Below are 115,343 nucleotides of genomic sequence, written 5' to 3' on the forward strand. Positions count from 1 at the left end.
ATTGATTCGAATACCCTCTGGTACTTAACGGACTCTGGAAAAATCCCAGATCGTGGACCGCGGCCAAGGCGATGAATTACTTCCTGGCCTTTGGACGATCGGTCGACGGAAAGCTGAAAACGACGGAGCAGCGATGCAACCGGAAAATAGCCAGCCAAACGACAACACGAATACCCATAATTTCACTCCAGACCTTGACCATGACATTGGTCCGGACATGAACACCCAAGAAGGCCGGCAAGAAGTACGCAAGGCCACCGCCGCTTCGGCCATGGGTAATATGACAGAATGGTTCGACTACGGTGTCTACGCCGTAGCCGTCACCTATATCACCGCCCACTTCTTCCCCACCGAGGGCGGCACCTTCATGGCTCTGGCCACCTTCGCCCTCTCCTTCCTGGTCCGCCCGATTGGCGGCCTGGTCTGGGGCCCACTGGGCGACAAGCTGGGACGCAAGAAGATTTTGGCGTTGACCATTATCTTGATGTCCCTGGCCACCTTCCTCATCGGCGTACTGCCGACCTTTGAAACCATTGGCATCGCCGCACCAATTCTGCTGGTGCTGCTGCGCATGGTCCAGGGCTTCTCCACCGGCGGCGAATACGGCGGTGCGGCCACGTTCATGGCAGAATATGCGCCGGACCGCAAGCGCGGATTCTTCGGCTCATTCTTGGAATTCGGCACCTTGGGCGGTTTCGCCTTGGGTACGGCCGTGATGCTTGGCCTGCAAGTGATGCTCAGCGAAGAAGCCATGATGGCTTATGGCTGGCGTATTCCATTCTTCCTCGCATTGCCAATGGGCCTGATCGGCCTGTACCTGCGTAGCAAGCTGGAGGACACCCCTGTCTTCCAGGAGATCGAAGCAGCCGGCGAAGCCCAGCAGGGCGGTTCGCTCAAGGAACTGGTAATGACCTACTGGCGCCCGATGCTGACCATGACCGGTCTGGTCATCGCACTGAACGTCGTGAACTACACGCTGCTCAGCTACATGCCTACCTATCTGGAAACCCAGCTGGGATTGGATCCCAACGCTTCGCTGGCCACCATCTTGATTGGTGAGGTAGCGATGATGGCGGTCATTCCATTTGCCGGCTCGCTCTCTGACCGGGTCGGGCGAAAACCAATGTGGTACGCCTCGGTGATCGGCTTGTTCGTGCTGGCGCTGCCAATGTTCTGGCTGATGGGCCAGTCCTTCGCCTTGGCCATTGTCGGCTTCGCAGTACTGGGCCTGCTCTATATTCCACAGCTAGCCACGATTACCGCAACCTTCCCGGCCATGTTCCCTTCCCATGTGCGTTTCGCAGGCTTTGCCATCACCTACAACATCGCTACGGCGATCTTCGGTGGCACCGCAGCCATGGTCAACGAGGCAGCGATCAATGCCACCGGCTTCCTGCTCTTCCCAGCCATCTACATGATGGCAGCATGTGTCATTGGTGCGATCGCCATCAAGTTCATGCCGGAAACCGCAGGTGCTTCGCTGCGCGGCACCGAGATCCCCGATGCATTGGACACCGGCATCCTCGCTGCAGTGAAGCAGGATGAAACCCGAACCTCCTAAGCACTCGAACACAACAGCCAAGGGGCGCATCTGCATTATGCAGATGCGCCCCTTGGCTGTTTCAGGCGAGTTGGTTCCCCGCTTAGAAATTGGTGCTCGATTTGGCATGCTTGCGGGCGAAACGCCAGCCGATCCACAGCACCACGGCAAACAGCGGAATCGTGGCGATGGTGTAGAGCCCTACCGGGAAGACCTCACCATTTTCTCCGGTCAGGGTATCGAAGGAAATCAGCACGGTGATGATCAGCAAGCTGACCAGGCCAACCCAACCAGTAACCGGAGAGCCTGGCATGGGCAGTGACGACACCGCGCCCTTCTTGCGGCGCAGCATCAGCTGGCAGCCGAAGATCGAAGCCCAGGTGAACAGCACGCCGATGGAGGCGGTGTTCAACGCAAGGTCGAAGGCGAAGGATTCGCCAAGCCAGATGTTCAAGATGACCCCGGCCAGGTAAACCACGCCCACGAAAATGATGCCGGCGGAAGGAACAAAATGCTTGTTCATTTTCGACAGCCACTGCGGAGCATGCCCGTTCCCGCTCATGGTGCGCAGAATGCGTCCAATGGAGTACAACCCGGAATTGCATGAAGACAGCGCGGCGGTGATGACCACCAAGTTCATCGCACTGCCAACCCAGCCCAGCCCCATCTTCTCGAAGACAGTCACAAACGGGCTCACCCCGGATTCGTATTCATGCCAGGGCAGCACCATGGCCAACAGCGAAACACTGCCTACGTAGAAGACCAGGATGCGGACTACTACGGCGCGGATCGCAGAGGGAACTTCCTTTTCTGGGTTCTCCATCTCACCGGCGGCAATACCCACCAGTTCAATGGCGTTGTAGGCGAAGATCACCGAGTTCAGCACCAGGATGCTGACAAAGAAGCCGCGAGGGAACAAGCCACCTTGGCCATTCTCGTCTCCGATAAAGAGATTGGAAACCGATGCTGTGTGCTCCCCTACCTGCGCATTGGTCACCACCATGTAGATGCCCACCGCCAGGAACAAGATAATCGCGGTGACCTTGATGCACGCTGCCCAGAATTCAAATTCGGCAAAGGCCTTGGCGCTGAACAGGTTAATTGCCACCAGCAGCAGCAACGCGCAGAACGCCGAAACGGTGACCGGGATATTCGGGAAGAAGTATTGGAAGTACAAGCCAATCGCTATCAGCTCCGCAACGCCGGTCATGATCCAATTCAGCACGTACATCCAGCCGGAAACGAAAGCGCCCTTGGGACCGAAGAGCTCAGCCGCGTAGGAGACAAAGGATCCGGAGGTCTGCCGATACATGATCAGCTCTCCCAACGCCCGCATCAGCAGGTAGGCCAGCGCACCGGCTACCAGATAGGACAGCACCAGGGCCGGACCGGTGGATGCCAACCGGCCACCGGAGCCCATGAACAATCCCACACCAATGGCTCCGCCAATGGCGATCATCTGGACGTGGCGACGGCTCAGGGATTTCTTATAACCCTCTGCGCTGATTTCTGCATCTTCCCGGTGATGCACTCCAGATGGCATAGATCAACTCCTGACTCACTGGTCCAGAGGCTGAACCGGTACAAAAATCGTGAAATGAATCCCGTGATCCAAAAGGCGGGCTGAAGCGTGGCGGCGGAAATATCGCGCCCATTTGCGTCTTAAGCCGTGAAAAGTCTACGCCTGCTTTCTTAGAGTTCGGCACGAAACCGACTAGCATGCATAGGGTGAGTAGCCTGAATAATTCCGTTTTGCCCAAGAAGGTCTCTGATGTCTTCGATCCACAGCGCTGGCGCTTGGTTGAAGGCTTCGACTTCACCGACATTACCTACCATCGCCAGGTGGAGCGTGACGCCCAGGGAAACATCGTGCGAGACCTGCCTACCGTGCGCATCGCTTTCGACCGCCCAGAGGTGCGCAATGCCTTCCGCCCGCACACCGTAGATGAGCTCTACCGGGCCATGGACCATGCACGGATGACCAGCGATGTCGCTACCGTGATCTTGACCGGCAACGGTCCATCGGAAAAAGACGGCGGACATGCCTTCTGCTCCGGTGGGGACCAGCGCATTCGCGGCCGCGACGGCTACCGCTATGCCGAGGGCGAGACCCGCGAGTCCATCGACCCGGCCCGTGCCGGACGCCTGCACATCTTGGAAGTCCAACGCCTGATGCGCACCATGCCCAAGGTGGTGCTGTGCGTGGTCAACGGCTGGGCCGCCGGCGGCGGGCATTCGCTGCACGTGGTCTCAGACCTGACCATCGCCTCGAAGCAGAACGGCAAGTTCAAGCAGACCGACGCAACCGTCGGCTCCTTCGACGCCGGCTACGGTTCAGCCTTGCTGGCCCGCCAGGTAGGGCAGAAGACCGCTCGCGAGATCTTCTTCCTGGCCCGCGAATACTCGGCCGACGACATGGTCCGCATGGGTGCGGTCAACGAATCGGTGGAGCACGCCCGCCTCGAGGAGGTCGCATTGGAGTATGCGGCAGATATTGCCCGCCAGTCGCCACAGGCCATCCGCATGCTGAAGTTCGCCTTCAACCTGGCCGATGACGGCTTGGCCGGGCAGCAGGTCTTCGCCGGTGAAGCCACCCGCATGGCCTACATGACCGATGAAGCAGTGGAAGGACGCGACGCGTTCTTGGGCAAGCGCGACCCTGACTGGTCCAACTACCCTTACTACTTCTAAATCGTCGGTGAAGGAACGAGAACCGGATATGGACGCACAACTAGCAGAACTGCTGGCAGCCTTGGCCGACGCGGCCAACGACGAGGGCCCGGCCGTTGAGGTATTGGCCGATGAGTCCAGCCCCCGCGGCTGGCGCATCCAGTACCTTGCGGCCTCGGACCTGCCGGGCTTCGAGCAGCCCATGGCAGTGGTGCGCACCTCCGGTTCCACCGGCCGGGCCAAGCGCACGGTGCTCAGCGTCTCGGCGCTGGCATCCAGTGCGCAGGCCACGGCCGAGTTCCTCGGCTTTGAAGGCCAGTGGCTGCTGGCCTTGCCGGTGCACTATGTCGCCGGCTTGAGCGTGCTGACCCGTTCCCTGTTCGCTGGCACCAAGCCGGTGGTGATGGACACGACCGGCAGCTTCTCTGCGCAGAAGTTCACCGACGCGGCCGAGGAAATGGTCGATGCCCGCCGCCTGACTTCCCTGGTCCCCACCCAGTTGGCCCGCCTGCTGGACAATCCGGAGCCACGGACCATTGCGGCGCTGAAGCGTTTCGACGCCATCTTGCTCGGCGGCGCACGGGCCAGCAAGGACCTGCTGCAAAGCTCGCGGCATCTGGGCCTGAAGATCTTCCAAACCTATGGCGCTGCGGAAACTTCGGGCGGTCTGGTCTACAACGGAACCGCCCTGCCGGGGGTGAAACTTGCCGAACGCCAGGGACGCATCCTGGTCTCCGGGCCGATGCTCGCCGACGGCTACGCAAATAATCCCGAAGCCACCGCCGAACACTTCGTCATCGACGAAGGCACGCGCTGGTACCTCACCGATGATCTGGGCAGCGTCGACGGCAACCGGCTGAATATCGCCGGGCGTATCGACGATGTGATTAATACCGGTGGCGTAAAACTGTCGGCCGGGAAAATTGAGGGCCTGCTCGAAGAGTTCTTCAAGCAGTGCCTGGTGCTGCCGGTACCCGACGCGCAATGGGGCCAAAGCGTAGGTTTAGCCTATTCAGGTCCGACAAATACGCAGGATGCCTTCGAAGCCGTGCGTCAAACTATTGGATCCGCGGCCGTTCCCAAACGGGTCCGCCACTACCCTTCCGGGCTTCCATTGCTGCCCAACGGGAAGTTCGATCGACGCCGAATCCTCGACGAGTTGCGCGCCGGCGGCTGATCCGATTCGCCTTGCCCGAAGTTTCGCGGGAAACTAAGGGGTCCGAGTTTTTGATCTCGCCGAAAGGAACGAGAAGTGGCAACGCTTTCCCAGTGGGTCGCCGGCGCACGCCTGCGCACCCTGCCCATCGTCATCGCCCCGGTAGTTATCGGCACCGCGGCCGCAGTGGGCGAAACCGGCCAATTTTTATGGTTCCGCTTTGTCCTTGCCCTGCTTGTGGGGCTCCTGCTCCAGGTCGGCGTGAATTACTCAAATGACTACTCCGACGGAATCCGCGGAACCGACGACGAACGGGTCGGCCCGCTGCGCTTGACCGGCTCCAAACTAGCGAAGCCGAAGCACGTGAGAAACGCGGCCTTCGGATGCTTCGGGTTGGCGGCGATTCTCGGATTGCTGCTCGTGATTCTTTCCGCTTCGTGGCCACTGCTCTTGGTGGGCGTCGCGGCGATCTTTGCCGCCTGGGGTTACACCGGCGGCAAGAACCCTTACGGATACCGTGGTTGGGGAGATCTCTACGTCTTCATTTTCTTCGGCTTGGTGGCCACGCTGGGCACCACGTACACGCAGATTGGTCAGCTCACGCTGGCTTCGCTGCTCGGTGCGATCGGCACCGGCCTGATCGGTTGCGCGCTGCTGATGGCAAATAACGTCCGCGACATTCCCACGGACCGCGAAGTTGGCAAGATTACCTTGGCGGTGCGACTGGGCGAACAGTCGGCCCGGTTGAGCTACGTGCTGATGTTGAGCGCCGCCATTGTCTTGCCGCTGCTGCTCACGGGGTCAAACGGTTGGATGTGGCTCATCTTGCTCAGCTTCATCCCGGCCGCCGCTCCAAGCTGGCTGATGCTGCGCGAAGAATCGCTGCCTAAGCTGGTGCTGGTGCTCAAGCAGACGGGCCTGGTGAACGTGGTCTACGCCGCGCTTTTCAGCTTGGCCATCATGCTGCACGCCTGGCTCTAAGGCAGAAGCCTTCCAAAGTGAACAACTTTGGAAGGCTTCGCTTATTTGTTTTCCGGTCGCTGCGATTCGTCGAAGGAATCCTCGATGGCTTCTTCGGCCAGCTGGGATTCGGTCTTCGATGCGCTGGTTTTGGCAAAGGCGTTGCGCGCGTCCTCGTTTGCTGCCAAACGTAGTTTGTTGAAGAACAAATAGGACACGGCAAAGGCGACTATCAGGGCAATCAGGCCCGAGGTGAAGATCGGCCAGGCCATTAGCTTCCACATTGCCAAGAAGACAACGCAGAACAGACCCAACCGAAGCACCGAATATTTCACAAACTGCATACGTTAAAGTCTACCGATGAACCTGTGAGCCAGAAAGTCATTAGACTAGAGGCATGGTCCGCATCATTATTTTTGCCGCACTCATTTCGGTGGCGCTCATGATCTACACATTGATCGAGTGTGCACGCACCGAGCGACATCGGGTGCGCTCCCTGCCCAAAACGGCATGGTTAGTCATCATCATCCTCCTGCCCCTGCTGGGGCCGGGATTGTGGTTTGTTTTAGGTCGTCCGGCCGCGGGGGCAAGCAAGTCCCCGGACAAGCAGAATGCTCCCGACGACGACGAGGATTTCCTCCGCCAGCTGGAAATCTGGCGGCGCCAGCAGCAGCGCGAAACCGAGCTCAAAGCACGTGAGGAAGAACTCAAACGAAAAGAGCGCGAAGCGAAGAAGAAACCTAACAAGGGTAATTCTTCGGACGATTCAGATACTCCGTCCAAGGACAGCTAATTTTCAGCGAAGCGAACTGCAGGGCCCGGCTTATGCCGGTCCCTGCAGTTCTTTCTACGCAACGTTTTCGCTGCGGTGCTAGCCCGTTGCTGATTCCAAGCCCGGAAGGCCGCTAAGCTGCCGCTGGCGGCTGTTGGGCGGCGGCCTAGCCGCGGTGGACTTCAACTTCCGGATCGGCTGGTCACGGCAAGGAGCTTTCCGGGCATGGAAAAGCCCCGAGGGCTGGACCTTTGAGTGGTCCGTCCCTCGGGGCTGCCCCGGCAACCGGGGTCCCGGGTGTGGGCTAGACTCCGGCGTAGGAGTGCAGGCCGTCGAAGAACATATTCACGATGGTGAAGTTGAAGATCACGCAGCCGTAGCCGATGATCGACAGCCAGGCCGAACGGGGCCCGGTCCAGCCACCGGTGGCACGTGCGTGCAGGTAGCCGGCGTAGACCACCCAGATCACGAAGGACCAGACTTCCTTCGGGTCCCAGCCCCAGTAGCGTCCCCAGGCCGCTTCGGCCCAGATCGCGCCGGCCATCACGGTGAAGGTCCACATGACAAACGAAATGGTATTGATCCGGTAGGCGAAGTTCTCCAGCGCGCCCGCTCCGGGAACCAAGCGCATGAATGGCAGCTTGTCCGGCTGGCCGGCGGCCAGCTTGCTCATCCGCGAGTGCTGGATCAGCTGCAGCACGTTCATGGCGAAGCTGATGGAGAACAGCGCCGCGGCGAATACCGCGATGGACACATGGATGACAATCCACGGGCTCTGCAAGGCGGGTACCAGGTGGCCCAACGGAGTGGGGAAGCCCAGGGTCGCGCCGCACAGCATCAGGGTCACCAGGCCGATGATGAAGCTGCCCATGAACCGCAGGTCCTTGAAGAACAAAACCACCAGGTACACCACGGTGACCACCAGCGCGCCGGTGGACAAGAACTCATACATGTTGCCCCACGGCACGCGGTGCGCCGCGACGCCGCGGGCGACGACCGCGAAGCCATGCATCGCCACGCCAAGCCAGGTCAGCACCACCGCGATGCGTGCGATATTGCGCGTCGAGGAGTGCTCGGTGTAGTTCATCTTGTCGTTGACGATGTCTTCGCCAACGTTGTCGGCGCGCGCCGGCTGCGCACCGCGCTTCGGGCGTTTCGGCTGCGCCACCGCGGTCGTTCCGGCACCAACGAGCATCTCGGAGTCGCGTTTTAATGCGGCCGCATCAATTTCGCTGATGCTCTTATTGCTCTTGGCCAGGTCCAGCGCGAAGAAAATGAAGGCAACCATGTAGACGAATGCCGAAAGCAACATGAACAGCTGGCTGTAGTTGCCCAGCGTTTCGTTGATTGGCGCGAGGTTTGAGCCGTTAGGCATTTACTTCTCCTTGGTCCTGCTTCTGGCTGGCCACTGGCCACTTGCTGTCAAAGATATTGTGCAACTCTGCGGATTCACGTTCAAGGCGCGGATCCTCGCCGCGGGCCAGCAGCGCGTATTCAATGCTGCGCTGCCCGTCCTCGTTCTTCAGCTTCACCCAGACGCGTCGGCGCGGAGTGAAGAGCGAGACCGCCAGTCCCGCGAGGGACAAGAAGGCGAAGATGAGGATCGGCGTTTTGCTCGGATCGTAATTCACATCCACGGCGATGAAGCGCTTCAGGTCGTCGAAGGCGATGCTCCCCTTGCCATCGGGCAGGTCATAGGTCTGCCCGGCTTCAAGCACTATGCCGCCGGAGTCGAGATTGCGTGAATTCACCTCGGTGAGGTTCTCGGTGTCCAGCACATACACGTTCTGCGGCACGCCGTCGTCGAGGCCCAGGTTTCCGGCGAAGGAGTTCAGGTGAAGCTGCGGGTTGATCGCGTTGGGATCCCCGGAGATGCCAAAGCCGGTTTCATCGACCAAGGCGGTGGGCAGCAAGAAGCCCTGGAAACCCAGCTGTTCTGGTTTCGCGTCCGGTGCCTTGATGACCATCAGGGAGGTGTACACCGAGTCCTGCGGCACCGAAACCACCGGGCCGGAGAAGGACACATCCCCGTTGCCGTCACGGACCGTCACCACCGGCGCGTAGCCGTTGCCGACCAAATACACGTCGGCGCCGTTGATGCGCAGCGGGTGGTTGACCTTCAGCTCTTCTTTCACCGGTTCGGCATCGGCAGAACGCCGGGTCTCCACATGCGCGGTGAAATCCAGGGGCTGGCCGAAGTGCGTTTTCGATTCGCGGTCGAAGACGATGTCGAATTTGTCCAGCTTCACCGAATAGGCGGTGAGATTCTCCGGGTTGAAGCTGGTGCCCGGGGTGAAGGAATCATAGGAAACCAGCGAGTTCACGAAGGTCTCCCCCTCCACGATGACGCGCTGCCCGGCGTAGCCGAAGGCTCCGCCGATGGCCACCGAAACGAGCACGCCGATCAGCGAGATGTGGAAGGTCAGGTTGCCGATCTCCCGGGTGTAGCCGCGTTCGGCCGCTACCGAGCGGCCGGTTGCATCGGAGCGACGCTCAACACGGTAACCACGCTTACGCAGCACCTTGTAGGCATCATCGATGACTTCATCATCGCTAGGAGTATCTGCTTCATCTTCAACCAGCGAAAGTGAGGTGTACTGCGGCAACCGATCGAGTCGGGCGGGAGTGCGTGGCGGCGGGGTGCGCAGTGCCTGTGCGTGCTTCTTCACCCGGGGAATGATGCAACCCACCAGCGAAACGAAGAGCAGAATATAAATCGCGGAGAACCACGCGGAGGAATACACATCGAAGAGCTGGAACCGGTCAAGCCAGGGGCCGGTTGCCGGGTTCTGCTCGAGATACTCATTGACCGTCTCGGGGTTCATCGACCGCTGCGGGAAGATCGATCCCGGAACGGCAGCGACCGCGAGCAGCAGCAGCAAGAACAGGGCGGTTGGCATCGAGGTCAGTTGAGTCCAGATCCACCGCAGCGAACCAAGGAAACCCAGGGCAGGTGCGTCGCCTCGGTCTTTGCCGGTTCGTTTATTTTTCGCCATTAGATCGGCAACCTCACTTCATTGGCAAACCAGTTTTGTAATTCAGCGACCCAGGTTCCCCAGAGCCCGGAGATCATGACCAGTCCGAGCAGGATCAGCATTCCCCCGCCTAGACGCATAATCAGCAGCTGATGCTTGCGGAAGAATGCCAGCGCCTGCATGCCGCGCTGCAATCCGAGGGCGATCAGGATGAACGGAAAACCCAATCCAAGGCAATAGAACACCGTCAACAGCGTTCCGCGGGCAACGTTCGCATCGGTGCCAGTGGACATGATCAGCACCGCGCTGAGCGTAGGCCCGATGCACGGGGCCCAGCCCAAACCGAAGGTCAGCCCCAGCACCGGCGCTCCCCAGAGTCCTGCCGGTGGTTTCCGATGAATTTTTCGGTCCCGTTGCATCCAGGAAATTCCGCCCATGAAGACGATGCCCATAAGCACCACGACCAGGCCCAAGGCCTGGGTTACCCAGGCGCCGTTGAACTTCAGCCACGCGGTGGCCTGGCTGAACAGCACGCCGGCCGCGATGAAGACTACCGAGAATCCGAGGACAAACAGCAGCACGCCCAGCAGGACCCGACCGCGACGGTGCTCGCGCAGATCGGCGCCGGTCAGCCCGGTGACATAACCGAGATATCCCGGGACCAAGGGCAGAACGCACGGTGAGAGGAAGGAAACCAGTCCCGCAAGCATGGCCACCGGGGCGGCCAGCAGCAGCGACCCGTCGAGCGCAATGTCGGCGAAGGGATTCGAAGAGATCAACGGGAGGCTCACAACTCTTCGGTGAGCGCGGTGTCGATCAGGGACTTCAACGTCCCCTTTTCGATAGCACCTATGACGCGGGCGCGAACCCGTCCCTCGCGGTCCAGAACCAGCGTGGAGGGAACCGCCTGCAGTGGTACGTATTTGGTCATCGCCAATTGGATCTGGCCATCGGTGTCCTGCACCGATTCATAAGGGATTTCGAAGCTGCGCTCGAAGGCCAGCGAGGCTTCGGCCTCATCGCGGACGTTGACTCCGATGAATGGAACGTCCTCGCCAAAGTCCTCGGAGAGTTCTTTCAGGTGCGGTGCCTCGATTCGGCACGGTGCGCACGCGGCGTACCAGAAGTTCAGCACCACCGGCTTACCGCGCAGGGCCGCCAGATCGATGGGCGTGCCCTGATAGGTCTCGGAGGTCAGTTCGATTGGCTCGCTGCGCTTCGCGGGCAGGTATTCCTGCACCGCGCCGTCGCCGGCGATGTAGTTTTTGTTGTCTCCGGAGCGCGCCTGCTTGGCTAGCGGATCCTCGGTGACCGAGCATGCGGCCAGCGGCACAGCCGCCGCGGCAACCAGCATCGAACGCAGCATGGTGCGACGATTCAGGAAGCGAGGATTCTGCGAGGATTCATTCATTTGGCTTAGGCTCCAGGGATGTTCGCCGCGCCCGCCAGCAGGTCTGGGCTCGGTTCGGTGTAATTCACGGAGCGAAGTTCGTCTCCGTCAAACTCAAAACTCGTTATTGAGCTCAGCGTGCATTCGCGCTGGCGTGGGTCATGCCAGAGCGGCTTGCCTTCACCGGCGCGCCGGGTCACCCAAATAGGCAACTGGTGGCTGACGATAATGATCTCGGCGCCGTCGCCGTGTTCGGCCACCGCCGCCTGGCGCTGGGCGTCCATGGCCTGTCGCATGCGAGCGACCTGCGCGGCGTACGGTTCGCCCCATGAGGGTTTCAGCGGATTGCGCAGCAGCGGCCAGTACCGCGGATTCTTCAGGTGGGACTTGATCTGTGCCAGACCTTCAAAGCTGTTGCCTGCCTCGATCACCCGGTCATCGGTGATGATGGGCAGGCCCAGAGCCTGGGCCGCAGGTTGCGCGGTCTGCTGCGCTCGAAGCAGCGGGGAGGCAACCAGACGGACCACCCGGGCGCCTTCGGCCTGACGCTTGGCGAAGTACTCTCCGGCTCGATCCGCCATCTGGAAACCCAGCTCGGAAAGGCCATACCCCGGGATCCGGCCATACAAAACGCGGTTCGGGTTGAAAACTTCCCCATGGCGCAACAAATGAACGGTTGAAACTGGCATGGTTACAGTCTCTCAAACAATCAACCTAAAAGATGAAAATTGTGGCCACGATCAAGTATTCACAGCCTCTGCATGGGATTCCCATATCAAAAAACCATCCTTTCGGAGGGGCACATCACAAACGCCACGGACTAGGCTAGTAGTTAGAGTTACTCACCGTTTAGCAGCAATCAAAGGACGATCATGAGCACCAACGATCCGAACCAGCCAGGCCAGCCATATGACCCGTTAGCCGGGTCCGGGAGTTCGAACCCGAACCCCTACGGCGAAAATCCCTACGGTGGGCAGCCGACCCCCTACGGTCAGCCGGCAGCGCAGCAGCTTCCGCAATTCCAGCAGCAAGGTGGCTACGCTCCGGTCCAGCCGCCTGCCGAGCGTCCCAAGACCTTGCAGATGGCGTTTATTTTCATCATGCTTGCCGGGGTGCTCAGCGCCGCAGCCAGCTGGCTGATCAACAGCACCAACCTCTTCGGCAATATGGTGCGTTCGCAGTGGACGATGTTCGAAGATCAGATGCGCATGCAGATGGAGTCTTCCAACGACGCCGCGATGAATGCAGAGATCGAACGCATGATAGAAAACCCCGACACTTTCCTGTCGCAGATCACTTCCACCATGACCACCTTCACCGTGGTGGGCATGTTCATCACGCTCATCGCCTACTTCTTGGTCGGCTTCTTCGTCGGTCGAGGGGTCCGCGCGATGCGGATCATCGCCACGATCCTGGCGGCCATCTCCGTCGTTGGCATGCTGATCAGCCTGCCGATGTTCAGCATGTACGCCAACGCGGCTGATGCCACGATGATCAATGTGGTTTATGCCCTTGGATTCATTGCTGGCGTCGTCGGCGTGGTCTTCGCCTGGTTGCCGGCTTCCTCGCAGTACATCGCCCAGCGCAGCCAGGCGCGCCGGGCTGGCTACCGCTAAACCGTTTCGGGTCCTCAGACCCAGCGCTGAAATTGGCGTAGGCCGTGGCTCATTTGAGCCACGGCCTACGCCTTTAGATTTTAACTGCCCGGTTGCCGCCTAGCGTTGTACCGCGTGGTAGGCCAGGATCTGCAGCTCGGTGGACAGGTCCACGCGGCGGACGATCATGCCCGCCGGAATGCGCAGCGGCTGTGGCGCGAAGCTGAGCACCGACTTCACCCCATGCGCCGCAAGCGCGTCGATCAGCCCCTGGGCCGCGACTCCGGGAACCGCTAGGACCGCGATATTGATCTGCTCCCGCGCAATCACCTCGCCGAGCTCACCGACCGGTTCCACGATAAATTCGCCGACCTCGCTGCCGACCAGGGATACGTCCGCATCGAGGATGGCGCGCACCTGGAAACCTCGGCTGGCAAAACCTGCGTAGCCGCTCAGCGCACGTCCGAGGTTACCGGCGCCGAGGATGGCCACACGCCAGTCCTGGTTCAGGCCCAAGGTCCGGTTGATGTGTTCGGCCAGCTCGGTCACCACATATCCGACGCCACGAGTTCCATAGGAACCAAGCAAGGAGAGGTCCTTGCGGAGGATTGCCGGGTTCACTCCGGCTTCCTTGGCCAGCACACCCGAGCTGGTGCGTTCCACGCCCTGGGCTTCGAACGCATTGAGCGCCCGCAAATACTGGGTCAGGCGCGTCAGCGTCGCTTCGGGCAGTACCCGCGGTTCAATTTCAGCCATGCGCCGCTGCTCTGCTTTTCGAACGGGCCGGTAAATGCATCAAGGGGCCTCTCATGCCATTAGCTGCCCAACAGGCGTTCAAGCCGTTTGGCATCAATGGTCCAGAAGTCCCGGACCTGACCATCAACGAGGAGTACTGGCACCTCTTCGTGGTGGCGTGCCAGCAGTTCGGGATGCTCGTCGATGTCTATTTCGGAGAACTCCATGTTCATCCGTTCGGTGACGTCGTTGACTGTCGCCCTGGCGGCCTCGCACAAATGGCATCCTTGGCGCACCAGTAACTGGATCTCATGCATTTTACTCACCTGTCCATAATCTCACGAGCCGCAACCAGCGTCTAAGTCGGCAATGAAATAAACTGGATCAAATGCAGTCTTCAGAGCACCTCACCAGCCAGAACACGTCGGCGCCACGCGACGTCGTTGCCGCCTTCTTCGACGTGGACAACACCATGGTCCGTGGTGCCTCCCTATATCTGCTGGCCAGGAAGATGCATCAGCGTCGTTTCTTCCGGCTACGCGAAATTCTCTGGTTTGCCCTCAAGCAGCTGCGCTTTGCCGCCCGCGGCGAGCATCTGGGCGACATCCATCAGATTCGCGACCGTGCGCTGCTGATGGCCAAGGGCATTTCGGTCGCCGAGATGGCGCAGATTGGCCAGGAAATCTATGACGAGTACATTGAGCCTAAGTTATGGAAAGGCACGGTCTCCATCGCCCATCAGCATCGCGCAGTGGGCCGAGAAGTTTGGCTGGTCACCGCGACCCCGCTAGAAGTAGCGAACGTCATATCCGAACGCTTGGAACTCACCGGTGCCTTGGGGACCGTGGTTGAAAATGTGGATGGTAAATACACCGGCGCGCTGGCCACCCCGATCTTGCATGCGGCCGAAAAAGCTCAGGCCGTTCGTACGCTGGCTAAGGAACGTGGAATCAAGCTTTCCAAGTCCTGGGCATACTCGGACTCCTACAACGATGTGCCGTTGCTTGAGGCGGTGGGACATCCTGTTGCGATCAACCCGGACGCGCGGCTGAGGGCCTACGCCAAGCGTCGCGGATGGCAGGTCTACGACTTCCGCACCGGACAGCGTGCGGCGCGGATCAGCCTGCGTCTGGCCGGTGTGCTGGGCGCGGTGTGGGCCGCGAAGCGTTCACTGCCAAGCCGCCGCGGGAAATAGCTGGGAAAAAGCAATCGCCACCGTCAAGGTCAAGCCTTGATACGGTGGCGATAATTGCCAAGAGGCAAATGCTGCTTGAAGCAGATTTACTTCTTATTACGACGCTGGTGACGAGTTTTACGAAGCAATTTACGGTGCTTCTTCTTCGACATACGCTTACGGCGCTTCTTGATAACAGAGCCCATAGTGGTTCCTCACAAACTAAATAAATATGTCAACCAAAATGTAGGCTTAAGAACAAGCATAAGCTACAAGGTTGACCGGACGTTAAACGTTCCTTAATAGATTACCCGCTTTTCGGCCATGCTCTGACCATCGCGCGGCTATCGACCGAGGGAACCTGTTCCACGCTGCGGGTCAATCGCCGCAGCTTGCAGGTAGGCTTCCACTGCGTTTTCCGGAACGCGATAGGAGCGACCGAATTGAACAGCAGGCAAGTCGCCTGCATGAATCAGGCGATAAACCGTCATTTTAGAAACACGCATCATCTCGGCCACTTCAGCGACCGTCATGAAACGGGCTCCTGCAAAATTCTGTTTATCCGCCATAGGGGAATTTCTCCTGACGCTGATCTCTGATTCGTCGTTTATATTGCTCGCGTGAACAAATACGACTTGGGATCAACATCGGCAATCATATTCACGTTCGCTCGATCCCAGTCTAGTCGCACTTACGTAACTTTTGCATCACGGAACACACCTGAACCACATTTAGATCTCAAAAAAGAGCTTTTAAAAGCTGCTGGCCGCCGTTCCGAGGCCGGAAACGGCGTCGAAACAGCGGCCAAGAGGTCGCTTGAGGGTCGAGGGACTAGATCAAGCCCTGAGCCAGCATTGCGTCGGCAACCTTGACGAAGCCGGCGATATTGGCGCCGGCAACGTAGTTGCCTGGCACCCCGTATTCGTCGGCGGTGGTTGCGCAACGCTCGTGAATGCCTACCATGATCTCGGTCAGGCGAAGCTCGGTGTGCTCGAAGGTCCACGAGTCGCGGCTAGCGTTCTGCTGCATTTCCAGCGCAGAAGTAGCCACGCCACCGGCGTTGGCGGCCTTGCCCGGACCGAAGAGGATGCCAGCATCCTGGAATACCGAGGTCGCCTCGGCGGTGGTTGGCATATTGGCGCCTTCGGCCACGGCGATAGTTCCCGCGGCAACCATCTTCTTCGCCGAGGCTGCTCCAAGTTCGTTCTGCGTGGCACACGGCAGGGCTACCGCGCCCTGCACGTCCCAGACGTTTCCGTCGGCCACGTAGGAAACCTTCTTGCTCCCCCGGCGCTCGGCGTATTCGCTGATACGTCCGCGCTCGACTTCCTTGATCTGGCGCAGCAGATCAAGATCGATGCCATTTTCGTCGACGATGAATCCGCTGGAATCCGAGGCGGTAATCACCTTCGCGCCCAGATCCTGAGCCTTCTCGATGGCATGCAGCGCCACGTTTCCGGACCCCGAAACGACCACGCGCTGGCCGTCGAAGCTCATCCCGCGGGTCTTGAGCATCTCTTCGGTAAAGATCACCGCGCCGTAGCCGGTGGCTTCCGGGCGTACCAATGAGCCGCCCCAGCTCAGCCCCTTGCCGGTCAGCACGCCAGACTCGTAGCGATTGGTGATTCGCTTGTACTGGCCGAAGAGGTAACCGATCTCACGGCCACCGACACCAATGTCACCGGCTGGAACGTCGGTGTATTCGCCGATATGACGGTAGAGCTCGGTCATGAACGACTGGCAGAAGCGCATCACCTCGCCGTCGGTCTTCCCGCGCGGGTCAAAGTCCGAGCCGCCCTTGCCACCACCAATTGGCATGCCGGTCAGGGAGTTCTTGAAGATCTGTTCGAAGCCAAGGAACTTGACGATGCCCAGATAAACCGAAGGATGGAAACGCAGTCCGCCCTTGTATGGGCCCAGCGCGGAGTTGAACTCGACACGGAAACCGCGGTTGATCTGTACACGACCCTGGTCATCTACCCAAGGCACGCGGAAAATGATCTGGCGCTCTGGCTCGCACAGGCGCTGAAGAATAGCAGCCTCTGCATATTCTGGGTGCTTCTGTGACACCGCTTCGAGGCTCTCGAAGACTTCGGTCACGGCCTGGTGGAATTCTGCCTCACCGGGATTACGGCGGAAGACTTCGTCGCGAATACTCGCTAGTTGCTTGTCCAAGTTTTTCTCCTCATCACTTGGGGCAGGCCTCAGGGGCGCGCAAAAGCCCACCGGCCCGGCAACTCTGCCCCACGCAAGAGAATGCCATGCCTGACATTCTCAATGAAAATTCTTTGTTACATACAGCGCTCGCCTGCGTAACTTAAATATCACCGACCGCAATGCCCGAATCCGCTTTTAGTCAGGTCAGATAGCTAACGTCGACGGCCGAAGCGTGGGAAGCGCTCCAATATTTCTTGCGCTCGTCCCGTGACTTGTTCGAGCCCCCGCCCTACACTGCGTCCGAGCTGATGAGCTGCGGCTGGAAGTGCGTTGGCGTCCTGCGGATCTTGAATCAGGTCCAGGTCCACCGGCATCAGCTCCGCCGCCGGCTCCTCGGCCGGCAAAAACTCTACGCACCAGGAGACCAGGGTGTCGATCGCTTCGCACTGCACACTGTAGATGCGGCGTTGGCCTTGGGCTGTCATGCTGACCAGGTCCGCTTCACGCAGAACCTTCAGGTGCTTGGAGACGGTCGGTTGAGAAATATCCAACTGAACCACCAAGGCACCAACCGCCATCGGCTCGAGCTTTAACGCCTCGATGATCTTGCGTCGGGTTGGTTCTGCCAATGCAGAAAATACGTCGTCAATAGCCACAGACATTACCCTATCGGCAGATGGCCTTACAGGAACGAATTTTTTGCCCCTGTTGAGGGTCGAGATTGATCACAGGAAAGCGAACGCCTTAGTCAAACCACGGGTCCAGCCCATAGAGCGGGAAAACTTCCTTACGCGTGGCGATAATCGTACGGTCCACCGGATCGGCCGGATCATAACCGACCTCCCAGTTCCGCCACCACAATTGGGCGTCATCCCCCATCAGATAGGGCACCGCCCGGCCGTAGGTTTCCAGCACATGGCGCCGGAAGCCCTCCGGAACGTAGGTACGCAAGGCAATGGGCTTGCCGGCGGCGATCGCCGTCAGGTGGGTCCACGTGCGCGGCACGACGGCGGTGACGTTGTAGCCGCCGCCTCCGGTAGCCAGCCAGCGGCCCTGGCAAACCTCGTCCGCCAGCTGGGAGATATCCAGAGCCACCTGGCGCTGGGCGTCCACCGATAGCTTCAGATTGGTCATGTCGTCATCGCGATGGGCATCGCAGCCGTGCTGGGACACGATGACCTCCGGATTGAAGGCGCGCACCAGCTGCGGAACCACCGCGTGGAAGGCGCGCATCCACGCGGCGTCCCCGGTCATCGCGGGCAAGGCGATATTCACCGCGCTGCCCTCGGCCTGCGGGCCTCCGGTCTCGTTGGCGAACCCGGTGCCGGGAAAGAGCGAAAGCCCCGACTCATGGATGGAAATCGTCAAGACCCGGTCATCGTCCCAGAAGATCGATTCGGTACCGTCACCGTGGTGGGCATCGACGTCGATATAGCAAACACGTTTCGCACCGCGCTCCAGCATGCGGTGAATGGCTGCGGCGGCGTCGTTGAAGATGCAGAAGCCGCTGGCCTTGTTGCGCTTGGCATGATGCATCCCGCCGGCGAAGTTCACCGCGCGCACGGTTGATTCATCCATGATCGCCTCCGCGGCGATCACCGAACCGCCCACGATGCGCGCGGCCGCCTCATACATCCCGGCGAAGACCGGGTCGTCTTCGGTTCCCAAACCAAAGTCGACCGCGATCAGCGTGGGGTCGGCGCTGACCTGCTTCACCTGGTCCAGGTAGCCCTGGTCGTGAACGGTCCGCAGCACGGCGTCGCTGGCGACCTCGGGGGCCGAGATGCTCACCGTCGGAGCATCATAAACTTCAAGCTGCTTGCTGAGCCGATGGGTCAGCTCAAGCCGGGCGGGGTGCATCGGATGGTAGTCGCTGAACTTGTACTTCAAGTACTTTTCATCCCAGAGCACCAGGGTGGGTTGCGGCGCATGTCGAGGTTCTAACACCTTTGTAGGCTACCCGATTGTGATCCTTGTAACCCATTTATGGCCGTCCGGGACATTTTGCACGTGTTTCGCGGGGCTAAGACGAGCGCAATTGGTTGCGAACGCGTAAATTACAAGGAGAACCCTCCGTCCCAACGAAATGGCGAATTAAGGCGATGAGCACCCAGAGCGAACCGCGCGACAAGGCGCGGGTAGCTGAATTACGCGAAAAGCGGCGCAAACAGTGGTTGGCGTTGCGCGTGCGGATCGCCGACTTCACGGTCCGCTCCCCCGCCCGCTTGGCCCTAGGCGCCTTCCTCGTGGCCATCGCGATTTTCACTTCCCTGCTGGCAGCCCCGTTCTCCTCGGCTTCCGGGGAAGCGACCGCATTGCACGACGCGCTGTTCACCGCCGTCTCGGCGGTCTGCGTCACCGGCCTGACCACGGTCTCCACCGCGGTCCACTGGTCCTTCGCCGGGCAGCTGATCATGATCATCGGCGCCTTCATGGGCGGGCTGGGAATCCTGACCCTGGCCTCGATCCTCTCCCTGGCGGTCTCGCGCAAGCTCGGCGTGCGCGGCAAGCTGATGGCGCAGAATTCCATGAACACCACCGGGGCCTCCGCCCTGGGCGAGGTCGGCTCGCTGCTGCGCATCGTGATCCTGACCGCGGTCAGCCTGCAGGCGTTGATTGCGCTGCTCCTGGTCCCGCGCTTCGCGGTGCTCGGCGAAAACCTGCCTTCGGCCATCTGGCACGGCGTGTTCTACGCGGTCTCCTCCTTCAACAACGCCGGCTTCACCCCGCACTCCGACGGGCTGGTGCCCTACGGAACGGACCTGTGGATCCTCGGCCCGCTGATGTTCGGGGTGTTCCTGGGTTCCCTGGGCTTCCCCGTGATCATGGTGCTGCTCGTCCACCGGTTCAATGCGAAGAAATGGAATCTGCACACCAAGCTCACCCTGATGGTGACCCTGATCCTGCTGGTCGCCGGCGCCCTGCTGTGGCTCGTGGTCGAATGGAACAACCCGCGCACCATTGGGACCATGGATTCCGGCGACAAGCTCGTCCACGGCCTGTTCGCCTCGGTGATGACCCGTTCTGGCGGATTCAACCTCGTGGACCAAAACGACATGAGCCAGGTCTCGGTGCTCATCACCGATGCGCTGATGTTCGCCGGCGGCGGTTCGGCCTCCACGGCCGGCGGCATCAAGGTCACCACGATCGCCGTGATGTTCCTTGCGATCATGGCCGAGGTGCGCGGCGAGCGCGATGCGAAGGCTTTCGGCCGGCGCATCCCGGAAGGCACCATGCGCGTGGCGGTGTCGGTGGTCGCCCTCGGCGCCACCTTGGTGATGGTGTCCACCGGCTTGCTGCTGGCCATCGACCAGGAGGTCGGTTTCTCCCGCGCATTGTTCGAATCGATCTCCGCATTCGGTACCGTAGGACTGAGCATGGGAGTCTCCGCAGAGATGCCTCCCGCAGGTAAATACGTACTGAGCGCCCTGATGTTCGCCGGACGTATCGGAAGCATCACCTTGGCCAGCGCCTTGACCATGCGTCATCGCGATACGCTGTATAGCCTCCCCGAAGAAAGGCCGATCATTGGCTGAGAAAAGTATGGAGCACAACGCACCGGTGCTCGTCATCGGACTGGGACGCTTCGGCGCCTCGGTGGCCGAAACCCTGGTCAAGCAGGGCCGCGAGGTGCTCGCCATCGAACGCAGCCCGGAATTGGTCCAGCAGTGGGCCAGCACGCTGACCCATGTGGTGGCGGCCGACGCCACCAATATCGATGCGCTGCGCCAGCTGGGCGCCCAGGAGTTCAGCTCCGCGGTGGTCGGGGTGGGCACCTCGATCGAGTCCTCGGTGCTGATTACCGTGAATCTGGTGGATCTGGGGATCGAGCACCTCTGGGTGAAGGCGATTACGCCTTCCCACGGCAAGATCCTCACCCGCATCGGCGCGAACCATGTGATTTATCCGGAGGCCGATGCCGGGGTTCGCGCGGCCCACCTGGTCGGTGGACGCATGCTGGACTTCATCGAGTTCGATGATGGCTTCGCGATTGTGAAGATGTACCCGCCAAAGGAAACCCAGGGCTTCACCCTGGCCGAATCGCAGGTGCGTTCCAAATACGGGATCACCATCGTCGGGGTGAAAACCCCGGGCGAGGACTTCACCTACGCGGTGCCGGACACGATGGTCACGAGGCGTGACATATTGATCGTCTCCGGGCACGTGGACCTGCTCGAACGCTTCGCCGCCCGCCCCTAAACGGGCGTCAAGACGGCTATGGCGCCGGTCCCCCAGTTCGGGGAGCCGGCGCCATAGAACTTTTAATCGCTGGATTAGCCGAGTTCTGCGCTGAGCTGCGCGGCACGCGCGGCGGCGGCCTTGGCCCCGGCTTCGATAATCGCTGGAATCCCCTGCGCATCGAAGGTCAGAATCGCTTGCTCGGTGGTGCCCTTGGGGCTCGTAACCGCACGACGCATATCTGCCGGGTTGGCCTGCGGGTCAGCGAGCATCTTGCCGGCCCCGGCCACGGTGGCACGGGCCAGATCCATGGCGAGCTTCTCGTCGAGCCCCATGGCGATACCGGCGTTGGTCATCGCTTCGGCCAGGTAGAAGCCATAGGCCGGGCCGGAGCCCGAGATCGCCCCGAGCGCGTTTTGCTGCGACTCGTCGATCACGTGGACCTCCCCGGAACCGGCAAAGAGCTCGGCGACAAGGTTGATTTGCGTCTCGCTCACCGCCTGCCCTGCGCTCAAGCCGACGACTCCGGAACCAACCATCAGCGGCGTGTTCGGCATGGAACGGATCACCGGCTGTCCGTCGCGCAGCTGCCCCTGCATGGTGGCGAGGGTAATCGCCGCGGCCACCGAGACCACCACTGTCTGCGCAGGCAAGGCTTCGGAAATCTCGGCGCAGAGCGCGGTAATCCCTACCGGCTTCACCCCGAGGAAAACGATGTCCGCTTCGGCGGCGGCCTTCGAATTCGCTTCGGGATCTTCGTCGCCGATCAGCACGTTGATGCCCAGTTCGCGCAATTGCGCGGCACGGTTGTCGCTGCGCAGGGTTGCGGTAATTTTCTTCGGGTCATGTCCGGCGCCCAAGATACCGCGCAGGATCGCGCCGTTCATGGAGCCCGTGCCCAAAAATGCGAGTCGGAGATTATTCGTAGCTTCGCTCATACAGTTATTTTGTCACCCGTTCAGAGTCTTGATTAATTGACAGATGCTGGCGTGCAAATTCGAGCGTCTGGCCCAGCCATTCTTCTTTTTGCCCCGCCTGCTTGGCCTTGCGCGTTGATACTTCCACCGCGACCACGCCATCCCACTGGGAATCGCGCAAGAAATTCAGCGATTCAACGACCGGCTGCGTACCCAATCCGGGCACCAAATGCTCATCCTTGCCGTTATCCAACCCATCACACAGGTGGACGTGGGTCAACCTGTCCCCCAGGTCCTCAAACGCTTGGCGAGAGTTCATCGTTGCAATGGCCGCATGGGAAAAGTCCCAAGTGACATGGCGATAGTCCTCGGGGACCGGGTTCCAATGCGGGAGATACATCTTGGAGGATTCACGTCCGCGGCTGCGCCACGGGTACATGTTTTCAACCGCGATTTTCATGCCCGTGGAGTCGGTCAACCGGCGTACGCCCTCGACGAATCCTTCGGCATAGTTCCCCTGCCAACGAAACGGCGGGTGCGCAACAACCACGCTGGCTCCTACCGCTTTCGCCAGGATCACCGATCGCTCGATTTTTGCCCACGCCGAACCCCAGACCTGCTGGGTAAGCAGCAGGGTTGGCGCGTGTATCGCCATAATAGGCAATTGGTATTTGTCCATCAGGGCCATCAGCGCGGTGGCTGACTGACTGGCCTGGTTGCCGGTCACCAACACCTCAAGCCCGTCGTAGCCCACGTCCTTGGCTATCGCGAAGGCGTCATGTACGGTCAGCGGATAGACCGAGGCACTGGATAGTGTCACCGGTACCCGAGGTACACGCTGCTGGTCTTCCATATCCGACCCCTCCTCGTCGCGCCGCTGCATAGCGGCGCCTTTTCCAGTGAAGCGCTAGGCCGTAGGTTCGCCGAGACTTAAGGTCTTCAACGAGCCCAAGGCAACCTCTCCTACCCCCACGCTACTACTGAGCGGTGTCGAAGAGTCAAACATCACGTGATCAAAACGTCGCAGCATGAGACCTTCGCGTAACGCCCAAGGGCAGATGCGGACACTTTTGAGTTTTAATGCGCTCATCGCCTCATGAGCAACGATCGCACCGGCGAGCAGCTGCGGGGCGCGGATTTCCGAAACGCCCGGCAGTTCGGCGCGTTCGTCCCAGCTCATCGCGGTCAGCCGGTTGGTCCAGAGTTTCAGCGAATCGCGGTGCAGCACGCGTTTGACGTATGGCCCCTCCCCGCTGGGGGCGGATCCGGTGATCCGCGACAGCGACCGGAAGGTTTTCGAGGTGGCCGTGGCCAGCGTGGGCTTGCCGTATTGGCGCAGTTCGGTGGTCGGGTCGGTGAGCACATCACGCACGTAGTTGCGCAGCTCCCGGACTTCCTTGATCGAAGGCAAATCGTTGGGCAGCCATTCGCGGGTCAGCCTGCCGGCGCCCAGCGGCACGGAGAAGGCGACCTGGGGGAATTCGTCGGTGCCCACCGCAAGTTCGAGCGAACCACCGCCCATATCCAGGTTGAGGATCGATTCGGACGACCAGCCGAACCAGCGGCGCACCGAGTAGAAGGTCATTCCGGCTTCTTCTTCGCCGGAAAGCTCCATCAGGCTCACACCGGTTTCCCGGCTCACCCGTTCGAGCACCGCTACGCCATTGGAGGATTCCCGAATGGCAGAGGTGCAAAATCCCATGAAGTCTTCGACCCGATGGCTTTTGGCGAACTCGGCTGCCTCCTTGATGAAGGCGATGAGTTCTTGCTGCCCCTCTTCGGTGATGGCGCCATACTCGTTGAGGTAGCGCACCAGCGACAACGGTCGTTTATGCGAGGCATAAGAGACCGGTCGGGCGCCTGGGTAGGCGTCCACCAATAATAGGTGGACGGTATTCGAACCAATATCCAAAACGCCAAGTCTCATGGTGCGCTCCTCAACTCAGAGACGAAGTCTACTTCTCGCTCTTCTTGGCGGTGGTTTTCTTCGCCGTGGTCGCCTTCTTGGCCGGGGCCTTCTTGGCTGCGGGCTTCTTCGCGGGAGCCTTTTTCGCTGCCGTGCGCTTCACCGGGCCACGGGCGCGCTTATCCGCCAGCAGCTCAATGGCTTGCTCACGCGTCAGCTCCTCCAAGGAGGTTGTGCGCGGCACGGTGATGTTGGTGACGCCGTCGGTAATGTATGGGCCGAAGCGGCCATCCTTGACCACGATGTTCTTCTCGCTCGTCGGGTCCACCCCGAACTCGGCCAGCGGCGGCACCGCGGCGCGGCGGCCACGCTGCTTGGGCTGTGCGTAGATCGCCAGCGCCTCGTCGAGGGTGATGGTGAAGATCTGCTCTTCGCTGTCGATGGAACGCGAATCGCTGCCCTTCTTCAGATACGGACCGAAGCGGCCGTTCTGCACGGTGATCTCTTCGCCCTCGGCGTCGGCACCGAGCACCCGGGGCAGGCTCATCAGCTGCAGAGCCTCATCCAGGGTGACGGTTTCCACGGTCATGGTCTTGAACAGCGACGCGGTGCGTGGCTTGACCTTGACCGGCTTCTTCGGCGGCTTTGGCTTGCCGTTCTTGTAGTATTCCACCGGCTGCGCGGCGATTTCCTCTTCCGTGAGCTCCGGGATGATCTCGGTGACGTAGGCGCCGTAACGGCCGTCCTTGGCCACGATCTTGCGGCCGGTAGCCTCTTCGATGCCCAGCTCGCGTTCGGAGACCTGGGCGGTGGCGAACAGTTCCTCGGCCTTCGCCGCGGTCAGCTCGTCCGGAGCCAGTTCCTCGGGCACATTCGCGCGCTGCGGGTCGGTGCCTTCTTCGGCGCCTTCCGGGATGGCGCGTTCCAGGTATGGGCCGAACTTGCCCACGCGCAAGGTGATGTCATCGGTGATCTTGATGGAGTTGATCGCCCGAGCGTCGATGTCGCCGAGGTTGTCCACCACGTGCTTCAGGCCCTCCGGGCTGGTTTCGCCCTTGCCGCCGAAGTAGAACATGTTCAACCAGTCGGAGCGCGCACGGTTGCCCTGCGCGATTTCGTCCAGGTCGTCTTCCAAGCGTGCGGTGAAGTCGTAGTCCACGTACTTGGCGAAGTGCTCTTCGAGCAGGCGGATTACCGAGAACGCGATCCAGCTTGGCACCAGGGCGCCGCCGCGCTTGGTCACGTAGCCGCGATCCATGATGGTGGAGATGGTCGGCGCGTAGGTCGAGGGACGGCCAATCTCGCGCTTTTCCAGCTCGGCGACGATGGACGCTTCGGTATAGCGCGCCGGCGGGGTGGTTTCGTGGCCCAGTGCGGTCAGCTCATCCCCGGTCAGCCCCTGTCCCACGGCGAGCTGAGGCAGGCGTGCCTCGGCGTTCTCCGGCTTATCTGCCGCGTCGCTCTCGGAGTCCTTGCCTTCTTCGTAGGCCGAGAGGAAACCGCGGAAGGTGATGACGGTACCGGAGGCAGAGAATTCGGCAACGCGCTGATCGCTAGCGGTGCCCGCGAGCTTGATGGTGGCGGTGAATCCCTTGGCATCTGCCATCTGCGAGGCGACGGTGCGCTTCCAGATCAGCTCGTACAGGGTGAATTCATCCTTGGAGAGCTGGGAGCGGACGTCCTTTGGGCGGCGGAACATGTCACCGGCCGGACGAACTGCTTCGTGGGCTTCTTGAGCGGAGTCGGACTTGCCCTTGTACACGCGGGGGCTCTTGGGAATCGAATCCGAGCCATAAAGTTCGGTGGCTTGGGTGCGGGCGGCGCGGACGGCCTCATTCGACAGGAATACCGAGTCGGTACGCATGTAGGTGATGTAACCATTTTCGTACAGACGCTGCGCGATCTGCATGGTCAGCTTCGAGCTCCAGCGTAGCTTGCGGCTGGCTTCCTGCTGCAAGGTCGAAGTGGTGAAGGGCGCTGCCGGACGTCGGGTGTAGGGCTTGTCCTCCACGGAGGTGACGGCAAAGTCGCTGTTGGCCAAATTGCTGACCAATGATTCGGCGGCTTCCTGGTTCAGCTCCGCGACCGGGTTGCGGGTGGTCTTCAGCTGGCCGCGGTCATCGTAGTCGCGGCCCGAGGCGACGCGCTTGCCGTCCACCGAGGAGAGCTTGGCGGCGAAGGTTTCCCCAACGGTGGTGGCGAAGCTTCCCTTGACATCCCAGTACCCGGCGGAGACGAAAGCCATGCGCTCACGTTCGCGCTCAACCACCAGCCGGGTGGCGACCGACTGGACACGGCCGGCGGAGAGCCCGCGGGCAATCTTGCGCCACAGAACCGGAGAGATCTCGTAACCGTAGAGGCGATCCAGGACGCGGCGGGTTTCCTGCGCATCGACCAGATCGGTATCCAGCTCACGCATCGAGCCCAGGGCGCGCTCGATACCTTCCTTGGTGATTTCGGTGAAGGCAAGACGGCGTACCGGGACCTTGGGCTTAAGCACCTGGAGCAGGTGCCACGCGATGGCTTCGCCTTCGCGGTCCGCATCTGTTGCGAGGTAGAGTTCGTCGGCATCTTTGAGCTTGGCCTTCAGCTCCGAAACGCGCTTCTTCTTATCCGGGTACACCATGTAATAGGGTTCGAAGTCGTTATCGATGTCGACCGCAAATTTGCCCACGGAAGTTTTCTTGAGCTCGGTGGGAAGCTCGGAGGGCTGGGGAAGATCGCGGATGTGGCCCACCGAGGCGTCCACGTCGAAGCCCTCGCCCAGATATTTGGCGATTGACTTTACCTTGGCAGGAGACTCCACGATAACGAGTTTCTTGCCGGTCTTTTCCTTGGCCTTTGCGGGCACAGCTCTCCTTTTATACAACGCGGTTCCGAACGCTTCCCAGCGAGGTAACGCTCGGGCGGCAATCGCAGCACCATTCCTTGCGACCAGAATCAGTCGCAATTCCCGATGATCTTACACCGAAGAACTGCACAACTTTTCTCTAGCTCGCATCTCCACCCGGGTGCTGGTACTCGGGTAGTAGTGAGATTAAGTAGAACATACGCTTTGAGTCGATGTTGCGTTCTTCGGCCGTGGCCATTGCCTCATACTCGTAAACGAGGTCCAATAATCGCCGATTAAACTCCTTTTGCTTCGCTTCGGGAAGAAACACTAAACCACTGGTCAGCAAGGGTGGGCGGTCGGCATCCGGCTCGATTCCCGACTTGGCTTCCGCCTCGCGCCGCTCCACTTCGGCATTCAGCCTTGTGCGGAACGCGTTCAACTGCACGTTGAGGTAGGCCGTTTTCGCGTTCGTCGAATCGATCTGGGTGTTTAGCTCCAGCCTTTCGCCCGCGGCGCGCCACCGGCGTTCTCGCGCGTCGCCTTCGCTGGCCGCGCGCGCCACGTACCCGTATTTCTCCAGTGCGCGCAAGTGATAGCTCATGGCGCTGGGCGTCAATGAGCACATCGATGCCAGCTCCGTTGCGGTGCGCGTGGTTTGCGATGCGAAAAGCTCGTCGAGCACGATCAGCCGAGCATCATGGGCCAGCGCGCGGATCGCCTGCGGGTCGGTGATCGAGACCACTTGTGGGGGTTGATCTTCCGCGTCGGCGCGCTGCGCGCCGTCTTCCTCGACTGTGTTCCGTGTCATAACGAAAAAGTTTAGCCTTTGTTTCAGATTTTACGAAGCATTCCATGCCGCAGAAGGCGAGCAATAGCTTCATAAAGCCTTTCAGTGAAATTCTCCTCGCCCTCACCGATCAGTGAATCAAGGGCTACAACCAACTGCGCGACCGATAATTCACCATCGCAGGCCGACAGGAATCCGGCCTGCGCCGAGTCCAAAATTTCGGTCCGGCGGATCCCCGCGCCCTGGCGCAAGAGGATCACTCCTGGATGTTCGGCACCGGGGCGCTGATGGCGTTCCTCGGTGACATCTTCTGCGACTAGCAGGTGCCACTGCTTCCATTCTTCTCCGGCTTCGCGCAATGCATCTGCCATCAGAATGTCTCGCTCCAAGGCAGGAGCCAGCGGCTGTTCCACCTGGTGCGGTATCTGTTCGAAGAGACGGAAGGTTACCTCCGGTTGCGCGGGCCGGCGGAAATACACCATGCCGAAACCGACCGCACCGACCTGGCGGGATTCGAAGTCGTCGAGGTAGGCGTCATAGGCGGCCGCGTAGGCGGCGCTGTCCTCGCTTTGCGACGCATCGCGCAACCAGGTTTCGGCATAAACGCTCGGAGTGGCCTGTTCACGTTCAATCACCCAGACGTCCAAGTCATCGGCAAACCAATCGGAGACCCGCCGCGCCCATGGTTCATTGGATTCCTCATCTAGGCGAGGTATCTCCCAATTCGACAGCATCTGCATATGTGCACCGGGGTTCAGATGCTCGGGGGCCTGGGCAATCAGCGTGTTCACCAAGGAATCGCCGGCCATGCCACCATCACGGTAGGTGAAGCGGTCTTGCTCACGCTCGGACTTATTGCGCGGTGTGATCACGAATGGCGGATTGCTGGCGATCAAGTCGAATTTCTGGCCGGCCACCGGTTCGAACAGGCTGCCCTGCAATAGCGTAACCCGCTCTTCTAGCCGCTGCGGGTCCAGCTTCAAAGCTCGGTGGTTGAGCACCAGGTTAAACCGGGTGAACGCCAGTGCGCGGTCCGAAAGGTCCGTGGCGGTCACGTGCTTGGAGTGCGAGAGCAAATGGAATAGCTGTATTCCGCATCCCGTGCCGAGATCGAGGGCCCGTTCAGCGTCCGGACGGACGGTGACCTGCGCAAGCGTGCGCGAAGCATGGCCAATGCCTAAAACGTGGTCCGTGCGCAGAACCCCGGGACGCTGGTGCGAACCCAGGTCGTGAGCCACCCACAATTCACCATCTACATCCGAGCCATGCACCGCCAACGCCACCTTAGCCCGGTACCCCGAGGCCCATGGCTCAATCAACCCGAGCTTGAGCAGCCCGTCGGCACGCACCGTGGGGAATGCCGCGGCGATCGCCGCGACTGATTCCGCCTGTCCCAACTGGAACAGCCGAACGGCGCACGCCAGGGAACCGGCTTCGGGCTGCTTGTTCAGAACTCGAAGCGCCGGGTGGATCTGATCCCGACCATAAGCAGCCACCGCATCATCACCTAATAGCTCGGTGATGGCATCAAAGCCAAACTTCATTGTTGTCAAGTCGGCATGGAGCTTGTCCAGCAACGCGAGGTCGTAACTACTAGGGGCATCTTCAATGGCAGAAAATTCAGCGGCATTCACAGTTCCAAGTCTAACGAGTCCGCGGGTGTTACAAGACTGCGCAACAACTGCCCAACCGCCTTAGGATGTTCGGTATGCCAGTCGTGACCATCACCTATTTGCAGCAGCTTTCGAGTGCCGAAATGCGCCCGAGTGCCAGAAAACTTCCGCAGCATGCGAGGATCGAACGCGCCCAACAGATCTCGGCCGAGTTTTCCCGCTTCCTCTATCAAAGCGTGGGGAGCAAATTGAACTGGGCAGATCGGCTGGCTTCCAGCCGTGAACAATGGGATGCGACGCTGCGCCGTGCGGGCTCTGAAACCTATGTGCTCTACCAGGATGGGGTGCCGAAGGGGTACGCGGAACTGGTGACCGAGGTGACCGAGGCCCAGAGCGAGGTAGAGATCTACTACTTCGGGCTATTCCCCGAAGCCATCGGGCAGGGTCTCGGTGGTCTGTTGCTCAGCGAAGCCAATCGTCGGGCTTGGGATCTGCACACGCGCTTCGAAGATCTCCCGCCGGTGGGCCGGGTGTGGCTGCACACCTGCTCGTTGGATGGGGAAGCGGCCATCCCGAACTACCAAGCACGAGGCTTCAGCGTTTATGACACCACGGCCGAGGAAACCGAAGTAATCGATGCGTCACTCGACCTGTGGCCAAGTTCCTAAGCGCCGATTAAATGCCAGCGCGCCGCATGATCTCTAGATCATGCGGCGCGCTGGCTCTTGCCTAGGCTTCGATCGATACTTCGGTGCAGTCTGGGCACCGGCGCAATTCTTCATCCTTGGCGCAGTCTTCACAGAAGAGACGCAGGTTGCGGCATGTCGGGTTCGCGCAATTCTCGAACTTGTTCGTGGGCCCCTGGCAACCGACGCATTCGCCGATGGTCACCGCATCCTCGGAGAATTCGGTGTGCATGCGCTTGTCGAAGACATACAGGGAACCTTCCCACAGGCCCTTGTCACCGTACTGTTCGCCGTAGCGGACGATTCCGCCCTGCATCTGGTAAACCTCTTGGAAACCGCGCTTGACCATCAGCGCGGAGAGCACCTCGCAGCGAATACCACCGGTGCAGTAGGTGACGATCGGCTGATCTTTCAGGTGGTCGTACTTTCCCGAATCGAGTTCATCCATGAACTCGCGGGTGGTTTCCACCGCCGGAACGATCGCGTCCTTGAACTTGCCGATCTGGGCTTCGAACGCGTTTCGGCCATCGAAGAAGTGAATCTTCTCCCCAACCTTCTCCTTCGTTTCGACCAGTTCGTGGAGCTGCTCGGGACGCAGGTGGACCCCGCCGCCGACCACACCGTTCTCGTCGATCTCGATCTCGCCCGGGGCGCCGAACGTGACAATTTCGTCACGGACCTTGACGGATATACGCGGGAAGTCTTCGGCCGAGCCCACGGACCACTTAATATCCATCTTTGTGAATGGAGGGAACTCGCGGGTAGCCTTCACGTATTTCTTGACGGCAGAAATCTCGCCGCCAACGGTCCCGTTGATGCCGTCCTTGGAGATGATAATTCGACCGCGCAAGCCCCAGCGTTCCAGCAGCGAACGCTGCCACAAGCGGACGGCTTCCGGGTCGGGAAGCGGAGTAAATGCGTAATACAAAACGATGCGATGAATGGCCACCATATAAGGGTAGTAGCTTTTCGGCACAAATCGCCGCGCAAAAGAGCAAAGTCACATTCTCGGTCTCGACCATTGTCCGGGTATCAGCATTGACTATAGTTTCAAGTAAGCAACGATTAGCTCAACGTCAGCTAATTCCTAGGTGAGACAGGGTAGGGTCAAAACATGGCATCAAACGCAAGCGATGAACTGATTGGTACCTGGGTAGACGGCTGGGCAGGCGTCCGTGGATACGAGACCCGCCATGAGGGGCGAGTCCACGCGGCCCTCCGTCACGATACGACCGGGGACTGGGAATACGTTATTTATGAGCCTTCCAAGGAAGAGCTCGCAGCGGTCGCCGAGACGCTTAAAAAGCATCCAAAGCGCCGTCTCACCGCATTCGATGACTCGATCGAGGGACTGCTGCGCACCGCCAGCGAGGTTGGCCTTCAGGTGTCCGCAGACGATGAAGTCCTCATGGTCACCGAATTAGCCGTGCACGACGTCGAAGTACCTTTGCCCGCAGATGGCTTCGTCTTCCAGATCGAACGCGACGGCACCCATGCCTATGTTTCGCTGCATCCAGAAGACAATCAGGAGATCGTAGCCGCTTCCGGCCACGTCTCGGCAGTCGCCGGATTCGCGATCTTCGACCGCATCATTACCGGTACAGATTTCCGTCGTCAGGGTCTTGGAACTTTGATCATGCGCGCGCTTGCCTCACTGGCCCAAGAGCACGATGTGGACGAGGGCCTGCTCATCGCCTCCGTTGACGGCCAGCAGCTCTACGCTTCCTTGGGCTGGACCTCGCTAGGCAAGGTTGTCCTGTTCAAAGGCTAACCGCCACCATTTCTTCGCTGATCGCCGTCGGAATTATTTTCGACGGCGATAAGCTTTTAACTACCCACCGTTGCTCAGAGAGGCTCTAGACGTGAAGTCCGTGCGCGCGTTGCTGGATCCGTTCAATCGGCAAAACGATCCCGAAGCGGTCATCCATCGCAAGTCGGTGGCCGCGAAAGATGAGATCACCGCGCCATGGCCGACCTGGATCCACGACGCGGTCCGGCAAACCTTTGAGGAACTAGGCATTCAGCGGCCCTGGCTGCACCAGGTGCAAGCCGCGGAATCCGTTCATGCGGGAAACCACACGATCATTTCTACCGGCACGGCCTCCGGCAAATCTTTGGCATATCTCATGCCAAGTATTGACCTGCTCTACCGCACCCGAGAGACCGGCCCCAATGATGCCGAGGCCCAAGGGGCCGTCTTGTACATCTGCCCCACCAAGGCCTTGGCGGCAGACCAGTTGGCTTCGGTGCAGGCTTTGAAGGTGCCAGGCGTTCGGGCCTCTAGCTATGACGGCGACACCGACCAAGGAACCCGCAGCTGGGTCAGGCAACACGCGAACTTTGTCTTCACCAACCCGGATATGCTCCATCGTGGCATCCTGTCCAACCATCAGGCCTGGTCGCGTTTCTTCAAACGGTTGCGCTACGTGGTCATCGACGAGGCGCATTCATATCGCGGAGTTTTTGGTGCCCACGTCGCAAACTTGATGCGCCGGCTGCGGCGCATCTGCGCCCACTACGGAAACGACCCGGTCTTCATCGGCGCCTCGGCAACCAGCTCGGACCCGGAAGAATCCTTCTCGAGGCTCATCGGCGCCCCGGCGCAGGCTGTTACCCACGATTTCTCCGCTTCGGGGGAACTAGTCATCGGACTGTGGGAACCGCCCTTGACCGACCGGACTGGTGAAAATGGTGCCCCGCTACGTCGCACGGCGATCGCAGAGAGCGCCTCAATCCTTACCGACCTAATGGCGGACCATGTGCGCAGCATCGTGTTCATCAAATCCCGCCGCGGCGCAGAGACCATTGCGGCACTCACGCGCAAGCATTTGGAAAAGTTCGCTCCAGAACTCAGCGTCCGCTTGGCGGCCTATCGATCAGGATACCTGCCGGCCGAACGCCGCGAAGTTGAAAAACAATTGCGCTCCGGCCAATTATTGGGAGTGACCTCGACATCCGCATTGGAGCTTGGCATCGACATCGCCGGGTTGGACGCGGTGGTGGTCGCCGGATGGCCCGGAACGCGCGCTTCATTCTTCCAACAGATCGGCCGTGCCGGAAGAAGCGGACAAGATGCGCTTGCCATATTTGTCGCCGCCGAAGACCCGCTCGACACCTATCTGGTGCACCATCCCGAGGCAATATTTGAACTCGGAGTCGAAGCGACGGTCTTTGACCCGCATAATAAATACGTACTCAGCGGCCACCTGTGCGCAGCCGCCCAGGAACACCCGTTGCGGCCCGAAGAATTAGCTCTTTTTGGCCCGCAGACCGAAGAGTTGCTGGACTCCTTGGTGCAGCGCGGCTACTTGCGCCGTAGGCCGGCCGGATGGTTCTGGACCCATCCGCAACACGCCGCCTCGATGTTCTCCATTCGGGCAGACGGCGGTGGCCCGGTCGACATTATCGACGCCGAAACCGGAGCGCTGCTTGGAACCATGGATTCGCCGCAAACACATTATCAGGCACACCCCGGAGCCATTTACGTGCATCAAGGAGCCAGCTACCACGTTGAAGAACTCGACGAACAAAATCATGTGGTCGTGGTCAGTCGAGTCAATCCGGATTATTACACCAACGCCCGCGACCTGACAACGGTAGAGGTCCATTCCCAAGAGCGCAGTAGCAAACATCAGGAACTCGGTATATTTTTCGGCGAGGTCACCGTCACCACTCAGGTGGTCTCGTTCCAACGCAAATCGGTAGCCTCCAACGAGGTGCTCTCCGAGGAACCTCTGGAGCTGGAAGCTCGTGAACTCCATACAAAATCTGTGTGGTTCACGCTCACCGAACAGCGGCTACTGGGTGCCGGGCTCACCGTGGATCAGTTCCCGGGGGCATTGCATGCGGCCGAACATGCGATGATCGGGCTGCTTCCCCTGGTCGCGACCTCGGACCGCTGGGATATTGGCGGGGTGTCTACGGCCCTTCATATGGACACCGGCCACCCCTCCATCTTCGTTTATGACGCCCAGCCGGGGGGAGCCGGATTCGCCGAGCGTGGTTTCGAGCGTTTCCTAGATTGGGTGCGAGCTACCCGAGACGCCATCCAATCGTGCGAATGCGCCCACGGGTGCCCCAGCTGCGTGCAGTCACCGAAGTGCGGAAACCGCAATAACCCATTGGACAAAAGCGGTGCCATACTTCTGCTGAGCACCGTGCTGCAGGATATTGAGCCTGCCCATCATCGCTGATCTAAGGGCGGTGCACCGGCCCGGGCTCGCGCCGTAGCCGCGTGCAGCTTCACCTCAAGGGCGACGAAGGTCACCGGCACACTGACGGTTACACGCACAGAGGTTCCTCCGTCCTCCACGGCACATTGCTCAAGTTCGGCTTCGTTGGCCGCCGATACGCTTCGGGCGATCTCGCAGGGGTCCCCGGCGCGTAGACCTCTAGCGGTATCTGCGGCGGCTAGCGCCGCCAAATCGGCGGCAGCCGCCGCTCGCATCGATGCATGGGTCGCGGCCGTCCAAAGGAGCACCGCCGAGGCCAGGATCAGTGCCACCGCCACTAACGCGGTGGCCGTCACCGTTCCATTGCCGCGCTCGCCTCTTGCGCCGACTGGTAGTCTCATTCCAGCGCCACGCTCGCTTCGCCATGGACCTGTACGGGTCCCAGCAGTGGAATGCGCACAGACTTGCTGACATGAACTTCGGAGAATCCCCCACCCCGTGAAATCGCATATGTCGCGTCATCTCCGGCGAGCCTGACCCCGCTTGAATGCACTACCGAGCTTTCTTCTCCGCGTGCCAGTTCTCTGGCCATGGCAGCGGCAGCCTGCTGCACTTGGATCTGCTTCATACCCAACACTCCAAAGCACAACAGTAAGGATAAAAACACGGCAACAGCCGGTAGCAGCACCGCGAATTCCGCCGTGCTGCTACCTCTCTCATCGTTGAAGTTCATTGCCTACAGCGACAGGGCCTTGCTGATAAGTCCCATCAGCATGCCACGCACATCCCCACTGGACAGGATGCTGATCAGCAATCCGGCGAAGGCTACGGCGGCCAGAGTGACCATAGCGAATTCTGCGGTGGTTGAGCCCTCTTCGTCAGCAAGACGCTCGGAAATCATAGCTTCCATACGTTTCATGATTTTTCCTTTCGTTGTTTCCCAAATGCGAAATAATTTGGGCTGGTGCCTTCAGCTTGAGCCACCTGAACGTTTCACGGATTAGGTTCCTTTCAAGCTGGGGATTACTCGTTCAGAGCCCCGGCAACAAGGCAATAATCAGCGGCACCACGCCTAAGGCAATGAATGCTGGCAAGGCGCAGGCGCCCAAGGGAAGCACCAGCCTGGTACCGAATTGCGCGCCCAGCCTTGCGACTCTTTGGCTGCGTTCGCGACGTTGCAGCGCTGCCGCATTGCGCAGCAAGCTCGCCGCCGGGGCTCCGGTGACATGAGCGAAGCGCAAAGCCTTTTCAAGTGGCCGCAACCAATCCGGTGCCGAGTGCCAGGCTTTATCCCACTCCATGTTCATTTCCAAGCATCGTGCGACGGTGCAGAGCTGTGCGCCTTGCGGGACGCCGCGACCCAGCGTGTCCAAAATGTCTTTAATGGGCATCCCCGAATCCAACAAGCTTGCGCTGACATCCAGAATCAGCTCGACAGGCTGAATCTGGATGTCGACGGCCTTGGCTTGCGGACGCTTGATGCTCAGCGTTCTTTCGTGCCTCTCGTGGCTAGAAATAGCCAGCAAGACCGCGGCAACCGCACAGCACAACGCGAAGAACGTCATTGCAGCGCCTGCCGAGTGGTGGTGCGCAGCAGGTACCTGCACCACAGCCGATTGAGCAGCCACAACGCCATCCCGAGGACCACGCTTAGCTGCGCCGCCCACGAGGTGGCTAGGGCACCTGGCACGTCAATGCCTAGAAGAATCCCGGCGCCGAACCCAACCAGTGGCAGCCAGGTCAGCAACTTGGCCGTTGCCTTGGGGCCGGCCATGGCGGCGTCGAATGCTTGCGTTGCGACCAGGTCGGCTTCCAAATCATCGGCCAACCGTTCCAGCACCTCCGCAAGGCTTGCGCCGCTGCGCTCGGAAACCCGCAAGCACCAATGCATTCGATGCACCGACGAGGGATGCGCGCTGTTCGCCGTCGGTTCGGTTGGCGAAGGGCTCCTAGCACCCAGCCGGTGCGTGGCGCGTAATTGGTGAAGCGCCTGGTGCACCGGACACTGGCTGTGTTCGGCGGCCAGCAATGCATCAACGGCGGGGTAGAAAGTGAGTCCGCTGCGCACCAAGGCGGCAAGTTCGCGAATCGTGCGGGCATCTTCGGCCAACATATGCTTCGGCTCATCCGGCCGTCGCGTGGACCCGAAAATACCGTGCTTCTGCCAGGGACGAGCGCCCGTTTCGTTTTTAGCCGTGCCAGGGAACCAAAGCCAGAGTGCCACTGCGCTTAACAGGAGAATCAACATCGCCGTTCAGCCTTCGCTTTGGGCCATCTGCTCGGCGAGCGCCCTGATAGTTGCATGACCGAGTTTCTGTTCAAGAATCGGCAACGAAGCCCGGTCCAGGGGTGCGTGCCGATTGCTGTCGATCGCCGTGATCACGCTCATTTGCCCGTCTCCCGCGGAGTTCAGGATGCCTAGGGCCACCGGACCGCGTTGCCCCTGCTCTCCGCGCGCCATGTGAATAATAAGGTCAAGCGCGCTGGTCGCCTGCAGGGCTGTCGCTTGGAGGTTCCATCCGGCTAGCGCGCCGAGAGCTGCCAGGCGGGCGGGAACCGCTTCGGGGCTATTGGCGTGCAGAGTTCCGGCAGCACCTTGATGGCCGGTATTCATTGCGGCCAAGAAATCTCGGATCTCTGCCCCTCGGCACTCCCCGACGATCAACCGATCCGGTCGCATCCGAAGTGCTTGAACCACCAGATCGCGCAGTTCGATGTTGCCGGCCGCTTCAACATTAGCCGCACGGGTCTGCATGCCGACCACATGTTGGTGGGTGACGTGGAGCTCCTGGGAGTCTTCCACGACAATGATGCGTTGACCCTCGTGAGCCAGCGAGAGCATTGCCTGAAGCAGGGTGGTCTTGCCGCTGCCGGTGCCTCCGGTGACGAGAAAATTCAGTTCCCTTTCCATGATCTCTGCAAGCAACGGATGCCACCAGCACGCGGCGTGTTCCAGTACCCCGGCGAGGTCCAAGGGCTTGGTTTTCTTAACACGGATCGAGATCAGCGGCCCCTGCGTTGCAATCGGCGGGAGCACCGCGTGGACTCGGTAGTGTTTCAAGCTCATGTCCATAAATGGGCTTGCATCGTCTAATCTTCGTCCAGCTAGCGAGGCTAGGTGGACGGCCAGCCTGCGGACCTGTTCGGCCGACCCGAAGACGTATTCGGTGGGTTCCAATCCGCGAGGCGAGTCGGTCCACACCCTGCCCTGCCCGTCAACCAGGACATCGGTCACCTCGGGTTGTTGGGCGAATGGTTCGAGTACCGATAGTCCGGCGACTTCGTCTTGCAGTGCTTTTAATGATTCGGCGGCTCCCGAGGCGCCTAAGGCGGCCCCAGAATCCTGTACGGCCCCGGCGAGGGCTACCGCGTCGAGTTGCCCACCGGTGGCCATCGCCCGCTGACGCACCGATTCGAGGATGCGTTCATCGACTTCGCGACGCGTTGTGTGCCCCACACCTTGCGCACTGTGTTTGCCCGTGCTCATCTCTTGTTCCCCTCGGATTCTGGCAGGAGCCGCAGGTCCGCTAGCGCATGGCGGACTTTTCGAGAGCGCAGCGCGTCAAAGAGCACGCCGCGTTGTATCGCCCGGGAGATTTTCGGCAAGCTCGGAAAATGCCCTAGATACTGTCCCGTCGCAGTATTCGAATTTCGCAGGTTCCTTGGACCGCAGCGGATATGCGCTTCGACCGGTGGCTTGCCGGTATCTTCACAGGTCAAGACCTGCCGGTCAACGAATTGCTCAAGCACCGCACGCTGCGGGTGCACCGCGCGTCCGGTATCGACCACTAGCAGGTCGAAGCCTTGCCTGGCCGCCGCCAATAATCGCACCACCAGTTGTTCATCCAGCTCGCTGGGTGCGGCGCTGGGCGACCAAGTCAAAACCGCGGTGTCTCGCACCGTTGGCAAGGTATCCACCAGCTGGTGCGGTGCCAACGCGCCGCCGGAGCGGCACAGCTCTTCCCAGCCGATTCCCGTGGGCGGATCGAGCGTCACCCGCGGCCACAATCCGGTGGAATGGGGATCCAGATCGATCAGCAGGCTCTTCAATCCGCACAGCGTGCCCGCGTGGGCAACGAGCGCCGCCAAGGTACTGGTACCCAAGCCGCCGGCGAGGGAGCCTAGGGAAAGACAATGCGCCTGGCCTGCGCGCATTCCCCAAAGTCCGAGGTACTCCCCCAACCATTGCTGCGCCCTGGGCAAGATGGCCACTCTGGCACGCGGGATCTGGCTGGCCACCGACCACAGCTGCTGGTCGTCTTCTTCAAAGCCGAGGACAACGTCGCAGAGTCCGGGGAATGCCAGTGCTTCGCCCGCCATATCCGCGCCCCAGAGCACCGGGCCGTTCCCGGGAGCCGGCAGATCCTTAAGCTCGGCACATTGGTGTATGCGCATGGCCGCCCCCAGGGCGATGAGCGCACAGCTTTCGACAAGCCGCTCGTCGTTGCTGACCAGGGTGCAGGCTAGTTCGCCAGCGCCCCAGAGGCGCTCAGGGCCTACCGCGGCCGAGCTCGGCGCATCGTAGGCTTGTTCGGTTGCCACAAACCGCCCATCGCTCTTCACCGGCGGTGAGCCGGAGCTGGGAAAAGATAACCAATTCATAGTTGAACGGTGCCATCGTTTCGCTGCTGCCGAGCCGATGCTTGGCAAGCTGGGGATATTGTCCGTCTTCAATGCACAATAGAACAATGAGCATGCTTGCCTTTATCGCCGCTGACCCCGAAGGCTACGCCATCCTCGAACTTCGCCACGCACTAAGTGGCAAGCCAGTATTCCCGGGCCGCCCGGTGTCCAAAGCCCAGTTCCCGGCGGCTGTTCGCACTATTGAAGACGAACATGCCCCACGCTGGGTCATGCTGCGCACCGCGGACTGGATGCCCTCCTTGCTGGCAGCGGGAGTCTTCATTGCCAAGGCGCACGTGCTTTCGCTCACGCAGCGAATCCTGCACCGCAGCCCACTGAGCGCGCAGCAACTAGATGACATCGATCTGGAAAACCCGCACAGCCCAATGGCCCGGCCCAATCAAGACGCCTTATTCGAGACACCCGTCAATGGGGAAAGCCTGGACGAAGTCGTGGCCATGTTTGTGCGCCAACGCCAGGCTCTGCCCGAAGAGCCGGCAGCGCGCCGAAAGCTTGAATTGCTCATTCATGCCGAGTCGGTCGGTGCGCTCGTTGCCTGCGAAATGGAGCATGCCGGGCTTGCCTGGAACGAGGCAGATCACCGTGCGCTGCTGCGTGAGAAGCTTGGCCCTGCGGTCGGCGAAGGGGTGCGTCCGGCCAAACTCGCCCACCTCGCCGAGGCCCTCGGACAGGCCTTGCGGTGGCCCGGGCTGAACCCGGATTCCCCGCACGAACTCCTGCGTGCCCTGCACCGGGCAGGTTTTTCAGTCCAGTCGGTGCGGGCCTGGGAGCTGGAACAGCTCAAGGATCCGCTCATCGAGCAGGTCCTCGAATACAAGAAGCTTTCCCGGCTGGCCAGCACGCACGGGGACGCCTGGCTTGACCAATGGGTCAAGAACGGGCGGTTCCACCCGCATTACGTTTTGGGCACCGTCGCCTCCGGGCGCTGGGCCGCCAGCGGCGGCGGAGCCCTGCAGCTGCCCCATTCGATCCGCCAGGTGGTGCGCACCGCCGCAGGACGCACCTTCGTCATTGCCGACGGCCGGCAGCTCGAGCCACGTATTCTCGCCGCGATCTCCCAAGATCGTCGGCTCCAAGAGGCGGGCCAGCAAGATGACCTTTATCAGTGGCTCATCGATGCCAGGCTCGTCTCGGACCGCAACGAGGCTAAATTGGGAATGCTCTCGGTCATCTACGGCGGCGGTGGCGGCACCTCCGGTGCGGTGGGCGTGGCCTTGAAGAAAAACTTCCCGCAGGCCATGGCGTATGTGGATCAGGCTGCGAAAGCAGGCGAGCGCGGCGAAGGAGTTCAAAGCTGGCTAGGCCGCGGCTGCCCACCGGCAGATGAAGGTTGGGTGCAAGCCCAGCGAGCTACCCAAGATGAGGCCGGGCAACGAGCCGCCGATGCCGCGGCACGGTCGCGTGGCAGGTTCACCCGAAATTTCGTGGTGCAGTCAACCGCCGCCGAGTGGGCGTTGGTGTGGATGGGCCATGCCCGGCACCTGATTCGCCAGGCCGGATGGGCCCAGTCCTGCCAGCAGGTGTTTTTCGTTCACGACGAGGTCGTTTTCGAGTGCCCGGTAGAACTGGCCGATCGCCTCGGTGAGTTGGTGCGCCACGCGGCGCTGCTCGCCGGACGCACGCTCTTTGGCGAGCACAGCCCAAATTTTCCGGTCAGCGTCGCTATCTCGCAGAACTATTCCGAAGGCAAATAGCCGCTTACTTCAGCTTGATTTCGCGTTGCGCGTTCCAAGGTTTGTTCCAGCCCAACTCGGCAAATAAACGATCGATCACAATCGCGGTGAATCCCCAGATCAGGTGTCCCTCGTATTCGAAGGCCGGGGATTTGAAGCGTTGCGCACCGCGCTGCACCACCGCGGTCAGCCGGTTATGCGGATCGAGCAGGTGCGTTACCGGCGCCCGAAAGACATCCGAGCTTTCGCGCAGATCCGCCGCATAGACCCTGGATTCGGTGTGCCACCAGCCCACCACGGGGGTGACCAAGAAGCTAGAGACCGGAAGCTCGGTTTCGGTCAATTGGCCAAGTACTTCAATCCCTGAAATATCAACCCCGGTTTCTTCCCACGCCTCACGCAGTGCCGCAGCGCTCGCCGAACCATCGTCGGGGTCTATCCCGCCGCCGGGGAAGGCGATCTGCCCGGCATGTTTGCGCAGCGTGGAGGCGCGCTCCACAAAAAGCAGGTCTAGCTCCTCGGGCTTGGCCGCCTCGTGCACGCCCCGCCCGGTGGCCGACCCGAATAAGATGAGCACCGCCGCCTTGCGCACGCTGTTGGCGTCCATCTGGTTAAAAACCCAGTGTTTCGGAAGTTTTACCGTAGAGCCCATTTTTTGGGCATGCGTGGCGATGACTTTTTCCAGCTCGGCACGTGCACTCATGCGTCCAGTCCGTATCCTTCGGCACGCAGTTCCCGGCGGGTGGACCCCTCGAGCATTTTCTGCAGCAATTCTTCGCGTCCCGGAGCGAGCTCATACTTCAGCAATTTCTGTGCCTTCGCCGGAATCTCCTCGCCAATCCCGGAGGACGGGCAGAGCTTTGCCAAGACGCAGGCGCCACAGGCCGGCTTGCGGGCATGGCAGACTCGGCGCCCGTGAAAGACCACGCGATGGCTGAGCATGGTCCAGTCGCGCTTTTCGAATAATTCGCCCACGGCGTGCTCAACTTTAACCGGGTCGGTTTCCGCGGTCCAGCCAAAGCGGTTGGCGAGCCGGCCGAAGTGCGTGTCCACGGTGATGCCCGGGACGCCGAAGGCGTTTCCCAACACCACATTCGCGGTCTTCCGCCCCACCCCGGCAAGTTTAACCAGATCTTCGAGCCGTGCAGGGACCTGGCCGCCGTGGCGTTCCACCAGCGCTGCCGAAAGCCCCAGCAGGGAATCTGTCTTGGCGCGGAAAAATCCGGTGGGCCGGATCAGTTCTTCAAGTGCCCCGCGTTCGGCCTGGCTCATCGCCAGCGCGTCGGGATACCTTGCGAAGAGCCGTGGGGTGATCGAATTGACTCGGACGTCGGTGGTTTGCGCGGAGAGCACCGTTGCCACCAGCAGCTCGAAGGGATTCTCGAAATCCAATTCGGCCACCGCATAGGGGTATGCCTCGGCCAACAGGCGGTGCATCTTCCGTGCCCGCCGTTTGAGTCCGATCTCTGATTCAACTTTCACTTTTGCTGCCACGAGATGATCGTGTCATGAGCCGGGAAAAATATCACTGTTTGCCTGCATTTCACCGCGTCGAAATGACCGCTCGGCGCACAAAATGCCCGTTACTGGCCCCGTCAGTGACACAAACCACAGGCTCGGCGTTCGAGCGTGTAACTTTGATCACAGAGTAATTTTTGTTTAACCGAAAGGACGCGATCACCGGTGAGTGACTCCAAGACCCTGGACAACCTATCGCATGAGACTCGTGCGTTTGCCCCTAGCAAAGACTTCAGCGACCAAGCCATCGGCTCGGCGAGCCAGTACGCGGCAGCAAGCGAAGACCGGTTGGGCTACTGGGCGCAACAGGCACGGAGCGTGTTGACTTGGGACACCGATTTCACCGAGACCTTGGATTGGTCCGAAGCACCGGTGGCCAAGTGGTTCGTCGGCGGCAAACTCAACGCGGCCTATAACGCATTGGACCGCCACGTGGAGAACGGCCTGGGCGAACGGGTTGCCATTCATTTCGAAGGCGAGCCGGGAGACACCCGCAGCTACACCTACGCGCAGCTGACCGAAGAGGTGAAGAAGGCGGCCAACGCCTTCGAATCCTTGGGCGTCGCCAAGGGCGACCGGGTGGCCGTCTACCTGCCGATGATCCCCGAAGCGGTGATCACCATGCTCGCCTGCGCGCGCATCGGCGCGATCCATTCGGTGGTCTTCGGCGGTTTCTCCGCCGACGCGCTGCGCTCCCGCATCGATGACGCGGACGCCAAGCTCGTGGTCACCGCGGACGGCACCTGGCGCCGCGGAAAGCCGTCGCCGCTGAAGCCTGCGGTGGACGCCGCCCTTGAAAAGCCCTGCCACACCGTGGAAAACGTGCTGGTGGTCAAGCGCAACGGCGAGCCGACCGAATTCGGTGCACTGGACATGTGGTGGGATGACGTAGTCGGCACCGCCGCCACCGAGCACACCGCGGTAGCCCACGATTCCGAGCACCCGCTGTTCGTGCTCTACACCTCGGGCACCACCGGCAAGCCGAAGGGCATCGTGCACACCACCGGCGGCTTCCTGGCCCAGGGCGCGGTCACCCACCGCGACACCTTCGACCTGCACCCGGAAACCGATGTGTACTGGTGCACCGCGGATATCGGCTGGGTCACCGGGCATTCCTACGTCACCTACGCCCCGCTGATCAACGGCGCCACCCAGGTGATGTACGAAGGCACCCCGGACACCCCGCATCAGGGTCGCTGGTGGGAACTGATCGAGAAGTACAAGGTCTCCATCCTCTACACCGCGCCGACCGCGATCCGCACCTTCATGAAATGGGGACGCGAGATCCCCGACGGCTACGACCTCTCCAGCCTGCGCGTGCTCGGCTCGGTCGGCGAACCGATCAACCCGGAAGCCTGGATGTGGTACCGCGATGTCATCGGCACCAACAACGGCAAGAACGGCGAGCGCAAGGAGCACCCAACCCCGATCGTGGACACCTGGTGGCAGACCGAAACCGGGGCGCATATGATCACCCCGATGCCTGGGGTGACCGCCACCAAGCCGGGCTCGGCGCAGGTCGCCGTGCCGGGGATCAGCATCGACGTGGTCGACGAGGCCGGCGTTTCGGTGGCCGACGGCGAGGGCGGCTTCCTGGTCATCCGCGACCCGTGGCCAGCCATGCTGCGCGGCATCTGGGGCGACATGGAGCGCTACAAGGAGACCTACTGGTCCCGCTTCGAGGGCATGTACTTCGCCGGCGACGGCGCCAAGAAAGACGAGGACGGCGACATCTGGCTGCTGGGCCGGGTGGATGACGTGATGAACGTGTCCGGGCACCGGCTGTCCACCACCGAGATCGAGTCTTCGCTGGTCGCCCACCCGTACGTGGCCGAGGCCGCGGTGGTCGGCGCCAAGGACGAGACCACCGGCGAGGCGGTTGTCGCGTTCGTGATCCTGCAGACCGAACCGCCCGAAGGCGAGGATGTGGTCGCCACGCTGCGCGCCCACGTGGGCAAGGACATCGGCCCGATCGCCAAGCCGCGCCACATCCTGGTGGTCCCCGAGCTGCCCAAGACCCGCTCGGGCAAGATCATGCGCCGCCTGCTCAAGGACGTGGCCGAGGGCCGCGAGGTCGGAGACGCGACCACGCTGTCCGACGCGACCGTGATGACGCAGATCGCGCAGTCGATGAAGAAGTAGCGAGCTCCGGCCCCCAGGCCGGGATCCACGGGCCGCCGCCTGCGCCACCGCCAACCGGTTCAACCGGCAACGGAGTGCGCCAGCGGCGGCCCGTTTCGTTTTTAGCTGGCGCATAAACGTTCATGAAGCGCCGGAGCAAACGCGAGGTGTATTAGATTGTTTCCATGTCTGAAAACGCTTCGCGCACCATCTTGTTACTCAACGGACCGAACCTGAACCTGCTAGGAACCCGCGAACCCGAAATCTATGGCCATGAAACGCTCGCCGATGTCGAGGCGCTGGCGCAGCGCACCGCGGCGGGATACGACCTCACCGTGGAGGCCTTCCAGTCGAACCACGAGGGCGTGCTCATCGATGCGATTCACGAAGCGCGGCTGACCAAAGCCGGCATCATCATCAACCCGGGCGCCTACACGCACACCTCGGTGGCCATCGCCGATGCGCTCAGCGGGGTGTCGCTGCCGGTGATAGAGGTCCATATTTCCAACGTGCACCGGCGTGAGGCATTCCGCCATCACTCCTACGTCTCCCCCGTGGCCGCCTCGATCATCATCGGCGCCGGGACCAATGGCTACCGGCTCGCGGTCCAGCAGCTGGCGCATATCCTCGGCCTCTAGCCGCCGATGCATTCACCGGTCTTGATCGAGGTGGTGCGGTCCCCGGCCGCCTTGAGCGCGCGTTCGATCTCCTCGAGGCTCAGCGCGAAGCCCACCTCGTCATTGCCTCGCGACTTGGCGAAGATCATGCCTACCGCTTCGCCGGAATCGTTGACCATGGGACCGCCGGAGTTGCCTTGGGCCACCTTGGCCGTCAGCTGGTAAACCGAGAGCGCGGCGGGGTTCTCGCCATAGATATTGGCGATGGACACCGTGGCGCGTGAGGCGACCACCGCGCCGCGCACCTGCAACGGCCCGCCGGCCGGATAGCCGATGAAGGCAGCTTGCTCGCCGCGGCCCAGGTTCTCGTCGGCGAGCTCCAGAGGCTGCGCTTCCATCCCGTCGACACGCAGCACGGCGATATCGGCTTCCGGATCAAAATAAACTACCTTTCCGCGGTGAAGTTGATCACCCTCGACCTCCACCGTAGCCGCGCTCAAACCTGCCACCACATGGGCATTGGTCATCACCAATTGGTCGTCGATGACGAAGCCGGAACCGGTGAGGTTCACACCGCATTGAACGGCCGTCCCGGAGATCTTTGCCACCGAACTCACCGAGGCCCGCTGCAGGTCGTTGGCGGACCATTCGCCTTCCTCGACCGGCTGCACCGGCGGGGCGAAGGGATCGAGCAGGGCGGGGATGGTTTCGGCCATGACCGCCGAACGCGCCGAGGAGATTGCCGAGTTCACGAATTCGGGTGTCATCCCACGGATCGAGGCGATCATTTTCGACTTGTCGATCTCGCTCGAAAGCCGCGGAATACCCATGCTTGACGTGGAAAATGCCAGTGCGCCGATGATTGTGGCGGTAATGAAAACCGAAAGCACGCCACCGGCCAAACCGTCTGCGGCACGCAGGAAATCGAAGTTCATCCAGCGCCTGATGCGGGTGGCGATAACCCTGCCCAGGGCCTGGCCCAAAATGATCAGCACGGCGGCCGTGGCGATCATCAGCGCGACCCGCCACCAGGGGTTTGAGGCGAAGGTCGAGACCAGCGGAATGGCGAAGAATGCGGCAATGCCTCCGGCGATGAGCCCGAGCATGTCGCCGACCGTATAGAGGAAGCCGCGACGGATTCCGGCAATAAAAAATGAAAGTAAAACTACACAGATGGCAACGTCTAGCCAACTGAATACTCCGAGCACCGAGACCCCACTTCATTCACAAACTTACTATTAACCCAAGGTACCCTTAGAAGCTGATGGATTTCTGCGAGAATATTCGCGAGTTTTTGTATGACGAGCGTGATTCTCAACATTTCTTGGTTAAACCACGTGTGGAAACTGTCACATTGTTACCGAATACGGCACAATGAAGTGAGCGCTTACTACTGTTGACAGGAGATTTAATGGATATCGAGGTACTGCGCCGCGCGCCGCTTTTCGCGTCGCTTGGTGATGAAGTATTCGCCACGCTAACCGAAGAATTGACCGAGGTCGATCTGTCTCGCGGTGCATCAGTGTTCCGCGAAGGCGATCAGGGTGACCGTCTCTACTTCATCGTCTCGGGCAAGATCAAGCTTGGACGCACTTCCGCCGACGGACGTGAAAACCTGATTGCCGTGCTCGGCCCAGGTGAACTGTTCGGCGAAATGGCGCTGTTCGATCCACACCCGCGCAACGCAACCGCAACCGCCGTGTCGGAGACCCGACTAGCTGGTCTGAGCCATGAAAACATGCGCAAGGCGATCCTGAACTCCCCGGAGGTCTCGATCCAGCTGCTGCAGGCTTTGGCTGCGCGTCTGCGTCGCACTAATGAATCCCTAGCCGATCTGGTGTTCTCCGATGTTCCTGGCCGTGTGGCTAAGGCGCTATTGGACCTCGCTGACCGTTTCGGTCGCCCAGCCACCGATGGCATCCTGGTCGCTCACGAGCTGACCCAGGAAGAGCTGGCCCAGCTGGTCGGCGCCTCCCGCGAAACCGTGAACAAGGCCCTGGCCGAGTTCGTGCAGCGCGGCTGGCTCCGTCTGGAAGCCCGCGCCGTCGTGATCCTGGACATCCAGCGTCTGCGCCAGCGTTCGCGCTAAGCACCGCTGAGCAAAAGGCCGGACAACCCTCGCGGGTTGTCCGGCCTTTTGCTTTTGACCGTCGGTCTAGTGGCCCGGTTCCGCCTGCCAAGGACGCGTCGATTCAACCCCGAGCGCGCTAAGCACTTCGAGATAATAGGTTCCGTCACGCACCAGCAGGTCCGGATGCTGCACATCCAAGGTGCGCGCTCGCGACAGGTAGGCGACCGCACCGTGGGCATCGGCCATCCGCTCCAGCATCTGCTCGACCGCTGGGCTGGTTATCTGCGACAACCTCAGGCCAACGGTGCTCGGCTGGCCAATGCGGTCTCCCAGCTCGCTGGTGGCTCGCTGGGCCATGATCTGCTCGGAGCTGCACCATTGCGCCCATTTGCCCTTAGCACGCAGCAGGCGGGGCTCCTGATGCACGGGAACGGTTGCGGTGAAGTACCAGGTGTCGAATCGCCGGAAGGCGAAGTTGGGACTCAGCCAGTGGCTGACCGGGCGCAGCAGGTCGGTGCGCAGGCCCAGCCCGCGCCGGCGAAGAAATTCCTCGAAGGCCAGGTCCTGTCCGGCGATGGCTTCGCGGGCGGACATCCATTCCTCGGGATCGTTCATTTCGACAACCGACTGTTCGTCGGTTCCGGCCAGCAGGATCCCGGTTTCTTCGAAAAGTTCGCGGATGGCGCACACCAGATGGGCTCGAACGAGCTGCTGGTCCAACACGTCCATGCGCTTGGACCACTGCGAAAGGTTCGGGCCGAACCACTTGTACTCCACGCGGTCTCCCGCTTCGACGCTGCCTCCGGGAAATGCCACACTCCCGAGAGGGGACTCGCCGGGGCGGTAGCCCAGGAACGTTTCTACTCCATGCACCCCGTCTTGAACCAGGCAGACCGAGGAAGCACGGCGTGCGGTGCGCGGGGTCCGCGAACCGAAAGTGAACCAGTTTTCCGCCGCTGGAATTTGATGCGGCGGTAGTTCTACGAGGCGACGCGAAACTCCGGTGCGCGTCGCGGACGGACTTGACCGCCCTTGGCGCACACCGGAATCGCGTTGTGGACTACTCAAATTCGGCGATGACCTCAACCTCGACCGGAGCGTCCAACGGCAGAACCGCCACGCCTACGGCCGAACGTGCATGCACGCCAGCCTCGCCCAGGACATTTCCGAAGAATTCCGAGGCCCCGTTGATGACCCCAGGCTGGCCGGTGAAGGACGGGTCCGAGGACACGAATCCAACGACCTTCACGATACGCTTAATGCGATCTAGGTCACCAATTTCTGCCTTGATGGCAGCCAGTGCGTTCAGTGCGCAAGTCTGCGCCATGGCCTTGGCATCTTCGGCCGAAACCTCGGCACCGACCTTGCCAAGAGCTGAGAGTTTTCCGTTAATCAGCGGAAGCTGGCCGGAGGTGTAAACGTAGTTGCCGGTGGTGATTGCTGGCAGGTAGGCCGCGACCGGCTTTGCCACCGCTGGCAAGGTCAGATCGAGCTCTGCGAGGCGTGCTTCGACACGCGAGGAAGTAGCTTCTTGCATGGGGTTTTACTCCTTCTGAAAGTTAGGCTTTTGGACGCTTCATGTAGGCCACTGGATTGGTGCCGTTGGGGCCGGGAACGATCGCTACGAGCTCCCAACCATCGTCACCCCACTGGTCCAGAATCTGCTTGGTTGCGTGGATAACGAGCGGCAAAGTGGCGTATTCCCATTTAGTCATACTCGATACGTTAGCGCGTCCTTGTAAACTAGTAGGTATGGCAGCCAAGAAGTCACCCTTTTTTGATACAGCTACCACTTTGGGAAAGATCGTTGCGTTCTTCGGAATCAGTGCCCTTTGTGGCGTGCTGGCCGCGGGCATGCTCGTTCCCGTGGCAGCTATCGCAAAAACCGGTTTGACCACCGGAAATAATATTGTAAGCGCGCTTCCGAGCACATTCGAGAAGCTTCCCATTCCCGAGCCCTCGCAGGTCTTGGACTCCGATGGAAAGCTGATTGCGACGTTCTATGAACAGAACCGCGATCCGGTGGACCTCAAGGACATTTCTCCGTTCATGCGCAAAGCAATTGTTTCGGTGGAGGACGAGCGTTTCTACGAGCACAGCGGCATTGACCCCAAGGGCATTGCCCGTGCGGTCATCAGCAACGCCACCTCTTCTTCGCGTTCCGGTGCGTCCACGCTGACTCAGCAGTATGTGAACAACCTGCTGGTCAACAACCAGATCTTGACCGGAGCCGACGAGACGACGGTATCGGGCAACAAGGACTACTCGGACAAGATCCGCGAGCTGAAGTACGCGGTAGCCATTGAAAAGGAAATGTCCAAGGACGAAATCCTCGAAGGCTACCTGAACCTCGTGTTGTTCTCGGGTCGTGAGTATGGCGTGCAGGCCGCCGCGCAGCGCTTCTTCTCCGTGGATGCCAAGGACCTGAACCTGCAGCAGTCGGCGATGCTCGCCGGCATGGTGCAGTTGCCAAACGTCTACAACCCAATCAAGAACCCGGAACGCTCCTTGGATCGACGCAATAAGGTGCTGGGCAACATGTACCGCACCGGCGCGGTCACCAAGAAGGAATACGACAAGGCCGTGAAGTCCAAGTTGGGCGTGGATCCAAGCTCGTCGGCTTCGGGTTGCATGGCTGCCGACGACGCGGGTTACTTCTGCGACTACATCACCAACTTGGTTCTCAAAGACAAGAACTTCGGCAAGACCAAGGAAGACCGCGAAAACCTGCTGTTCCGTGGCGGCTTGGTTATCAAGACCACGCTGAACTCCGCGTTGAATAAGAAGGCCGCCAAGGACGCCCGCGAGGCCATTGATCCTGATGCCAAGTCGAACAAGGACATCCACTCATCGCTGGTTTCGATTGAACCAGGTACCGGAAATATTCTGACCATGGCGCAGAACACCACCTACGCCCCAAAATCCGAAGAAACCGGCAGCCGGACTTTCTACAACTTCGCAGTGGAACGAGCGTTGGGTGGCGCTGGCGGCTTCCAGGGTGGCTCGACCATGAAGCCCTACACGACTCTTGCATGGCTCCACGAGGGCAATCACATGTACGACAAGATCAACGCGAAAAAGGAAACTTTTAGGCCCGGAGACAAGTGGAGGGCTTCCTGCCTTCCCGGAGGAACTGCAACCGTAGGCTCGAGTTGGACTCCAAAAAATGCTTCGCGCGGCTTCTACCGCACCATGACCGTGGATACCGGCCTGTACTGGTCGATCAACTCGGCCACGATTCAGGAAGCCAATAAGGTTGATTTGTGCACCATTGCCGATTACACCAAGAAATTGGGCCTGTTGGATCAGGATGCAGACGATGGCAAGCCAGCGCCAATTTCACCGGCGAACCCAGCGTTCATCATCGGTTCGGCAAATATCACCCCGATGGCACAGGCTGCGGCTTTCGCAACCTTTGCCAACAAGGGCGAATACTGCGCACCACGGGCCATCACTTCGGTGGTCGATAAGGACGGAACCAAGTACAAGGTGCCGAAGCAAGACTGCTCCCAGCAGATCGACCCGCAGTACGTGGCCGACCTGAACGGCACGCTGAAGAAGATCGCCACCAACCGTGTCTCCAAGGGCCAGGTTGCCGGACCGATCGCAGGCAAGACCGGCACCAATGACTACGCCACCTCCACCTGGTTCGTCGGCTACAGCACGGGCATTTCCACCGCGGCTTGGGTCGGACGCCTGGACGGCAAGGCCGCCACCAAGCAGAACTCCCTGCACGGGGCGATGATCAACGACGAACGCGCTCCGGAGATGGTTGACTCCTCGACCTATGCGGCTCCATTGTGGGTTGACTTCATGTCCAAGGCAGTTCAGCAGTACGAGCGCGATTCCTTCGGTTCGGTCAGCAAGGCACCGAAGCCGAAGCCAAAGCCAAAGGAAGACGACGAGGACAAAAAAGAAGATTCCAAAAAGGAAGATTCGAAAAAGGAAGACTCCGAAAAAGAGGATTCCAAGGAGTCCGAAGACGACAAGTCTGAAGCCACCGGCAATGGAAACGGTAATGGCAACGGAAACGGCCAAAACAAGTCGAAGCCGACTACTCCGGCCAAGCCCGGAGGGGATTCGGACGACTAGGTAGTCGCCGAAAGGCCGCGTTCAACTTTGGTTGAACGCGGCCTTTCGGTTTAGATTGGCACTATCACCAGACCCGAACGGGTCTGTTCCCTTGAAAGGACAATGACGGACCGGTCATGGTTGAACACACTAATTTCTCTTCGGCATTCGGTCGAGCCACCGGCACGGCAGCACTGCTTGCCGGCGGCGCCGTCGCAGCAGGCGCGGCGGTGCTTGGCTACGGACTATACGAAACCCAGAAATTCGGGCTCCGTCGCGAAACCGTCAAGGTGCTTCCCCGCGGCGCGGGCGATATCCGCGTGCTCCACCTCTCGGACATCCACATGATCCCCGGCCAAGCCCTCAAGCGACGCTGGCTGCATCGGCTCGCCGACGAGCGCCCCGACTACGTGATCAACACCGGTGACAATCTCAGCCACCGCGATGGCGTTCCGGCGCTGATCGACGCGCTGAAGCCATTGATGGCATTCCCCGGCGCCTTCGTGCCAGGCTCGAATTGCTACTACGGGCCGCGCATGAAGAACCCCTTGCGCTACCTCAGCGCAAGCTCCGGCACGCCGAACCCTTCGAGCCGTGACAAGCTGCCCTTCGAAGAGATGCACCGGGCCTTCGGATCCGCCGGGTGGGTCAACATGACCAACCGGGCCTACTCCACCGTGCTCAACGGAATCCGGCTTGATCTGACCGGCATCGATGATCCGCACCTGGATCGCGACCAATTCGCTGGATGGCCGCAAGGTTCGGTCACCGGATACCAGGCTCCGCACGTACGCATCGCGCTGACCCATGCCCCCTACCAACGAGTGCTGGATCAGCTCACCGAGGCCGGGGCGGATATCATCTTCGCCGGCCACACCCACGGCGGACAGGTATGCATTCCGGGATACGGCGCCCTGGTGTCGAACTGCGATTTGCCGACGTGGCGAGCCCGTGGGCTGACCGAATGGGAATATGCCGGGCACACCGTCCCGCTGAACGTCTCGGCGGGCCTGGGCCACTCCCGCTTCGCACCATTTCGCATTGCCTGCCCGCCCGAGGCAGTACTGCTCACGCTCACCGCAAGGGACTGATCATCCATTCCTTCAGGCCCCGCACTTGGTTCAAGTGCGGGGCCTGAAGCCGTCTCTGAGCCAGCAACAAATAATCTATCCACTAGTGATTATTTGATTGAATTTTCCCAACTACTGACTGTAGGCTGTAGTCCGGTCGATATTGTTATTGGTGATGGTGGGGAACTCGCATGGCGCGACAACAAAACTCAGAAGCAGCTGAAGCGGTGTCGTTGACAACCACCTTAAAACGGCTGGGGCCGTTCGTCCGCCCGATTCTTCCGCGGCTTATCGGCGGCTTCCTCTGCGCCTTGGGCGCAGGTATTGTCGCCCTCGTCATTCCACAGGTCCTCGCCTGGCTGGTGAACAACGTCCTGGACAGCGATGGAACGAACAACGCAATCTGGATCGCCATGGCGATTGTCGGCGCCTTGGGTTTCCTGGAAGCGTTGTTCATCTTCCTGCGCCGCCAATTCGTGCTCAACCCGGCGGCAGGGCTGGAAGCGCAGATGCGCATCCGCTTCTACAAGCATCTGCAGCGCCTGCCCGTGGCTTTCCACGAGCGCTGGGGCTCGGGCCAGCTGCTTTCCCGCTCGATGTCGGATCTGTCGCTGCTGCGCCGCTGGCTCGCCTTCGGCGCCATGATGCTCGTCGTGGACACGGTCACCGTGATCACCGGGCTGGCGCTGATGTTCTACCACTCGTGGATCCTCGGACTGCTCTACCTGCTAGGCGCCATCCCCATCTCGATCAAGGCCTACCACTTCCGCAACAACTACCGGGCCGCGAGCCGGCTGAGCCAAGACCAGGCCGGCGACCTGGCGACCGCCGTCGAAGAGTCCGTCCATGGCATTCGCGTCATCAAGGCCTTCGGCCGCGGCCCCCACGTGTACGCCGGATTCAGCGAGCAGGCCAAATCGCTGCAGCAGACGGAAATCAGCAAGGCCAAAACCCTGGCCAGTTTCCTGATGGCCGTCGTCGCAATCCCCGAAACGATCTTGGGGCTGGGCGTCTTGATCGGCATCTCGCTGGTTGCCGGCGGGCAGCTGAGCATCGGCTCGCTCGTAGCCTACTTCGCCATCGCAGCGGTGATCGCAGGCCCGGTGGAAGGCATGGGGATGCTGCTGGGCATGACGCTGAGCACCAAAACCGCACTGGACCGCCACTTCGAAGTGATGGACGCTTCCAACGACATCGTCTCCCCCGCCCAGGCGAAATCCCCGGCCGAACGCAGCGGCGAAGTGCAGCTCAAGCACGTTCGGTTTGCCTACCCCGATGCCTCCGGGCGCGGGCGCCCCATCCTTGCCGATATCGAGCTGACGATCCGCGCCGGGGAAACCATGGCGCTGGTCGGAATCACCGGCTCGGGCAAGTCGACACTGCTGAACCTGATCCCCCGGCTGCATGAGGTGAGCGCCGGGCAAGTACTGGTGCACGGGCAAGACGTGCGCGAATGGGACCTGGAAGAGCTGCGTGAAGAAATAGCCGTGGCTTTCGAAGACACCACCCTATTCTCGAATTCGGTCCGCGAAAACGTGCTGCTCGGTGCCCCGGCGGATTACAGCCCCGCGCAGCGCGAAGCGCTCTTGGCGCAGTCCCTTGACGTGGCGCAGGCGCACTTTGCCTATCAGCTGCCGCAGGGGGTCGATACGCTCATCGGCGAGGAAGGCTTGTCCCTGTCCGGCGGCCAACGCCAGCGTCTGGCCCTGGCCCGCGCCATCGCCGCCCGGCCCCGGATCCTGGTACTGGACGATCCGCTCTCCGCCTTGGACGTGCGCACGGAGGAAGCCGTCACCACGAAGCTGCGCGAGGTCCTGGAGGGCACTACCACCTTGGTGGTGGCTCACCGGCCTTCCACCGTGATGCTCGCCGACCGGGTGGCCTTGCTGCGCGATGGGCGCATCGACGCGATCGGCAGCCACACGCACCTGCTGAGCACGAACGAACATTACCGATATGTGATTGCCAGCCTGGATGATGAAGCACCGATGAGCGAAGAGGTCGCCCGATGAGCCAACCACTAGGTGTCACCGAAGAAGACAACATCAACCTCTCCGGTGCGCAACGCAAACGAGTACGCCGCCGTTCCTTCAGGCTCCTGGCAACGCTCGCCATGCCGCAGAAGAAACTCTTCATTCTCACCGTGGCGCTGGTGCTGGTTTCCAATGCGGCCCGCGTCGTCCTGCCAATCCTCATTGCCTTGGCCATCGACTGGACGCTCCCGCAGGTCCGCGAGGGTAACTGGAGCGCGCTGGGAGTTTCGGGCGGCGCCTACATTGTTTGCGCCATTCTGGCCGGCGTCCTGCTGGCCTGGTACATCAATTGCGCCGCCCGCATTTCGCAGGCCATGCTCTTGGATCTGCGGCAGCAGGTCTTCCGCCACACCCAGCGGCTGAGCCTCGAGTTCCATGAGAACTACACCTCGGGCCGGATCATCTCGCGGCAGACCTCGGACTTGGAAACCCTGCGTGAACTGCTAGATCAAGGAGTATCCGAACTCGCCTCCTCGTGCGTCTTCGTGATTTTCACGCTGGCCACCATCTTTATCCTGGATTGGCGCAGCGCTTTGGTGCTGTGCATCGCGGCCATACCGGTGGCGATCCTCTTCTTCTGGTACCAGAGCCGTTCCGAGGTGCTCTACCGCGAGTCCCGCGTGGTTTCCGCGAAGGTGATCTCCATGTTCGTCGAAACGATGACCGGCATTCGCGCGGTCAAGGCGTTCCGCCGAGAAGCGGCAAATGACGAAAACTATGCTGAGATCGCCGAAAAATATCGGGTCAACTCGGTGCGCTCCTTCAACTTATTCGGCATTCTCCAGCCGGGCCTGGTGCTCATTGGAAACCTCACCGTCGCGGTATTGCTCGCCTACGGCGGCTTCCGCATTCTGGATGGGACGCTGGCCGTTGGCGTGATGGTGGCGCTGCTGCTTGCGGCTAAACGCGTCTTCCAGCCGGTCGAACAGATCGCCATGTTCTACTCCTCCTTGCAGTCGGCCACGGCAGCCCTAGAAAAGGTCTCCGGGCTCTTGGAAGAGGAACCGAGCGTCAGGGAACCACTGGCACCGCGCAGTATCGAGCAGGTCAAGGGAGAGATCGTCTTCAGCGACGCGGTCTTCGGCTACGGGCAAGGGCCGATCATCATGGACCGCTTCGATCTGAAGCTTGAAGCCGGGCAAACGGTGGCGGTGGTCGGGCAGACCGGTGCCGGCAAATCCACGCTCGCAAAACTCATTTCCCGTTTCTACGATCTGCGCTCGGGCAGCCTGGAAATCGATTCGGTCCCGATCAATGAGCTCTCGAATCAGGAACTGCGCCGGCATGTGGTGATGGTCACCCAGGAAGCGTTCCTGTTCTCCGGGACGGTCGCCGAGAACATTGCGCTCGGCAAGCCCACCGCGACGCTCGCGGAGATCCAGGATGCGGCTAGGGCGGTGGGCGCCGATGAATTTATCCGCGAACTTCCCGAAGGCTATGAGACCGACATGAATAAGCGTGGCGGTCGCGTCTCCGCCGGGCAACGCCAGCTCATCTCCTTCGCTCGCGCCTTCTTGGCCGACCCGGCCGTGCTGATCCTGGATGAGGCCACCAGCTCGCTGGACATTCCTTCGGAGCGCGCGGTGCAACGCGGCCTGCAGCAGCTGCTGGGGAACCGTACGGCGTTGATCATCGCCCACCGGTTGTCCACGGTGCAGATCGCCGACCGGGTGCTGGTGGTGCACGATGGGAGAATCATCGAGGACGGCTCCCCGCAACAGCTGATCGCGGACGAGGGACGTTTCGCTTCGCTGCACAAGGCGTGGAAGGACTCGCTGGTCTAACCGGCCGCAAGCACATGGCAAACGAATTGGGCGACTTCCTTCCGGCCCCGAACCAGGGGGCGGACCCGGAAGTCTACGAGATTGAAAATAGCGCGCTGGATCGAACCGGGGTGCTCTTTGCGCGCTTGTGCTCCCTGGCGCCCTGGGCGGGCAAGGTCCTGCTGGATTTGGGATGCGGCAGCGGCTATTGGCTCCCCAAATATCTCACCGAACATGGCACGGTCCTCGGGGTGGAACCGGATCTGCGCCTGCTGGACGCCGCACGGGCGCGTAGTTCGCGGGTTCAGGTGCTGCACGGGTCTGCCGAACATCTTCCGCTAGCGGATTCCAGCGTCGCGGTGGTGCACGCGCGCTTCGCCTATTTCTTCCCTTCCGCGAACTACGACTGCACCGCCGGGCTCCGCGAGGTCCTGCGTGTCCTGCGCCCCGGCGGGTCGCTGCTGGTGATCGACAACGATCACCAGCACGGAGAATTCGCTTCACTTTTGCGGCAGAGCCCTTGGGCGTCGGATCAGGGCGAGGACGATTACATCCGGCGGTGGTGGGCCGCGCAGGGAGCCCAACGCCATGAGGTGATGAGCAGTTGGGAATTTGACTCGACAGAAGATCTCGCGAAGGTGCTCGGCCTCGAATTCCCGGCAGATCTGGCGCAACAGTGGATCGCGCAGCATCCGTTGGCGACCGAGTTGAGCTACGGCTACGTGCTCTATCACGTTCGCAAAGGCGGCGCCGAACCTAGCGGCTAGTTCCCTGCTTAGCAAAAGGCCGGGGCGAAGGAATTTCTCCTTCACCCCGACCTTTCGTTTGCCCTTAGGCGGAGAATTTCTCCCCGGTCAAACGCTCATACGCATCGATGTACCGGGCGCGGGTCTTTTCCACGATCTCTGCGGGCAAGGCCGGCGGCTCTGCCCCGGAGTTCCTATCCCAACCGGATTCCGCTGAGGTCAACCAGTCGCGCACGAACTGCTTGTCAAAACTCGCCTGGGCCTTGCCCGGTGCGTAGGACTGGGCATCCCAGAAGCGCGAGGAGTCGGGGGTGAGCACCTCGTCGCCGAGCGTGATCTCGCCGTTGCTCGGATCGGCGCCGAATTCGACCTTGGTATCGGCAAGGATGATGCCGCGTTCACGGGCGATCTGCTCGGCGCGTTCGTAGAGGGCGACGGTCTTCTCGCGCAAGGCCTCGGAGACCTGCGCGCCGACGCGTTCCACCGTCTGCGCAAAGGAGATGTTCTCGTCATGCTCGCCGACCTCGGCCTTGGCCGAAGGCGTGAACAGCGCCGGCTGCAGGCGTGAACCATCAACCAGGCCCGCGGGCAACGGCAGCTCGCATACGGTCGAAGAGACCTTGTATTCGGCCAGACCCGAGCCGGTCAGATAACCGCGGGCAATGCACTCGATAGGGTACATCTCAAGCTTCTTGCAGACCATTGCCCGGCCGGCGACGGCCGCCGGCACCTCGGTGGAGATTACGTGGTTGGCGAATTCGCCCAGCTGCCCGAACCACCACAGGCTCAGCTGGGTCAGCACCTTGCCCTTATCCGGAATCTCGCTGGTCAGCACGAAGTCATAGGCGCTGATTCGATCCGAAGCGACCACCAGCACCCGGTCGGAGTCCGCGAAGCTCACCCCGGCCGGCAGGTACAGGTCGCGCACCTTGCCCGAATAGAAGTGGTCCCAACCGTCGAGGGAAAGCGTTTCGGTCTGGAATCCTGCCATTACTTGTTTTCCCCGTTCACTACGATTTCTCCGCGTTCGGCCTTCAAGGCGATATCGCTGCGTGACTGGGCGCCGCTCCAGCTAATCTTGGAGACACCCGCGTAGGCGTTCGCCCGGGCGGCGGCAAGGCCATCGCCCAACGCGACGACCGCCAAGACGCGGCCACCGGCTACGGTGATATTGCCCTCGGCGTCGGTGCTGGTGCCGGCATGCATCACATGCACCTCGTCAACCTGGTTGGCTGCTTCCAGCCCTTCGATCACCGCACCCTTGACCGGGGCATCCGGGTAATTCTCGGCGGCGATGACCACGTCCACGGCGGTTTTCGAGGACCAGCGCAGCTGCTCGGCGTCGTCGAGCTTGCCGTTCGCCGCGGCGAGCAGAATCGCGCCCAGCGGGGTCTTCAGCCGAGCCAGAACCGCTTGGGTCTCCGGGTCGCCGAAGCGGGCGTTGAATTCGATGACGCGGATGCCGCGCTTGGTGATGGCCAGGCCGCAGTACAGCACGCCGGTGAACGGGGTGCCGCGCTTTTCCATTTCGCGCAGTGTCGGGTAGGCGACGCGGTCCATAACCTCGTCGACAAAGCCTTCCGGAAGCCATTGAAGCGGTGAGTAGGCGCCCATGCCACCGGTGTTGGGGCCTTCGTCGTTGTCGAAGATGCGCTTGAAGTCCTGAGCTGGGGACAGCGGGACGGCGTGCTTGCCGTCGCAGATGACGAACAGCGAAACTTCCGGGCCATCGAGGAATTCTTCGATAACCACGGTGCCGCCGGCGGCAAAGCAGAGCTCTGCGTGGGCCAGTGCCTCGGCACGGTCTGCGGTCACCACAACCCCCTTGCCAGCGGCCAGCCCGTCGTCTTTGACCACATAGGGTGCGCCGAAATCGTCAAGGGCGGCTTCGGCTTCGGCAGTATTCGTTGCCACATGCGCCATGGCGGTGGGAACCTGCGCGGCGGCCATGACGTCCTTGGCGAATGCCTTGGAGGCTTCCAGCTGTGCCGCGGCGCGGGTTGGCCCGAAGACGGGAATCCCGGCTTCGATGAGCGCATCGGCAACGCCGGCGGCCAGTGGCGCTTCGGGCCCAACGATTACCAGCTCGCTGGCTAGCTCGCGGGCTAGCGCCAGGACCGCTTGCGGGTCCTGCGCGTTGATCTCATGGGTAGTGACGTCCTGTGCGATTCCGGCGTTGCCGGGAGCGCAATGAACCTCATTGACGTAGGGGTCTGCACTAAGTGCACGGACAATTGCATGCTCACGGCCGCCTGGGCCAATCACCAGTACCTTCACTGCACCGAGTTTACCGGAGAACCACGCACGATTAGTGGTCTGTGACCGGGCGATGAAAAGTTGCCCAGAGCGCCGCGCAAACCCCGGGGCGCCTTGCCTCCACTGGGAAAGCCCTCCGTGCGGGCCTGCGCCTAGACTTGGCCTCATGGGTTCAGCGATAGACATCACACAGTGCAGCGAGCTGCTGCGGATCACCCGCAATTCGGTGATCGAATCGCGGCATTATGGCGCAGCGGTAGTTCTGGATCCGGCCGGGCAGGTTCTGGAGGCCATCGGCGATCCCGAAGCCTTGATCTTTCCGCGATCCGCGCTGAAGCCTTTTCAGGCGATCGGTTCGCTGCGCGCCGGGGCGGCGTTGGAATCCGCGCAACTGGCGCTTGCCTGCGCCAGCCATCTGGGAACCGAACAACATCAGCTGCTCGCGCGCAGCGTGCTCGACTCGGTGAAGCTGGGCCAAGAGCATCTGCAATGCCCGGCCTCGTGGCCCGGTGATTCGGCCACCCGCTCAGCGATGGCCGCGCGTGGCCAAGGCCAGAACAAGCTTGCCTTCAATTGTTCGGGCAAACATGCCGCTTTTCTCGCGGCGGCGGCGGCCAGCGGCGAACCGCTCGGCAGCTATCTGTCACCCGAGCATCCGGTGCAGCTTTCGGCCTCTCGGGCGATGGAAGAATTCTGCGGGCCGATCACTTTCCTGGGCGTTGATGGCTGCGGGGCTCCGGCACCGCAGATGTCGCTGCGGTCCCTGGCCGAGGGGTTTCGAAAGCTGGCGGCATCCCCCGACCCGGCTGCCCGGTCGGTGGCCAGCGCCATGCGCGAACACCCATGGGCGGTACGCGGTGCGGGCAGCCCCAATACGCTGGTCATCGAGTCCACCGGAATCATCGCCAAGCTCGGTGCCGAAGGGGTGCTGGGCATGTCCGCCCCCAACGGGGTGAGCGTGGCGGTAAAAATCCTTGATGGCGCTTCGCGCGGAATCGATGTGCTGGCGCTGGGGCTATTGGCCAGCCATGGTGCGCTCAGCGCGCAGAAGCTGGAAGAATTATCAGACCGGCTGAGCAGCGCGGCGCACACCGCCGGGGCGCGTGCTGCCGGGGTTCGCTACCTCGGCCGGGACTTCGCGGCCCGCTAGCCCCACCGCACAGGAAATTCCGGGGGCCGGAATATGACATTTTTACGTCATCCAAGGAAGGAAATTTATCGCCATGGCGATCAAGCGAAGAATCGACGAGCACGCCGGCCGCGCAGCACTTCGCGACTGGACCGAAAACGCGGAAACCCAAGGGAAAACAGCCCGCCCAACGCTGGCGACCGCGGTGCGTTTCGCCTTGGAGGAACTCGCTTCGCGGGCCGAGGGAAACTCGGTTGAGGTGCGGGTTCCGCCCTTTGGTGTGACCCAATGCATTGAGGGCCCCCGCCATACCCGTGGTACACCGCCAAATGTGGTCGAAATGCCCGCCGAATTATGGCTTTCACTGGTCACCGGGCGCACCGGCTGGGCTGCGGCAGTGCAATCGGGGCAATTGCACGCCTCCGGACTAAGGGCAGACTTGTCGGCACACCTGCCGCTAATTGAGTACCCTTAAAACTATGGAGCAACACCCCGCTACCCCGTCATCCGCCGACCAGCCGATCCAGGTGCAGGTTCATTCGGCACCGCGCTTCTGGCCAATAGTCCTCGCCGGCGCCGTACTCGGCGCCCTGGTAGGCGTATTCATTGGCTTGATTGGCGAACCGTCCATGGATTACACCGTCGGATCGGCCGTCGGATTTTTCGCCATGTTCTGCGCGGGACTTGGCACCGGGCTGGGCGCGCTCGCATATGTAATTATCGATCGCGTCACTTCGCGCAAGACCACCCAAAAACTGGCGGTGCCCCTGGCCGGGGACACCGGCAGCGAGCGACAAGGCTAGGCGCCCTCCCCTTCCCAGGAAGGCAAGCGGTGGCCGCGCACCTGGTCGCCGTTCACCACATAAACGGTCGGTGTCGACCAATAGATACATGAGAGAATAATTGACATGGCGCGTGGCGATGGATTCCTGAATCATGACTTGCTTCCCAACGAAAAAGGGCCGCAGGACGAATGCGGCGTTTTTGGTGTCTGGGCACCTGGCGAAGAAGTTGCAAAACTAACCTATTACGGGCTGTACGCGTTGCAGCACCGCGGACAGGAGTCCGCGGGCATCGCAACCAGCGACGGCGCGCGAATCAACGTATACAAGGATATGGGCCTGGTCTCCCAGGTCTTCGACGAAAACACGTTGAACTCGATGACCGGCCACCTGGCCGTGGGGCACTGCCGCTATTCGACGACCGGCGCCAGCCACTGGGCCAATGCGCAGCCGACCCTGGGCCCGACCCAGACCGGCACCGTAGCCCTGGCGCATAACGGCAACCTCACCAACTCGGCGCAGCTCGCCGAAATGGTCGAGGCCAAGCAGGTCTCCGAGGGCGGCAAGCTGCGCGGCGAAATTGCCCAGGGCAATACCACCGATACCGCGCTGGTCACCGCCCTGCTTGCGGGCAAGGAGGGCCAGAGCCTCGAAGAGACCGCGCTCGAGCTGCTGCCCAAGATCGAGGGCGCCTTCTGCTTCGTGTTCATGGATGAAAACACCATGTACGCGGCCCGCGACCCGCACGGGGTGCGTCCCCTGGTCCTGGGACGGCTGAACCGCGGCTGGGTGGTTGCCTCCGAGCAGCCGGCCCTGGCCACCGTGGGCGCGTCCTTCATCCGCGAGATCGAACCGGGCGAACTGATCGCCATCGACGAGACCGGCATCCGCTCCACCCGCTTCGCCGAAGCCACCCCGAAGGGCTGCGTCTTCGAGTACGTCTACCTGGCCCGCCCGGATGCGACTATCGCCGGTCGCTCGGTATACGAAGCCCGCGTGGAGATGGGCCGCCAGCTGGCCCGCGAAAACAGCGCGGATGCGGACATCGTCATCCCGGTCCCGGAATCCGGCACCCCGGCGGCCATCGGCTACGCCGAGGAGTCCGGCATACCGTTCACCCACGGCTTCGTGAAGAACGCCTATGTGGGCCGCACCTTCATCCAGCCCTCGCAGACGCTGCGCCAGCTGGGCATCAAGCTGAAGCTCAACGCGCTGGAGACCGTGCTGCGCGGCAAGCGCGTGGTGGTCGTGGACGACTCGATCGTGCGCGGCAACACCCAGCGTGCGGTGGTGCGCATGCTGCGCGAGGCCGGAGCCGCCGAGGTGCATGTGAAGATCTCCTCGCCACCGGTGAAATGGCCTTGCTTCTACGGCATCGACTTCGCCACCCGCGCAGAGCTGATCGCCAATGGCGCGGCCGTGGACGAAATCGGAAAGTCCATCGGCGCCGATTCGCTGGCGTACATCTCCGAGGACGGCATGATCGGGGCCACCGCGCAGCCGCGCGAGAAGTTGTGCACCGCCTGCTTCACCGGCGACTACCCGATCCCGCTGCCCGGTGATGAGCGCCACGGGAAGAACCTGCTGGAGCAGGCAAACCAGAGCGGTTGCGAGCCCGGCCCGGATGCCGAGCTCGAAGCAACTCTCTAATCAGTAATCCATCACCCACCTCGTTGCAAGCGGCACCGGCTATTCGGTGTTCACGACAGAAAAGGATCCATCTGCCATGAGCGGCACGCAAGAGCAGCCAACCTCCATCACCTACGCCGGAGCGGGCGTCGACGTCGAGGCCGGTGACCGTGCCGTCGAGTTGATGAAGGGCGCGATCAAGGCCACCCACACCACCGGCGTGGTCGGCGGAGTCGGCGGATTCGCCGGCCTGTTCGACGTTTCCTTCCTCACCGGGTACAAGAAGCCCTACCTGGCCACCTCCACCGACGGGGTGGGCACCAAGGTTGCGATCGCGCAGAAGCTGGACATCCACGACACCATCGGCCAGGACCTGGTGGGCATGGTGGTCGATGACATCGTGGTGGTTGGCGCCAAGCCGCTGTTCATGACCGACTACATCGCCACCGGCAAGGTCGTTCCGGAGCGCATCGCGGATATCGTGCGCGGCATCGCCGAAGGCTGCAAGCTGGCCGGCACCGCCCTGGTGGGCGGCGAAACCGCCGAGCACCCGGGCCTGCTGGCCGAGGACGAGTACGATGTGGCCGGTGCTGCTACCGGTGTCATCGAAGCCGATCAGCTACTAGGCCCGGAGCGGGTGCAGGCCGGGGATGTCGTCATCGGCATGGCCTCCTCGGGCATCCACTCCAACGGCTACTCGCTGGTGCGCCGCGTGATCGCGCACGCCAAGTGGGAGCTGGAGCGCGAGGTCGCCGAATTCGGCCGCACGCTGGGCGAGGAGCTGCTGGTTCCGACCCGCATCTACACCACCGCCTGCCTGGACCTGATCGGCGAGCTGAACGACGGGGAGAACTTCGGGGTGCACGGCTTCAGCCACGTCACCGGCGGCGGCCTGGCGGCCAACCTGGCCCGCGTGCTGCCCAAGGGCCTGATGGCCCGCGTGGACCGCTCCACCTGGTCGCTGCCCGCGGTCTTCTCCACCATTGCGGCGCTGGGCAATGTGCCGCAGCCGGATCTTGAGCGCACCCTGAACCTGGGTGTGGGCATGGTCGCGGTGGTCGAGCAGAACGTCGCCGACCGCGCGGTGGCACTGCTGAACAAGGCCGGCATGGGCGCCTGGATCATGGGTTCGGTCGAAAACCTCGAGCCTTCCGCTAGCTCCGCCGGACTGGACTTCGTCCAGGGCGCCAAGGGCGTGGACGGCGGCGCGGTCCTGCTGACCGGCAACTACGCCAAGTAGCATTCGAAGCATCCCGCAAAAGGGGGCGAAACGGCACCAGCACGGTGCCGTTTCGCCCCCCTTTTTTGCCCGCTTATCCACAGCTTGCCCGCCGCCTGCCGACACCGGCCCATCGTGGTGCATGCTTGGCCACATGAGTACGCATGCAGCCACCGCCCGGGCGCTGGACCTGCTGGCGAAAGGCGTCAGCCAGGTCGAGCGGGCCACACGCGCGCTGGCCGGGATCGACCTCGCACCGGGCCACGCCGCGTACTTCGCCTGGCTGACCGAGCGCTGCGCGGCCGAGCTTGCCCGCAGCCAGATTCATGCGGCCGACGCGCTGCGCTCCAGCGGCGCGCATCAACTAGACGAGCGGTCCCTGCAAGCTGTTGCCGAGGCCGGCCCGGCCCCCACCCTCGAAACCCTTGAGCAGCTTTCCGGCCAGCGGGCCAGCGGGCGCGCTCACTTCACGGACTGCACCTCGATGTACACCTCATGGCTCCAGGTGCCGGTCTCCGCTGCCAACTACCGGCTCGCCCAGGCGGACGCGCTGATCGCGCGGGTCACCGAGGACGGGGTACGCCATGGTCCGGGCTACCCACGGCTGTCCGCCGAATTCAGCGGACGGGAAACCGATCCCGGCCTAGTGGCCCTGGCCGCCAGCAAACTCCGCGGCGTGCACAAGGACCTGCCCTCCGCCGCGCAACGCGACCAGCTCGAAGGGCAGGCGGCCACCCTGCTTCGCCAGGAGCCAGCTACCGCCCTGACGCACCTGGGCACGCTGGTCCAAGAGCAGGTCGGCACGCAGCGCCCGCCCCAGGCGCTCGTCGCCGAAGCCGGGATATTCCGCAAGGGCATGCGCAACGGCCTGGTGATCTATCAGCTCAAGGTGCTGCCCCATGAGGCGGAACTCATCGAATCCCTCCGCACGCAGATCGACAATCCGGCGACCATCGCCGGCAACCGGCAACAACTCGCGCAGCTGACCGCGCGGACCTACGCGCAGGCAGGCGGCGGCGCGTCGTCCAATTCCGCTCCCGAGCCCGGGGCGGTGCCCGCGCCACCCCCAGCAACCACGCCGTGGGACGATCCGGAAACCATGCCCCGCTGGGCGCAAGACGGTGCCCCCGAAGAGCATGGGTCCCCGGCGGAGAATTCCGGCGACCAGTCCGCTGCCCACGCAGGGCCAGGAAACGCGGAATCCGGGGCTCCGGCTCCCGCGGATCATGCCGCGGCGCCGGCAGGCCTGCCCAGTGATTCCTTCTACCCGCAGACCTTCGAAGACCTCACCCCGGCGATGCGGCACCTGACCGCACTGCTCAGCGCGCTTCGCTCCACCGGCGCCACGGGAAAGAAAACCACCGGCATCGTCACCCCGCAGGTCGTCGTGCATCTGGACTTCGCCAAAATGATCGCGGGCGACAAGAGCTACGCGATCACCGAAAACGGCATTCCGCTCTCCGATGCCGAGGCACGCACGCAGATGTGCAATGCGGGGATCCTCCCGGTGGTTTTTAATGGCAAAGGACAGATACTCGATGTCGGCCGGTCCGAACGGCTCTTCCCGCCGCATATGAAACGAGCCCTGATTGCCCGCGACCGTGGCTGCCTGTATCCGGGATGCACCATGCCCGCGGGGCGCTGCGAAGCGGACCACCTCCTGCCGTGGGAGGAGGGCGGCGAGACGAGTGTTGAAAACGGGGCGATGTTCTGCCCCCGGCACCACCACGCGCGCCATGCCGGGCTCTTCAAAGTCATCATCCGCAAAGACCGGCCTCCCGCGGTGCTTTTGCCCCGGTCGCTGGACCCGCCGCAACTCCCCCGCCGGAATACCTACTGGCTCTCGCCCGCGGAGGTTCTCGATTCCCACCCCGGCTAGCCCTGGAGCGATGGTCCTACACCTCGCTCAAGCCACGGCACAAGTCCGGGGTGCCTCAGCTCGATTCCTCTAGAATCGGTACGACGGCGCCTACCGAAATGGAGCGTGGCATGCACGAACAGCACCCGGAGCCCGGATTGGCTCGGGCCAGCAAACGGATGGTTCCGCTGTTCGCCATCTATCTGGTCTTGCTTGGTTGGATGGTGCTGTGGAAGCTGGAGATTCCGTTCGTCGGTTCCGGATCGCTGCGGCTCATTAAGCTCGTGCCGTTCGTCGCTTGGGCCGAGTCCGGCTCCAGTGCACCAGTCGAAGTTGGACTGAACCTTGTCCTGTTTATGCCCTTCGGCCTCTATCTGGGCCTCTTGGCTCGCGCTTGGCATTGGCTGCACGCAGTTGGCTTGATGGCCGGGGTCAGTCTGGCCTTCGAGATCATCCAGTACGTTCTCGCGCTGGGGAGTTCCGATGCCACCGATGTCATTGTCAATACCCTCGGTGGCCTGACCGGATACGTCTTCGCAGCACGACTGGCAAGGAGCGCGCGCCCGCGTATTTGGTGGAAGATATCGGTCCTCTGCACGGTTCTCACCGTGATTCTGGTGCTGCTCACTGCCCTCTTCATCCTGTCCCCTGTGCGCTATGCACCGTTGGGCGCGGAGCCAGGATCATCGACGACGAGTACGGATTATCCCCAGCCGCGAATTTTGCCTTCGGTGGCTAATCGAGCTGTCGCATCGCATGAGACAGCGGCACCCGCCACCGCCACGTGGCTTTCTCCTCGCCGCGCACATGACCATTGGTTACCAAGGCGACCGGTAATCCGCGTTTGACGAAGTTCAGCAGGATCTTGTACCCGCTCATCACCGCCAGCGATGAGCCGAGCACCAACAACCCGGTAGAAGCCTCCTCGAGCTGTGCCATCTGCTGCTTGCGCTCCACCGGCACGCTCTCGCCGAAGTACACCACATCGGGTTTCAACGCCAAGGAGCCGCAATTTTCACACCTAGCCATGATGAACCGGTCGACCCAATACTGCGGCAGTTCCACATCGCCATCCGGGTTGATCGCGCTGGGGTCGATTTCAACGGATTCGATGTAGCCGACATTGAGCTCCTGCAGGCGGATGTCGAAGTGTTGGCGGTCCTCGCTCTGGCCGCAGTCCAGGCAACGCACAATCGAAAGGTCGCCATGCACCGGGATCACCGTTTTTGATCCGGCCCGATGGTGCAGCCCGTCAACGTTTTGCGTAATGATTCCACTGATCCGGCCGGTATCTTCCCAGCCCACCAGCCGGCGGTGAATTCCATTCGGTTCGGCTTGGAACATGTGGCGCCAGCCCACGAACCCGCGGGCCCAATAGCGGTGGCGTGCCTCAGGACGGTATTTGAATTCCTGATAGGTCATCGGACGGTGGCGTTGCAGCGAGCCGTTTGGTCCCCGGTAGTCGGGGATCCCGGAGTCGGTGGAAACTCCGGCACCCGTCACCACCAGCACATTGCCTCGGTCGAGCATTGCCTGCACGCCGGCTCTGGCGTCTTCTTCCGGGGAAGGATCCGCTTGCTGCTCCACGATGCGTTGCATGGACCTGATGGCCGAGTGGTGGGCCATTTGGATGGAAAGCTCTTCGGGGGTGCTCACGTTCTGACCTTTCGGAGCATTCGGGGACGACAAAGGCCGCAACGACCTTGAAGCTAATTTAGCTTAGTCGCTGCGGCATGTCGCAAAAATGTACTGAAGAGCTGCACAACTTCATATGAAGGCAGGCACCCGAGCCAATGACTCTCGGTTGAGTAGCTGAGGATTAGTCAGCGTCGTCGTCTCCGGAGTACTTCTTAGTCAGCTCGTCGTAATCAGACTCTTCGTCGTCATGCGATGAATTATCAGGCTCCAGATTCTGGGCATGATAATCGGACCGGACACCAAGCTCACGCTCTAGTGCCGTAAGGTCAGTCGAGGGCGAGTAGTACTTAATATCTCGCGCTTGACGCTGTGCTTTAGCCTTTTGACGGCCGCGCCCCATGGCGTGACCCCCTCTTTTCAGTAGAGTCGGGAGGTGGTCCACCTAACAGGTGAAGGCCCCCGAATATGTGATCAGTTCTTTCGTAATTAAAGGTTAACACGATTCGACGGCGAGCGCTGAACGCAACACGTGTCAGACCCGTTAGACTGTCGATTAGTCCAACGACTATTTAGTGAGCTTGCTCCCTTTCAAACCAAGGCGAACCTTCAAGGAGCACTACAGGTGGTGGAAAAAGATCTACCCGAGCCGCAAGCGGCATTACCGCCATTGCAGCCCGAACCGGAGAAGCCCAAACGGCAAATCGGCCAGTGGGTTTTACTCGTCATCGCCGTTTTAGCCCTAAGCGCTGCGGTGGTATTCGTTGTACTTCGCTTTATTACGCCAGCTACGCCAGAGGCGAACAATGTGGAGCGGAATCCGAGCCCCGGCCTGGATGGAATTATCGCCGCGTCCATCCCACCGGAACAACTCATCCTCGGCGACTGCCTTCGCGGCTTCGAATCTCCGCTTGCAGTGCAGACCGTAGTGACCTGTGATTCTGCACATAATGCTCAGCTCATCGGTTCCTTCGAGCTAGCCGGCGAAGAATACCCGGGCTCTAACGAGTTGCTGACCGAGTCCGAGTCGCTGTGCAAGTCGGTTTCCTTGGACCCCAGCGCCGGCCTCGATTCAACTTGGACGTATCACTTCTCCCGCCCGTCGGAAAGCACCTGGACGCAAGGAGACCGCCAGGTCTCCTGCTTCCTGAGCCTCTCCGAAGGCAATGTGCGCAACTCGCTGCTTCCAGAGAACGAAGAAAGCTAAGCCCCGCAAATTTTCAATAGCCGTGGCCGGTGGATTCCACCGGCCACGGCTATATTCGATGCCCTGGCATTAAGGTTGCGGCGCCTCACCCCGAGCGACCCTGAGCCGGTCGCCCTCCGGATCGAGACCGACCTTGACGGTATCCCCATCCTGGATGCTTCCACCGAGAATCTCCCGCGCTAGCCGGTCACCGATTTCTCGCTGGACCAGCCGGCGCAGCGGACGGGCGCCGTAGGCCGGATCATAGCCAGTCAAGGCCAACCACTCTCCGGCGGATTCGTCCACATCGAGGCTGAGCCGGCGTTCGGACAGCCTTTCGGCCAGCAGGTCGATTTGCAGCTTCACGATATTGCCAAGCTGCTCGATGCTCAACGGATCGAAGATGATGACCTCGTCCAAACGGTTCAAGAACTCCGGCTTGAAGGACGCGTTGACCACGTTCATCACCGCAGACTTCTTGTCTTTGTCCTCCATGGTTGGATCCACCAGGAACTGGGAACCCAAATTTGAGGTCAGGATCAAGATCGTGTTCCTGAAATCCACGGTGCGTCCCTGCCCGTCGGTCAAGCGGCCGTCGTCCAGCACCTGCAGCAGGATGTCGAACACCTCCGGGTGAGCCTTCTCCACCTCGTCGAGCAGGATGACCGAGTATGGTCGACGGCGCACCGCTTCGGTGAGCTGCCCGCCCTCTTCGTATCCCACATATCCTGGAGGCGCTCCGACGAGTCGGGCGACCGAGTGCTTCTCGGAGTACTCGGACATGTCAATCCGCACCATGGCCCGTGGGTCGTCAAAGAGGAAATCGGCCAGCGACTTGGCCAGCTCGGTCTTGCCCACACCGGTAGGCCCAAGGAACAAGAAGGACCCGGTGGGGCGGTCCGGATCGGCAATCCCGGCACGTGTGCGGCGCACCGCGTCGGAGACCGCCGCAACCGCTTGCTGCTGGCCGATCAGCCGCTGTCCGATGCGCTCTTCCATCTGCAGCAGCTTCTGGCTTTCGCCCTGCAGCATCCGCCCAGCGGGGATGCCGGTCCAGGCCGAGATGACCTCGGCAATATCGTCCGCCGTGACTTCGTCAGCCACCATGGTGTGTTCCGCGGTGTTGCCGGCTTCGGCTTCGGCCGCTGCCTCAAGTTCGCCTTGCAGCGTCGGAATCTCCCCGTACAGCAGGCGCGAGGCGTTCTCCAGGTCCCCCTCACGCTGGAACTTTTCGGCCTGCGAGCGCAGGTCGTCCAGTTTCACCTTCAGGTCGCCGACGCGGTTCAGCCCAGCCTTCTCCGCGTCCCACTGAGCGTTGAGCGCGTCCAGCTTTTCCTGCTTGTCCGCCATGTCGAAGCGCAGTGCTTCCAGCCGTTCGATCGAGGCAGGGTCGCTCTCTCCGGAGAGCGCCAGCTCCTCCATGGTCAGCCTGTCGACTTCGCGGCGCAGCTCATCAATCTCTTCCGGTGCGGAATCGATCTCCATGCGCAGCCGGCTCGCGGCCTCGTCAACCAGGTCGATGGCCTTATCCGGCAGCTGCCGCCCGGAGATATAGCGGTTGGACAGCGTGGAGGCGGCGACCAACGCCGAGTCGGCGATGGAAACCTTGTGGTGCGCCTCGTAGCGCTCCTTCAGGCCGCGCAGGATCGCGATGGTGTCGTCCACGCTTGGCTCCCCCACGTAGACCTGGGCGAAGCGGCGCTCCAGGGCCGGGTCTTTCTCGATATTCTCGCGGTACTCATCCAGCGTGGTCGCGCCGATGAGCCGCAGCTCGCCACGGGCGAGCATCGGCTTGAGCATATTTCCGGCGTCCATGGCGCCTTCGGAGGCCCCGGCGCCGACCACCGTGTGGATTTCATCGATAAATGTGACGATCTGCCCGGCGGAGGACCTGATCTCTTCGAGTACCGACTTCAGCCGTTCTTCGAACTCGCCGCGGTATTTGGCGCCAGCGATCATGGACCCGAGGTCCAGGGAGATCAGCGTCTTGCCGCGAAGGGACTCCGGTACGTCACCGGCGATCATGCGCTGGGCGAGTCCTTCGACGACGGCGGTCTTGCCTACGCCGGGTTCACCGATCAGCACGGGGTTGTTTTTTGTGCGCCGCGAGAGCACCTGAACGACGCGTCGGATTTCCTTGTCGCGGCCGATGACCGGATCCAGTTTGCCCGCGCGTGCCAGCGCCGTCATATCGGTGCCGAACTTTTCCAGCGCTTGGAAGGTGTCTTCCGGGTTCGGATTGTCGACCTTGCGGTCCCCGCGGATGGTTGGCAGGGTTCCTACCAGCAGCTCGCGGGTGGCTCCGGCATTGCGCAGGGCTTCGCCGGCCTTGGTCTGATCGGAGGCCAGCGCGATGAGCAGATGTTCGGTGGAGACATAGGTGTCCCCCATATCGTTCGCGATCTCCTGGGCGGTGCTGACCGCTTGGAGCAGCTGACGCGAAAATTGCGCTTGGGCCACCGAGGATCCGGAGTTGGCCGGCAGTGCATTGATGGCGCTGCTTGCCTCGACGGAGAGGGCGTCAACGTCCAGTCCTGCGGTTTTCAGCAGCGCCACGGCGACCGAGTCCCGCTGATCCAGCAGAGCCTTCAACAGGTGAGCCGGTTCGATCTGCGGATTGCCCGCGGTCGACGCATTCATCCCGGAAGCAGATAGTGCCTCTTGGCTTTTGGTAGTGAGCTTGGTGTCCACGCGCATCCTTTCTCTCTGAGGGTGAACCCATAAACTTGAGTGTACTTAACTCAACTCTACTCTTCATATCGATATTCCGCGGTTGCTAAATATTTTTCGAGAAATTTGCGTCGCGACGCAAATAGCTTGCCTCGAGGTATCGCCGGCAGCCCAGGCACGGGCAGACGGTGCGCGGCCCACCCCCAGTTCCGGTACACGCATCGGAGCACAATGCACTCCATGATTGTTCGGCCCCAGCACCGCGGCCTGGCGCGTGCCCCGCGAAAGCAGCCTCGCACGGCAACGGGGCTGAGCCGCAGATTTTTAGCTCATGGCTCGTGGACCGATGGGCAACCGATGCGGTTCAGCCGAGGCGAGCGCGCGACTCCGCGATACTGCACCTAGCCGGTCGGCACGTCACGCCGGCGAAATCCGGCGAAGCCAAGCGCGAACAAGAGGACGGCGACCCCCGCCAGCCCGAGCATGTGCCCGAGCTCCGGTTGCTCGGTGAACGCGGCCGGCAGCCAGTAGAAGGGCGAGATTCCGTGCACCCAGTCCGGCAGGTCCTGCAGTAGCCCGCCGAACATGCCGATCACGAAAGTGTAGATTAGCAGCACCCACCCGGCGCCCGACGCCCGCGGGATCCACGCATACAGGACCGTGGCGAATCCCAGATAGCTGGCCAGGGCCACAAGGTAGGGCCACAGCACCCCGGTATAGTCAGCGAACGTCTGTTCCGCGTAGCCGACGGATGCCGCGCCTAGCCACATGGCCCAGATGCTGACCGCGGCAAGCATGCCGGTACCCAGCGCCGCGACCAGCAGTTGGGTGCCGAGCCAGCGATGCCGGGATATCGGCTTGGCCAGCGCGATTTCGGCACGGCCGGCGCCTTCCTCCACCTTGGCCCGCTGCCCCATCACGACGGCGTATGCGGCGCAACACAGCATGGCGAACATGATCATCACCCCGAGGAAGGCCGTGGTGAACTGGCTCGGATCCGCACCGAACACCGCGGCGAAGACCGGATTGCTCTCCGGGATTTCGGCGATCATGGAGGTGATGTCCGGCAGCAGGGTGCCCGAGGCGAACCACATGAGGCCCAACCCTATGGCGCTCCAGCTGAACGCGGTGCGCTGCTGGAGCCAGGCGAGGGTGGCCGGCCCGCGCAGCACCGCCCGGGCATCGGACCGGCCCGCGCGAACCGCAATCAGGCCCCCGCCGAAGTCGCGGCGTGATCCGAGGAAGGCGCCGACGAGGAGGAACATGAAGATGGCGACGAGGCACAGCGCGGCCGGCCACCACCGCACGTCGACGAAGGGCCGCATCTGCTGCGGCCAGGCGATCGGGGAAAACCACGACAACGCGCTGCCGTGCCGCTGCTGGATATCGCCCGCGGCGCGGAGCATGAAGGCAAGACCGAACGCCGCGAGGCTGATGCCCACCGCGCCCCGGCCGTGCTCGGTCACCTGCGCGGCCACCAAGGCGATCGCGCCGAACACCATGGCGCTCAGCCCGCTCCCGGCGGTCAGTGCGAACGAGTCGGCCAGAGCCAGCTCCGCCCCGCCCACGCCGGAAAGGACGAGCGCAGAGGCGAGCGCAATGACGGCGTTGACGGCGCACAGGGTGATTGCCGCCGCGACCGCGGGCGCGTGCCGCCCGACCGTCCGGGCGAGCACCAGCTCCGAGCGTCCGCTCTCCTCCTCGCCACGCGTGTGCCGCACGATGTGCAGGATGCTCATGATCGCGAGCCCCATGACCATCCAGGTGATGCCCTCGTTGGCGATGGCGACGCCCACCGTGTAGTTCTCGATGCCGTACCCGGGTCCGCCCATGGCGATGCCGCTCGGGGTCTGCATGATCAGCGCGCGCCCGGCGCGCGCCTGATCGCCCAAGGCGCCAAGCGCCACCACGAAGTACGCGTAGAAGAATACGATCGACGCCGTCCATACGCTCAGCCGCACGCGGTCCCGGCGCAGCATGAACCGCACCAGCGCTCCGGTTCCGGCCAAGGCCGATCCGCGGGCCGAACGCTCCGGCGCAGCGGCCGTTGCGGAGGCGAGGTGGGCATTCATCGCGCACCCGCGCCCTTGGCGCCCTCCGGCGATCCGCCCACCGCTGCGGTGCCAGGGTCGAGCACGTCGCCGTAGTGGCGCATGAACAGGTCCTCCAGCGACGGCGGGGTGGCGCTGAGGCTGCGCACCTCGAGCGCGGTGAGCGCCGTCAGCACGGCGCCGATCTGCGCGTTGTCGGCATCGAAGGTGACCCGGGTAGCACCGGCGAAGGCCGTGGCGGCCAGGTCATGGACCCCGGGCAGCGCGGCGAGCGCCGACGGGTCCGCGCCGACCACCGCGCTCACGCTGGTGCGCGTGAGGTGCCGCAGCTCCTCCAGCGTGCCGGACTCGACGTCCTTCCCGTTGCGGATGATCGTGACGGTGTCGCAGACCTTCTCGACCTCGGAGAGGATGTGGCTGCTGAGCAGCACGGATTTGCCCGCGGCTCCGGCCTCGCGGACGTACCCGGTGAACACGGACTCCATCAGCGGGTCCAGCCCGGAAGTCGGCTCGTCGAGCACGTACAGCTCCGCGTCGGCCAGGAAGGCCGCAACCAAAGCGACCTTCTGCCGGTTGCCTTTGGAATAGGTGCGCGTCTTCTTGCGCGGGTCCAGTTCGAAGCGCTCCAGCAGCTCGGCCTTGCGGGCTTTGAGCCGGCGCTTGTCGGCGCGGCCACCGAGCCGGGCGAGGTAGTCGATGCACTCGCCTCCGGTCAGGTTGGGCCACAGGCTGACGTCTCCGGGCACGTAGGCAATGCGCTGGTGCAGCTTGACGGCGTCGCGCCACACCTCGCCGCCGAACAGTCGGGCGGAGCCCGCGTCGGCCCGCAGCAGCCCGAGCAGAACGCGCAGGGTGGTGGATTTGCCGGCCCCATTGGGCCCCAGGAAACCACGGATCTCCCCGGGCTGCACACTCAGGCTCAGCCCGTCCAGGGCCCGCACCCTGCCGAAGGACTTGGACAGTTCGTGGATCTCGATAGCTGGTGTCGTGCTCATGGCTCACTCACTTTCACATGCCTGTCGCAGTTGTTGCTACTCAGCGCGCCCGGGCCCGGTGCCACCGGCGGCCCAGGGCGCAACGCGGACGCTGCCGGCTCCCGCTAGGGCGGGGTGGACATGTAGCTGAGGCAGTCCTCCAACGCACGACGGGAGGTGAGATAGCCCTCGGTGAACAATTCCAGCATCGGCAGGTAGCTGCTGCTCAGGTAGCCGCGGACGATCGATGCGAGGTCGGATGGGTCCGCCGGTGGCTTGAGCGTCACCTCCAGCAGCAGCGCGCCGAGCGCGGAAAGCGTGAGGTAGCGCGCCCGCGCCGCTTCGTCCCGGCTGGGCACGATCACCCCCGCGGCGACGCCCTCGCGGCTGTAGCCCACCGCGTCGTCGACCATATGGTCGATGAACTCCCGGGCCAGCGGGCCGCCGTCCTGCATGGACCGCAGAACGTACCCGAGGACCGCCGCATTCTCCTCGGCGGCCGCGAACATGTGCATGAGGCTCTGGCCCGCGGCGGCCTCGGCGACGTGCTCGCGCTTGAGCCGGCGAATCGTGGCCAGAATGTTCTCATCGCAGGCGTCGCGGAGCTTGGCCTTCGAGCCGAAGTGGTGCATCACCAGGCCGGCGCTCACCCCGGCGTCGGAGGCGATGGCCCGCACCGAGGCGCCGAAGCCCTCCACCGCGAACCGGTAGGCCGCCGCATCGCGGATCCTGGCGCGCGCGGTCAGGTCGCTGCTACCCGGCGACGACGCGGTCGACGGGCTTCCCGCAGGGTCTTGCCCACCCTTAGCTGAACGCATGTTCAAGATTCTAGTCCTGTGTTCAGCCCCGTGTACAGGTCCTGCTGGCCTTCGGCTCGCGGGGATGCCGAAGGGCCTGCGCGCGATCTTTGGCGTGGCTCGATCTGCGGATGGCGAGGCCGTGCTCAGGCAAGGCGGGCCCTATCCACGTTGCCAATCCGCCAAGGCATCGCAGGCCACGGTCTTGACCTGGCTAGCAAAACTGGCACAGTATGTCGCATGACCAATCCAGATGCCCCAATTCACTACCGCCAGGACCCAGCCGAGCTGGTGGACGTGTTCATTGGGCAGCATCGCCAGATGCTGCTTGGATATCTCGATGGGCTGACCGAGTCCGAGGCAAGGACACATTTGGTTGCCTCGAAGACCACGCTGCTCGGGTTGCTGAAGCATGCGGTGTTTGTTGAACGGGTCTGGTTTGGCGAGGCAGCCACCGGGGCCTCGCGCGCTGAACTCGGTATTCCGCAGTCCCCGGATGAATCATTTGACCTGGCACCAGGGGACACTATCGCCTCGGTAAGCCGGGCTTATCGACAAGCGGTAGCCCGCTCTCGCCAGATCCGCCAAGGCCTGGCGGATGATGCGGTGCTTTCCGGAAATCGGCGTGGTCCGCTCTCGCTCGCCTGGATACAGCTGCACCTGCTGCGCGAGCTCGCCCAACACTGCGGGCATGCGGAAATCCTTCGCGAACAGCTACTCGGCGCACGCACCGAAAGTTGCAGAAGTCTCGTGAAGGCAGCAAGGCCGACTCCCTGAATAATGGGAATCGGCCTTGATATTGCTCTTGGATTTTAGCGGCGGACGTTGCCGATGAAGTAGTCGGAAGGAACGATTTCCTTGCCCAGCGGCATCAAGGATACCGGGATCATCTTCAGGTTGGCGATGCCCAGTGGGATGCCGATAATTGATACGAACATCGGGATCGCGGTGAGCACATGGCTGATGGCAATCCAGATACCGGCGAAGATCAACCAGATGACGTTGCCCAACGTCGAAAACGCGCCGACCGGCCCGCGGTCAACGACCGTGCGCCCAAATGGCCACAGCGCGTAACCGGCAATTCTGAATGACGCGATGCCGAAAGGAATCGTGACGATCAACAGGCAGCAGATGATACCGGCTAGGACATAGCCCAACGCCAGCCAAAGTCCTCCAAAAACAAGCCAAATGATGTTCAATAAACCGCGCACTAGATCTGTCATACTTCTAGGATGCCTGTTCGAGGCGGCTATTCGCCATAGGGGAACACCCGGAACGCCCCCTAGTATTTCTCGATGCCCGCTTCGCGGGTGTGCAACGCCCTATAAATTCCAAGTTTGTGCCGGCCGGTACTCGGCTAGGATTAATAATCATGAGCGAACGTAGCGAAGAGCAGCCTGCAGTCACCGGCAAGGCGGCCAAAGACCCATCTTATTTCCGTGCCGAACCGGTCTCTTTCGTACGCAGAGGCAATCGGCTGCAAGGACGCCGCGCAGCTGCTTGGGACCGCAACGCCGATCGCTACGTGATCGAGCCGCCGCGTAAAATTGCAGATACTTCGGTGGCAGACGACTTCCGCTTGGATCCCGAGCAGGCATTCGGACGCGTCGCCCCGCTGATCGTAGAAATCGGCACGGGCTTGGGCGAATGCATCGCCAATGCCGCCAAGGATGACCCCGAGCGCAATTACCTGGCCGTCGAGGTGTACCTTCCGGGATTGGCCCAGCTGATGCTGAAGGTTGAATCATTCGAGTTGGAAAACGTTCGCGCGGTGCAGGCCAACGCGCCAGAAGTACTCGAGGTCATGCTCGAAGAGAATAGCGCCGATGAGCTCTGGATCTTCTTCTCGGACCCTTGGCACAAGCCGCGTCATCACAAGCGCCGCCTCATTACCTCCTCATTCCTGGACAAGGTCGCGCGCGTGCTGAAACCCGGCGGGACACTGCGCTTGGCCACCGACTGGTCGAACTATGCCGAGCAAATGCGCGAGGTGCTGGAAGCTCACCAGGCTTTCGAAAACCAGTACCCCGGCAACGCTGCCGGGGAGGAAAGCAACCTGACCAAGGTGCGCCGGAACGGCATGGAGGGCTTCGACCCGGAACCGGAATTTGTCGATGACCGAGGTGGCTGGGCACCACGATTTGAGCGTCGCATCCTCACCAGCTTCGAAGGCAAGGCCTTGAAGGCGGGACGTTTGGTCTTCGACTTGGCCTTCACCCGAGCCGCCAAGTAGGTCTTAGTTTCGCAGGGCCATGATTGCAATAGACTTGCAGCCATGGCCCTTAGCGCATCCCCCACCCTAGAATTCGCCGGTGTCCGGCTCGAACAGCTCGACCCGAAGCATGCGGCAGATCTCAGCGCTCTGGTGGCCCGCGACGGGCTGGACCAGGCCTGGTTCGCTAAGACCCCTTCGGCGCAAGCCATGTACTCCGAGATTGAGCGGCGGCTGGCCCTACAGGGCGAAGGCAAGATGGCCCCGTTCGCAATTCTCGATCTGCAAAGCAACAAAGCGGTGGGCGCGACGACCTACCTCAACATCGATGCGGTCAATCGTCGGGTGGAAATCGGTTCAACCTTCCTGGGACTTGCCCACCAAGGCACGGGCATCAATGCCGCCGCGAAGTACCTATTGCTTCAGCGCGCCTTCGAAGAGCTCGACTGCATCGCCGTGGCTTTCTGCACGCATTGGCATAACCGGCAGTCCCGGGAAGCTATCGCCCGGCTAGGCGCCAAGCAAGATGGGGTGCTGCGCAATCACATGTATGACGCTCGCACCGGCACCTTGCGAGATACCGTGGTTTTCTCGATTTTGCCGCACGAATGGCCCAGCGTGAAGCAGGGGCTCTTGGCGCGTTTAGCCAAGCACGACCGCATCTAGGCTCCCGCAGTCCTTAGCTGAGCAGGGATTTCGCCGCGTCTTCGCGCAGTTGCACCTTGCGAATCTTGCCGGTGACCGTAATCGGGAACTCATCGAGGATCATCACATAGGCCGGGATCTTGTAGTGCGCCAATTGCCCTTCGGCGAAGTTCTTGATGTCTTGGACCCCAAGGGGCGTTTTGCCAGCCTTCATCTTGATGCAGGCACAGATCTCTTCTCCATATTTTTCATTTGGCACGCCCACCACGGAGACATCTTCTATATCGGGATGCCCGAATAGGAACTCCTCGATCTCCCGCGGGTAGATGTTCTCTCCCCCGCGGATCACCATGTCCTTGATTCGCCCCACGATGGTGCAGCAGCCGTCCTCGCGCATCACCGCGAGGTCTCCGCTATGCAGCCAGTTCTCCGAGTCGATGGCTTCTTCGGTTTTCGCCGCGTCGTTCCAGTAGCCGAGCATCACCGAGTAACCTCGGGTGCAGTACTCGCCGGGTTGCCCGCGCTCCACCGTCTCGCCGGTTGCCGGGTCCACGATCTTGACCTCAAGGTGCGGATGCACCCTGCCGATGGTTTCCGTGCGAGCCGCCAAATCGTCATCGGCACGCGTCTGGCAGGAGACCGGACTGGTTTCGGTCATCCCATAGGCGATGGAAATCTCGGTCATGTTCATCTCCTCGAGGCAGCGGCGCATCACCTCGACAGGACATACCGAACCTGCCATGATTCCGGTACGCAAGGTGCTCAGGTCATGGGTGCCGAAGCTGGGATGATTCTGCATGGCGATAAACATGGTGGGCACCCCATAAACCCCCGTGCATTTTTCCTCGGCGATGACTCGCAAGGTGGTTTCGGCATCGAAGCTCGGGGCGGGAATCACCATGGTGGTACCGTGCGCGGTGCATCCGAGATTACCCATCACCATGCCAAAGCAGTGATAAAACGGCACCGGGATGCAGAGCCGATCTTCCGGTCCAAGCCGAATGGTCTGGGTGACGAAGAACCCGTTGTTCAAGATATTTCGATGGCTGAGCGTTGCGCCTTTCGGATATCCGGTGGTCCCCGAGGTGTATTGAATATTAATCGCTTGATCCGGGGCCGTCTGCGCCAGGCGTTGCGCGACCTGCCCCGCTTCCACGCCCTGTCCGCCGTGGATTAGTTCGGTCCAGTCCTCGGTGTCGAGGTAAACCACCCGCTCAAGGGTTGGGGTGTCCACCGCGCAGCGTTCGACCATGTCTCGATAGTTGCTTGTCTTGAAGCGGGACATGGTGATCAGCATTCGCAGGCCACTGTGATTGACCGCGTAGGAGTATTCGTGGCTGCGATATGTCGGATTGACGTTCACCAGGATCACGCCGATTTTTGCGGTGGCATATTGCGTGAGCGTCCACTCGGCGCAGTTCGGCGCCCAAATGCCCAGCCGGTCGCCTTGCTGAAGGCCCGCCGCGAGCAGACCGCGTGCGAGGTCGTTGACCGCCTGGTCTAGCTCATTCCATGACCATCTTCTTCCGCTGGCGACCTCCACGAGCGCTTCACGTTCACCGTACTTGGCGACGGTACGCTCTAAATTTGCGCCGATGGTTTCGTCGAGAAGCTGTGCACCTGTTTCGCCCTGGGCATATGATTTCATGCGCGCACCGGCAAACCGGGGGTCGCGGAAACCGAAGGTGTCGGCTGAAAGTGCGCCGTTGCTGAAAGATGTTCCTGCACGAAGCTCTCCGTTCTCAAAACAGTCCTGCTGCACTATTTTCTGGTCCGGAACGGTGCTCCGGTGTGCAACTGCGCGATTCACGAAAGGTGAGGTGGATCACGTTATTCTGAGACTAATCCGGATGCTGGCAAATGGCCAGTTGAAATCGCTGAGAGGCGCCGCCGAGGGTGCGAGAGGTACGCGGAGCGCGGGACTAGCGGCCGATGGCGCGGCGGGTGGTAAATAGGGTGACGCTTGGCTCGCGGCGTGCCGGGCGCATGCCACGGGCCATGGACACCACATCTCCGGCGGCCGTACCCGCGGCGAAGACCCGGGTTTGGCCTTGCTGGACCGCGTGCAGCTCATCGCGCAGTTCGGCCACTTGACCCTGGAGGTGGGCTACCTGGTTTTGCAGCTCGATGATGCGTTTAATGCCTTCGAGCGAAACGCCTTCCTTGCTCAGCAGCTGCACCTGGCGCAGCAGCGAAACATCACGTTGAGAGTAGCGACGCTGCTTGCCGGCTTGGCGGCTTGGAGAGACCAATCCGATGCGGTCGTATTGCCGCAGCGTCTGCGGATGCATGTCGGCTAGTTGCGCGGCGACTGAAATGACGAATACAGGTCGCAAGAACTCGTGGGCCATGAAATTCAGTCTCCTTACTTCCGCTGCTGGGGATACATCCATTGTCCACCGCGGCGTGCCCCTTTCGGGGCACGCCGCCGCGTTGCATTACATCGCTCCTGGATTAATCCTAGAGCCTGGCCTTGGCTTCAAGACCCACGCGAGGATCTTCCCCCGCGGTGGCGGCAGCGAAGTCTTCGATGGCCGCCTTCGCCTTGTCGTTCAGGTTCTGTGGAATCACCACGTCCAAGACGATCAGCATGTCACCGGTGGACTTCGAGGTCTTCACCCCACGCCCCTTCAGGCGCAAGGTACGACCCGAGTTCGAACCGGCGGGCACCTTCACGGCTACTTGTTCCCCGTCGAGAGTCGGCACGTGGATCTTGGCTCCGAGGACTGCCTCATCAAAGGTAACCGGCAGGTGCACACGAATGTTGTTCTCTTCGCGTTTGAAGAACGGGTGCTCGGTGACCTTGACCTTGACCAGCAGGTCGCCGTTGCCGGCTCCGCCAGGTTGGCCTCGTCCACGCACGCGCACCGACTGGCCATCCTTGATTCCTGCCGGAACACGCACGTCAATGACTTCACCGCTCTGCTCACGCAATCCGATGGTGGTGCCCTTGATGGAACCAGCGAAGGAGATGGTGGTGCTGGCCGTCCGGTCAGCTCCCTTGCGCGGCGGGGCGCTTTGGCCGAATCCGCCGCCGAATCCAGCCCCGCCGCCGAAGAGATCGGAGAAGTCGGGCTGTCCGCCGCGGCCGCGCGGGCCTCCCCCACCGCCGAAGAGGTTGGAGAAGACGTCGTCGAATCCCGCCTGGCCGCCCGGGGCGCCGCCAGCTCCGCCGGCGCTGAACCGGGCGCCTCCACCCATGGCGCGGATGGCGTCGTATTGTTCGCGCTCTTCCTTATCGGAAAGCACCGAGTTGGCCTCGGAGATGTCCTTGAATTTCCGCTCGGCGTCCGCATCGCCCTGGTTGGTATCCGGGTGGTACTTACGCGCTTGCTTGCGGTACGCCTTCTTGATGTCCGCCTCGTTGGCGTCCTTGGAGACGCCCAGAATGGCGTAGAAGTCTTTGTCGATCCAGTCCTGACTTGCCATCAGGGCCCCCTTTCTTTCGACTAGCGATTCGAAACTGCCCACTGACGAATTCTCGGCAGTGGGCAGTTTCGCTATCTAGATGTGCGGCTATTCGCCGGTGGCGACCAGCACCTGCGCGGCGCGCAGAGTGTAGGTGCCCTTGCGGTAACCGGCTCGCAATACCTGTCCCACATGGTCCGCCGGAATTTCGGGGACCGGCTGGCGCAGCAAAGCTTCGTGGACGTTAGGGTCGAATTCGACCCCAGCCTCGTCGATTCGCTCCAGGCCGTGCGATGCCAAAACCGTGTCCAGCTTGTTGGCGATGGCCGCAAACGGTCCATCGGCCAGGTCGCCGTGAGCACGAGCGGCATCGATGTCATCGAGTACCGGCAGCAAGGTGGAGAGCACCGACTGGACGGCGCTGTCGCGCACTGCCACCCGGTCGCGCTCGACGCGCTTGCGGTAGTTGACATACTCGGCCTGCAGGCGGAGCAGGTCGTTGCGCAACTCGTTTTCCTTCTCGGTGACCTCAGCCTGCGCCTCTTCGACGCCGGCGGCCGCCTCGTTCAGGATCGCCTCGGCCTGACCCAAAGCGTCTGCAGTCTGCTGCTCATTGGCGGCATCCTGCTCGTTCTCCGGCTCCTGGCCGGAGTTGGCGTTCTGGTCCTGTGCCTCGGACATATTCCCGTCTCTCCCTTACTTCTTGACGTTCTCGTCGTCTTCGTCGATTACCTCGGCGTCGACGATGTCTTCATCAGCATTCGAAGCCTGCTCACCCTCGGGAGCTTCGGCGCCTTCGGTCGGGGCATTGGCGTAGATTGCCTCGCCCAGCTTGGTCTGCGAAGCCTGCAGCTTCTCAAACGCGGCCTTGACCTCGTCGTCGTTGTCCTGCTTCTCCAGGGTTTCCTTCAGCGCGTCGACGTCGGCCTGAACCTCGGTCTTGACCTCTTCCGGAAGCTTGTCCTCGTTGTCCTTGATGAGCTTGTCAACCGAGTAGGCTGCCTGTTCGGCGGCGTTACGGGTCTCGGCTGCCTCGCGGCGGGCCTTGTCCTCTTCGGCGTGGGCTTCAGCTTCCTGCACCATGCGCTCGATGTCTTCCTTCGACAGCGAGGAGCCGCCGGTGATGGTCATCGACTGCTCGGTGCCGGTGCCCTTGTCCTTGGCGGAGACGTGCACGATGCCGTTGGCGTCGATGTCGAAGGTGACCTCGACCTGCGGGATGCCGCGCGGCGCCGGGGCGATGCCGGTCAGTTCGAAGGTGCCCAGCGGCTTGTTGTCGCGGGTGAACTCGCGCTCGCCCTGGAAGACCTGGATGGACACCGAAGGCTGGTTGTCCTCAGCGGTGGTGAAGGTCTCCGAACGCTTGGTTGGGATCGCGGTGTTGCGCTCGATCAACTTGGTCATCACGCCGCCCTTGGTTTCAATACCCAGGGACAGTGGGGTGACGTCGATGAGCAGCACGTCCTTGCGCTCGCCCTTCAGCACGCCTGCCTGCAAGGCTGCGCCCACGGCGACAACCTCATCAGGGTTGACGCCCTTGTTGGCTTCCTTGCCGGCCATGTCCTTGACCAGATCGGCAACGGCTGGCATACGGGTCGAACCGCCAACGAGGATCACGTGTGCGATCTCCGAAACCTTCACGCCGGCTTCGGCGATCACGTCGTGGAATGGCTTCTTGGTGCGATCGAGCAGATCCTTGGTCAGGTCCTGGAACTTGGCACGCGAAAGGTGCTCGTCCAGGTGCACCGGACCCTCTGGGGTGACCGAGAGGTACTGCAACGAGATGTTGGTGCTGGTGGCCGAGGAGAGTTCCTTCTTGGCCTGCTCGGCAGCTTCCTTCAGACGCTGCAGCGCGATCTTGTCCTTGGACAGGTCTGCGCCCTTCTGCTTGGCCTGAGCCAGCAGCCAGTCAACGATGCGCTGATCCCAGTCGTCGCCGCCGAGGCGGTTATCGCCAGCGGTGGAGCGGACCTGGATGGTGGAGAAGCCGTCTTCGTCCTTGCCAACTTCGAGCAGGGAAACGTCGAAGGTACCGCCACCGAGGTCGAAGACCAGGATGAGTTCGTCTTCTTTGCCCTTTTCCAGGCCGTAGGCCAGCGCCGCGGCGGTTGGCTCGTTGACGATGCGCAGCACGTTCATGCCCGCGATTTCGCCGGCTTCCTTGGTGGACTGGCGCTCGGCATCGTTGAAGTATGCAGGAACCGTGATGACCGCGTCGGTGACCTTTTCGCCCAAGTACGACTCGGCGTCGTTCTTCAGCTTCATCAGGGTGCGCGCGGAGATTTCCTGAGCGGTGTACTTCTTCTCGTCTACGTCGATGGACCAGTCGGTACCCATGTGACGCTTGACCGAAGCGATGGTGCGGTCGATGTTGTTCACTGCCTGGCGCTTGGCGATATCGCCGACCAGAACTTCGCCGCTCTTCGAGAAAGCAACGATCGACGGGGTAGTGCGGTTGCCTTCCGCGTTTGCGATAACGGTTGGCTCACCACCTTCGAGCACGGAAACTACGGAGTTGGTGGTTCCTAGGTCGATACCTACGGCACGCGACATAATGGCTCTCCTTTGCCTTGGTTGAAAGTACTAACGCTGAGGATTTTTATCCTGATTGAGCGTTCTGGACTCAAGTTTACTCAGCCGCTTTCGACTGTCAAATTAACTTGAGCCAACCTCACTCAACTTTGCGTTCTGTCTTCTTCAACGAACAAAGGGCAAGAATGATTCCCATGCCGAAAAATAATTTTCAGACACAGGACACCCAAGGCATTCAAGGACAATCCACCCTGCCCTCCCGGCGCCTCAACCTACCGAAAAAACGGTCCTTCCGGGAGCTGGATCGCCGCACCCAGGTTGCTGTCATCCTCGCTGGAATTATCGAGCTGACTTTGATGTTTGCAGCCTTGCGCGATCTTCGTCGACGCCCCGTTCAGCTGGCGAGAGGGCCAAAACCACTGTGGGCCGTGGTCAGTTGCCTCAACGTACTAGGAAGCATTTCCTACTTTGTTTTTGGGCGTCGCAAAGACCCTCAAAACTGATTTACAGACACAATGGAACAACCCGCTCTCGTGATGACGAGAGCGGGTTGTTCGCTGTCAGCGTGGACGCTTTGGCAATGAAAAACTCGATTGCCACACTGGCTAGATCAGTTCATCTACCAACAATGGTCCTGCGAATAATCCCTACAGATGGTCCAGTAGGAATGCTCCGTTCTACTACTTAGCCGAGCCCTGAGGTTCCACTAGGACTGCCGCGGTGCGCGCCGGAATAGTCAGCTCACCGGTGGCACTGTCGAACGAAGTTGACTTCACCCGGTCATCACTGCCTTTCACAAGAGACTTGGCAAGCGAGTAGTCGTGACCTACCAGCTCCTCAAGCTTTTGCGTGCTCTCCTTCGGCGAGGCATTGAAGAGGACTAAGGCACCGTCATGCTTGCGATCGACATCCTTACCCACCGTGTCGTCAATGCGCATCACGATAATTCCCGGTTCAGCCTCAGACCCACCCAGCGGGAAGCTCACCTTTTGCCCAATGAGATCAGCTGAGCCCAATCGCAAGAGTCCAACTTCCTTGCGGGTCTGCAGCAAGTCCAAGGCTGCCCCTTCAGCATCAGCCATGGCCTTGGCATCCGGCTTGAGCGCAGGGTCTTCTAATAGTGGAGCCATCAGATCCCACTTCTCCCCGTTATCTGCCTCGGGCGGAAGACCCGAGCCAAAAGTATTTTCCACTCCGGAGAAGTCGATGCGGTTGAACCAGTCCCCCGAGTTATAGGAATTTCGGTCCAAAGACTTTGAACGCAATAACTCGGTTCCGGCATGCCAGAACGGAACAGCTTGTGAATACATCACGGTTGCTTGCGAGAGAGTATTCATCCGCACCCGATCCTCCATGGAAGTATCTCGTGGCAACTTGAGCACAGTGAGGTCGTAGAGCGTTTCATTATCGTGCGCGTCAACATAGTTGATCACTTCTCCCGGCTGCGAAGCATAGCCTGCTTTCGCTCCGCGGTAATCCAATTCATCACCACGGTGCACACTGCCATCCGAAGCGAGGAATTCGAAGTCTGCGAGATTGCCAGCCAAGCCGAGCTTCACTAGGTCGGTTTCGTGGCCGAGATCTTTCAACGCTTCCTCGGTGCTCCCATTGACCTTATTACCGTTGGGATCCGTTCCCAAGCCAGTACCAAAGCCCTGACGGAATGTTGAGGATGAATCAACAGGACTGCCACCATGAACGGCATCGCGCAGTCGGTCGTTAAAGGTCCCGATGCCGGTACCGTTCATTTGCCCCTGAGTCGCTTGATAGAAGCGAGCATTGTCCGCCACCTCACCAAAGTTCCATCCTTCGCCATAGAGGTAAATGGACTTGCCGTCCACTCCGTCACGTCCCGGCTTCAGTTCATCTAATGCACTGCGTACGGCTTCCATGGTTTCTCGTGAGTGGTGGCCCATGAGGTCAAAACGGAATCCATCAACCTTATAGTCCTTGGCCCACACCACCAGGGCATCAACCATCAGTTTCTGCGCCGCAGCGTGTTCCGTGGCCAGGTTCTGACAGCAGGACGAGGTTTCCACTTTCCCGGTGGCATCAAGTCGGTGGTAGTAGCCAGGCACGATCTTATCCAGCACACTGCGATCGGCTTGACCCGAGGCTGCGGTGTGGTTGAACACCTGATCAAGCACTACTTCTAGCCCCATGCTGTGCAAGGATCCAACCATCGAGCGGAATTCTTCGACACGGTTCGCTCCTTCAGGGTTCGTGGCGTACGAACCTTCCGGAGCCATGAAATGGAAGGGGTCGTACCCCCAGTTGAATCCGTCTTCATCACCGTGGGCAGTAACGCACTCTTGTTGTTTGCTGGAAGCTGCCGGCAACGACTTCAGATCACAGTCCGTCTCAACACGTTGTGACTGTTCCTCCTCAATGGTGGCGATATCAAAACTTGGCAGCAGGTGAACGGTAGTCAGGCCAGCCTCGGAAAGCTGTTTGAGCTGTTTACTCCCGGCCCCATTTGCTCCAAACGCTCCGTAGCGGCCCCGCTGATTCTCGGGCACCGAAGCATCTGAAATCGAGAAGTCACGGATCTGCAGTTCATAGATGCTGCGGTCCACGTCCTTTTCGACGTTTTTGGCTTTGGCCTTACGCCACTGTTTTGGCTGGTGGTGAGGGTCTTCCAAGCTCACCGCGACCGAGTGGGTGGAATTAGTGGTCAACGCAACCGAATATGGATCGGTAACAATATTCGTTTCGATCTTGCCCGTTTCAGGGACAAAGACCTGAACTTCCCACCGGTACTTCGCCTCAGCCATCTGAGGTTTACCCTTTACTGTCCACACACCGCTGTCCTTCGAATAGCTAGCAGCGTATCGTGCAGTCTTCTCCTTCTTGTCAGTAATCAGCAGTGTTGTTTTTTGGGCCGTGGGTGCCCAGAGCCTAAAGGTAGGGCGTTTTCCGGTGAAGCTCACGCCGAGTTCTACATCGTCAAGCGCCTTGGCATAGAGATCATCAATGACACCAGCACTCTGAACTCCGGTGAAGGCGGTGAGTTTCTTGGTATCCCCTTCGCCATCAAATCGTGCCAATGCCAGTTGTGAACGCAATGCAGAGGCTACGTCTTCGCGATCTAGCTCAACACGCAAGGCACGGTAGTCGGCAAGGTGTGGGAACTTCTTGCGTTGTTCGGCACTCAACCCACCAATAATTTCTTTGAGCTCGATTGGCTTCGCACCGGAGATCTCTTCTCCCTCCAATTTCAAGCTGGCGTCCTTTGAAGCGTAGAGGGCATAGTTTTCACCAGTGCCTAGATCACGAGGAATCGCTAGGGTGTCAGCGGAAATCCACTGCGCTTTCATTTGACCAACGCCGGCGACTGTTTGGGTGTCAGAACCAATCTGCAACAGGTGAGTCTTCGAGTCGTAGCTGAAGCTCACTGGCTTTCCTTCGGTTACCGAAAGACTGTAGTTAGCACCTCCGGCGGCACCGTCAACGCCATAATTTTCGTCCCACCCGAAGTTGTGTGACACCTTAAATTCGTAGGTACCAGCCGGGATCTTCTCCGTAGTGAATTCGTAGGTACCGTCAGCATCAGCGTCCGCCATTAAAGTAGCGAGACAGGTTGGATCCCAGTCGGATTTACAGCCCAATTCGTCTTGAAAACTTCCCGGTAAGGTGATCATCGGACCCTGTTGATCGCTTTGTGCGATGTTGTTGCGGGGATCGAAGAAGAACTTGACGGTCCCACCTTCGTGAGAATATTTAAGGTTGTCACCACCGGCAATACCACCAGCGCCGTAGTTCAGATCCCATGATCCGTTGATGGCTACCTTGTATTCATAGTCCCCTGCTGGGACATCGAATTCACCAGAATAGACCCCGCCAGGCTGTTCAGTGAGTTTGGCTGCCTCGCAGGCCGGATCCCAGTCGGTGACACAACCCATTTCGGTGTTATGGCTTCCCGGCACGGTGACCATGGAGATATCCGATTCAGCCGGTTTTTCCTTCGCAAACCCGGAAACGTCGTTGCCCACGGCAGCATAGGTGGAAGCGGCGCTGTGTTCTCCTGCGGCATTGGTACTCACGGCACGATATTCCACCAAGGTGCCTTGTGGTAGCGATGAAACGTCGTGGAAGACTCGTGGGGTGTGGTCTTCTGCCACGCCCAGTAGGTGCCACTTCTCGGTGCCCACTTCACGCCACGACATGCTTGTTTCAGCCCACGCCTGTTCGCCTAAATCCACGGATACGGGTGTTACGCCGCTGAGCCCGGCCCCAGATTTTGGAGCGGAAATCTCAGGTGTGAAGGCAGCACTATCTACGTTCTTGTCAGCTTTATAAACCACTGCAGATAGCGCTGGCACCGTCACGTTGAGTTTCCCGTCCGCAGCACTGCTGAGTTTGTCTTCGGCGCCATAGAGCGCTGAGTAGGTTGCGTCGGAGGTCAGAGTCGACAACTCAACATCAGCGGATTCTTCCGAGTTGTTCAGGGCCACCAGGTATTCGGTTTTCTCGTCACGGTCCACACGCGAGAATGCATAGACTCCCTTGGAATCTTGGGCGTATAGCTCTACTTGTGCCCCGCCCTTCAGCGCTTTGTTTGATTCGCGAAGTTTAGAGAGGGCCGCGATGTGCTGGTACATCGGAGAATCACTGTCATAACGATCTTGGGTTCCGAGCTTTTCTCCGGTAATCAATTCTTGGTTCTGATAGTCCGAGACTTGAGAAGCGAACAGTGATTGGCGAGAATCCTTGTCTCCACCGGTGCCTGCAAATCCTTGTTCGTCACCGTAGTAAACCACCGGCTGGCCACGGGTCAGGAACATCAGTTCATGGGCCAGTTCATCACGTTTGAGTTTCTGATTGCTGTTGTTCAGGAAGTACCCAATGCGCCCCATATCGTGATTGCCAAGGAAAGTTGGTAGAGCATCAGCTGAGGTGTTTGCCGTGGTGTAGTAGTCATCCGCCGAGAACAGCGTGCTTAGCGTTTTGGCTGAATTTCCTCCCGCGAAACCGGCAGCAGCAGATTGGAACGTGAAATCAAGGACGGAATTCATTTCCGTCTTACGCACGTAGGGCGAAAGCTTCTTTGCATCGGCATCATAAACTTCGCCAAACATGAAGAAGTCGTCTTTACCCTGGGCTCGTGCATAGTCCTGAACTTGTTTGGTCCATTGTTCCCAGAATTCAAAATTCACATGTTTTGCGGTGTCGATGCGGAAGCCATCAATTCCGAAGTCCACCCAGTTCTTGTAGACCTCTGCGAAACCGTTGACTACCTTAGGATTTTCGGTCATGAGGTCATCAAGCCCCTGAAAATCGCCATAGGTGACCGACTCACCTTCCCAGGTTGAGTCCCCGCGGTTGTGATAGAGCGTTGGATCATTGAGCCAGTCGGGGACCTTCTTGACTTGGTCAGAAACAACCGGGGTATAAGGGAAGGAACTGGAAGCGTCTAGCTCTGGGAAGGTATCACTGCCTGCGTAGTCCGCCGGGTCAAAGGCTTGACCCTGAGCATCCTTATAGGGAAGGGAAGACTGCTCAACGTAGGAATACTTCTTTTCCTTATTGTCGATGAGATCCGCGGTATGGTTCACGATGATGTCGAAATACACCTTGATGCCACGCTTGTGGGCGTCATCAATCAGTTCGGAGAGTTCTTCATTGGTGCCTAGATGTGGGTCGATCTGAGTGAAATCGGTGACCCAATAGCCGTGATATCCGGCGCTGGCATCATCACCACTACCCTGAACCGGCATGTTCTTAAAACTGGGCGTGAGCCAGATGGCGCTGGTGCCAAGGCCCTGAATGTAGTCGAGCTTGGAGTGTAAGCCTGCGATATCACCGCCTTCATAGAATCCTTTGTCCGTCGGATCAAACCCGGTGGTTAGTCGATCACCTTCCAAACCGCCGGCGTCGTTAGCCGTTGAGCCATTGGCAAAGCGGTCTGTCAAGACGAAATAGAATTGCTCACCAGAACCGGCTTGCCTGACCGGCGCAGCGACCAATTCGGCATCAGTATCTGAATATTCTCCGCGAAGGTCCAGTGGCACAACTTGTGTCAGCCCAGTGGCCGTATCAAAGGTGAAGCGCAATCGGCTATCCGCACTCAGGGCTAGGGGAATGTTCTCTTCTCCCCCATCCAGTCCATAAGACGTGTCAAAGCTTTTGTTCAACGCTACTTTGTATTCATAGTTCCCCGCCGGAACTTCCACTTCCAGGCTGTATTGCCCTTCCTGGTCCGTGGATTGCAGGCTGGTAGCTTCACAGTCAGCCATCCAGTCAGCGGAACATCCCAACAACGACTGAAAAGAACCGGCCAGAGTCACAGAAGTTTCATCTGCCACGGCGGGAATATTAGCCAGGGGTGCCATGGGTGCGAGCGCCAGCATCGGGGTTGCGGCCAAGGCGGTGACCCAACGACGCCAACTACGTTTATGAAGGTATGGTGGCAGTGGCTGACTGCGCACGGAGGAAGCAGCGCTTTTGCTGTTCACGAAATGCTCCATTGAGTTCGAAGGTGCGAGCGGCAAGCCATAAGAGCTGACTCGCCAGTGATTCAGCCCACACTACTGAGCGAATTCCATCAAGTGCAAGCGTTTCCAACATTTACACTCGGATGCAGGGAAAACATCAAACTTTTCAGTATTTTTCCAACTTTTTACATAGGAAACGTTTGCACAATGCGGCACAAAAGTCTCCAATTCCCATTGTCCGGTCAGGTCGGCAACCCCACTACAAAAAGAACCTCCAGACAGCTTTTGGCTGTCTGGAGGTTCTTTTTCGTACTAGTTCTTACCGTCCGCCGGTAGCAGGGCTTGATGCACGACGTGGTCCACGTGAGCGACCACCTGCGGCACCTGCAGCATTGCGGCCTCCGGATCGTGCTGAGCGTGAGGAGTTCGACGGACGCTCGCCATTCGCTCCACGAGCCGAACGGCTTGGACGCTCAGCATTAGCGCCGCGTGATTCGCGTGCTGGACGCTCCGACTGGTTCGATGCACCGGAACGATCTGAACGGCGACGGTCTCCGCCGCGGCCCTGTGCCTCACCGGCAGGCTTGCCGCCGCGTGCATTGCGTGCGCCACCGCGTCCGCCACGGGCGTTCGAGGATTCGCCGGCAGGCTTCTTCTTCGCTGGGTTGCGGGTCTGCTGTGCTGGAGCAACATAAGGAACGAGTTCGGCAACTTCGCTGACGACCTTAGCCACAACTGGCGAGTTCAGGTTGACCTTTTCGAAAGGTACCTTCAGCCCGGCCTGCTTCAGCAAAGTCGAAACGTCGCCCTGCTGATCAGGGGTGCAGATGGTCACTACGGTTCCATCCGAACCTGCACGTGCGGTACGGCCCGAGCGGTGGGTGTAGGCCTTGTGTTCTGCCGGTGGGTCCACGTGCACAACGAGCTCCACACCATCAACGTGTACGCCACGGGCGGCCACGTCGGTGGCTACCAGTACCTTCGCCTCACCCGAGGAGAAGGCTGCGAGGTTGCGATCACGAGCGTTCTGCGACAGGTTGCCGTGCAAATCAACTGCCGGGACTCCAGCCTTTGAAAGGACAACTGCCATCTTCTTGGCGTGGTGCTTGGTGCGCATGAACATGATGCGGCGTCCGGTGCCCTGAGCCAGAATACGGATCAGTTCCTTTTTGTCGTCAGCCGGGATCACGAAGACGTGGTGTTCCATGGTGTTCACCGCGGCTTCCGGGGCATCAACCGAGTGGATGGTTGGATTGCTCAGGTAGCGCTTGACGACCTTGTCCACGCCATTGTCCAAGGTGGCGGAGAACAGCATGTGCTGGATTCCTGTTGGCATGCGGTCCATGATGCGGCGCACTACCGGCAAGAAGCCCATGTCGGCCATGTGGTCGGCCTCGTCCAGAACCGAAATTTCCAGCTGGGACAGGTCAACGACCTTCTGCTTGATCAAATCGTCAAGGCGGCCGGGGCAGGCAATGACAATGTCAACGCCCTCGTTCATGGCCTTCTCCTGGCGGCTCTGAGCCACGCCGCCGTAGATCACGGTGGTGCGCAGTCCGGAGGCTGCCGCCAGTGGGTCCACTGCCTTGGCAATCTGGGTGGCCAATTCGCGGGTTGGAGCCATGATCAATGCTCGTGGGAAGCGAGCCTTGCGACGCTGTGGTCGCTGCGCCAAGCGCGCTACCAATGGGATCGAGAAGGCAAGGGTCTTGCCGGAACCGGTCTGTCCACGGCCCAGGACGTCGCCGCCTGCAAGTGTGGTGGGAAGGGTCGCTTCCTGAATGGGGAAGGCCGATTCGATGCCTAGCTTCGCCAAGACATTCGATAGGTTTTCGGGCACGCCAAGGGCGCTAAAAGTTGTAGTCACGCTCAAACTTTCTCTCTGATTCGCACGCCGGTTTCGACGTTTGGTTTCGCCGAGCCAGGAGGAAGTCCACCACAAGCAAAAGCCATAATCGGGCCGATAACTTGGGGAGAGGAAAGGCGCATTGCGGCGCAGATCATCAGCGGGAAATCTAAACTGTCGACGAATGCGCACCGAGCTTTCCGGGAGAATCACCAAATCACTTACTGGTGCGCACAACCCCCAGTCTACAGGCCATTGACGGACCCAGACAGTGCCTGAGTCCGTCAAATGCCCGCAAATCAAGAGATCTCAGACACGTCGGGGGTTATTCGGCCTTCTTCGCGAGCTTCGAGGGCCACCAGACTTTCGGCCCGATTTCCTCCACTAGCGCCGGCACCAGCAGGCTTCGAACGATGAAGGTATCAAGCAGAACCCCGAAGGCCACGATGAATCCCAGCTGGGCGAGGAACATGATCGGCACGACACCCAAGGCCGCAAAAGTCGCTGCCAGAACTACACCCGCCGAGGTGATCACCCCGCCGGTTACCTTCAGCCCCCGGCGCATGCCCTCGCGGGTTCCATACTTCAAGGTTTCCTCACGCACCCGGGTCATCAGGAAGATGTTGTAGTCCACGCCGAGGGCCACCAGGAATACGAAACCGAACAGGGGCACCGCCGGGTCTGCGCCGGAGAAGTTGAAGATGCCGTTGAACACCAAGGCGCTCACGCCCATTGCGGTTCCGTAGGAGATGACCGTGGTGACGATCAACAGCACCGGCGCGAGCACCGAACGCAGCAACAGCATCAGAATGATCAGGATCGCTATGAGTGTCAGCGGAATGATCTTGGCCAAATCCGCCAGAGCGGTATCGGCCGTGTCGAGCTGCGTCGCGGTGGTTCCGCCGATCAGCGCCTCGGCGTCCACCGCATGAACCGCCGCGCGGAGTGCGCCAATGGTTTCCTTGGCTTCATCCGAGTCCGCGGCGTCGCTCAATGTGATGGAGATCAGGCTGCGTCCCTCGATCACTTGCGGGTCGGCACCGCGTGCGGCCATGGCTGGCCCGCCGTCTTCTGCCTGCAAGTAAGCGGAGTCCACTCCGGTGACATCCAGTACATCTTCGAGGATGATGGCCGCATCGGCTTCGCTCACCACCGCGATGGCTGGTGAGCCGGATCCCGCAGGGAAGTGCTCACCGAGGGCGGCCTGCCCGTCCCGTGATTCCGAACCGCCAATGACCAGCTCGCTTTGCGGAACGCCATGCGCCTTGAGCTGGGTTACCCCCAGCGCACCCGCGGCAAGAACCAACAACGTGAGGATCCAGATGGGACGCGGATGGGCAGCGACGAAGTTCGCGATGCGCCCCCACAGCCCTTCTTTCACCACGGCATGCTCACCGTGCTGTGCGGCTTTCGGCGGGAATGGCCAATAGGCGGCCCGGCCGAGCAGGCCAAGCACTGCGGGCAGGAAGGTCAGAGCGGCAATGATGGAGAAGATGATGCCGCTGGCCCCAATCGGCCCCAGCGCCTTGTTCGAGTTCAGATCGGAGAACAGCAGGCAGAGCAGGCCGACCGTCACGGTGCCGCCGGAGGCGACAATCGGCTCCAAGGAGCTGCGCCAGGCCTTGGCGACGGCTTGGCGCTTGTCCTTGCCTTCCGCCAGAGCTTCCTTGTGCCGCGCCACGAAGAGCAACGAGTAATCCGTCGCCGCACCGATCACCAGAATCGACAGGATTCCTTGCGACTGCCCGTCGAGGCTGATCCACTGCGCATCGGCCATGTAGTAAACAGTGAGGATCGCCGCGCAAAGCGCCACCACCGAGGTGAGCAATACTGCAAATGGCAGCAGCACCGATCGATAGACCAGCAGCAGGATGACGAGCACGGCCACGAGGGCTACGCCCAGAAGCACCCCGTCAATTCCGCCGAAGGCTTCGGTGAGGTCGGCGCTGAACCCGGCGGGGCCGGTGACATAACCCGTGGTGCCATCGGGGATGATCTGCGCCAGCTTCGCCCGAAGGTCTTCGACTCCAACATTCGCTTTCACCTCTGCGCTCACCGGCACCAGCAGTTCAACGGCTTGCCCGTCTTCCGAAACGAAGGGGCCGGTAACCTGCCCGTCAAGATAGGCGAAGTCCGCGAGCTGCGCGGCCAGGTCCTCCCCGGCACTGGCCGGGAGGTCGGTTTCGCTCGTGACCAGAACCACCGCCGGAATCGCATCCGAGGTGCGGAACTTGTTCTGCCATTCAAGGGCTCGGGTCGCCTCTGCGGTTGCCGGCAGGAAGGCAACCTGGTCATTCGTCTGGACTTCGGAGAGCTTGCCGAAAGTTGGCCCGCCCACCCCTGCAATCGCCAACCAAAGCAAGATCACCAGGGAATACACCCCCAAGCGGACTCCCACGGCTTTCTTTTTCGAAGGCAACTCTGGCTTTCTCAGATGCGGCACGATTTGTTCCTTTTCGCAATGACACGGTTCTGCCAAGAATGTCGGGCAAGCTCAGCCTAGCAGAAAGTAGTTCCATCATGGAATGATTAAATGAACTATACAATCAAAGTCATGTCTACGACTACAAACCATCAGCTTGTGGCGCTATTAAGAGAATTCGGCCTTGCATCCGATCGATATGTTGAGTCGACCGGATCGATCCACGGCACGCACCGCACGGATATGAACGCGCTTTCGATCATCATGAAGCATCAGCTGCGCGGCGCCCTTCCCTCCCCGCGGGATCTAAGCCGGGACCTGCAGCTAAGCTCGCCGGCAACGACGGCGATGCTCGATCGGCTGGAAAAGATCGGCTATATCGAACGGCAGCGAACCGACAAGGACCGCCGGGTCGTGCGCATCGCGATGACCGACAAAGCACGCCGCGCAGGGAAGGAGATGTTTCTGCCGCTGGGCAAGAACATACTCGAAATCGTCGCCGACTACGATTCCGAGCAAATCTCGCTCATTACCGATTTCATGAGCCGAGTCGTAGCCGGGGTCGACGCCGCCAGAGCTGAAGTCGTGTCACGTCACGAAGCCAAATCCGCTCCGGGGGCCGAAACACACTAAGCTGATCCAGTGACTCTTGCACTTTGGATCTCCCTGCTCGGAGCGAGCATCGTCATCAGCTTCACCCCGGGCGCTGGCGCAATCAATACGATGACCAACGCGATGAGGCTTGGCTTCCGCTCATCCATCTGGGGAATCCTCGGCCAGCAGATCGCGTTGCTCATGCACGTGATCATCGTTGCCGCTGGAGTCGGGCTGCTGGTTGCCGGATCACCGGCGATCTTCGCCGCGGTGCGCTATGCCGGCGCGGCCTATCTGGTGTATTTGGGCATCCGCATGATTCTTTCCAAACCGGATGTCGCCTCGGACGGAACCACTCAAGGCGGTGCGGTGGGCCGCTGGGCGATGGTTCGGCGCGGAATCCTGGTGAATCTGCTGAACCCCAAAGCCATCGTGTTCTTCCTGGCGTTCACACCGCAGTTCATTCGTCCGGACCAGCCGCTGATCGTGCAGTATGCCATCTACATCGGCACGATCATTTGCGTGGATATCTTGGTGATGTGGTTCTTCTTCGCCGCCACGGCACGCACCTTTCAACGATTCACCGCCACCACGCGCGGAGCGAAGATCCTTAATCTGGTCTTTGGCACGCTCTTCATTTTCGTGGCCGCACTGCTGCTTTTCCTGCATTAGTCACCGCGCAGCACCACGGCACCGAAGCGCGTAGCAAAATCGTTGCCTTTTTGTTCTCATAAATAGGGCGCGTAGCTCTCGAAGGTTAGCCCCACTTGTGCCTAGACTAATGACATGTTCCGGATAATGATCGTGTGCACGGGAAACATCTGCCGTTCGCCTATGGCCGAGTACATGCTCAAAAATGCGTTGGGCGACGCGGGGGTCTCCGAGGTCGAGCTCTCTTCCAGGGCGACCACCGACGGGGAAGTTGGCCATCCCATCGACCCGCGGGCGGCAAACACCCTGCGCGAGCACGGTCTTGATGCCACCGAGCATGTGGCGCAACAGGTCACCGTCGAAGAACTGGCGCATATGGACCTGGTATTGGCAATGGACACCGATCACTTCGAATTCCTTGTGCCGGACCTAGCCGAGATCGACCAAGCCGATCGACCGCTGCTTCGCATGTTCCGGTCTTTCGATCCGGCAATTGCCAACGAGCCCCATGACAGCCAGGGCGTTTACGACCCTTGGTATGGCGACGCCGGGGATTTCAGGGAAACTTGGAAGATGATCGCTGCCAGCCTGCCCGCCCTCGTCGATTATGTGCGGAGTAATATCGCCTCCCGTGGAAACCGCTAGACCATATATTATTGCCCTCGACGGTCGTTCCGGCGCGGGTAAAACACAATTCGCGGCCGCCCTAGCCACCACCCTGGGGGCCAGCGCAAGCGCAGATATCTTGCACCTCGAAGACCTGTATCCCGGATGGGATGGGCTCGGACGCGCCCGGAAGCTCTACGCTGAGCTCCTTCCCGACCTGGCTCAAGGCCACGAAGTGGCTTGGCAAGCCTGGGACTGGGAAACGAACCAATATGGGGCGCCACGAACCTTTGCCCCCGGCCCGGTGCTCATCATCGAAGGCGTTGGCGCCGCTGGAACCGCTGCACGCGACTACGTGGATGTGAGCATCTGGCTGGACGCGCCCGTGACCCTGCGCCGCGAGCGGGCGTTGGCGCGAGACGGCGAAACCTACCGCCCGTACTGGCAGCAGTGGGCTGCCCAAGAGACGGCCTATCTCCACGCAGAGGCCCCGCAAGAACACGCCACCATCGTGCTGAATGCGGCAACGGAGCAAACCCCGAGCCAACAGCTACGCGCGGCGCATCGATTCCTCCCGGCCGCGCTGCAACGCCTGCTCCCCCACGATGAACCGGCGCCGGCCCCAGCGCTGCAGGCGACCTTCGCGGCGCCGGCAGATGTAGCGGCCCTGTTTGAGGCCGTAGCCTCCGCCCTGCCGAGGGCCGCACTGCTGGAATCCACGAGCCACAAACTTACCGATCCGTTGGATCGCAATAGGTACTCGGTGCTCGCCTTGGCGCTGGATCCCGCCGCCGCAGTCCTTTCGAGCGTAGCGAATCGAACCGTAGTCCATGCCGGCTCGGCCACCGTGCAGCAAGGCGGGGAGTTCTTCACCGCCCTGCACCGTTTGTGGCCCCCGCATTCGGCGCTGGCCCAGGAGTATCCGCTGCCGCAATGGGTGGGCTATCTGGGCTATGAATTGAGCCGCGAGCTCGGCGCACGAGATCGCAGCGTCCTGTTGGCCGATGGCAGCACTCGGCCCGACGCGCAGTTCTTCTGCCCCGATGCCCTCTTTGTCGTCGACCACCGGCTGGATCGCCTGATGCTCCACTGCGCCGCCGACCGCGTAGCCGCGCTTAGCGAGATCATCGCGGCGGCCGCCGTGGCCGGTACGCGCCAGGGCGCCCCATTGCCGGCCCTGGCCTTCGAATGCGCAGATTCCGCCAACGGATATCGGCAGAAGGTCCGGACGGTTCAACAACAGATTTTTGAGGGAAACACCTACGAGGCCTGCCTCACCACTGTGCTGAAAGCCCGGGTCGAAGATTTCTCGCCCTTCGAAGCCTATTGCCGGATGCGCGAATCCAGCCCCGCACCTTTTGCGCACTACCTTCGCATGGCGGATCTCGAGGTCGCCAGCATCTCCCCGGAAAGATTCCTGAGCTTGGACGCCCACGGCAAACTTCGTGCCGAACCGATCAAGGGAACCCGCCCGCGCGGTAAAAGCGAGCCCGAAGATCTGGCGCTGGCCCACGATCTGGCCACGCACCCGAAAGACCGCGCCGAAAACATCATGATCGTGGATCTGCTGCGCAACGATCTGTCGCACTATGCGCTCCCCGGCACGGTAGCCGTCAAACGCCTGTGCGCGGTGGAGACCTATGCGACGGTTCATCAAATGGTTTCCACCATTGATGCCCGGCTGCGAAGCCGCCAAGACGCGGCCCTGGCACTGCGCGAAGCTTTTCCTCCGGGGTCGATGACCGGAGCGCCGAAGCTCTCGAGCATGGAGATCCTCGACGAACTGGAAGAGCAACGGCCCCGCGGGCTTTACTCGGGCGCCGTAGGCTACCTTGGCCACGATGGATCGGCGGATTTTTCGGTAGTCATCCGTACCCTTGTCTGCGATCGGCTGTCCACCGATGGCTGGGAATTGAGCCTCGGGCTTGGCGGTGCCATCACCGCCGATTCCGACCCGCAGGAGGAATGGGAAGAAGTGCTCACCAAATCCGTGGGTGTGCTTTCGGCGCTCGGCACAGAATTCCCGGTGCGGGACTGAGCCCCGTGGATTACTGCAGCGTAGCGGTCAACCGGCAGACGTTGTCGATCCAGCGCTGCAAGCGTGGACGGCGGCGCCACTCGCTCAAGGTCAGCTCCGAAGATATTTCGCGGTAGTGATCTTGCACCTTGTTCACCGCGTCGACAATCTCCGGGCCGAGCATCATCACCGAAATCTCCATATTCAAGCTGAACGACCGCATATCCATATTCGAAGAGCCGACCACGGCAACATCGTTATCGGCGGTGAAACACTTCGTGTGCAGGACCTTCGGGGCCGGGTAGCGGTAGATTCTCACGCCAGCTTGCAGCAGCTGCTGATAATAGGACTGTTGCGCGTGATGCACCAGGAACTGGTCTCCTTTTTCGCAGACGAAAAGCTCGACCTCCACGCCGCGTTGCGCGGCGGTGGTGATGGCATAGAGCAGCGAATCATCGGGCACGAAATACGGGCTGGTGATTTTCAGCCGTTCGGTGGCCGAGTACATCAGGGTATTGAATAGCCGCAAGTTATTTTCGGATTCGTAGCCCGGTCCACTCGGCAATACCTGGGCGAGTGTTGCTCCGGGTTGGTCTGCCTGCGACAGCGGGTGCGAGGCTTCGGTCAAATCCGACAAGACATCGGTAGTGTCATCTTCCTGCCACCAATCGGTCGCGAAGGTGACGTCCAGGCTACGCACCAATGGACCCTCGACGCGCAGCATCATCTCGACCCATTCGCGGCCTAGGGCATGGGCTGACTCGCGCTTGTAGCCCGGTTCGATCAGGTTCTGGCTGCCGGTGAACGCTACCGCACCGTCCACGACGAGGATCTTGCGGTGGTTGCGCAGATCGGGGCGTCGCCAGCGCCGGCCAATCGGGTCGATGGGCAGCATCGCGCGCCATTCGATGTCCGATTTGCGCAGCCGCTTCTTCAAATCCCGGTAGCCGGTCACGCGCAAGGTGCCTAGGTGGTCGAAGAGTAGGCGGACGTTCACCCCGCGGCGTGCGGCGGCCTCCAATGCGTCGAGGACCGGGCCAACATATTCTTCATCATCGCCCATGATGTAGAACTGGATGTGCACGTAGCGTTGCGCCTGCTCGATGGCCTGGCGCATGGATTCCAGGGATGCCTTGTAATTGGAAAGCACCTCAATTTTGTTTCCTCCGTCAAGCGGGAACGCCCCAAGCTTGCGATTGAGGACGACCGCAGACTCCACCCATTCTTCGGTGGAGTGGAATTCTTCGGGAAGCTGCATGTGGGAGGTGGCGTTCGTGATGCTTTCATTGGCGCGGCGTTGCTTCTCCAAACGACGCCGCGAAAGCCTCGGATTCGCAAAAAGCAGGTAGGCGGCCAGGCCTGCCACGGGAATGAAATAGATCGCCAATAGCCAGGCCATGGCGGTGGTTGGACGGCGGTTTCCGGGGACGATGCCAATCATCACGAAGCGCACAATGATGTCAATTGCTACGGCAATTGGCCACAGGACGGCACCAATCTGAAGCAACAGTTCGCCGCTAGGCAACATCTAAACACGCTCCGCTCTCTTTTTCATTTACGAATTTAGCGTCTTTGACGCAGTCAGCGCGCCAAACTCCTTGACTTAGACTATCCAATCCGTGGCGACTTGTGCGTGCTTGAAGCCCTCATTGGTGCGTAGTGCGGCAAAGTTTCGATAATCTTTAACTATGAGCTCACTCGTATTCCTTGATCCGGCGTATCCTGCCGGGCGCTTGGCAGACATTAACGCACCACAACTTCCAGTAACCGCCCAAGGCGTGACTCGAGGCGATGGCGTGTTCGAGTCGATGCTGTACACCAACCAGGCCGTACGCAAAATGGAAGCGCATCTGGCCCGTCTGGCTATTTCCGCCGAGGCCTGCGATCTTGTCATCCCCGACGAGCACCGTTGGCGCGCGGCCATCGATACCGCCGTGGCTGACTTTGACGCCGATGGCGGCGCCGAAGAAGCAGTGGTCAAACTCGTGGTTTCGCGCGCTGATTCCGATGCCGAGCAGGCGCTGTGCTGGGTAACCGTGGCCCCCGCCCCGCAGTTGGGCAAAGACCAGCGCGAGACCGGAATCGACGTTCTGCTGCTGGACCGCGGCTACGATTCGAAGCTTGCCGAGCGGGCCCCCTGGCTTCTGATGGGCGCCAAAACCTTGTCCTATGCGGTGAATATGGCGGCCTTGCGTTTCGCGCACAAGCACGGAGCCCAGGACGTCATCTTCACCTCCTCGGACGGTGTGGTCTTGGAGGGCCCAACTTCAACCGTGCTCATTGCCCAACGCGATGGAGACACCAAACGGCTGATCACCCCGATGCTTGAAACTGGCATCCTGCCCGGCACTACCCAAAGCGCGATCTTCGACGCGGCGGAACAGTACGGTTGGGAGCTGGGCTACGGTCCGCTCCGACCGGAGGACCTCTATCAGGCCGATGGGGTCTGGCTGGTTTCTTCGGTACGGCTGCTCACTGCGGTCCACACCCTTGACGCGAAACCGCTGCGCCTAGACGCCGAGCTCCATGCGGAGCTCAGCGAGCTCAGCGCTTCGGTCCGCTAACTCCAGACCAGGTTGAAGGTGCCCGCCCACAAGGCGGCACCGATGGCCACGGTACCCAATAGCACACCCGTTGCCAACACCGCGCCGTCACGCCAGGTGAAGGACACCGAGCGCACCCAGGTACGTGTTCCCGTGCCAAAGCCCTTGGCTTCCATGGTCACCGCAAGCCTTCCGGCACGGCGCAATGCCTGCACCAACAGCGCGAGCACCTGCCCGAGCTTCGCCTTCACCCGTTGGGTCGGTGAGCGAAGGTCGCCGACTCCTCGCGCGCGGCGGGCCAGCGTCAGGGTGGTGAATTCCTCCACCAGCAAGCCCAGCAACCGCATCCCGGCAAGGGCTCCCAAGACGAATCGGTGCGGAACCTTGAGCTGTTGCGCCAAGGCGCCGCCGAGGTCGCTGGGGTTCGTGGAACTGAGCAAGAGCACCGTGGGCACCGCGAGCGCCAGGGTACGCAATCCGGTAGCTACTCCGGCGCTCACCGATCCTTCGGTAATGCTGAGTATCCCCAGGCTTAGCAGCGTTTCGCCGGAGTCTTCACCTACCAAGGCAATTCCCCAGGCGGCGAGGGCCCCGGCAACAATAAGCGGCCAGCCGCGGCGCATAAACGTGCCCAAACGCAAGCCCGCCAGCGGCAAGGCAAAGAGCGTAGCAAGGATGACCACGCAGGCAGAGACCCAGTCGATGGTCGAGATCAACGGCAAGGTTGCCGCAGCGATCGCACCCAGCTTGGCCAACGGATTGATTTTTGCCAGCCAGCTATCCCCCAAGGGCGCGTCGAGCATCGGGCCTTGGCGTACCGCTGCCGGCTTGGCATCCGGCTCCTCGCGAGTCATTACGATCTGCGCCGCGTTGAGCGCGTGAGCGAAATCTTCATCGTGGGTCACCGCGACCACGGTTATCCCCGATTCGAGCGCCTCGATCAGGATGTTTGCCAGTTCCAGCCACGTATTGGCATCTTGCCCGAAGGTCGGTTCGTCCAAGATCAATACATCTGGTGAGGCGGCCAGCACCGTCGCTACCGAAAGTCGGCGTTTCTCGCCACCGGAGAGCGTGAACGGGTTGGCCTCGCCCAGATGGGCAAGCCCCAAGCGGTCCAGCAGTTCCTCCACCCGCAGAGCAATCTGCGCTGGAGCGTACTTCTCGTTCTCCACCCCGGCCTGGCGTGCTCGGGTAGGTGCGAATGCCAATTCTTCGCGGACGCTTTGCGTGACGAATTGATGTTCCGGTTCCTGGAATACCGACCCGATCCGTGCAACCAATGCCCCTGCCCGCCAGCTGAAGGGTTGCGGACTCAACCCATCGGCCAGGTCGCTGCTTGCTTCGACACTGCCCGTAGCCGGCTCAAGCAATCCGCCTAAGGTCAGCGCCAAGGTGGATTTCCCTGCACCATTTTCCCCGCGAATTACCAACGCTTGGCCGGCGCGCAGCCGCAAGTTGATTTCGGCCGTGCGCACCGCCTGCGGATGGCGCGCCGCGCGCAGGTTCACCGCCGCGAGCAGTTCCGCTCCCTCGCGTGAGTGAAGAGGTTCGGTGTGCGGAACGTAGCCGGGAATCCAAATGCCCGCCCTGGCTAATTCACGGCGAATCTTTTCATTCTCAAAGAGCGCCCGCGGCTCGAGGTCATGGGCGATCCCTCCGCCAGGGGCAAGGACGAGTACGCGGTCTACGTGTTCTGCCCAGGCCTGCAAGCGATGTTCCACCACAAGCAGTGTCGCACCGGTGGCATTGGCGGCGGCAATCACCGCATCACGCAGCGGCGCGATCCCCGACGGGTCAATGTTTGCGGTGGGTTCGTCCAGGAGCATCAGACCGGGGCCCATAGCAAGAATCCCGGCCAAGGCCAGCCGCTGCTTCTGGCCACCGGAGAGTTCCTGGGTGCGGTGCGACAAATCCAGATTCCCAAGTCCTACCGCGCGAAGCACCTCGGGGATTCGCGCGCGGATCAGTTCCGGAGCCATTCCAAGATTCTCCGCACCGAAGGCGACATCGTCGCCGACCCGGCTCTGCACGATCTGTGTTTCGGGGTCTTGCTGCATCAACCCGACCGGGAAGCTGCGGGCAAAGGCATCCCGTCGCTGAATCTGCAGTTTGCCAGTGGCCTGCTGCCGTTCGTCGATCTCCAGAACTCCAGCCAAGGCGTGCAAGAGCGTTGATTTACCGGCGCCAGATGGGCCTAGCAGCAGGACCTTCTGCCCGGCGGGAATATGCAGGTCCAGTCCGCTAAGCGCCGGCAATGGACGTTCGGCATGGTGCCAGCCAAAGTTGTCGGCCGTGATCTCAAAGCCGCCACCGCCGAGGTGCCCGGGGGTGGCTTCGGTAGTCGAAGAACTCAATTCAGGCACTGCGCAGCGAACCTTCAAGGTGTGCCGAACGGCTAGCCAATGCTCCCAGGGCACCGGTCTTCGCCAGAGCACGGGTTGCCAACCACGAGAGAAGTCCGGCAATAACTAGGCCGGAAATGCCCATGGCAACTACGTGGAACAGCTTCATCGCCTCGGTGTACTCAGCGAAGTAACCCAGCAGGTAGGCTTCGCCGATTCCGCCGAAAATTCCCGACATGAATCCCGCAAGCAGTGCCACCGGCAGGTTCCACCGGCGGTACCTCACTGCGGCAAAGACCACCTCGGCTCCGAGCCCCTGGATCAGGCCGGAGAACAGCACCGCTAATCCCCATTGGGAACCTAGCAAGGCTGAGATGACGGCGGCGAGGATCTCGCAATACAGCGCGGCACCGGGTTTCCGGATAATCAACGCACCGAGCACCGCGGGAAAAAGCCACATGCCAGATACGAAGGCGCTTGCCGGTGGGAAAGCCACGAAAGCAAGGCTGACCAATCCGTATCCGGCGTTCCAAGCCCAAAAGATAACGCCCGAGGCGACCGCGATTACCGAGGCCACAACGATGTCGACCACGCGCCAGCTGGCACGGTTAGTTGCTGGTGCAACGTTCATAAGGTTTGTCCTCCTATGTAAGGAGGGGAGATGCACGGACCGGTGGGCGTTTAATCGCGCGCCATGATCCGCATCCGAGATGCTCGACTTCCTTCGCCGGTACTAGCCGGGGCAGGTTCGAGGGTCTGCGATCTATCGCACTCTCAGCGTCTTGCACCGCGAACGGCATGACGCTCCCCTGTCGGAATGATTACTGCTCAACCACCATACCGCAGGTATGCTGGGCTACAGAACGAAACCTTACGACGCGAATGCGAGGTCCTCATGAACTCAGTGCAGAAGCTTGTTACCCTTGGAATTTCCATGGGAGCGGGAATGCTTGGAAGCCGACTGGTCGACAAGGTCTGGAAAGGCTTCACCGGAAACGACGCGCCACGTCACGGCAAGGAAGCAGCCGCGGAAGCGAGTATGCGCCAGGCTTTGGGGTTCGCCATTTTCTCCGCCGTGGTCGCATCGATTATCCAGGTGCTGGCTGATCGCGGCACCAACAAGGCCATGAAGAAGTTCAGCAAGTAACATTGCCGAATTCCTTTGGTGGGGCAGGCCATTTGGCCTGCCCCACCAAAGTTTAACCAGCAGCTAGGTGCTCTCGGGCTCGTCGTTCTGTGCAGGTTTCGCTGGCGGCACCGCTGCGGTGGTTCCGGTCGTCTGCGAATGATTGCTAATGACCTGTTTTAGTTCATCAACATGCAAGGTTTCTTTCGCCACGTGCTTCGTGCGATATCCGGCGCGGCCAATCATGTGCGCCGATACCGGGGCAGTCAGCAGCTGCAATCCCCAGGCCAATGCAAAGACCGGGATCAGTCCCCAGCTGCGCAAGTGGATGATGAGTCCGGCGAAGAGCAGCAGGAAGCCCAATACTTGTGGTTTCGTGGCCGCGTGCATGCGTGAAAGCAGATCCGGGAAGGTAATTAAACCGATTCCGGCGATCAGCGACATCAGGGAACCAAGTACCAGCAAGAGCGCAGCGAGTGCTTCTAAGAACGTGTCCATTAGGCGTTCCTCTGATCCGATACGAACCGCGAGACGGTAACCGAGCCGATGAATCCCAAGGTGCATGCAACCACCGTGAACAGCAGGTAATCGGTGTGCCGGTTCAGCGCCATGTCTAGGCACAGCGCACTGGAAATGATCAACAGCATGACGTCGAGAGCGAGCACCCGGTCAAGAATCGAGGGGCCCTTGAAAACCCGCCACAGGCAAGCGATAGAGGCCAGCGCCAACATCACTCCGCCAATCCATACAGCTATTTCAATCATTTCTTGGGCTTCCTGCTGGAGAAATCCGGACCGCATTCATTCTTGATCGCCTCGTATTCATCGGGGCTTCCGATGGCCATGATCAACCGGCGTTCAATGTCGTGGATATTCGCTCGCGCCTTTTCCACATCCGCATCGCTATTCACATCGAGATAGTGCAGGTACAAGGTGGAACTGCTGCGGTCCACGTCCACCACGAAGGAACCTGGGATCAGGGTCAGCACATGGCCCACGGTCATCACTACCAAGTCAGATTCGGTGCGCAGCGGCACTGCGATCACCGCGCTGCGTGTCTTCTTACGGCGTACTATCGCAACTCGCGCCACATGGCCGCTGGCGACGAATACCTGACCGAGGAACCACGCGAAGAGCTTCAGGCAATACCAAAGGTTTATTCGTCCGGGAAGCACCACCGGCGGCAGCGGGAATAGATTCACGATGACGATCGAAATAATCGCGCCAAACAATAGATTCCCGGCCGAGAAGTCCTGCCACAGTGCACCCCATACGAAGATGAGCAGCAGGAGCAACGGCCACTCCTGCTTGAAGGTGGCACGGTGACGGACACCGGAGGTATCCAGCGCATCATCGATGCGCTGGTCACGATGTTTGAGGTTCTTGTCCTTCATGCGCCTTTCCTCCTAACTCAACGGTAGTACTGCGTTGATGAATGGTTCACGTGCAATCAATTCGGCCGCCACGCGTTCACAGAAGGCGAAGATCGGCCCGGCGAAAATGGTCAGCGCGATACCTGCGGCAACGAGCGAACCGGTCGCGTAGCGCATCCCCCAAGGCAGGGACTCGGATTCCAACTCGCGGGCAAGCTTCCTGCCCAGATGCGGGGACTCGGCGCCGCCTGCCGCGGCATGTTCCAGAACCCGCGTCGATTCTGCGATCAATTGCGCGTTCGGCACCTCGGCATCCGCCGCACGGCGCCAGAACATACGCGCCCACACACGAATAATCGCAAGCAGGGTCAGCAAACTGGTCAGCAGCCCGGCGCCGATGACCACCCAAGTCAAGGCGTCTGCCTCGGACGACGCCGCATGCAACAGCCCGAACTTCCCGAGGAATCCGGAGAAGGGCGGGATGCCGCCGAGGTTGATGGCCGGAATGAAGAAGAGCACGGCAAGCATCGGAGACAGCTTGGCCAGCGAGCCGAGTTTGGTCACGTTCGCGCTGCCTGCTCGGCGTTCGATGAGCCCGGCAACCATGAATAGCGAGGTCTGCACGATGATGTGGTGGCCCACGTAGTAGATGGTGGCGGCGATGGCCAGCGGTCCGCCGACGGCAACACCGAAGATCAGGTAGCCGATGTGGCTGGTTAGCGTGAACGAAAGCATACGTTTGAGGTCCGTCTGGGCCAGCGCACCGAGAATACCGATGACCATGGTCAATGCCGCAACCACCAGCAGCGCGGCGTTAACCGTCCCGCCGGGGAACAACAGCGTTTCGGTACGGATGATCGCGTACACCCCGACCTTGGTCAGCAGCCCGGCGAATACCGCGGTGACCGGGGCCGGAGCCGTTGGATAGGAGTCCGGAAGCCAGAGCGAGAGCGGGAAAACGGCGGCCTTGATGCCGAAGGCAATAAGCAGCAGCACGTGCAGGATCAGGTGCGGGCCTTGGTCCAGTTCGGGCAGCTTCACCGCCAGGTCTGCCATGTTCACGGTACCTGTGGCGGCATAGATCATTGCGATCGCCATCAGGAAGATCACCGAGGACACCACCGAAACCACCACATAGGTGGTTCCGGCGCGGATGCGTTCGGCGGTACCGCCGAGGGTCAGCAGCACGTAGCTGGCGGTCAGCAGGATTTCGAAGCCGACATACAGGTTGAATAGATCCGCGGCGAGGAAGGCGTTGGACACGCCGGCGAGCAGAATCAGGTAGGCCGGGTGGAAGACCGATACCGGCCCCGGTTCGTCCCCATCGGCCAGGCCCTGGCTGGTCGCGTAGAACAGCACCGCGAGGGACACCACGGTCGAAATCAGCAGCATGAAGGAGCTGAAGCCGTCGACCATCAGCGCAATGCCGAACGGCGAGTCCCAGCCGCCAATGTGGATGGCATAGCTTTCGCCGCCCCACACCGCTGCCACCATGCCGGCTTCGAGGACCAGCGTCAGGCAGAGGATGCCGATCGTGATCAGCCGCTGGACACGGAGGCGGCGGCGCGCCAGGAACGCTGCGCCGGCACCGAATATCGGCAGCAGCACAGCCAGCGGGGAGAGTTCGAGAAATTCCATGGTTACTCTTCCCCTTCTCTAATCGGTCGGCCTTCTTCATCGACGAATTCTGTCGTGTCCTCGGCTACCGGCGAATCTTCTTCTTCGTCATATGCGGTGGACTGCGAAACCTTAATATCCTCGGTATCGTCGGCAACCACATCGGCGCTGGTCAGCGCCCAGGAACGATAGATCATCGCGAGCAGGAACGCGGTCACCGCGAAGGTGATCACGATGGCGGTGAGGATCAAGGCCTGCGGCAACGGATCGGAGTACTCCTCCGGGGCAATGCTCGAATCGAACAGCGGCGCCACCCCGCGGCGTCCGCCGCTGGTCAGAATCAGCAGGTTCACCCCGTTGCCCAAGAGCATGATGCCAAGCAGCACGCGGGTCAGGGTACGTTCCAGTACCAGATAGAATCCGGCGGCCAGCAGCACGCCGGTAATCACCAGGAAGGTAATATTCACGCTCATCGTCCTACCCCCGAAGCCGTGGCGTGGGTGACATCGTGTTGTTCGATCGGTGAGCGCCCCTCGGAGAGCTCATCGATTTCGCTACCCAGGGAGCGCAGGACGTCCTGTACGAGGCCAAGGACCACCAGATACACTCCAATATCGAAAATCGTTGAGGTGACGAACTTATGTTCGCCAAAGACCGGCAGCCAGAATTCCCATACGTAGGTGGTGAAGATCGGGTCGCCGAAAAGCACCGGAATCACTCCGGCAATTCCGGCCAGGGCCAAGCCGCCACCGATCAGCATGCCAGGTGCGACACGCATCGATTCGGAGAGCTCCACGCGTCCGCCGGCAAGGTAGCGGATGGTCAAGGCCAGCCCCGCGATCAGCCCGCCGGCGAATCCCCCGCCGGGAGCGTTGTGCCCGGCGATCAGCGCATAGACGCTGAGCAGCAGCACCGTGTGGAATACCAGCCGGGTGACAATCTCGAAAATGATCGAACGCCGTTCGGCCACCAGCGTGTTGCCGGCCATCAGCCAGTCCTGGTTGCTGGAGCTGGCGAAACGCCGGGCCACGCGCAGCCCAACTTCCTTGCTCCGCTGGTCGCCCATGGCTTCGGAGCCGCGGTCGATGCTTCCCGGTGCTACATGATGGGCGCGCACGCGCTGCCCGAAGCTCCGGCCGGCGAAGATCAGCGAGGCCACGCCCGTGGCCGCAGCCGCCAGCACGGTGATCTCGCCGAAGGTATCCCAGACGCGGATGTCCACCAGCGTCACGTTCACGATGTTCTCGCCGAAGCCCTCGTAGTAGGCCAGATCCGGGTAGGCCAGCGAGATCGGGGCTTCGGTGCGTGCGGCCATCATCGCGATAGCGATATACACCACCATGATCGCCAGCGCGATGGCGAGCACCGCGCGGCCCCAATTGATCTCGGTCAGGCCAACCCAGAGGCGTTTGGGCAGGGCGCGCAGCGCCAGCACGAAGGAGACCAGCACGATGGTTTCCACCAACAGCTGGGTGAGCGCCAGATCCGGGGCGCCCTGCAGCGCGAAGATGGCAACCATCCCGTAGCCGGTCACCGAGACCATCAGCACCGCCATGAAACGCTTCGGCGCCACGATCGCGATCACGCAACCGGTGATGATGATCGCGCCGATGACCAGCTGGGCCGGATGATCGGCGATGACCCAGTTGGTGGGCCACGGAGTTTCGACGGTCAACGCGATGGACAGCGGCAAGATGAGCACGACCATGAGGATCACGCCCAGGTAGAAGGACAGCGAACCACGCTGGGTACGACCGGTGGTCCAAATGGCGACACGGTCCAGCACGTTGATGCTCCCGCGGTAGACTTCCTCGGCGGAAATCACGCTGCGCCGCAACGGCGCTCCGGTATCGGTGCGCTTGCGCAGCCAGAAGAACAAAATACCGATGGCCACCGAGATGGCGCTCAGTCCCAAGGCCGGGTTGAACCCGGCGAAAAGCATTAGATGCATCTGCCCCGGTCCGCCCTGAAGGAGCGACCAGTGGGCGATCAGCGGTTCGATGAATTTCGGGTAGAGGCCCAGCGCCAGGGTGCACAAGGTCAACACCAGCAGGGGGCTCAGGAAGATCAGCGAGGGACGCTTATACGTGGTCTCGCCGGCGATCTTCGGTTTCACGCCGAAGGCCCCGATGAGGAAGCGCAAGGAATAGGCCATGGTCAGCGCGGCGCCCAGAACCAGCCCGATCAGCGCGAACGTCCCCCAGCCGGTGTCCAGGTGCAAGGCGGCCTCGTAGACCGCCTCCTTGGCGACGAATCCGAACAATGGCGGGATCCCCGCCATCGACGCGACGGCGATAGCGGCGATCAGCGCCAGGATCGGCATGCTGCGCCGCAGTCCGGAGAGCTTGCGGATATCACGGGTACCGGTGTTGTGGTCGATGATGCCCACGGTGAGGAACAAGGTGGCCTTGAACAAGCCATGTGCCAGCGTCAATGCCAGCGCGGCGAAGGCGGCTTCGGCGGTGCCGAAGCCGAAGATCGCAATGATGAAGCCAAGCTGCGAGACGGTGCCGAAGGCAAGGATCAGTTTCAGGTCATACTGTTTCAGCGCGCGGTAACCGCCGATCAGCATGGTCAGCACGCCAATGCCTACGGTGAGCGGCACCCAAAAAGCAGTTTCGGAAAAGCCCGGGGCCAGTCGGGCGATGAGGTATACCCCGGCCTTGACCATGGCCGCGGCGTGAAGATAGGCGGAAACCGGGGTCGGTGCGGCCATTGCTCCAGGCAGCCAGAAGTGGAAGGGAACCAGCGCGGATTTGGAGATGGCTCCGAGCAGGATCAAGGCGATGGCCATGTCAACGAACATTCCGGTGGAGACCAGCTGTTCGGACTGCGCGATCCACTCGGAGAGCCGGTAGCTGCCGGTTTGAGCGCCAATCATCAGCAGCCCGGCGAGCATGGCCAATCCACCGAAGGTGGTTACGATCAGCGCGTTCATTGCCGAGCGTCGCGCGGTGATCAGGTGCTGGCTGAAGCCGATGAGCAGGTAGGAAAGCACCGAGGTGATTTCCCAGAAGATGAACATGATGATGACGTCGTCGGCGGTCACCAGGCCGGTCATGGCGCCGGCGAAGGCGACCATCTTGGCGGCGAAGCCACCGATTTGCGGGTCATCGTTCTTGAAATAGCGTCCGCAGTAGATCAGCACGAGTGCGCCAACGCCGAGGATCAACAGCAGCAGGCTTGCGGCTAGCGCATCCATGCGGAAGTTCAGCCCGATATTCAGGCCCGGGATCCAGTCGATGCTCAAAGAAGGTGGCGCGTTCGGGGCCCCGGATGACAAGGTCGGGTCTGCTGCCAGGACGGCCGGCATGCGTGTGATGAGCCAGATAAAACCCACTGCAGGAACAATTGCCACTACATAGAAGGCGTTTCTTTTGAGCGCCCGGAACAGCATTGGGGACAACGCCGCCGTTGCAAAGAGTGCAATGAGAATTATTAACACATGTCTCCTCTGTCGACTGAACAAGGGGCCAGAGTCCGACGAACAGAAAATGTCCGCTACGCAATTTTATCAGTCCAGAGGGGATTTTATGCACTGTTGAGCGCTTCGGGGAGCAATTGCGCCACCGGAGAACAACATGATGAATTCCGACACTGGCATATGCATGTGCTAATTCATTTTCTGATCACCGCAAACCTGTACGATGCCCACATGGGATCGAATATTGAACCGGTGGTAGACCAACACGGTGGCAAGTGGCTCAATAAGTACACCTGGGCTTGGGCAAGTTGGGATTGGGGCCAGGCGGCGATCAACGCAGTGATGATCACCTTCGTGTTCACCGTGTATCTGACCAGTGAACTTTTCGGTGATACCGACCATTCATCGCTGGTCCTCTCGCAAGCCCTATCCATCGCAGGCTTGTTGATCGCCTTGCTTGTTCCGGTGACCGGGCTCCGGGCGGACGCCGCCGGGCGGCGCAAACTCTGGATCATCGTTAATACCTTGCTGCTTGTGCTGGTCTGCGCCGCCGGCTTCTTCGTTTACCCCGATCCGAACTACCTGCTCTTTGGTGTCGGGATCATTGCGGCCTTGTCGCTGTTCTCTGAATTCGCCGGGGTGAACTACAACGCGGTCCTGAACCAGATTTCCACGCGCGCCACCGTTGGCAAGGTCTCCGGCTTCGGCTGGGGCATGGGGTATGTCGGCGGAATTCTGGCGCTGGCCCTGGTGCTCTTCGGATTCGTCCAGCCAATCGTCGACTGGCCCGGAGCGAATACCGCCGACTCGCTGAACTTGCGGTGGGTCGCGGTGTTCAGCGCACTGTGGTGCCTGATCTTTGCGCTGCCGCTATTCTTCGTCATCCCCGAAAGCACCTCGACGGTGTCGACGAAGATTCCGTTGTCGCAGTCCTACAAGGTGTTGTGGGGCCGCATCGTGGGCCTGTGGCATGAAGACCGCAATCTGCTCTTCTTCCTAGGCTCCTCGGCCGTTTTCCGCGATGGGCTCAGCGCGATCTTTACCTTCGGCGGCGTGATTGCCGCCGGAACCTTCGGTTTTACGCTCACCGAGGTCATCATCTTCGCAATTGTGGGCAATATGGTCGCCGCGCTCGGCGCGGTAATAGGCGGTCGCCTCGATGACGTGATTGGACCGAAGGCGGTAATCACCGGTTCGCTCATTGGCTTGCTGATTGCCGGGGCCGGGGTGTTCTTCTCCCCCGGTGCCTCAGGATTCTGGATCTTCGGACTGCTGCTCACCCTATTCGTGGGACCGGCCCAGTCGGCCTCGCGCTCCTACCTGTCCCGGATGATCCCCGAAGGGCGAGAGGGCGAACTTTTCGGTCTCTACGCGACCACCGGACGTGCGGTCTCCTTCCTCGCTCCGACGCTCTTTGGACTGTCCATTGCCCTTGCCACCCCCTTGGTGGAGAGCGGTCAGGCACAACGTTATGGAATCCTGGGAATTTTAGTGGTGCTTCTGCTAGGCCTGTTGTTGCTGCTGCCGATCCGCTCGCCTCACAAAACACCGGGCAGCTAGAAACGCGAATGCCGTAAATCTTCTCCTGCTGGCTAAGCCCGGTGCACTAGTGATTGACTGTCGCTCATGAACGCAGAAAATACCGAGCACGGTGTCGAGCCGCATGATTCGGGGGTGGCCGAACGGCTCAATTGGTTACGCGCGGGAGTCCTCGGGGCAAATGATGGAATCGTTTCGGTTGCCGCCGTGGTCGTCGGTGTTGCCGGTGCCACGACCGCCAACGCTCCGATCCTCACCGCCGGCGCCGCAGCCGTGATTGGTGGAGCCATCTCCATGGCTCTCGGTGAATATGTGTCGGTCGCCAGCGCCGCAGATTCTCAGCGGGCGCTGATCGAGAAGGAGCAGGCCGAACTGCGCGACACGCCCCAAGCCGAGCTCGAAGAGCTGACCCAGCTCTACCGGGACAAGGGGCTGAGCGCCCGCACCGCGGCACAGGTTGCCGTTGAGCTGACCGAGCACGATGTGCTCAGAGCCCATTTGGATGCCGAATTGAATCTTGATCCGGATGAGGTGCTCAGTCCGTGGCACGCGGCCATCGCCTCGGCTATTGCTTTCCTCAGCGGTGCGGTCCTGCCTTTTGCCACCGCCGTCCTGCTGCCTGGGCCACTGAAGATTCCGGTGACCTTTGCCGCGGTGTTGCTCGCGCTGGCGGTCACCGGCATCTTAGGTGCCAAGCTCGGTGGCGCACCGGTGCTACGCCCAACGCTGCGCGTGCTGATCGGTGGGGCCACGGCATTGGTCGTCACCTTCGCCATCGGCTCTTGGCTCGGCGGAAGCGCCCTGATGCTTTAAATGGCGATGGTGTGGTTGCTCCTTAGCGCTAAGGAGCAACCACACCTCGAAGGCCTATCCGGGCAGCCTGCCCTAGAACAGCGCGCGGGGAACTCGGGACTTATTCTTCGATAGTGGTGCGGTGGAAATTCAGGTGGCTACGTGAAGCGGTCGGCCCGCGCTGCCCCTGGTAGCGATTCCCGTATGGACCCGAGCCGTAGGGGTGTTCGGTATCCGAAGTCAGCTTGAAGAAGCACAGCTGCCCGATCTTCGATCCCGGCCAAAGCTTGATCGGCAGTGTTGCCATATTCGACAGCTCTAGGGTTACGTGACCGGAGAAACCCGGATCGATAAATCCCGCGGTTGAGTGCGTCAGCAGACCCAGGCGGCCCAAGGAGCTCTTGCCTTCGAGCCGCGCAGCAACTCCATGGCCAAGAGTCACCGCCTCATAGGTGGATCCCAGCACGAATTCTCCCGGGTGCAAGATGAAGGGTTCGTCCGGGGCGACCTCAACAAGCCGGGTCAGCTCATTCTGATCCTGTTCCGGATCGATATGAGCGTACTTGTGATTATCAAAGAGCCTAAAGAATCTGTCCAAGCGCACATCAACCGATGCGGGCTGCACCATCTCAGGGTCAAACGGCTCTAAGCCAATTTCACCGGATACAATTTCTCGACGAATATCACGATCTGAATACAACACGTAACTAAATTTATCCTGTTCATCCCTGTAAGTCGCAGTAGGAAACCCAAAAAGTAGCGTTTTTAGGGCAAACTATTCCCGAATCTGCTGAATCGCTCACCCTAGGCGCGCGTTTGAACGATATTCGCGTAGGGTAGCTGGCCATAGTGCGCAAGGAACTTCGCTTGATAGTTGGCCAGAGCCTGGTTCAGGTCTTCGGCTGGTAGTTCCTTCCAGGCAATGATGAGCTTCCCGGAGCCCGCAAGTTGCCAGAGCAAACGGCTGTCCCAGTGCCCCGGGGGTTTGCCCGCCCCAAAATCGATGATCTCTTTCAGTTGTATGCGGAGGCCGCGATTTCCTTGGCTGCCCGGGCTGGCCTTTCCGATATACAAGATGTCCGCCTCCTGGACCCAGCGGGCTTTCAAGTCTTCAATCGGCAGCGAAGGGTTTTTCTTCTTGAATATTCCGGCGCCGCTGCGCGCCAGGAAACGCGGTTCGAAATCCGCGGGGCGCAAGACCGCAAAGATGCCCTGACGCTGTGGCACACGGTTCGTCTCCAGCGCCTTAAAGGGCCGAAAACCGGTGAACCCATCGGCCTTGAGTTCGTTCTTATTCAACTAGATCGAGTTCCTTGCATGATTGGGGCTAGGTGCGGATCTTATGCGCGAAGCAAGACTCTTGATTCGTCTCCTTGATGCTACCGGTCATTCTCGCGGACACTGTGCTGTGCACCGGGTGAACCCGGTGACATCGAAACATGTGGTTCTGCTCAAATTCCCATAGTTTATAGAGGATTTGAGGCTATCGTGGTCTAGGGACTTGTGTCCCATTCGCCGATCCACAACAGAAGGTACGTTTCATGCGCTTGGCTTCAGCAGTCACTAGTGCCGTTTTGGCGGGCGTTGTTGTGCTCTCTGGCAGCGTGGCAGCTCATGCGGCTCCCGAAGCGCTGCCAGTAGTCGAGGCTGGAGAGTTTACCGATGCCGCAAGCTTCCTCGCGTTGATCAATCCCGACACCCAGCTCTCCCCTGCCGATTACACGCCAAAGAAGCTGGTGGATGTCGCGGGAACTTCCCATAAGCTGCGCCCCGAAGCGGCCGAGGCCGTTGAGGCTTTGATTGCCGGGGCACGCAAGTCCGGTCACCCCATCAAGCTTTTGAGCGCCTACCGATCCTATGGACGCCAAGCGGTGCTCTTCAACCAGTACCAGGCCAAATACGGTACGGCCTATGCCGAACGCATTTCTGCACGCCCAGGAACCAGCGAGCACCAGCTTGGCTTGGCCGCAGATGTTGGAAGCATCGGCGGCAGCACCGATCTCAAAGAATCTTTCGGCCTAACGAACGCCGGCATGTGGGTTGCCGAGCATGCGGTGGACTACGGATTGATCATTCGCTATCCGGAAGGCATGGAAGAGATCACCGGCTATAAGTACGAGCCATGGCATGTGCGTTATATCGGCAAGGAGCACGCCGCGGCCATGAAGGAATCGAAGGCCGAAACCTTCGAGGAGTATCACGAATTCCTGCACGACGCGAAAGCAGCGGCAAGCGAAGAGGCTGGCGAGAAAACCGTGGAAAACGCGGCAACCGTCGAAGAAGATTCCGCTCCGCCGGCTTCCAAGAAGAAGGACGAATCAGGTCCGGTCAAGGACGACGACCTGCTGGTGCTTCGTTTCCTTCCCCCGTATCGCGACTGGGGTTTCGGTTTCACCGAAAAGTAGTTCAATACCCATATGTTAAATGCTTGGGGGCTCACCATTCGGTGAGCCCCCAAGCATTTAAGCCACGTTCGCGTACTACTTGGCGC

At 61.0% G+C, this 115,343-nt stretch carries 105 protein-coding genes and 1 riboswitch (1 of these 106 running past the window's edge); of the genes, 42 read left to right on the plus strand and 63 right to left on the minus strand.

The window, feature by feature from the left end:
• Positions 1 to 133 precede the first annotated feature (133 nt).
• The gene (locus CQ015_RS10170) at positions 134 to 1,561 is read left to right on the plus strand and encodes an MFS transporter (RefSeq protein ID WP_013349788.1); all 1,428 of its coding nucleotides are present in this window, start codon (positions 134 to 136) and stop codon (positions 1,559 to 1,561) included.
• A gap of 82 nt (positions 1,562 to 1,643) precedes the next feature.
• Here the strand turns inward: CQ015_RS10170 and CQ015_RS10175 are convergent, their stop codons facing one another.
• Complete coding sequence (locus CQ015_RS10175) at positions 1,644 to 3,083, minus strand: amino acid permease (RefSeq protein ID WP_105568717.1); 1,440 nt, start codon at positions 3,081 to 3,083, stop codon at positions 1,644 to 1,646.
• A gap of 176 nt (positions 3,084 to 3,259) precedes the next feature.
• Here CQ015_RS10175 and CQ015_RS10180 point away from each other — a divergent pair, with 176 nt between their 5' ends.
• From CQ015_RS10180 to CQ015_RS10190, 3 genes are all read left to right on the plus strand, one after another.
• Positions 3,260 to 4,231, plus strand: a complete 972-nt coding sequence (locus CQ015_RS10180; protein WP_181148211.1) for a 1,4-dihydroxy-2-naphthoyl-CoA synthase — start codon at positions 3,260 to 3,262, stop codon at positions 4,229 to 4,231.
• Between the two features lie 28 nt (positions 4,232 to 4,259).
• Positions 4,260 to 5,387 (plus strand): AMP-binding protein, encoded by a 1,128-nt coding sequence (locus tag CQ015_RS10185; RefSeq protein WP_105553217.1) that lies wholly within the window; start codon positions 4,260 to 4,262, stop codon positions 5,385 to 5,387.
• A 75-nt stretch (positions 5,388 to 5,462) separates the two neighbouring features.
• Positions 5,463 to 6,347 (plus strand): 1,4-dihydroxy-2-naphthoate polyprenyltransferase, encoded by an 885-nt coding sequence (locus CQ015_RS10190; protein WP_105553218.1) that lies wholly within the window; start codon positions 5,463 to 5,465, stop codon positions 6,345 to 6,347.
• Between the two features lie 41 nt (positions 6,348 to 6,388).
• Here CQ015_RS10190 and CQ015_RS10195 read toward each other — a convergent pair whose 3' ends face one another.
• Positions 6,389 to 6,670, minus strand: coding sequence for a DUF4229 domain-containing protein (locus CQ015_RS10195; protein WP_096283418.1), 282 nt, complete (start codon positions 6,668 to 6,670; stop codon positions 6,389 to 6,391).
• 53 nt (positions 6,671 to 6,723) lie between these two features.
• Between CQ015_RS10195 and CQ015_RS10200 the strand changes: the two genes are divergently transcribed.
• A complete protein-coding gene (locus CQ015_RS10200; protein WP_105553219.1) occupies positions 6,724 to 7,119 on the plus strand; it encodes a PLDc N-terminal domain-containing protein in 396 nt (131 codons plus the stop codon).
• A 283-nt stretch (positions 7,120 to 7,402) separates the two neighbouring features.
• On the opposite strand, the gene ccsB is transcribed toward CQ015_RS10200, so the two are convergent.
• The 5 genes from ccsB to CQ015_RS10225 are packed head-to-tail and all read right to left on the minus strand — an operon-like array spanning position 7,403 to position 12,152.
• Positions 7,403 to 8,473, minus strand: coding sequence for a c-type cytochrome biogenesis protein CcsB (gene ccsB / locus CQ015_RS10205; protein WP_096283414.1), 1,071 nt, complete (start codon positions 8,471 to 8,473; stop codon positions 7,403 to 7,405).
• Positions 8,466 to 10,094: a cytochrome c biogenesis protein ResB gene (locus CQ015_RS10210; protein ID WP_096283412.1), complete on the minus strand. Its 1,629-nt coding sequence runs from the start codon at positions 10,092 to 10,094 to the stop codon at positions 8,466 to 8,468. The genes ccsB and CQ015_RS10210 overlap by 8 nt, the downstream gene beginning before the upstream one ends.
• A complete protein-coding gene (locus CQ015_RS10215; protein WP_255248329.1) occupies positions 10,094 to 10,864 on the minus strand; it encodes a cytochrome c biogenesis CcdA family protein in 771 nt (256 codons plus the stop codon). The genes CQ015_RS10210 and CQ015_RS10215 overlap by 1 nt, the downstream gene beginning before the upstream one ends.
• Positions 10,861 to 11,484 (minus strand): TlpA disulfide reductase family protein, encoded by a 624-nt coding sequence (locus tag CQ015_RS10220; RefSeq protein WP_096283410.1) that lies wholly within the window; start codon positions 11,482 to 11,484, stop codon positions 10,861 to 10,863. The genes CQ015_RS10215 and CQ015_RS10220 overlap by 4 nt, the downstream gene beginning before the upstream one ends.
• 5 nt (positions 11,485 to 11,489) lie before the next feature.
• Complete coding sequence (locus CQ015_RS10225) at positions 11,490 to 12,152, minus strand: histidine phosphatase family protein (RefSeq protein WP_105650050.1); 663 nt, start codon at positions 12,150 to 12,152, stop codon at positions 11,490 to 11,492.
• A gap of 183 nt (positions 12,153 to 12,335) precedes the next feature.
• Here CQ015_RS10225 and CQ015_RS10230 point away from each other — a divergent pair, with 183 nt between their 5' ends.
• Entirely contained in the window at positions 12,336 to 13,079 is a 744-nt protein-coding gene (locus CQ015_RS10230; RefSeq protein ID WP_105650051.1) for a DUF4199 domain-containing protein, read from the plus strand.
• A 99-nt stretch (positions 13,080 to 13,178) separates the two neighbouring features.
• Here the strand turns inward: CQ015_RS10230 and CQ015_RS10235 are convergent, their stop codons facing one another.
• Both CQ015_RS10235 and CQ015_RS10240 read right to left on the minus strand, forming a co-directional pair.
• Positions 13,179 to 13,850 carry a redox-sensing transcriptional repressor Rex gene (locus tag CQ015_RS10235; protein ID WP_374954779.1) on the minus strand — a complete coding sequence of 224 codons (672 nt, stop codon included), beginning with the start codon at positions 13,848 to 13,850 and terminating at the stop codon, positions 13,179 to 13,181.
• 23 nt (positions 13,851 to 13,873) lie between these two features.
• Positions 13,874 to 14,110, minus strand: coding sequence for a glutaredoxin family protein (locus CQ015_RS10240; protein ID WP_105553223.1), 237 nt, complete (start codon positions 14,108 to 14,110; stop codon positions 13,874 to 13,876).
• A gap of 71 nt (positions 14,111 to 14,181) precedes the next feature.
• Between CQ015_RS10240 and CQ015_RS10245 the strand changes: the two genes are divergently transcribed.
• A complete protein-coding gene (locus CQ015_RS10245) occupies positions 14,182 to 14,988 on the plus strand; it encodes an HAD family phosphatase (RefSeq protein WP_105553224.1) in 807 nt (268 codons plus the stop codon).
• 86 nt (positions 14,989 to 15,074) lie between these two features.
• Here the strand turns inward: CQ015_RS10245 and CQ015_RS10250 are convergent, their stop codons facing one another.
• The 5 genes from CQ015_RS10250 to CQ015_RS10270 all read right to left on the minus strand — a co-directional run bounded on the left by CQ015_RS10250 (position 15,075) and on the right by CQ015_RS10270 (position 18,984).
• Positions 15,075 to 15,173, minus strand: coding sequence for a 30S ribosomal protein bS22 (locus tag CQ015_RS10250; RefSeq protein WP_005504750.1), 99 nt, complete (start codon positions 15,171 to 15,173; stop codon positions 15,075 to 15,077).
• A 138-nt stretch (positions 15,174 to 15,311) separates the two neighbouring features.
• Positions 15,312 to 15,536 (minus strand): helix-turn-helix domain-containing protein, encoded by a 225-nt coding sequence (locus tag CQ015_RS10255; RefSeq protein WP_096257016.1) that lies wholly within the window; start codon positions 15,534 to 15,536, stop codon positions 15,312 to 15,314.
• 262 nt (positions 15,537 to 15,798) lie between these two features.
• Positions 15,799 to 17,142, minus strand: a complete 1,344-nt coding sequence (gene gdhA, locus CQ015_RS10260) for an NADP-specific glutamate dehydrogenase (RefSeq protein ID WP_105553225.1) — start codon at positions 17,140 to 17,142, stop codon at positions 15,799 to 15,801.
• A 194-nt stretch (positions 17,143 to 17,336) separates the two neighbouring features.
• On the minus strand, positions 17,337 to 17,780 hold the full coding sequence (locus tag CQ015_RS10265; RefSeq protein ID WP_105553358.1) for a helix-turn-helix transcriptional regulator: 444 nt from the start codon (positions 17,778 to 17,780) through the stop codon (positions 17,337 to 17,339).
• Positions 17,781 to 17,868: 88 nt separating this feature from the next.
• Positions 17,869 to 18,984, minus strand: coding sequence for an acetoin utilization protein AcuC (locus CQ015_RS10270; protein WP_105569231.1), 1,116 nt, complete (start codon positions 18,982 to 18,984; stop codon positions 17,869 to 17,871).
• Between the two features lie 242 nt (positions 18,985 to 19,226).
• Between CQ015_RS10270 and CQ015_RS10275 the strand changes: the two genes are divergently transcribed.
• Positions 19,227 to 20,660, plus strand: coding sequence for a TrkH family potassium uptake protein (locus CQ015_RS10275; RefSeq protein ID WP_105553226.1), 1,434 nt, complete (start codon positions 19,227 to 19,229; stop codon positions 20,658 to 20,660).
• 7 nt (positions 20,661 to 20,667) lie between these two features.
• Positions 20,668 to 21,324, plus strand: a complete 657-nt coding sequence (locus CQ015_RS10280) for a TrkA family potassium uptake protein (protein WP_096283393.1) — start codon at positions 20,668 to 20,670, stop codon at positions 21,322 to 21,324.
• A 74-nt stretch (positions 21,325 to 21,398) separates the two neighbouring features.
• Here the strand turns inward: CQ015_RS10280 and proC are convergent, their stop codons facing one another.
• The 6 genes from proC to CQ015_RS10310 form a co-directional block, all read right to left on the minus strand.
• Complete coding sequence (gene proC / locus CQ015_RS10285; RefSeq protein ID WP_096283391.1) at positions 21,399 to 22,241, minus strand: pyrroline-5-carboxylate reductase; 843 nt, start codon at positions 22,239 to 22,241, stop codon at positions 21,399 to 21,401.
• Positions 22,242 to 22,245: 4 nt separating this feature from the next.
• Positions 22,246 to 23,103, minus strand: a complete 858-nt coding sequence (locus CQ015_RS10290) for a sugar phosphate isomerase/epimerase (RefSeq protein WP_255248328.1) — start codon at positions 23,101 to 23,103, stop codon at positions 22,246 to 22,248.
• Positions 23,104 to 23,127: 24 nt separating this feature from the next.
• Positions 23,128 to 24,147 carry a Ppx/GppA phosphatase family protein gene (locus CQ015_RS10295; protein WP_096283389.1) on the minus strand — a complete coding sequence of 340 codons (1,020 nt, stop codon included), beginning with the start codon at positions 24,145 to 24,147 and terminating at the stop codon, positions 23,128 to 23,130.
• Between the two features lie 28 nt (positions 24,148 to 24,175).
• Entirely contained in the window at positions 24,176 to 26,977 is a 2,802-nt protein-coding gene (topA, locus tag CQ015_RS10300) for a type I DNA topoisomerase (protein ID WP_096283387.1), read from the minus strand.
• 139 nt (positions 26,978 to 27,116) lie between these two features.
• Positions 27,117 to 27,767, minus strand: coding sequence for a helix-turn-helix transcriptional regulator (locus tag CQ015_RS10305; RefSeq protein WP_105650052.1), 651 nt, complete (start codon positions 27,765 to 27,767; stop codon positions 27,117 to 27,119).
• A gap of 23 nt (positions 27,768 to 27,790) precedes the next feature.
• A complete protein-coding gene (locus tag CQ015_RS10310) occupies positions 27,791 to 29,380 on the minus strand; it encodes a methyltransferase (RefSeq protein WP_105650053.1) in 1,590 nt (529 codons plus the stop codon).
• A gap of 74 nt (positions 29,381 to 29,454) precedes the next feature.
• Between CQ015_RS10310 and CQ015_RS10315 the strand changes: the two genes are divergently transcribed.
• Positions 29,455 to 30,027, plus strand: a complete 573-nt coding sequence (locus tag CQ015_RS10315) for a GNAT family N-acetyltransferase (RefSeq protein WP_096283382.1) — start codon at positions 29,455 to 29,457, stop codon at positions 30,025 to 30,027.
• A 61-nt stretch (positions 30,028 to 30,088) separates the two neighbouring features.
• Here the strand turns inward: CQ015_RS10315 and CQ015_RS10320 are convergent, their stop codons facing one another.
• Positions 30,089 to 30,994, minus strand: a complete 906-nt coding sequence (locus CQ015_RS10320; RefSeq protein ID WP_105650109.1) for a rhodanese-related sulfurtransferase — start codon at positions 30,992 to 30,994, stop codon at positions 30,089 to 30,091.
• A gap of 165 nt (positions 30,995 to 31,159) precedes the next feature.
• Here CQ015_RS10320 and CQ015_RS10325 point away from each other — a divergent pair, with 165 nt between their 5' ends.
• On the plus strand, positions 31,160 to 31,816 hold the full coding sequence (locus CQ015_RS10325) for a GNAT family N-acetyltransferase (protein ID WP_096283380.1): 657 nt from the start codon (positions 31,160 to 31,162) through the stop codon (positions 31,814 to 31,816).
• Positions 31,817 to 31,907: 91 nt separating this feature from the next.
• On the plus strand, positions 31,908 to 34,238 hold the full coding sequence (locus tag CQ015_RS10330; RefSeq protein ID WP_105650054.1) for a DEAD/DEAH box helicase: 2,331 nt from the start codon (positions 31,908 to 31,910) through the stop codon (positions 34,236 to 34,238).
• Here CQ015_RS10330 and CQ015_RS10335 read toward each other — a convergent pair.
• From CQ015_RS10335 to CQ015_RS10365, 7 genes are all read right to left on the minus strand, one after another.
• Complete coding sequence (locus CQ015_RS10335; RefSeq protein WP_105650055.1) at positions 34,229 to 34,618, minus strand: Rv3654c family TadE-like protein; 390 nt, start codon at positions 34,616 to 34,618, stop codon at positions 34,229 to 34,231. The genes CQ015_RS10330 and CQ015_RS10335 overlap by 10 nt on opposite strands.
• Positions 34,615 to 34,950, minus strand: a complete 336-nt coding sequence (locus tag CQ015_RS10340) for a TadE family type IV pilus minor pilin (RefSeq protein WP_146114046.1) — start codon at positions 34,948 to 34,950, stop codon at positions 34,615 to 34,617. Before CQ015_RS10340 ends, CQ015_RS10335 begins: the two co-directional genes overlap by 4 nt.
• 3 nt (positions 34,951 to 34,953) lie before the next feature.
• Entirely contained in the window at positions 34,954 to 35,136 is a 183-nt protein-coding gene (locus CQ015_RS10345) for a DUF4244 domain-containing protein (RefSeq protein WP_105553233.1), read from the minus strand.
• 112 nt (positions 35,137 to 35,248) lie between these two features.
• The gene (locus CQ015_RS10350) at positions 35,249 to 35,782 is read right to left on the minus strand and encodes a type II secretion system F family protein (RefSeq protein WP_105553234.1); all 534 of its coding nucleotides are present in this window, start codon (positions 35,780 to 35,782) and stop codon (positions 35,249 to 35,251) included.
• Positions 35,779 to 36,330 (minus strand): type II secretion system F family protein, encoded by a 552-nt coding sequence (locus CQ015_RS10355; protein WP_181150393.1) that lies wholly within the window; start codon positions 36,328 to 36,330, stop codon positions 35,779 to 35,781. Before CQ015_RS10355 ends, CQ015_RS10350 begins: the two co-directional genes overlap by 4 nt.
• 141 nt (positions 36,331 to 36,471) lie before the next feature.
• Positions 36,472 to 37,704, minus strand: coding sequence for a TadA family conjugal transfer-associated ATPase (locus tag CQ015_RS10360; RefSeq protein WP_105650058.1), 1,233 nt, complete (start codon positions 37,702 to 37,704; stop codon positions 36,472 to 36,474).
• A complete protein-coding gene (locus CQ015_RS10365; RefSeq protein WP_146115282.1) occupies positions 37,701 to 38,819 on the minus strand; it encodes a hypothetical protein in 1,119 nt (372 codons plus the stop codon). Before CQ015_RS10365 ends, CQ015_RS10360 begins: the two co-directional genes overlap by 4 nt.
• An 86-nt stretch (positions 38,820 to 38,905) precedes the next feature.
• Here CQ015_RS10365 and CQ015_RS10370 point away from each other — a divergent pair, with 86 nt between their 5' ends.
• The gene (locus tag CQ015_RS10370) at positions 38,906 to 40,555 is read left to right on the plus strand and encodes a bifunctional 3'-5' exonuclease/DNA polymerase (protein ID WP_181150394.1); all 1,650 of its coding nucleotides are present in this window, start codon (positions 38,906 to 38,908) and stop codon (positions 40,553 to 40,555) included.
• Between the two features lie 4 nt (positions 40,556 to 40,559).
• On the opposite strand, the gene CQ015_RS10375 is transcribed toward CQ015_RS10370, so the two are convergent.
• Together CQ015_RS10375 and nth are read right to left on the minus strand one after the other, a co-directional pair.
• Positions 40,560 to 41,237, minus strand: a complete 678-nt coding sequence (locus tag CQ015_RS10375) for a CoA pyrophosphatase (RefSeq protein WP_096283360.1) — start codon at positions 41,235 to 41,237, stop codon at positions 40,560 to 40,562.
• Positions 41,234 to 42,028 carry an endonuclease III gene (nth, locus tag CQ015_RS10380; protein ID WP_258138269.1) on the minus strand — a complete coding sequence of 265 codons (795 nt, stop codon included), beginning with the start codon at positions 42,026 to 42,028 and terminating at the stop codon, positions 41,234 to 41,236. Before nth ends, CQ015_RS10375 begins: the two co-directional genes overlap by 4 nt.
• Before the next feature lie 189 nt (positions 42,029 to 42,217).
• On the opposite strand from nth, the gene acs reads away from it, so the two are divergent.
• Positions 42,218 to 44,194: an acetate--CoA ligase gene (acs, locus tag CQ015_RS10385; protein WP_105650061.1), complete on the plus strand. Its 1,977-nt coding sequence runs from the start codon at positions 42,218 to 42,220 to the stop codon at positions 44,192 to 44,194.
• Between the two features lie 164 nt (positions 44,195 to 44,358).
• Entirely contained in the window at positions 44,359 to 44,811 is a 453-nt protein-coding gene (aroQ, locus tag CQ015_RS10390; RefSeq protein WP_105650062.1) for a type II 3-dehydroquinate dehydratase, read from the plus strand.
• Here aroQ and CQ015_RS10395 read toward each other — a convergent pair.
• Positions 44,808 to 45,998 (minus strand): MarP family serine protease, encoded by a 1,191-nt coding sequence (locus CQ015_RS10395; protein WP_105650063.1) that lies wholly within the window; start codon positions 45,996 to 45,998, stop codon positions 44,808 to 44,810. The genes aroQ and CQ015_RS10395 overlap by 4 nt on opposite strands.
• Positions 45,999 to 46,201: 203 nt before the next feature.
• On the opposite strand from CQ015_RS10395, the gene CQ015_RS10400 reads away from it, so the two are divergent.
• A complete protein-coding gene (locus CQ015_RS10400; protein WP_096257040.1) occupies positions 46,202 to 46,879 on the plus strand; it encodes a Crp/Fnr family transcriptional regulator in 678 nt (225 codons plus the stop codon).
• A gap of 66 nt (positions 46,880 to 46,945) precedes the next feature.
• Here CQ015_RS10400 and CQ015_RS10405 read toward each other — a convergent pair whose 3' ends face one another.
• The 3 genes from CQ015_RS10405 to CQ015_RS18975 are packed head-to-tail and all read right to left on the minus strand — an operon-like array spanning position 46,946 to position 48,576.
• On the minus strand, positions 46,946 to 47,902 hold the full coding sequence (locus CQ015_RS10405; protein WP_105568706.1) for an NUDIX hydrolase: 957 nt from the start codon (positions 47,900 to 47,902) through the stop codon (positions 46,946 to 46,948).
• 19 nt (positions 47,903 to 47,921) lie between these two features.
• On the minus strand, positions 47,922 to 48,398 hold the full coding sequence (locus CQ015_RS10410) for a RidA family protein (protein ID WP_105553244.1): 477 nt from the start codon (positions 48,396 to 48,398) through the stop codon (positions 47,922 to 47,924).
• Positions 48,399 to 48,420: 22 nt separating this feature from the next.
• Positions 48,421 to 48,576, minus strand: coding sequence for a hypothetical protein (locus tag CQ015_RS18975; protein ID WP_096283344.1), 156 nt, complete (start codon positions 48,574 to 48,576; stop codon positions 48,421 to 48,423).
• A gap of 37 nt (positions 48,577 to 48,613) precedes the next feature.
• Between CQ015_RS18975 and CQ015_RS10415 the strand changes: the two genes are divergently transcribed.
• The 5 genes from CQ015_RS10415 (at position 48,614) to CQ015_RS10435 (ending at position 56,565) form a co-directional block, all read left to right on the plus strand.
• On the plus strand, positions 48,614 to 50,953 hold the full coding sequence (locus CQ015_RS10415) for a transglycosylase domain-containing protein (RefSeq protein WP_105650064.1): 2,340 nt from the start codon (positions 48,614 to 48,616) through the stop codon (positions 50,951 to 50,953).
• A 116-nt stretch (positions 50,954 to 51,069) separates the two neighbouring features.
• The gene (locus tag CQ015_RS10420) at positions 51,070 to 52,023 is read left to right on the plus strand and encodes a metallophosphoesterase (protein WP_105650065.1); all 954 of its coding nucleotides are present in this window, start codon (positions 51,070 to 51,072) and stop codon (positions 52,021 to 52,023) included.
• A gap of 170 nt (positions 52,024 to 52,193) precedes the next feature.
• The gene (locus tag CQ015_RS10425; RefSeq protein WP_105650066.1) at positions 52,194 to 54,014 is read left to right on the plus strand and encodes an ABC transporter ATP-binding protein; all 1,821 of its coding nucleotides are present in this window, start codon (positions 52,194 to 52,196) and stop codon (positions 54,012 to 54,014) included.
• Positions 54,011 to 55,819: an ABC transporter ATP-binding protein gene (locus CQ015_RS10430; protein WP_105650067.1), complete on the plus strand. Its 1,809-nt coding sequence runs from the start codon at positions 54,011 to 54,013 to the stop codon at positions 55,817 to 55,819. The genes CQ015_RS10425 and CQ015_RS10430 overlap by 4 nt, the downstream gene beginning before the upstream one ends.
• 14 nt (positions 55,820 to 55,833) lie before the next feature.
• Complete coding sequence (locus CQ015_RS10435) at positions 55,834 to 56,565, plus strand: class I SAM-dependent methyltransferase (RefSeq protein WP_105650068.1); 732 nt, start codon at positions 55,834 to 55,836, stop codon at positions 56,563 to 56,565.
• Positions 56,566 to 56,629: 64 nt separating this feature from the next.
• On the opposite strand, the gene CQ015_RS10440 is transcribed toward CQ015_RS10435, so the two are convergent.
• Both CQ015_RS10440 and purD read right to left on the minus strand, forming a co-directional pair.
• Complete coding sequence (locus tag CQ015_RS10440) at positions 56,630 to 57,535, minus strand: phosphoribosylaminoimidazolesuccinocarboxamide synthase (protein ID WP_105650069.1); 906 nt, start codon at positions 57,533 to 57,535, stop codon at positions 56,630 to 56,632.
• On the minus strand, positions 57,535 to 58,821 hold the full coding sequence (purD, locus tag CQ015_RS10445; RefSeq protein ID WP_105650070.1) for a phosphoribosylamine--glycine ligase: 1,287 nt from the start codon (positions 58,819 to 58,821) through the stop codon (positions 57,535 to 57,537). Before purD ends, CQ015_RS10440 begins: the two co-directional genes overlap by 1 nt.
• Before the next feature lie 145 nt (positions 58,822 to 58,966).
• On the opposite strand from purD, the gene CQ015_RS10450 reads away from it, so the two are divergent.
• From CQ015_RS10450 to CQ015_RS10480, 7 genes are all read left to right on the plus strand, one after another.
• Positions 58,967 to 59,950 (plus strand): asparaginase, encoded by a 984-nt coding sequence (locus CQ015_RS10450; RefSeq protein WP_181150395.1) that lies wholly within the window; start codon positions 58,967 to 58,969, stop codon positions 59,948 to 59,950.
• 73 nt (positions 59,951 to 60,023) lie between these two features.
• A complete protein-coding gene (locus CQ015_RS10455; protein WP_105650072.1) occupies positions 60,024 to 60,404 on the plus strand; it encodes a sterol carrier family protein in 381 nt (126 codons plus the stop codon).
• A gap of 4 nt (positions 60,405 to 60,408) precedes the next feature.
• Entirely contained in the window at positions 60,409 to 60,732 is a 324-nt protein-coding gene (locus CQ015_RS10460) for a hypothetical protein (RefSeq protein ID WP_105650073.1), read from the plus strand.
• 105 nt (positions 60,733 to 60,837) lie between these two features.
• Positions 60,838 to 62,361: an amidophosphoribosyltransferase gene (gene purF / locus CQ015_RS10465; RefSeq protein WP_105553255.1), complete on the plus strand. Its 1,524-nt coding sequence runs from the start codon at positions 60,838 to 60,840 to the stop codon at positions 62,359 to 62,361.
• 76 nt (positions 62,362 to 62,437) lie between these two features.
• Positions 62,438 to 63,580: a phosphoribosylformylglycinamidine cyclo-ligase gene (purM, locus tag CQ015_RS10470; RefSeq protein WP_105553256.1), complete on the plus strand. Its 1,143-nt coding sequence runs from the start codon at positions 62,438 to 62,440 to the stop codon at positions 63,578 to 63,580.
• A 133-nt stretch (positions 63,581 to 63,713) separates the two neighbouring features.
• The gene (locus CQ015_RS10475; protein ID WP_105650074.1) at positions 63,714 to 65,438 is read left to right on the plus strand and encodes an HNH endonuclease signature motif containing protein; all 1,725 of its coding nucleotides are present in this window, start codon (positions 63,714 to 63,716) and stop codon (positions 65,436 to 65,438) included.
• Between the two features lie 110 nt (positions 65,439 to 65,548).
• Positions 65,549 to 66,265, plus strand: a complete 717-nt coding sequence (locus tag CQ015_RS10480; protein ID WP_181150396.1) for a VanZ family protein — start codon at positions 65,549 to 65,551, stop codon at positions 66,263 to 66,265.
• On the opposite strand, the gene CQ015_RS10485 is transcribed toward CQ015_RS10480, so the two are convergent.
• Complete coding sequence (locus CQ015_RS10485) at positions 66,153 to 67,043, minus strand: Sir2 family NAD-dependent protein deacetylase (protein WP_105553360.1); 891 nt, start codon at positions 67,041 to 67,043, stop codon at positions 66,153 to 66,155. The genes CQ015_RS10480 and CQ015_RS10485 overlap by 113 nt on opposite strands.
• A 193-nt stretch (positions 67,044 to 67,236) precedes the next feature.
• A complete protein-coding gene (locus CQ015_RS10490; protein WP_096283320.1) occupies positions 67,237 to 67,455 on the minus strand; it encodes a DUF3073 domain-containing protein in 219 nt (72 codons plus the stop codon).
• 225 nt (positions 67,456 to 67,680) lie between these two features.
• Between CQ015_RS10490 and CQ015_RS10495 the strand changes: the two genes are divergently transcribed.
• Positions 67,681 to 68,259 (plus strand): septum formation family protein, encoded by a 579-nt coding sequence (locus CQ015_RS10495; RefSeq protein WP_181148208.1) that lies wholly within the window; start codon positions 67,681 to 67,683, stop codon positions 68,257 to 68,259.
• Positions 68,260 to 68,328: 69 nt separating this feature from the next.
• On the opposite strand, the gene clpB is transcribed toward CQ015_RS10495, so the two are convergent.
• From clpB to CQ015_RS10515, 4 genes are all read right to left on the minus strand, one after another.
• Positions 68,329 to 70,929 carry an ATP-dependent chaperone ClpB gene (gene clpB / locus CQ015_RS10500; RefSeq protein WP_105650110.1) on the minus strand — a complete coding sequence of 867 codons (2,601 nt, stop codon included), beginning with the start codon at positions 70,927 to 70,929 and terminating at the stop codon, positions 68,329 to 68,331.
• Between the two features lie 380 nt (positions 70,930 to 71,309).
• Entirely contained in the window at positions 71,310 to 72,980 is a 1,671-nt protein-coding gene (locus CQ015_RS10505; protein ID WP_105650076.1) for an ABC transporter permease, read from the minus strand.
• Positions 72,977 to 73,954 (minus strand): ABC transporter ATP-binding protein, encoded by a 978-nt coding sequence (locus CQ015_RS10510; protein ID WP_105650077.1) that lies wholly within the window; start codon positions 73,952 to 73,954, stop codon positions 72,977 to 72,979. The genes CQ015_RS10505 and CQ015_RS10510 overlap by 4 nt, the downstream gene beginning before the upstream one ends.
• Positions 73,955 to 74,058: 104 nt before the next feature.
• Positions 74,059 to 74,751 carry a TetR/AcrR family transcriptional regulator gene (locus tag CQ015_RS10515; protein WP_105650078.1) on the minus strand — a complete coding sequence of 231 codons (693 nt, stop codon included), beginning with the start codon at positions 74,749 to 74,751 and terminating at the stop codon, positions 74,059 to 74,061.
• Positions 74,752 to 74,970: 219 nt separating this feature from the next.
• On the opposite strand from CQ015_RS10515, the gene CQ015_RS10520 reads away from it, so the two are divergent.
• Entirely contained in the window at positions 74,971 to 75,507 is a 537-nt protein-coding gene (locus CQ015_RS10520) for a DinB family protein (RefSeq protein ID WP_105568696.1), read from the plus strand.
• Between the two features lie 35 nt (positions 75,508 to 75,542).
• Here CQ015_RS10520 and CQ015_RS10525 read toward each other — a convergent pair whose 3' ends face one another.
• Entirely contained in the window at positions 75,543 to 75,953 is a 411-nt protein-coding gene (locus CQ015_RS10525) for a YccF domain-containing protein (RefSeq protein ID WP_255248325.1), read from the minus strand.
• Between the two features lie 149 nt (positions 75,954 to 76,102).
• On the opposite strand from CQ015_RS10525, the gene trmB reads away from it, so the two are divergent.
• Both trmB and CQ015_RS10535 read left to right on the plus strand, forming a co-directional pair.
• A complete protein-coding gene (trmB, locus tag CQ015_RS10530) occupies positions 76,103 to 76,963 on the plus strand; it encodes a tRNA (guanosine(46)-N7)-methyltransferase TrmB (protein WP_105553265.1) in 861 nt (286 codons plus the stop codon).
• 42 nt (positions 76,964 to 77,005) lie between these two features.
• A complete protein-coding gene (locus CQ015_RS10535; RefSeq protein ID WP_105553266.1) occupies positions 77,006 to 77,608 on the plus strand; it encodes a GNAT family N-acetyltransferase in 603 nt (200 codons plus the stop codon).
• Positions 77,609 to 77,621: 13 nt separating this feature from the next.
• Here CQ015_RS10535 and CQ015_RS10540 read toward each other — a convergent pair whose 3' ends face one another.
• From CQ015_RS10540 to dnaK, 5 genes are all read right to left on the minus strand, one after another.
• Entirely contained in the window at positions 77,622 to 79,235 is a 1,614-nt protein-coding gene (locus tag CQ015_RS10540; protein WP_105650111.1) for an AMP-binding protein, read from the minus strand.
• Between the two features lie 274 nt (positions 79,236 to 79,509).
• On the minus strand, positions 79,510 to 79,938 hold the full coding sequence (locus tag CQ015_RS10545; protein ID WP_105553267.1) for a heat shock protein transcriptional repressor HspR: 429 nt from the start codon (positions 79,936 to 79,938) through the stop codon (positions 79,510 to 79,512).
• Positions 79,939 to 80,047: 109 nt separating this feature from the next.
• Positions 80,048 to 81,016, minus strand: a complete 969-nt coding sequence (locus tag CQ015_RS10550) for a DnaJ C-terminal domain-containing protein (RefSeq protein ID WP_105568695.1) — start codon at positions 81,014 to 81,016, stop codon at positions 80,048 to 80,050.
• Between the two features lie 87 nt (positions 81,017 to 81,103).
• A complete protein-coding gene (locus tag CQ015_RS10555) occupies positions 81,104 to 81,676 on the minus strand; it encodes a nucleotide exchange factor GrpE (RefSeq protein WP_096283307.1) in 573 nt (190 codons plus the stop codon).
• Positions 81,677 to 81,691: 15 nt separating this feature from the next.
• Positions 81,692 to 83,548, minus strand: coding sequence for a molecular chaperone DnaK (gene dnaK / locus CQ015_RS10560; RefSeq protein WP_096283306.1), 1,857 nt, complete (start codon positions 83,546 to 83,548; stop codon positions 81,692 to 81,694).
• 173 nt (positions 83,549 to 83,721) lie between these two features.
• On the opposite strand from dnaK, the gene CQ015_RS10565 reads away from it, so the two are divergent.
• Positions 83,722 to 84,030 (plus strand): PLD nuclease N-terminal domain-containing protein, encoded by a 309-nt coding sequence (locus CQ015_RS10565; RefSeq protein WP_105650079.1) that lies wholly within the window; start codon positions 83,722 to 83,724, stop codon positions 84,028 to 84,030.
• A gap of 177 nt (positions 84,031 to 84,207) precedes the next feature.
• Here the strand turns inward: CQ015_RS10565 and pulA are convergent, their stop codons facing one another.
• The 3 genes from pulA to CQ015_RS10580 form a co-directional block, all read right to left on the minus strand.
• Positions 84,208 to 89,982 (minus strand): pullulanase-type alpha-1,6-glucosidase, encoded by a 5,775-nt coding sequence (pulA, locus tag CQ015_RS10570; RefSeq protein ID WP_258138258.1) that lies wholly within the window; start codon positions 89,980 to 89,982, stop codon positions 84,208 to 84,210.
• Between the two features lie 298 nt (positions 89,983 to 90,280).
• The gene (locus CQ015_RS10575; protein ID WP_105650080.1) at positions 90,281 to 91,828 is read right to left on the minus strand and encodes a DEAD/DEAH box helicase; all 1,548 of its coding nucleotides are present in this window, start codon (positions 91,826 to 91,828) and stop codon (positions 90,281 to 90,283) included.
• Positions 91,829 to 92,132: 304 nt separating this feature from the next.
• A complete protein-coding gene (locus CQ015_RS10580; RefSeq protein ID WP_374955691.1) occupies positions 92,133 to 94,250 on the minus strand; it encodes an MMPL family transporter in 2,118 nt (705 codons plus the stop codon).
• 111 nt (positions 94,251 to 94,361) lie between these two features.
• Here CQ015_RS10580 and CQ015_RS10585 point away from each other — a divergent pair, with 111 nt between their 5' ends.
• The 4 genes from CQ015_RS10585 (at position 94,362) to pabB (ending at position 98,118) form a co-directional block, all read left to right on the plus strand.
• Entirely contained in the window at positions 94,362 to 94,862 is a 501-nt protein-coding gene (locus tag CQ015_RS10585) for a MarR family winged helix-turn-helix transcriptional regulator (protein ID WP_105650114.1), read from the plus strand.
• Positions 94,863 to 94,871: 9 nt separating this feature from the next.
• A complete protein-coding gene (locus CQ015_RS10590) occupies positions 94,872 to 95,495 on the plus strand; it encodes a LysE family transporter (protein ID WP_105650081.1) in 624 nt (207 codons plus the stop codon).
• Between the two features lie 114 nt (positions 95,496 to 95,609).
• The gene (locus tag CQ015_RS10595) at positions 95,610 to 96,119 is read left to right on the plus strand and encodes a low molecular weight protein-tyrosine-phosphatase (RefSeq protein ID WP_105553364.1); all 510 of its coding nucleotides are present in this window, start codon (positions 95,610 to 95,612) and stop codon (positions 96,117 to 96,119) included.
• A complete protein-coding gene (gene pabB / locus CQ015_RS10600; RefSeq protein ID WP_258138254.1) occupies positions 96,106 to 98,118 on the plus strand; it encodes an aminodeoxychorismate synthase component I in 2,013 nt (670 codons plus the stop codon). Before CQ015_RS10595 ends, pabB begins: the two co-directional genes overlap by 14 nt.
• A 10-nt stretch (positions 98,119 to 98,128) precedes the next feature.
• On the opposite strand, the gene cls is transcribed toward pabB, so the two are convergent.
• Positions 98,129 to 99,625, minus strand: coding sequence for a cardiolipin synthase (cls, locus tag CQ015_RS10605; RefSeq protein WP_105553275.1), 1,497 nt, complete (start codon positions 99,623 to 99,625; stop codon positions 98,129 to 98,131).
• Positions 99,626 to 99,785: 160 nt separating this feature from the next.
• On the opposite strand from cls, the gene CQ015_RS10610 reads away from it, so the two are divergent.
• Positions 99,786 to 100,661, plus strand: coding sequence for an aminodeoxychorismate lyase (locus CQ015_RS10610; protein WP_105553276.1), 876 nt, complete (start codon positions 99,786 to 99,788; stop codon positions 100,659 to 100,661).
• On the opposite strand, the gene CQ015_RS10615 is transcribed toward CQ015_RS10610, so the two are convergent.
• Positions 100,658 to 102,994 carry an ATP-binding cassette domain-containing protein gene (locus tag CQ015_RS10615; RefSeq protein WP_105553365.1) on the minus strand — a complete coding sequence of 779 codons (2,337 nt, stop codon included), beginning with the start codon at positions 102,992 to 102,994 and terminating at the stop codon, positions 100,658 to 100,660. The two genes, CQ015_RS10610 and CQ015_RS10615, sit on opposite strands and share 4 nt — an antisense overlap.
• A 1-nt stretch (position 102,995) precedes the next feature.
• A complete protein-coding gene (locus tag CQ015_RS10620; RefSeq protein WP_096283298.1) occupies positions 102,996 to 103,613 on the minus strand; it encodes an ECF transporter S component in 618 nt (205 codons plus the stop codon).
• A 71-nt stretch (positions 103,614 to 103,684) separates the two neighbouring features.
• A riboswitch (TPP riboswitch) is annotated at positions 103,685 to 103,803 on the minus strand.
• 74 nt (positions 103,804 to 103,877) lie between these two features.
• On the opposite strand from CQ015_RS10620, the gene CQ015_RS10625 reads away from it, so the two are divergent.
• On the plus strand, positions 103,878 to 104,129 hold the full coding sequence (locus CQ015_RS10625; RefSeq protein WP_096283297.1) for a DUF4235 domain-containing protein: 252 nt from the start codon (positions 103,878 to 103,880) through the stop codon (positions 104,127 to 104,129).
• Positions 104,130 to 104,192: 63 nt separating this feature from the next.
• Here the strand turns inward: CQ015_RS10625 and mnhG are convergent, their stop codons facing one another.
• The 6 genes from mnhG to CQ015_RS10655 are packed head-to-tail and all read right to left on the minus strand — an operon-like array spanning position 104,193 to position 110,542.
• A complete protein-coding gene (gene mnhG, locus CQ015_RS10630; protein ID WP_096283296.1) occupies positions 104,193 to 104,606 on the minus strand; it encodes a monovalent cation/H(+) antiporter subunit G in 414 nt (137 codons plus the stop codon).
• Positions 104,606 to 104,872, minus strand: a complete 267-nt coding sequence (locus CQ015_RS10635) for a monovalent cation/H+ antiporter complex subunit F (RefSeq protein WP_096283295.1) — start codon at positions 104,870 to 104,872, stop codon at positions 104,606 to 104,608. Before CQ015_RS10635 ends, mnhG begins: the two co-directional genes overlap by 1 nt.
• Positions 104,869 to 105,501 (minus strand): Na+/H+ antiporter subunit E, encoded by a 633-nt coding sequence (locus CQ015_RS10640; protein WP_105650083.1) that lies wholly within the window; start codon positions 105,499 to 105,501, stop codon positions 104,869 to 104,871. The genes CQ015_RS10635 and CQ015_RS10640 overlap by 4 nt, the downstream gene beginning before the upstream one ends.
• 12 nt (positions 105,502 to 105,513) lie before the next feature.
• On the minus strand, positions 105,514 to 107,118 hold the full coding sequence (locus CQ015_RS10645; protein WP_096283293.1) for a Na+/H+ antiporter subunit D: 1,605 nt from the start codon (positions 107,116 to 107,118) through the stop codon (positions 105,514 to 105,516).
• Between the two features lie 2 nt (positions 107,119 to 107,120).
• Positions 107,121 to 107,570 carry a Na(+)/H(+) antiporter subunit C gene (locus CQ015_RS10650; protein WP_096283292.1) on the minus strand — a complete coding sequence of 150 codons (450 nt, stop codon included), beginning with the start codon at positions 107,568 to 107,570 and terminating at the stop codon, positions 107,121 to 107,123.
• On the minus strand, positions 107,567 to 110,542 hold the full coding sequence (locus CQ015_RS10655; protein WP_105568692.1) for a Na+/H+ antiporter subunit A: 2,976 nt from the start codon (positions 110,540 to 110,542) through the stop codon (positions 107,567 to 107,569). Before CQ015_RS10655 ends, CQ015_RS10650 begins: the two co-directional genes overlap by 4 nt.
• A 210-nt stretch (positions 110,543 to 110,752) precedes the next feature.
• Between CQ015_RS10655 and CQ015_RS10660 the strand changes: the two genes are divergently transcribed.
• Together CQ015_RS10660 and CQ015_RS10665 are read left to right on the plus strand one after the other, a co-directional pair.
• The gene (locus CQ015_RS10660; RefSeq protein WP_096283536.1) at positions 110,753 to 112,081 is read left to right on the plus strand and encodes an MFS transporter; all 1,329 of its coding nucleotides are present in this window, start codon (positions 110,753 to 110,755) and stop codon (positions 112,079 to 112,081) included.
• A 66-nt stretch (positions 112,082 to 112,147) separates the two neighbouring features.
• The gene (locus CQ015_RS10665; RefSeq protein ID WP_096283290.1) at positions 112,148 to 112,873 is read left to right on the plus strand and encodes a VIT family protein; all 726 of its coding nucleotides are present in this window, start codon (positions 112,148 to 112,150) and stop codon (positions 112,871 to 112,873) included.
• A gap of 100 nt (positions 112,874 to 112,973) precedes the next feature.
• On the opposite strand, the gene dcd is transcribed toward CQ015_RS10665, so the two are convergent.
• Both dcd and CQ015_RS10675 read right to left on the minus strand, forming a co-directional pair.
• The gene (gene dcd / locus CQ015_RS10670; protein WP_096283289.1) at positions 112,974 to 113,555 is read right to left on the minus strand and encodes a dCTP deaminase; all 582 of its coding nucleotides are present in this window, start codon (positions 113,553 to 113,555) and stop codon (positions 112,974 to 112,976) included.
• A gap of 101 nt (positions 113,556 to 113,656) precedes the next feature.
• Positions 113,657 to 114,151 (minus strand): hypothetical protein, encoded by a 495-nt coding sequence (locus tag CQ015_RS10675; protein WP_096283288.1) that lies wholly within the window; start codon positions 114,149 to 114,151, stop codon positions 113,657 to 113,659.
• Positions 114,152 to 114,393: 242 nt separating this feature from the next.
• Between CQ015_RS10675 and CQ015_RS10680 the strand changes: the two genes are divergently transcribed.
• A complete protein-coding gene (locus CQ015_RS10680) occupies positions 114,394 to 115,257 on the plus strand; it encodes a D-alanyl-D-alanine carboxypeptidase family protein (protein WP_096283287.1) in 864 nt (287 codons plus the stop codon).
• Positions 115,258 to 115,332: 75 nt separating this feature from the next.
• On the opposite strand, the gene CQ015_RS10685 is transcribed toward CQ015_RS10680, so the two are convergent.
• Positions 115,333 to 115,343, minus strand: the 3' portion of a protein-coding gene (locus CQ015_RS10685) for a fumarate hydratase (RefSeq protein WP_096283286.1). The gene runs 1,696 nt beyond the window's last position; only the last 11 of its 1,707 coding nucleotides appear in the window; the start codon falls outside the window, past its right edge — the gene reads right to left on this strand; it ends in the stop codon at positions 115,333 to 115,335.

The organism is Arthrobacter sp. MYb221, assembly GCF_002979835.1.
Taxonomy (GTDB): Bacteria; Actinomycetota; Actinomycetes; order Actinomycetales; family Micrococcaceae; genus Glutamicibacter.

Coding starts and splice junctions, on each gene's coding strand:
- proC (WP_096283391.1), bottom strand. CDS start 22,241: ATGAGCGAAGCTACGAATAATCTCCGACTCGCATTTTTGGGCACGGGC.
- CQ015_RS10525 (WP_255248325.1), bottom strand. CDS start 75,953: ATGACAGATCTAGTGCGCGGTTTATTGAACATCATTTGGCTTGTTTTT.
- purM (WP_105553256.1), top strand. CDS start 62,438: ATGAGCGGCACGCAAGAGCAGCCAACCTCCATCACCTACGCCGGAGCG.
- CQ015_RS10175 (WP_105568717.1), bottom strand. CDS start 3,083: ATGCCATCTGGAGTGCATCACCGGGAAGATGCAGAAATCAGCGCAGAG.
- CQ015_RS10625 (WP_096283297.1), top strand. CDS start 103,878: ATGAACTCAGTGCAGAAGCTTGTTACCCTTGGAATTTCCATGGGAGCG.
- CQ015_RS10455 (WP_105650072.1), top strand. CDS start 60,024: ATGGCGATCAAGCGAAGAATCGACGAGCACGCCGGCCGCGCAGCACTT.
- CQ015_RS10565 (WP_105650079.1), top strand. CDS start 83,722: ATGCCGAAAAATAATTTTCAGACACAGGACACCCAAGGCATTCAAGGA.
- CQ015_RS10275 (WP_105553226.1), top strand. CDS start 19,227: ATGAGCACCCAGAGCGAACCGCGCGACAAGGCGCGGGTAGCTGAATTA.
- CQ015_RS10550 (WP_105568695.1), bottom strand. CDS start 81,016: ATGGCAAGTCAGGACTGGATCGACAAAGACTTCTACGCCATTCTGGGC.
- CQ015_RS10680 (WP_096283287.1), top strand. CDS start 114,394: ATGCGCTTGGCTTCAGCAGTCACTAGTGCCGTTTTGGCGGGCGTTGTT.
- CQ015_RS10490 (WP_096283320.1), bottom strand. CDS start 67,455: ATGGGGCGCGGCCGTCAAAAGGCTAAAGCACAGCGTCAAGCGCGAGAT.
- cls (WP_105553275.1), bottom strand. CDS start 99,625: ATGTTGCCTAGCGGCGAACTGTTGCTTCAGATTGGTGCCGTCCTGTGG.
- CQ015_RS10660 (WP_096283536.1), top strand. CDS start 110,753: ATGGGATCGAATATTGAACCGGTGGTAGACCAACACGGTGGCAAGTGG.
- CQ015_RS18975 (WP_096283344.1), bottom strand. CDS start 48,576: ATGACTAAATGGGAATACGCCACTTTGCCGCTCGTTATCCACGCAACC.
- CQ015_RS10280 (WP_096283393.1), top strand. CDS start 20,668: ATGGAGCACAACGCACCGGTGCTCGTCATCGGACTGGGACGCTTCGGC.
- CQ015_RS10295 (WP_096283389.1), bottom strand. CDS start 24,147: ATGAGACTTGGCGTTTTGGATATTGGTTCGAATACCGTCCACCTATTA.
- CQ015_RS10645 (WP_096283293.1), bottom strand. CDS start 107,118: ATGGAATTTCTCGAACTCTCCCCGCTGGCTGTGCTGCTGCCGATATTC.
- CQ015_RS10370 (WP_181150394.1), top strand. CDS start 38,906: ATGAGCATGCTTGCCTTTATCGCCGCTGACCCCGAAGGCTACGCCATC.
- CQ015_RS10210 (WP_096283412.1), bottom strand. CDS start 10,094: ATGGCGAAAAATAAACGAACCGGCAAAGACCGAGGCGACGCACCTGCC.
- CQ015_RS10350 (WP_105553234.1), bottom strand. CDS start 35,782: ATGACGTTCTTCGCGTTGTGCTGTGCGGTTGCCGCGGTCTTGCTGGCT.
- dnaK (WP_096283306.1), bottom strand. CDS start 83,548: ATGTCGCGTGCCGTAGGTATCGACCTAGGAACCACCAACTCCGTAGTT.
- CQ015_RS10635 (WP_096283295.1), bottom strand. CDS start 104,872: ATGATTGAAATAGCTGTATGGATTGGCGGAGTGATGTTGGCGCTGGCC.
- CQ015_RS10345 (WP_105553233.1), bottom strand. CDS start 35,136: ATGAAACGTATGGAAGCTATGATTTCCGAGCGTCTTGCTGACGAAGAG.
- CQ015_RS10585 (WP_105650114.1), top strand. CDS start 94,362: ATGTCTACGACTACAAACCATCAGCTTGTGGCGCTATTAAGAGAATTC.
- CQ015_RS10180 (WP_181148211.1), top strand. CDS start 3,260: ATGCATAGGGTGAGTAGCCTGAATAATTCCGTTTTGCCCAAGAAGGTC.
- CQ015_RS10365 (WP_146115282.1), bottom strand. CDS start 38,819: ATGAATTGGTTATCTTTTCCCAGCTCCGGCTCACCGCCGGTGAAGAGC.
- CQ015_RS10335 (WP_105650055.1), bottom strand. CDS start 34,618: ATGAGACTACCAGTCGGCGCAAGAGGCGAGCGCGGCAATGGAACGGTG.
- CQ015_RS10200 (WP_105553219.1), top strand. CDS start 6,724: ATGGTCCGCATCATTATTTTTGCCGCACTCATTTCGGTGGCGCTCATG.
- CQ015_RS10515 (WP_105650078.1), bottom strand. CDS start 74,751: ATGCGTTCAGCTAAGGGTGGGCAAGACCCTGCGGGAAGCCCGTCGACC.
- CQ015_RS10290 (WP_255248328.1), bottom strand. CDS start 23,103: ATGCAGCGGCGCGACGAGGAGGGGTCGGATATGGAAGACCAGCAGCGT.
- CQ015_RS10535 (WP_105553266.1), top strand. CDS start 77,006: ATGGCCCTTAGCGCATCCCCCACCCTAGAATTCGCCGGTGTCCGGCTC.
- CQ015_RS10230 (WP_105650051.1), top strand. CDS start 12,336: ATGAGCACCAACGATCCGAACCAGCCAGGCCAGCCATATGACCCGTTA.
- CQ015_RS10640 (WP_105650083.1), bottom strand. CDS start 105,501: ATGAAGGACAAGAACCTCAAACATCGTGACCAGCGCATCGATGATGCG.
- mnhG (WP_096283296.1), bottom strand. CDS start 104,606: ATGGACACGTTCTTAGAAGCACTCGCTGCGCTCTTGCTGGTACTTGGT.
- CQ015_RS10360 (WP_105650058.1), bottom strand. CDS start 37,704: ATGAGCACGGGCAAACACAGTGCGCAAGGTGTGGGGCACACAACGCGT.
- CQ015_RS10270 (WP_105569231.1), bottom strand. CDS start 18,984: ATGCACCCCGCCCGGCTTGAGCTGACCCATCGGCTCAGCAAGCAGCTT.
- purF (WP_105553255.1), top strand. CDS start 60,838: ATGGCGCGTGGCGATGGATTCCTGAATCATGACTTGCTTCCCAACGAA.
- CQ015_RS10195 (WP_096283418.1), bottom strand. CDS start 6,670: ATGCAGTTTGTGAAATATTCGGTGCTTCGGTTGGGTCTGTTCTGCGTT.
- CQ015_RS10340 (WP_146114046.1), bottom strand. CDS start 34,950: ATGAACTTCAACGATGAGAGAGGTAGCAGCACGGCGGAATTCGCGGTG.
- CQ015_RS10420 (WP_105650065.1), top strand. CDS start 51,070: ATGGTTGAACACACTAATTTCTCTTCGGCATTCGGTCGAGCCACCGGC.
- CQ015_RS10305 (WP_105650052.1), bottom strand. CDS start 27,767: ATGACACGGAACACAGTCGAGGAAGACGGCGCGCAGCGCGCCGACGCG.
- CQ015_RS10555 (WP_096283307.1), bottom strand. CDS start 81,676: ATGTCCGAGGCACAGGACCAGAACGCCAACTCCGGCCAGGAGCCGGAG.
- CQ015_RS10430 (WP_105650067.1), top strand. CDS start 54,011: ATGAGCCAACCACTAGGTGTCACCGAAGAAGACAACATCAACCTCTCC.
- CQ015_RS10325 (WP_096283380.1), top strand. CDS start 31,160: ATGGCATCAAACGCAAGCGATGAACTGATTGGTACCTGGGTAGACGGC.
- CQ015_RS10460 (WP_105650073.1), top strand. CDS start 60,409: ATGGAGCAACACCCCGCTACCCCGTCATCCGCCGACCAGCCGATCCAG.
- CQ015_RS10620 (WP_096283298.1), bottom strand. CDS start 103,613: ATGAACGTTGCACCAGCAACTAACCGTGCCAGCTGGCGCGTGGTCGAC.
- CQ015_RS10540 (WP_105650111.1), bottom strand. CDS start 79,235: ATGAAATCATATGCCCAGGGCGAAACAGGTGCACAGCTTCTCGACGAA.
- CQ015_RS10485 (WP_105553360.1), bottom strand. CDS start 67,043: ATGGCCCACCACTCGGCCATCAGGTCCATGCAACGCATCGTGGAGCAG.
- CQ015_RS10250 (WP_005504750.1), bottom strand. CDS start 15,173: ATGGGCTCTGTTATCAAGAAGCGCCGTAAGCGTATGTCGAAGAAGAAG.
- CQ015_RS10650 (WP_096283292.1), bottom strand. CDS start 107,570: ATGAGCGTGAATATTACCTTCCTGGTGATTACCGGCGTGCTGCTGGCC.
- CQ015_RS10520 (WP_105568696.1), top strand. CDS start 74,971: ATGACCAATCCAGATGCCCCAATTCACTACCGCCAGGACCCAGCCGAG.
- trmB (WP_105553265.1), top strand. CDS start 76,103: ATGAGCGAACGTAGCGAAGAGCAGCCTGCAGTCACCGGCAAGGCGGCC.
- CQ015_RS10475 (WP_105650074.1), top strand. CDS start 63,714: ATGAGTACGCATGCAGCCACCGCCCGGGCGCTGGACCTGCTGGCGAAA.
- CQ015_RS10185 (WP_105553217.1), top strand. CDS start 4,260: ATGGACGCACAACTAGCAGAACTGCTGGCAGCCTTGGCCGACGCGGCC.
- CQ015_RS10315 (WP_096283382.1), top strand. CDS start 29,455: ATGCCAGTCGTGACCATCACCTATTTGCAGCAGCTTTCGAGTGCCGAA.
- CQ015_RS10595 (WP_105553364.1), top strand. CDS start 95,610: ATGTTCCGGATAATGATCGTGTGCACGGGAAACATCTGCCGTTCGCCT.
- CQ015_RS10505 (WP_105650076.1), bottom strand. CDS start 72,980: ATGAATGCCCACCTCGCCTCCGCAACGGCCGCTGCGCCGGAGCGTTCG.
- CQ015_RS10355 (WP_181150393.1), bottom strand. CDS start 36,330: ATGTTGGCCGAAGATGCCCGCACGATTCGCGAACTTGCCGCCTTGGTG.
- CQ015_RS10410 (WP_105553244.1), bottom strand. CDS start 48,398: ATGCAAGAAGCTACTTCCTCGCGTGTCGAAGCACGCCTCGCAGAGCTC.
- aroQ (WP_105650062.1), top strand. CDS start 44,359: ATGTCTGAAAACGCTTCGCGCACCATCTTGTTACTCAACGGACCGAAC.
- CQ015_RS10480 (WP_181150396.1), top strand. CDS start 65,549: ATGCACGAACAGCACCCGGAGCCCGGATTGGCTCGGGCCAGCAAACGG.
- CQ015_RS10610 (WP_105553276.1), top strand. CDS start 99,786: ATGAGCTCACTCGTATTCCTTGATCCGGCGTATCCTGCCGGGCGCTTG.
- CQ015_RS10255 (WP_096257016.1), bottom strand. CDS start 15,536: ATGGCGGATAAACAGAATTTTGCAGGAGCCCGTTTCATGACGGTCGCT.
- CQ015_RS10665 (WP_096283290.1), top strand. CDS start 112,148: ATGAACGCAGAAAATACCGAGCACGGTGTCGAGCCGCATGATTCGGGG.
- CQ015_RS10375 (WP_096283360.1), bottom strand. CDS start 41,237: ATGAGTGCACGTGCCGAGCTGGAAAAAGTCATCGCCACGCATGCCCAA.
- CQ015_RS10170 (WP_013349788.1), top strand. CDS start 134: ATGCAACCGGAAAATAGCCAGCCAAACGACAACACGAATACCCATAAT.
- CQ015_RS10225 (WP_105650050.1), bottom strand. CDS start 12,152: ATGCCAGTTTCAACCGTTCATTTGTTGCGCCATGGGGAAGTTTTCAAC.
- CQ015_RS10450 (WP_181150395.1), top strand. CDS start 58,967: ATGGGTTCAGCGATAGACATCACACAGTGCAGCGAGCTGCTGCGGATC.
- CQ015_RS10425 (WP_105650066.1), top strand. CDS start 52,194: ATGGCGCGACAACAAAACTCAGAAGCAGCTGAAGCGGTGTCGTTGACA.
- CQ015_RS10510 (WP_105650077.1), bottom strand. CDS start 73,954: ATGAGCACGACACCAGCTATCGAGATCCACGAACTGTCCAAGTCCTTC.
- CQ015_RS10220 (WP_096283410.1), bottom strand. CDS start 11,484: ATGAATGAATCCTCGCAGAATCCTCGCTTCCTGAATCGTCGCACCATG.
- CQ015_RS10415 (WP_105650064.1), top strand. CDS start 48,614: ATGGCAGCCAAGAAGTCACCCTTTTTTGATACAGCTACCACTTTGGGA.
- CQ015_RS10240 (WP_105553223.1), bottom strand. CDS start 14,110: ATGCATGAGATCCAGTTACTGGTGCGCCAAGGATGCCATTTGTGCGAG.
- ccsB (WP_096283414.1), bottom strand. CDS start 8,473: ATGCCTAACGGCTCAAACCTCGCGCCAATCAACGAAACGCTGGGCAAC.
- CQ015_RS10440 (WP_105650069.1), bottom strand. CDS start 57,535: ATGGCAGGATTCCAGACCGAAACGCTTTCCCTCGACGGTTGGGACCAC.
- CQ015_RS10435 (WP_105650068.1), top strand. CDS start 55,834: ATGGCAAACGAATTGGGCGACTTCCTTCCGGCCCCGAACCAGGGGGCG.
- CQ015_RS10545 (WP_105553267.1), bottom strand. CDS start 79,938: ATGGCCCACGAGTTCTTGCGACCTGTATTCGTCATTTCAGTCGCCGCG.
- CQ015_RS10245 (WP_105553224.1), top strand. CDS start 14,182: ATGCAGTCTTCAGAGCACCTCACCAGCCAGAACACGTCGGCGCCACGC.
- CQ015_RS10400 (WP_096257040.1), top strand. CDS start 46,202: ATGGATATCGAGGTACTGCGCCGCGCGCCGCTTTTCGCGTCGCTTGGT.